General features: G+C 36.1%; 110 protein-coding genes and 3 tRNA genes (1 of these 113 running past the window's edge). 40 read left to right on the top strand and 73 right to left on the bottom strand.

Features of this window, described 5'->3' with window-relative positions:
* The 7 genes from IEV50_RS04060 to IEV50_RS04030 form a co-directional block, all read right to left on the bottom strand.
* Positions 1-254, bottom strand: the 5' portion of a protein-coding gene (locus IEV50_RS04060) for a hypothetical protein (RefSeq protein ID WP_188411970.1). It extends 448 nt beyond the left edge of the window; 254 of the gene's 702 nt are visible here — the first part of the coding sequence; the start codon lies at positions 252-254; its stop codon lies beyond the left edge, outside the window.
* A 206-nt stretch (positions 255-460) separates the two neighbouring features.
* Positions 461-703, bottom strand: coding sequence for a hypothetical protein (locus IEV50_RS04055; protein WP_229746620.1), 243 nt, complete (start codon positions 701-703; stop codon positions 461-463).
* A 31-nt stretch (positions 704-734) separates the two neighbouring features.
* Positions 735-1511 carry a ferritin-like domain-containing protein gene (locus IEV50_RS04050; protein WP_188411969.1) on the bottom strand — a complete coding sequence of 259 codons (777 nt, stop codon included), beginning with the start codon at positions 1509-1511 and terminating at the stop codon, positions 735-737.
* 129 nt (positions 1512-1640) lie between these two features.
* Positions 1641-3209, bottom strand: a complete 1569-nt coding sequence (locus tag IEV50_RS04045; RefSeq protein WP_188411968.1) for a DUF4153 domain-containing protein — start codon at positions 3207-3209, stop codon at positions 1641-1643.
* Position 3210: 1 nt separating this feature from the next.
* Complete coding sequence (locus IEV50_RS04040) at positions 3211-3543, bottom strand: hypothetical protein (RefSeq protein ID WP_188411967.1); 333 nt, start codon at positions 3541-3543, stop codon at positions 3211-3213.
* Positions 3544-3566: 23 nt separating this feature from the next.
* On the bottom strand, positions 3567-3863 hold the full coding sequence (locus tag IEV50_RS04035; RefSeq protein WP_188411966.1) for a winged helix-turn-helix domain-containing protein: 297 nt from the start codon (positions 3861-3863) through the stop codon (positions 3567-3569).
* Between the two features lies 1 nt (position 3864).
* Entirely contained in the window at positions 3865-4500 is a 636-nt protein-coding gene (locus IEV50_RS04030) for a hypothetical protein (RefSeq protein WP_188411965.1), read from the bottom strand.
* Positions 4501-4694: 194 nt separating this feature from the next.
* Here IEV50_RS04030 and IEV50_RS04025 point away from each other — a divergent pair, with 194 nt between their 5' ends.
* The 7 genes from IEV50_RS04025 (at position 4695) to IEV50_RS03995 (ending at position 11250) form a co-directional block, all read left to right on the top strand.
* Positions 4695-5345: an ABC transporter ATP-binding protein gene (locus tag IEV50_RS04025; RefSeq protein ID WP_188411964.1), complete on the top strand. Its 651-nt coding sequence runs from the start codon at positions 4695-4697 to the stop codon at positions 5343-5345.
* A 132-nt stretch (positions 5346-5477) separates the two neighbouring features.
* A complete protein-coding gene (locus IEV50_RS04020) occupies positions 5478-5954 on the top strand; it encodes an ATP-grasp domain-containing protein (RefSeq protein WP_188411963.1) in 477 nt (158 codons plus the stop codon).
* Between the two features lies 1 nt (position 5955).
* Positions 5956-6573 (top strand): HAD family hydrolase, encoded by a 618-nt coding sequence (locus IEV50_RS04015; protein ID WP_188411962.1) that lies wholly within the window; start codon positions 5956-5958, stop codon positions 6571-6573.
* Entirely contained in the window at positions 6566-8062 is a 1497-nt protein-coding gene (locus IEV50_RS04010) for a S41 family peptidase (RefSeq protein ID WP_188411961.1), read from the top strand. Before IEV50_RS04015 ends, IEV50_RS04010 begins: the two co-directional genes overlap by 8 nt.
* Positions 8063-8202: 140 nt before the next feature.
* Positions 8203-8469 (top strand): hypothetical protein, encoded by a 267-nt coding sequence (locus IEV50_RS04005; protein WP_188411960.1) that lies wholly within the window; start codon positions 8203-8205, stop codon positions 8467-8469.
* Positions 8470-8524: 55 nt separating this feature from the next.
* The gene (dprA, locus tag IEV50_RS04000) at positions 8525-9619 is read left to right on the top strand and encodes a DNA-processing protein DprA (protein WP_188411959.1); all 1095 of its coding nucleotides are present in this window, start codon (positions 8525-8527) and stop codon (positions 9617-9619) included.
* Positions 9620-9888: 269 nt separating this feature from the next.
* Complete coding sequence (locus IEV50_RS03995; protein WP_188411958.1) at positions 9889-11250, top strand: pyridoxal-phosphate dependent enzyme; 1362 nt, start codon at positions 9889-9891, stop codon at positions 11248-11250.
* Positions 11251-11496: 246 nt separating this feature from the next.
* Here IEV50_RS03995 and murA read toward each other — a convergent pair whose 3' ends face one another.
* The 7 genes from murA to sppA all read right to left on the bottom strand — a co-directional run bounded on the left by murA (position 11497) and on the right by sppA (position 19741).
* On the bottom strand, positions 11497-12822 hold the full coding sequence (gene murA / locus IEV50_RS03990; RefSeq protein ID WP_188411957.1) for a UDP-N-acetylglucosamine 1-carboxyvinyltransferase: 1326 nt from the start codon (positions 12820-12822) through the stop codon (positions 11497-11499).
* Positions 12823-12912: 90 nt separating this feature from the next.
* Positions 12913-13596, bottom strand: a complete 684-nt coding sequence (locus tag IEV50_RS03985) for a DUF4290 domain-containing protein (protein ID WP_188411956.1) — start codon at positions 13594-13596, stop codon at positions 12913-12915.
* Positions 13597-13841: 245 nt separating this feature from the next.
* Positions 13842-14339: a SixA phosphatase family protein gene (locus IEV50_RS03980; protein WP_188411955.1), complete on the bottom strand. Its 498-nt coding sequence runs from the start codon at positions 14337-14339 to the stop codon at positions 13842-13844.
* A complete protein-coding gene (locus IEV50_RS03975) occupies positions 14332-15360 on the bottom strand; it encodes a glycosyltransferase family 9 protein (protein ID WP_188411954.1) in 1029 nt (342 codons plus the stop codon). Before IEV50_RS03975 ends, IEV50_RS03980 begins: the two co-directional genes overlap by 8 nt.
* 26 nt (positions 15361-15386) lie before the next feature.
* A complete protein-coding gene (locus IEV50_RS03970; protein WP_188411953.1) occupies positions 15387-15989 on the bottom strand; it encodes a DUF4254 domain-containing protein in 603 nt (200 codons plus the stop codon).
* Positions 15990-16133: 144 nt separating this feature from the next.
* Positions 16134-17810: a DNA polymerase/3'-5' exonuclease PolX gene (locus IEV50_RS03965; protein WP_188411952.1), complete on the bottom strand. Its 1677-nt coding sequence runs from the start codon at positions 17808-17810 to the stop codon at positions 16134-16136.
* A 164-nt stretch (positions 17811-17974) separates the two neighbouring features.
* A complete protein-coding gene (gene sppA, locus IEV50_RS03960; RefSeq protein WP_188411951.1) occupies positions 17975-19741 on the bottom strand; it encodes a signal peptide peptidase SppA in 1767 nt (588 codons plus the stop codon).
* Positions 19742-19756: 15 nt separating this feature from the next.
* Between sppA and folK the strand changes: the two genes are divergently transcribed.
* On the top strand, positions 19757-20287 hold the full coding sequence (gene folK, locus IEV50_RS03955; RefSeq protein WP_229746619.1) for a 2-amino-4-hydroxy-6-hydroxymethyldihydropteridine diphosphokinase: 531 nt from the start codon (positions 19757-19759) through the stop codon (positions 20285-20287).
* A 16-nt stretch (positions 20288-20303) separates the two neighbouring features.
* Positions 20304-20672, top strand: coding sequence for an Hpt domain-containing protein (locus IEV50_RS03950; RefSeq protein ID WP_188411950.1), 369 nt, complete (start codon positions 20304-20306; stop codon positions 20670-20672).
* Positions 20673-20689: 17 nt separating this feature from the next.
* Here IEV50_RS03950 and pssA read toward each other — a convergent pair whose 3' ends face one another.
* The gene (gene pssA / locus IEV50_RS03945) at positions 20690-21382 is read right to left on the bottom strand and encodes a CDP-diacylglycerol--serine O-phosphatidyltransferase (RefSeq protein WP_188411949.1); all 693 of its coding nucleotides are present in this window, start codon (positions 21380-21382) and stop codon (positions 20690-20692) included.
* Positions 21383-21460: 78 nt separating this feature from the next.
* Positions 21461-23176, bottom strand: a complete 1716-nt coding sequence (rho, locus tag IEV50_RS03940; protein ID WP_188411948.1) for a transcription termination factor Rho — start codon at positions 23174-23176, stop codon at positions 21461-21463.
* A gap of 420 nt (positions 23177-23596) precedes the next feature.
* Between rho and pyrF the strand changes: the two genes are divergently transcribed.
* The 5 genes from pyrF to IEV50_RS03915 all read left to right on the top strand — a co-directional run bounded on the left by pyrF (position 23597) and on the right by IEV50_RS03915 (position 27539).
* A complete protein-coding gene (gene pyrF / locus IEV50_RS03935; protein WP_188411947.1) occupies positions 23597-24427 on the top strand; it encodes an orotidine-5'-phosphate decarboxylase in 831 nt (276 codons plus the stop codon).
* Between the two features lie 170 nt (positions 24428-24597).
* The gene (locus tag IEV50_RS03930; RefSeq protein ID WP_188411946.1) at positions 24598-25500 is read left to right on the top strand and encodes a DMT family transporter; all 903 of its coding nucleotides are present in this window, start codon (positions 24598-24600) and stop codon (positions 25498-25500) included.
* Positions 25501-25651: 151 nt separating this feature from the next.
* Entirely contained in the window at positions 25652-26935 is a 1284-nt protein-coding gene (locus IEV50_RS03925) for a DUF2851 family protein (RefSeq protein ID WP_188411945.1), read from the top strand.
* Between the two features lie 53 nt (positions 26936-26988).
* A complete protein-coding gene (locus IEV50_RS03920; RefSeq protein WP_188411944.1) occupies positions 26989-27204 on the top strand; it encodes a hypothetical protein in 216 nt (71 codons plus the stop codon).
* Positions 27205-27320: 116 nt separating this feature from the next.
* Positions 27321-27539 (top strand): PspC domain-containing protein, encoded by a 219-nt coding sequence (locus IEV50_RS03915; protein WP_188411943.1) that lies wholly within the window; start codon positions 27321-27323, stop codon positions 27537-27539.
* Positions 27540-27605: 66 nt separating this feature from the next.
* On the opposite strand, the gene IEV50_RS03910 is transcribed toward IEV50_RS03915, so the two are convergent.
* Complete coding sequence (locus IEV50_RS03910) at positions 27606-28259, bottom strand: ankyrin repeat domain-containing protein (protein ID WP_188411942.1); 654 nt, start codon at positions 28257-28259, stop codon at positions 27606-27608.
* 909 nt (positions 28260-29168) lie between these two features.
* Here IEV50_RS03910 and IEV50_RS03905 point away from each other — a divergent pair.
* The 6 genes from IEV50_RS03905 to IEV50_RS03880 all read left to right on the top strand — a co-directional run bounded on the left by IEV50_RS03905 (position 29169) and on the right by IEV50_RS03880 (position 36947).
* The gene (locus tag IEV50_RS03905; protein ID WP_188411941.1) at positions 29169-31766 is read left to right on the top strand and encodes an FtsK/SpoIIIE family DNA translocase; all 2598 of its coding nucleotides are present in this window, start codon (positions 29169-29171) and stop codon (positions 31764-31766) included.
* Between the two features lie 60 nt (positions 31767-31826).
* A complete protein-coding gene (gene lolA1 / locus IEV50_RS03900; RefSeq protein WP_188411940.1) occupies positions 31827-32477 on the top strand; it encodes an outer membrane lipoprotein periplasmic chaperone LolA1 in 651 nt (216 codons plus the stop codon).
* A 315-nt stretch (positions 32478-32792) separates the two neighbouring features.
* Positions 32793-33065, top strand: a complete 273-nt coding sequence (locus IEV50_RS03895) for a hypothetical protein (RefSeq protein WP_188411939.1) — start codon at positions 32793-32795, stop codon at positions 33063-33065.
* A gap of 46 nt (positions 33066-33111) precedes the next feature.
* Positions 33112-33876 (top strand): MBL fold metallo-hydrolase, encoded by a 765-nt coding sequence (locus IEV50_RS03890; protein ID WP_188411938.1) that lies wholly within the window; start codon positions 33112-33114, stop codon positions 33874-33876.
* 47 nt (positions 33877-33923) lie between these two features.
* A tRNA-Leu gene (locus tag IEV50_RS03885) sits at positions 33924-34010 on the top strand.
* A 582-nt stretch (positions 34011-34592) separates the two neighbouring features.
* A complete protein-coding gene (locus tag IEV50_RS03880) occupies positions 34593-36947 on the top strand; it encodes an outer membrane beta-barrel family protein (RefSeq protein ID WP_188411937.1) in 2355 nt (784 codons plus the stop codon).
* A gap of 443 nt (positions 36948-37390) precedes the next feature.
* Here the strand turns inward: IEV50_RS03880 and IEV50_RS03875 are convergent, their stop codons facing one another.
* Positions 37391-38254 (bottom strand): SDR family NAD(P)-dependent oxidoreductase, encoded by an 864-nt coding sequence (locus IEV50_RS03875; protein ID WP_188411936.1) that lies wholly within the window; start codon positions 38252-38254, stop codon positions 37391-37393.
* Between the two features lie 78 nt (positions 38255-38332).
* Here IEV50_RS03875 and IEV50_RS03870 point away from each other — a divergent pair, with 78 nt between their 5' ends.
* Positions 38333-38695: a winged helix-turn-helix transcriptional regulator gene (locus IEV50_RS03870; RefSeq protein ID WP_229746618.1), complete on the top strand. Its 363-nt coding sequence runs from the start codon at positions 38333-38335 to the stop codon at positions 38693-38695.
* Positions 38696-38918: 223 nt separating this feature from the next.
* Positions 38919-39134, top strand: a complete 216-nt coding sequence (locus IEV50_RS03865; RefSeq protein WP_229746617.1) for a nucleoside triphosphate pyrophosphohydrolase family protein — start codon at positions 38919-38921, stop codon at positions 39132-39134.
* 92 nt (positions 39135-39226) lie between these two features.
* Here IEV50_RS03865 and IEV50_RS03860 read toward each other — a convergent pair whose 3' ends face one another.
* Positions 39227-39514: a winged helix-turn-helix transcriptional regulator gene (locus IEV50_RS03860; protein WP_229746616.1), complete on the bottom strand. Its 288-nt coding sequence runs from the start codon at positions 39512-39514 to the stop codon at positions 39227-39229.
* A 168-nt stretch (positions 39515-39682) separates the two neighbouring features.
* Here IEV50_RS03860 and IEV50_RS03855 point away from each other — a divergent pair, with 168 nt between their 5' ends.
* A complete protein-coding gene (locus tag IEV50_RS03855) occupies positions 39683-40102 on the top strand; it encodes a nuclear transport factor 2 family protein (protein WP_188411935.1) in 420 nt (139 codons plus the stop codon).
* A gap of 510 nt (positions 40103-40612) precedes the next feature.
* Here IEV50_RS03855 and IEV50_RS19580 read toward each other — a convergent pair.
* Both IEV50_RS19580 and IEV50_RS03850 read right to left on the bottom strand, forming a co-directional pair.
* Positions 40613-40786 (bottom strand): helix-turn-helix domain-containing protein, encoded by a 174-nt coding sequence (locus IEV50_RS19580; RefSeq protein WP_229746615.1) that lies wholly within the window; start codon positions 40784-40786, stop codon positions 40613-40615.
* Positions 40787-40809: 23 nt separating this feature from the next.
* Positions 40810-41574, bottom strand: a complete 765-nt coding sequence (locus tag IEV50_RS03850) for a GlxA family transcriptional regulator (RefSeq protein ID WP_229746614.1) — start codon at positions 41572-41574, stop codon at positions 40810-40812.
* A gap of 138 nt (positions 41575-41712) precedes the next feature.
* Here IEV50_RS03850 and IEV50_RS03845 point away from each other — a divergent pair, with 138 nt between their 5' ends.
* From IEV50_RS03845 to IEV50_RS03830, 4 genes are all read left to right on the top strand, one after another.
* The gene (locus IEV50_RS03845; RefSeq protein WP_188411934.1) at positions 41713-42132 is read left to right on the top strand and encodes a VOC family protein; all 420 of its coding nucleotides are present in this window, start codon (positions 41713-41715) and stop codon (positions 42130-42132) included.
* 85 nt (positions 42133-42217) lie between these two features.
* Positions 42218-42595: a DoxX family membrane protein gene (locus IEV50_RS03840; protein WP_188411933.1), complete on the top strand. Its 378-nt coding sequence runs from the start codon at positions 42218-42220 to the stop codon at positions 42593-42595.
* Between the two features lie 100 nt (positions 42596-42695).
* The gene (locus IEV50_RS03835; RefSeq protein ID WP_188411932.1) at positions 42696-43127 is read left to right on the top strand and encodes a DUF2147 domain-containing protein; all 432 of its coding nucleotides are present in this window, start codon (positions 42696-42698) and stop codon (positions 43125-43127) included.
* Between the two features lie 9 nt (positions 43128-43136).
* Positions 43137-44153: a WD40/YVTN/BNR-like repeat-containing protein gene (locus IEV50_RS03830; protein ID WP_188411931.1), complete on the top strand. Its 1017-nt coding sequence runs from the start codon at positions 43137-43139 to the stop codon at positions 44151-44153.
* Between the two features lie 18 nt (positions 44154-44171).
* Here the strand turns inward: IEV50_RS03830 and IEV50_RS03825 are convergent, their stop codons facing one another.
* The 3 genes from IEV50_RS03825 to IEV50_RS03815 form a co-directional block, all read right to left on the bottom strand.
* Positions 44172-45746, bottom strand: a complete 1575-nt coding sequence (locus IEV50_RS03825) for a hypothetical protein (protein WP_188411930.1) — start codon at positions 45744-45746, stop codon at positions 44172-44174.
* A 26-nt stretch (positions 45747-45772) separates the two neighbouring features.
* Positions 45773-46624 (bottom strand): dienelactone hydrolase family protein, encoded by an 852-nt coding sequence (locus IEV50_RS03820; protein WP_188411929.1) that lies wholly within the window; start codon positions 46622-46624, stop codon positions 45773-45775.
* Between the two features lie 81 nt (positions 46625-46705).
* Positions 46706-47707, bottom strand: a complete 1002-nt coding sequence (locus tag IEV50_RS03815; protein WP_188411928.1) for a phosphotransferase — start codon at positions 47705-47707, stop codon at positions 46706-46708.
* 229 nt (positions 47708-47936) lie between these two features.
* Here IEV50_RS03815 and IEV50_RS03810 point away from each other — a divergent pair, with 229 nt between their 5' ends.
* On the top strand, positions 47937-48416 hold the full coding sequence (locus tag IEV50_RS03810; RefSeq protein WP_229746613.1) for a 2OG-Fe(II) oxygenase: 480 nt from the start codon (positions 47937-47939) through the stop codon (positions 48414-48416).
* Here IEV50_RS03810 and IEV50_RS03805 read toward each other — a convergent pair.
* The 19 genes from IEV50_RS03805 to IEV50_RS03715 form a co-directional block, all read right to left on the bottom strand.
* Entirely contained in the window at positions 48413-49351 is a 939-nt protein-coding gene (locus IEV50_RS03805; RefSeq protein ID WP_188411927.1) for a helix-turn-helix domain-containing protein, read from the bottom strand. The genes IEV50_RS03810 and IEV50_RS03805 overlap by 4 nt on opposite strands.
* Positions 49352-49373: 22 nt before the next feature.
* The gene (locus IEV50_RS03800) at positions 49374-50126 is read right to left on the bottom strand and encodes an efflux RND transporter periplasmic adaptor subunit (RefSeq protein ID WP_188411926.1); all 753 of its coding nucleotides are present in this window, start codon (positions 50124-50126) and stop codon (positions 49374-49376) included.
* A 178-nt stretch (positions 50127-50304) separates the two neighbouring features.
* Positions 50305-50730 carry an SRPBCC family protein gene (locus tag IEV50_RS03795; RefSeq protein WP_188411925.1) on the bottom strand — a complete coding sequence of 142 codons (426 nt, stop codon included), beginning with the start codon at positions 50728-50730 and terminating at the stop codon, positions 50305-50307.
* A 114-nt stretch (positions 50731-50844) separates the two neighbouring features.
* Positions 50845-53433 (bottom strand): PAS domain S-box protein, encoded by a 2589-nt coding sequence (locus IEV50_RS03790; RefSeq protein ID WP_188411924.1) that lies wholly within the window; start codon positions 53431-53433, stop codon positions 50845-50847.
* Positions 53434-53519: 86 nt separating this feature from the next.
* The gene (locus tag IEV50_RS03785) at positions 53520-54656 is read right to left on the bottom strand and encodes an FAD-binding domain-containing protein (RefSeq protein WP_188411923.1); all 1137 of its coding nucleotides are present in this window, start codon (positions 54654-54656) and stop codon (positions 53520-53522) included.
* Positions 54657-54659: 3 nt separating this feature from the next.
* Positions 54660-54941, bottom strand: coding sequence for a TIGR03643 family protein (locus IEV50_RS03780; RefSeq protein WP_188411922.1), 282 nt, complete (start codon positions 54939-54941; stop codon positions 54660-54662).
* A gap of 105 nt (positions 54942-55046) precedes the next feature.
* Positions 55047-55196 (bottom strand): DUF2256 domain-containing protein, encoded by a 150-nt coding sequence (locus IEV50_RS03775; RefSeq protein ID WP_188411921.1) that lies wholly within the window; start codon positions 55194-55196, stop codon positions 55047-55049.
* Between the two features lie 115 nt (positions 55197-55311).
* Positions 55312-55926: a MarR family winged helix-turn-helix transcriptional regulator gene (locus tag IEV50_RS03770; protein WP_188411920.1), complete on the bottom strand. Its 615-nt coding sequence runs from the start codon at positions 55924-55926 to the stop codon at positions 55312-55314.
* A 68-nt stretch (positions 55927-55994) separates the two neighbouring features.
* A complete protein-coding gene (locus IEV50_RS03765; protein ID WP_188411919.1) occupies positions 55995-56714 on the bottom strand; it encodes an SDR family NAD(P)-dependent oxidoreductase in 720 nt (239 codons plus the stop codon).
* Entirely contained in the window at positions 56711-57358 is a 648-nt protein-coding gene (gene folE / locus IEV50_RS03760) for a GTP cyclohydrolase I FolE (RefSeq protein ID WP_188411918.1), read from the bottom strand. Before folE ends, IEV50_RS03765 begins: the two co-directional genes overlap by 4 nt.
* Positions 57359-58040: 682 nt before the next feature.
* Positions 58041-58580, bottom strand: a complete 540-nt coding sequence (locus tag IEV50_RS03755) for a DoxX family membrane protein (RefSeq protein ID WP_188411917.1) — start codon at positions 58578-58580, stop codon at positions 58041-58043.
* Between the two features lie 394 nt (positions 58581-58974).
* Positions 58975-59058: transfer RNA gene (locus IEV50_RS03750), tRNA-Leu, on the bottom strand.
* A gap of 69 nt (positions 59059-59127) precedes the next feature.
* Positions 59128-59200, bottom strand: a tRNA-Gly gene (locus IEV50_RS03745).
* Positions 59201-59635: 435 nt separating this feature from the next.
* Entirely contained in the window at positions 59636-60766 is a 1131-nt protein-coding gene (locus tag IEV50_RS03740) for a cytochrome-c peroxidase (protein ID WP_188411916.1), read from the bottom strand.
* A 4-nt stretch (positions 60767-60770) separates the two neighbouring features.
* On the bottom strand, positions 60771-61382 hold the full coding sequence (locus tag IEV50_RS03735) for a restriction endonuclease subunit S domain-containing protein (RefSeq protein ID WP_188411915.1): 612 nt from the start codon (positions 61380-61382) through the stop codon (positions 60771-60773).
* A 10-nt stretch (positions 61383-61392) separates the two neighbouring features.
* The gene (locus IEV50_RS03730; protein WP_188411914.1) at positions 61393-62829 is read right to left on the bottom strand and encodes a RagB/SusD family nutrient uptake outer membrane protein; all 1437 of its coding nucleotides are present in this window, start codon (positions 62827-62829) and stop codon (positions 61393-61395) included.
* Between the two features lie 11 nt (positions 62830-62840).
* The gene (locus IEV50_RS03725; protein ID WP_188411913.1) at positions 62841-66113 is read right to left on the bottom strand and encodes a SusC/RagA family TonB-linked outer membrane protein; all 3273 of its coding nucleotides are present in this window, start codon (positions 66111-66113) and stop codon (positions 62841-62843) included.
* Entirely contained in the window at positions 66110-67120 is a 1011-nt protein-coding gene (locus IEV50_RS03720) for a FecR family protein (RefSeq protein ID WP_188411912.1), read from the bottom strand. The genes IEV50_RS03725 and IEV50_RS03720 overlap by 4 nt, the downstream gene beginning before the upstream one ends.
* Before the next feature lie 113 nt (positions 67121-67233).
* Positions 67234-67773, bottom strand: coding sequence for an RNA polymerase sigma factor (locus tag IEV50_RS03715; protein WP_188411911.1), 540 nt, complete (start codon positions 67771-67773; stop codon positions 67234-67236).
* Positions 67774-67907: 134 nt separating this feature from the next.
* On the opposite strand from IEV50_RS03715, the gene IEV50_RS03710 reads away from it, so the two are divergent.
* The gene (locus IEV50_RS03710) at positions 67908-68180 is read left to right on the top strand and encodes a hypothetical protein (RefSeq protein WP_188411910.1); all 273 of its coding nucleotides are present in this window, start codon (positions 67908-67910) and stop codon (positions 68178-68180) included.
* A gap of 195 nt (positions 68181-68375) precedes the next feature.
* On the opposite strand, the gene IEV50_RS03705 is transcribed toward IEV50_RS03710, so the two are convergent.
* The 4 genes from IEV50_RS03705 to IEV50_RS03690 all read right to left on the bottom strand — a co-directional run bounded on the left by IEV50_RS03705 (position 68376) and on the right by IEV50_RS03690 (position 74908).
* Positions 68376-69464: an efflux RND transporter periplasmic adaptor subunit gene (locus tag IEV50_RS03705; protein WP_188411909.1), complete on the bottom strand. Its 1089-nt coding sequence runs from the start codon at positions 69462-69464 to the stop codon at positions 68376-68378.
* Positions 69465-69477: 13 nt separating this feature from the next.
* Positions 69478-72606: an efflux RND transporter permease subunit gene (locus IEV50_RS03700; RefSeq protein WP_188411908.1), complete on the bottom strand. Its 3129-nt coding sequence runs from the start codon at positions 72604-72606 to the stop codon at positions 69478-69480.
* A 7-nt stretch (positions 72607-72613) separates the two neighbouring features.
* On the bottom strand, positions 72614-73990 hold the full coding sequence (locus tag IEV50_RS03695; protein WP_123205229.1) for a TolC family protein: 1377 nt from the start codon (positions 73988-73990) through the stop codon (positions 72614-72616).
* Between the two features lie 90 nt (positions 73991-74080).
* Positions 74081-74908, bottom strand: a complete 828-nt coding sequence (locus tag IEV50_RS03690; protein ID WP_123205230.1) for an AraC family transcriptional regulator — start codon at positions 74906-74908, stop codon at positions 74081-74083.
* A 158-nt stretch (positions 74909-75066) separates the two neighbouring features.
* On the opposite strand from IEV50_RS03690, the gene IEV50_RS03685 reads away from it, so the two are divergent.
* The 3 genes from IEV50_RS03685 to IEV50_RS03675 are packed head-to-tail and all read left to right on the top strand — an operon-like array spanning position 75067 to position 76988.
* Positions 75067-75498: a DoxX family protein gene (locus IEV50_RS03685; protein ID WP_123205231.1), complete on the top strand. Its 432-nt coding sequence runs from the start codon at positions 75067-75069 to the stop codon at positions 75496-75498.
* A complete protein-coding gene (locus IEV50_RS03680) occupies positions 75495-76220 on the top strand; it encodes a hemerythrin domain-containing protein (protein ID WP_123205232.1) in 726 nt (241 codons plus the stop codon). Before IEV50_RS03685 ends, IEV50_RS03680 begins: the two co-directional genes overlap by 4 nt.
* A gap of 6 nt (positions 76221-76226) precedes the next feature.
* A complete protein-coding gene (locus IEV50_RS03675) occupies positions 76227-76988 on the top strand; it encodes a sulfite exporter TauE/SafE family protein (RefSeq protein WP_123205233.1) in 762 nt (253 codons plus the stop codon).
* A 20-nt stretch (positions 76989-77008) separates the two neighbouring features.
* Here IEV50_RS03675 and IEV50_RS03670 read toward each other — a convergent pair whose 3' ends face one another.
* The 20 genes from IEV50_RS03670 to IEV50_RS03575 all read right to left on the bottom strand — a co-directional run bounded on the left by IEV50_RS03670 (position 77009) and on the right by IEV50_RS03575 (position 93574).
* Positions 77009-77365: a response regulator gene (locus IEV50_RS03670; protein ID WP_188411907.1), complete on the bottom strand. Its 357-nt coding sequence runs from the start codon at positions 77363-77365 to the stop codon at positions 77009-77011.
* A 274-nt stretch (positions 77366-77639) separates the two neighbouring features.
* On the bottom strand, positions 77640-78701 hold the full coding sequence (locus IEV50_RS03665) for a DUF932 domain-containing protein (protein ID WP_188411906.1): 1062 nt from the start codon (positions 78699-78701) through the stop codon (positions 77640-77642).
* 71 nt (positions 78702-78772) lie between these two features.
* Complete coding sequence (locus IEV50_RS03660) at positions 78773-79018, bottom strand: hypothetical protein (protein WP_148042768.1); 246 nt, start codon at positions 79016-79018, stop codon at positions 78773-78775.
* Between the two features lie 53 nt (positions 79019-79071).
* Positions 79072-79698, bottom strand: coding sequence for a hypothetical protein (locus tag IEV50_RS03655; RefSeq protein ID WP_123205237.1), 627 nt, complete (start codon positions 79696-79698; stop codon positions 79072-79074).
* 554 nt (positions 79699-80252) lie between these two features.
* Entirely contained in the window at positions 80253-80429 is a 177-nt protein-coding gene (locus IEV50_RS03650) for a BF3379 family histone-like protein (RefSeq protein WP_123205238.1), read from the bottom strand.
* Between the two features lie 52 nt (positions 80430-80481).
* Positions 80482-81462, bottom strand: a complete 981-nt coding sequence (locus IEV50_RS03645; protein ID WP_188411905.1) for a hypothetical protein — start codon at positions 81460-81462, stop codon at positions 80482-80484.
* A 47-nt stretch (positions 81463-81509) separates the two neighbouring features.
* Positions 81510-82556: a conjugative transposon protein TraM gene (traM, locus tag IEV50_RS03640; RefSeq protein WP_188411904.1), complete on the bottom strand. Its 1047-nt coding sequence runs from the start codon at positions 82554-82556 to the stop codon at positions 81510-81512.
* A gap of 248 nt (positions 82557-82804) precedes the next feature.
* Positions 82805-83419 carry a conjugative transposon protein TraK gene (gene traK / locus IEV50_RS03635; RefSeq protein ID WP_188411903.1) on the bottom strand — a complete coding sequence of 205 codons (615 nt, stop codon included), beginning with the start codon at positions 83417-83419 and terminating at the stop codon, positions 82805-82807.
* Positions 83420-83440: 21 nt separating this feature from the next.
* The gene (gene traJ / locus IEV50_RS03630; RefSeq protein ID WP_188411902.1) at positions 83441-84649 is read right to left on the bottom strand and encodes a conjugative transposon protein TraJ; all 1209 of its coding nucleotides are present in this window, start codon (positions 84647-84649) and stop codon (positions 83441-83443) included.
* Positions 84650-84656: 7 nt separating this feature from the next.
* Complete coding sequence (locus IEV50_RS03625) at positions 84657-85310, bottom strand: TerB family tellurite resistance protein (RefSeq protein WP_188411901.1); 654 nt, start codon at positions 85308-85310, stop codon at positions 84657-84659.
* The gene (locus tag IEV50_RS03620; protein WP_188411900.1) at positions 85294-85896 is read right to left on the bottom strand and encodes a hypothetical protein; all 603 of its coding nucleotides are present in this window, start codon (positions 85894-85896) and stop codon (positions 85294-85296) included. The genes IEV50_RS03625 and IEV50_RS03620 overlap by 17 nt, the downstream gene beginning before the upstream one ends.
* Before the next feature lie 28 nt (positions 85897-85924).
* Positions 85925-86623 carry a conjugal transfer protein TraI gene (locus tag IEV50_RS03615; RefSeq protein WP_188411899.1) on the bottom strand — a complete coding sequence of 233 codons (699 nt, stop codon included), beginning with the start codon at positions 86621-86623 and terminating at the stop codon, positions 85925-85927.
* A gap of 106 nt (positions 86624-86729) precedes the next feature.
* Positions 86730-87107, bottom strand: coding sequence for a hypothetical protein (locus IEV50_RS03610; RefSeq protein WP_188411898.1), 378 nt, complete (start codon positions 87105-87107; stop codon positions 86730-86732).
* A gap of 53 nt (positions 87108-87160) precedes the next feature.
* Entirely contained in the window at positions 87161-89620 is a 2460-nt protein-coding gene (locus IEV50_RS03605) for a TraG family conjugative transposon ATPase (RefSeq protein ID WP_188411897.1), read from the bottom strand.
* Between the two features lies 1 nt (position 89621).
* A complete protein-coding gene (locus tag IEV50_RS03600) occupies positions 89622-89942 on the bottom strand; it encodes a DUF4133 domain-containing protein (RefSeq protein WP_188411896.1) in 321 nt (106 codons plus the stop codon).
* Between the two features lie 2 nt (positions 89943-89944).
* On the bottom strand, positions 89945-90289 hold the full coding sequence (locus IEV50_RS03595; protein WP_123205250.1) for a DUF4134 domain-containing protein: 345 nt from the start codon (positions 90287-90289) through the stop codon (positions 89945-89947).
* 47 nt (positions 90290-90336) lie between these two features.
* The gene (locus tag IEV50_RS03590) at positions 90337-90858 is read right to left on the bottom strand and encodes a hypothetical protein (protein ID WP_188411895.1); all 522 of its coding nucleotides are present in this window, start codon (positions 90856-90858) and stop codon (positions 90337-90339) included.
* A gap of 118 nt (positions 90859-90976) precedes the next feature.
* Complete coding sequence (locus IEV50_RS03585) at positions 90977-91849, bottom strand: RteC domain-containing protein (protein ID WP_188411894.1); 873 nt, start codon at positions 91847-91849, stop codon at positions 90977-90979.
* A gap of 207 nt (positions 91850-92056) precedes the next feature.
* Positions 92057-92992: a response regulator transcription factor gene (locus IEV50_RS03580; protein WP_229746611.1), complete on the bottom strand. Its 936-nt coding sequence runs from the start codon at positions 92990-92992 to the stop codon at positions 92057-92059.
* Positions 92993-93574 carry a GNAT family N-acetyltransferase gene (locus IEV50_RS03575; RefSeq protein WP_188411893.1) on the bottom strand — a complete coding sequence of 194 codons (582 nt, stop codon included), beginning with the start codon at positions 93572-93574 and terminating at the stop codon, positions 92993-92995. It lies immediately after the preceding gene.
* A gap of 236 nt (positions 93575-93810) precedes the next feature.
* Here IEV50_RS03575 and IEV50_RS03570 point away from each other — a divergent pair, with 236 nt between their 5' ends.
* The gene (locus IEV50_RS03570; protein WP_188411892.1) at positions 93811-95004 is read left to right on the top strand and encodes a GTP-binding protein; all 1194 of its coding nucleotides are present in this window, start codon (positions 93811-93813) and stop codon (positions 95002-95004) included.
* Positions 95005-95753: 749 nt separating this feature from the next.
* A complete protein-coding gene (locus tag IEV50_RS03565) occupies positions 95754-96449 on the top strand; it encodes an ABC transporter ATP-binding protein (RefSeq protein WP_188411891.1) in 696 nt (231 codons plus the stop codon).
* 73 nt (positions 96450-96522) lie between these two features.
* Here the strand turns inward: IEV50_RS03565 and IEV50_RS03560 are convergent, their stop codons facing one another.
* From IEV50_RS03560 to IEV50_RS03540, 5 genes are all read right to left on the bottom strand, one after another.
* Complete coding sequence (locus IEV50_RS03560; protein WP_188411890.1) at positions 96523-98883, bottom strand: outer membrane beta-barrel family protein; 2361 nt, start codon at positions 98881-98883, stop codon at positions 96523-96525.
* On the bottom strand, positions 98880-99380 hold the full coding sequence (locus tag IEV50_RS03555) for a DUF6176 family protein (RefSeq protein ID WP_188411889.1): 501 nt from the start codon (positions 99378-99380) through the stop codon (positions 98880-98882). The genes IEV50_RS03560 and IEV50_RS03555 overlap by 4 nt, the downstream gene beginning before the upstream one ends.
* A gap of 102 nt (positions 99381-99482) precedes the next feature.
* Positions 99483-101699 (bottom strand): TonB-dependent siderophore receptor, encoded by a 2217-nt coding sequence (locus IEV50_RS03550; RefSeq protein WP_188411888.1) that lies wholly within the window; start codon positions 101697-101699, stop codon positions 99483-99485.
* A 16-nt stretch (positions 101700-101715) separates the two neighbouring features.
* Entirely contained in the window at positions 101716-103152 is a 1437-nt protein-coding gene (locus IEV50_RS03545; protein WP_188411887.1) for an ABC transporter permease, read from the bottom strand.
* Positions 103149-104549, bottom strand: a complete 1401-nt coding sequence (locus IEV50_RS03540; protein WP_262890402.1) for a DUF3526 domain-containing protein — start codon at positions 104547-104549, stop codon at positions 103149-103151. Before IEV50_RS03540 ends, IEV50_RS03545 begins: the two co-directional genes overlap by 4 nt.
* Positions 104550-104715: 166 nt before the next feature.
* On the opposite strand from IEV50_RS03540, the gene IEV50_RS03535 reads away from it, so the two are divergent.
* Genes IEV50_RS03535 through IEV50_RS03520 form a run of 4 tightly spaced genes read left to right on the top strand, consistent with a single transcriptional unit; the run spans position 104716 to position 112474 of the window.
* Complete coding sequence (locus tag IEV50_RS03535) at positions 104716-106959, top strand: peptidase domain-containing ABC transporter (RefSeq protein ID WP_188411885.1); 2244 nt, start codon at positions 104716-104718, stop codon at positions 106957-106959.
* 5 nt (positions 106960-106964) lie between these two features.
* On the top strand, positions 106965-109604 hold the full coding sequence (locus IEV50_RS03530; protein WP_188411884.1) for a lantibiotic dehydratase: 2640 nt from the start codon (positions 106965-106967) through the stop codon (positions 109602-109604).
* Entirely contained in the window at positions 109604-110491 is an 888-nt protein-coding gene (locus tag IEV50_RS03525) for a thiopeptide-type bacteriocin biosynthesis protein (protein ID WP_188411883.1), read from the top strand. Before IEV50_RS03530 ends, IEV50_RS03525 begins: the two co-directional genes overlap by 1 nt.
* An 18-nt stretch (positions 110492-110509) precedes the next feature.
* Complete coding sequence (locus tag IEV50_RS03520; RefSeq protein ID WP_188411882.1) at positions 110510-112474, top strand: lanthionine synthetase LanC family protein; 1965 nt, start codon at positions 110510-110512, stop codon at positions 112472-112474.
* A gap of 20 nt (positions 112475-112494) precedes the next feature.
* On the opposite strand, the gene IEV50_RS03515 is transcribed toward IEV50_RS03520, so the two are convergent.
* Entirely contained in the window at positions 112495-112686 is a 192-nt protein-coding gene (locus IEV50_RS03515) for a pinensin family lanthipeptide (protein ID WP_188411881.1), read from the bottom strand.
* A 754-nt stretch (positions 112687-113440) separates the two neighbouring features.
* On the opposite strand from IEV50_RS03515, the gene IEV50_RS03510 reads away from it, so the two are divergent.
* Positions 113441-113896, top strand: a complete 456-nt coding sequence (locus IEV50_RS03510; RefSeq protein WP_188411880.1) for a Fur family transcriptional regulator — start codon at positions 113441-113443, stop codon at positions 113894-113896.
* Positions 113897-114369: 473 nt separating this feature from the next.
* Positions 114370-115260, top strand: a complete 891-nt coding sequence (locus tag IEV50_RS03505; RefSeq protein ID WP_188411879.1) for a CBS domain-containing protein — start codon at positions 114370-114372, stop codon at positions 115258-115260.
* The last annotated feature ends 83 nt before the right edge of the window (positions 115261-115343 follow it).

Below are 115343 nucleotides of genomic sequence, written 5' to 3'. Positions count from 1 at the left end.
TAAAAAATAAGATTCCAATAGTTTGTTTCGCCTGAACGACTTTTATAACTGTCATATTCGCCATCGTTTAAGTTTAGTGGATATAAAATCACATCATTTTTACCAATAATAATGGATGTGGCATATTTTATTTTTGGTTCTGTATTAATTTCAACTGTTTTTGTTTCATCAATAGAGATAGTTTTACTATCATCATTGCAGGCAGAAATTAATATTATCAGGCATGTAAAAGGTGTATAGATTAGCTTTTTCATTCTCATTAATTTAGTTATGATTTTAATAATATGTCATTGTTTAACTTTTGCTTTCCCGATGTAAATTGAATTGGGAAGAAACTAAATCTTATAAAATTTCTAAAGCAAAAGGTGATTATAAATGATTTTTATTGGCTTTTTTTAATTTCCAGCCATTGGCGTTTTGAAGATACCGACAGCCAATTCTACCCATATTAGAAACAAAGCTAGAAGAATGACGAAAATAATATGGCTTTCAAGTTACCGTGTTTTACATTTCTAATCACAAGTTCTATGGCTAAACCTGTGCTTAATAATAATCCGCCTGCTGCTGCAAAATCTATTAAAGTCCAATTTACTTCATTCGTAAACTGCATCGCAATTAGCGGAATGCTTAAAATTATTACTGTTACAATTAAAATTATGGTAATTCTTAGTTTAGAATTGATAAATGTTTCTTTATTTTTCATGATAATATTTTATTTAATGTGCATTTTCTTTTTAAATGGAATGGCTTCGATTTAACTCAATAATTGAAGGTTTTTGCCTTTCTTCCTGATTATACAAAACAGATTTACCGGCAACTTTACCAAGCTTAAATTTCATTTTATTAAAATACCTCGAAAAGTTAAGTCTGCCTGCGTTAAACAATTTTTTATGCGCAAACCACACAACCAAACTTGTGCAAATGAAAAAACAGGAATATGCATGATAAGCTACAAACTTCGAAATTGAATTTTTCTGGCTGAAAATGATGTATAGTCTTTCTTTTTGAAAAGTAATGTGAGCGGCTTCATCAATTAAAATATCTGTACAAATTTGTTTTAATAAAGTGCATTGAGTTGCATCTTTTAGTGCCTGATAAAAAATTTGTGCAGCACTTTTTACTGTGATAACCGCAATTGTCCAAAGTTCCATGTTGGTATTGTAGTACCTTATTTTTCTGAACATCGTATCGCCCCAATCTTTTTTTATTCGGCGTTCTTTAATTAAATCGAGGTATTTGCCTAAATTATTACCGTGCTTTTGCTCTTCTTTAATAAAAAGTTTTACAGCATAAGGGTATTCGTTATCATTTATTTCAGTTGCATATTTTCCTGCAGCATGAATTAAATGCTCACCTTCAGATGTTTCGCCCAGTTGCCAGGCTTGTAACGATTTTAAAATATTGTTTCGCTCAAGTTTTGTAATATTTGGCTCTAATTCCCAATTAACACGTTTAATTGATGAGTTTTTGGTGAAATAATTTGTCCAAGAGGTTGATGAATGTATTTTCATATTGTTCATTTTAGGTGTGGTTCATTAATCTGTAAATCAAAAATCTTATCAATAACGTTACTCAAAACAAACCATGATAATGATATGATTGCCAGAATCATGGCTACAATTTTATGATGTCTTTTCATCTTACGTACCATTTAATCCAAAATATTCTGCAGTTTTCCAATCTTGCAAGTTCCAAGATAGCCAGCTTACTTTTTCATGCCGCTCTTTAAAATGGCCAATGCGTTGGTAGAGTTGTTGCTGATAAAAAGCTGAGGTTTCCGGACTGGCGTAGGTTCTGTCATTCGTATCAGTATCCTCAGTAAAATGTAGTTTTGCTCTATTTTTATCCAAAACGGGTAAGGTTTTATCCGACAAGGAAAGTAGATATTTTGCATCTAATGATATTTTATCACTTTGTGCCAAATTGTATTTTGCAATTAAAACATCCCAATTTATGGTGCTGAAAGCGAGCAATAAAACAAACCAGATATTGCCGTTAATTTTTAGCAAGTAGAAAAAAGTTTTCTGTTTCGCAACCTTTATATATACTGTTGTTAAGCCAATTATACAAAGTATGGCAAATACCAAAACCCCAATTCTTTTGTGTGTTAGGCCATAAAATTCGATATAGTAGCCATCACGAATAAATACTGAAATAATAAGAATGAAGTTTTGAATCATCCAGGCGAAGGCCAGTATTCTTAATGTTTTACTTTTGCTATAAAAATTCAGGTTTCCACGGAAAAAGTAAATAATTACAGCTAAAGCCATGGCAATACTGAAGATAAGGGCATTGGTGCCGTCATGTAAATCGGCAGAAAAATTACCGGACGGTTTATAACCAAACCATAACATTATAATATCAATCAAGTTTAAGAGTAGTAGTAACATATTTAAAGCAGCGAAAGAAATTAATGCCGTTATAAATTCTGTTTTAAGGGCTAATTTTCGGGTTAATAGATTGAAGCTAAATACCCGAATAAACTCATGCCAAACTGTTTTCTGATTCTGGTTTCTTCTGATTCTTAATAGCTGCTCTTTACAATTTGCCTCGGTATTTTGAATACTTTTATCAAAAAATGCTAATATTAAACCGCTTGTTAAAATCAATCCTAAACAGAAATGCAGGAAACGAATAAAGCTTAAATCTTTAAAAATGAAACCAAATATTTTGTCTACAAAATTGGAAATGTTGTTAAGGAAAGCCTCTGCATAATGCGCAAAAACACTACTTGCCGCAGAGTACAGGCAGGTAAATACAGTTACAATTACGATAGGGATAAAAACGTACTTAATTATTTTAAAAAGCGGCTTTAAATTAAAGTTACCGATAGATACTTCGCTCAAATTCCTGATTGCATTGAACGTAACAGTTATCATTTGCAAAATGGCTGCGGCAAAAGCTGTAAAAATTGTCCTTATCTGTTGGTTGCGGCTAAAACCGATAAACAGTAATAAGCTTATGTAATAGCTTACTAATGTTAAATCAGAATTGTTGATTACTACCAAAATGGCAGCTAAAAGATGGGCTAAACCATAAATTTTAAATTTTAAACTTTTAACAACTTCAGGATTGAGGTAAGCAATTATCAGCAAATAGGTGCTGTAAATAAGTAAGTTGAGCGCTAATCTTTCTTTCCAAAAAAGAAGGTTGAATAGCAAACCGCCCAATAAGGCAGATAGAAGCAGAAGGTTGGATTTATTTTTCATTTTAAGCTATTTGGGCTACAATAAGAAAATAAGTAAATGCGATTGGAAGGTTAAGCAATACATATAAAATGGTTAACCAGGTTTTTTTTCGATTTCCGCTGTAAGCTACAGTTGCAAAAAGCAATGCAGATAAAACTGCGATATTTATAAAAAAAGCGATTTCCAAATACACTAGCCCAAAGCCGATAAGAACACCAGCTTTGGTGGCGAGGTAAATCAATAGAAGCAATGTTCCAATAGAAAAGGAAAAAATTGCTGATTTCTTTCCGATGTTGATAATTAAAAGTTCAGTTGTCATGGTAATCGTTATTTTTAAAAGTGCTTTGTGTTTCAAAGTAAATTGTTAAAAAAAATATATTAAAGTTTATTTATCATTTTTTCAAGCGCATTTAAATGTGCTTGAAAAGCTTGTTTGCCTAATGCGGTAATAGAATAGGTGGTGCTGGTTTTTCTGCCTATAAAACCTTTGTGCACTTTTATAAATTCGGCTTGTTCTAAAGTATTCAGGTGCGAGGCCAGGTTACCATCCGTTAATTCTAACATCTGTTTCAAATCGTTAAAGCTAATTTCATCATTTACAACAAGCATAGACATTACACCTAACCTAATTCGGCTATCGAATATTTTATTTAAATCTGCTATTGGGTTTTTCATATTATTTGCCTTTCTCGTATTTAAAATACATTAAAAGCCCGTAAATAATATGCAGTACGCCAAAGCCGAAAGCCCAAAATATCAATCCGTAACCAATATAAAATAGAGAAATAAGCCCTAAAATAACCTCACAATATCCTAAATAACGGATGTCGCTATAAGTGTATTTACTTGCATTAATTAAAGCTAAACCATAAAATATTAAACAAGTTGGTGCAATAATACTGTAGGTGTTGGGGTGGTTAAATAACAATGCAATAATAAATAAGCCACCTGTAGCGAGTGGAACAAAAAGATTTAATAAAAGCGATTTAGAAGTTTTATCCCAAATTGGAAGATTATTACGTTGGCTTTTCCTGTAAGTAAAAAGAATTCCGCCAGCTATTGCTACAACTAAAGTTATTAAAGCTAATTTAATGAGATTGTATTCTAAATTAATTTCGCCTTCAATGCCATAAGTATAGCCTCTGCCGTTAATAAATTTATCTATCTCATCGTAGGCAAAATATGCACCAATTAGCGCAATAATTCCTGCAAAAACGCCCGATAAGCCACTCAGAGAGATGAATCTTGATGACCTGTCCATCATTTGCCTGATGTCTTTTAATGCATTTAGTTGTTCTTCAGAATTGCTCATTTTGAAAGTGCTTTGTTTTTCAAAGTTAAATAAGAAAATGATAACTGCAAATTTTATTTTGTTTTTTTTATCATCGATTGATTATAGCCCAAAGCTACATGCTCAAATAATAAGGGCACAGACAATTACCCATCAGTATTAATCGTAAACAATTTCATTACACGATGGTTAACCTTTTTTATTAAATTTGAACCATGCTAAAAGCCACAGGTGTAAGAAAATCGTACGGAAATCTACAAATATTAAAAGGTGTAAATTTTGAAGTGCAAAAGGGAGAAATAGTAAGCATTATCGGTCCATCTGGTGCAGGAAAAAGTACATTGCTTCATATTTTAGGTACACTTGATAAACCTGATGATGGATCTGTAGAACTTAAAGGAACAATTATAAGTAAGCTAAGTGGTGAATTATTGAGTTCTTTTAGAAACCAAAATATTGGTTTTGTATTTCAATTTCACCATTTACTGCCAGAATTTAGTGCGATAGAAAATATTTGTATTCCTGCTTTTATCGCTAAAACAAGTAAAAAGCAGGCAGAAGCAAGAGCTTTAGAATTATTAGATTTATTTGGACTAAAAGATAGGGCAAATCATAAACCTAATCAGCTATCTGGTGGAGAGCAGCAAAGAATAGCTATTGCCAGAGCATTAATCAATAATCCATCCATTATTCTGGCAGATGAACCTTCAGGAAATTTAGATTCTGAAAATGCAGCGGCATTGCATCAGCTTTTTGTTAGCCTTCGGGATAACTTTCAGCAAACATTCATTATCGTAACACATAATGAGCATTTAGCAAAAACGAGCGACCGAATCGTGACAATGAAAGACGGATTAATTGTATAGGAGCAGGATTAAGAAGATTAAGGGACTTTCAAGATTATGATATTGAATATGAAATTAAAAAGATTTCAATATTTTGTATAATTCTACTTAATTCGTTAACTCATTTATTCAAAATTCAATCAATTTAAAAATTTGAAAATACTTATTACAGGCGGTAACAACGCTAAAACGATGAAGCTTTTAAAAGCATTTCCAAGCCATTTTGTATTGTTGGCAGATTATGGAGATGTACCAGGAATAATTACAGAAAACTATGCTTTTTCTTCTTTAGGGAAGTTAAATAAAGATAGTATAGCACATATTTTATTAAACTTTTGCATTACGGAATCAATAGATACAATTATTCCTTTACACCATTTTGAAATAGAGCCAATTGCAAAGTCGGCCGTTTTGTTTAGCGAATATGGTATTGAAGTGTTGCTTCCGCATTTTGAGCAGTTAAATAATTACCTGTTTTCAGAGCAAGGTTTAAACACCGAATTGAATGTTTTTGTAAAAGGAGAATGTGTTTTTTCGACGAAAACTAATTCTACGGGAAATAACTCATCAGTGTTAAATGGCGTTTTCGTTTTAGATAATTCAAACAATTTTAAACTTTTTACGATATAGTATGAGCGCTTATCAATTGGCAAAAGATAAACAGATATTTATTTTCGAACTAGATGATGTTTTGTTTCCTGCTAAAGATTATTTATTGCAGGTTTACTATTTATTTTCTCAATTTATTGAGTACAGCGAGCAAAAAAATGCTCAATCTATTTTGGATTTCATGCGTTTGGAGTATGGAAATACTGGAACAGATGCGCTTTTTCAAAAAACAGCCAAAAAATTTGAACTTAAAGAAAGCTATCAATATAATTTCGATTTATTGCACCAGAATGCCCGCTTGCCACTAAAGTTATTGCTTTACAAAAATATGTTAGATTTTTTGCAGGAATTAGTGATGGAAAGAAAGAAAATATTTATCGTTACAGCAGGTAATCCGGAGCAACAATTAAATAAAATAAAGCAGACAGAATGGAATGGTTTAGAAAAGTACCTGACAGTTTTCTTTACAGATGAACTCAAACAACCCAAATCAGAAATTTTTCAGAACATCTTAAATCACAACAATTTATCTGCTGAAGATGCGTTAGTTTTTGGTGCAAATAAATTTGATGAGCAACAATCTAAATTAATTAATTTGACGTATATTGTGTCACTAGAAACTTACAAAAAATATGACTAAAAATTTTGTTGCACAAAAATTATTTCTGTGCGTTTTAATTGCTGCGATAGGGTTATCAACATCATGTAAAAAATCATCTGTCGCGCCGGATGGTGGAACTACAACAACTCCAGGTACGCCAGGCACCAGAACTGAATTAACAAAAGACTCAATTTATTTATATGCCCAGCAAACTTATTTTTGGAATATAGGAATGCCAAGTTATTCAACCTTTAATCCAAGGCAGTATAGTTCTAACGAGGCTGTTCTTGCAGCAATAAAGGCTTTACCCAGTACTGGAGGGAAAGATAAATATTCATTTATAGATGATGGCGCAGTAGCTACCCAATTGGGCGGTGTAAGTGGAGATTTCGGTTTTTCGATTTTCTTTAATTCTACCAATGATTTGAGAATAAAATATGTTTATGATGCTTCTCCTGCTTCTGCACAAGGACTAAAAAGAGGATATCAAATTACTAAAGTTAACGGAAGCACAAATATAAATACATCTGATGCAAGTATTAACGCAATTGTAGATGCTATATTTGGAACAGCAGCAACTGTTTCTTTAACAGTTGTTATGCCTAACGGAATATCGAAAGATGTTGTTGTAACACGCGGCTCTTACAATATTAACCCTATTCTATATACAAACACTTACACAGTTGGCACAAAAAAAGTAGGTTATATCGTATTTAATAGTTTCACAACTAACTCAACAACACTTTTAGACGCAGCTTTTACCAAGTTTGCTGCTGATGGAGTAAATGAATTAGTTGTAGATTTACGCTATAATGGTGGCGGATCCGTTGCCACTTCAGAAGCTTTTACCAATTTAGTGGCTCCTGTAGCCCAAAATGGTAAGGTAATGTATACCACTTATTGGACGCAGACCATGCAAGATGAGAAGGCGACAATTCTTCAAAATCAAAAGTTCTATGCTAAAGGAAACGATGGCGTAACTCGTTTGTACTCTTATTTTGATTATTCTTACAAGCCAACTGCTGCTGCAGGAAATCAAGAGGTTTTTGCAAAACGAGGTACGCTTAACAACCTTTCTAGAGTGTATTTTTTGGTAACTTCTGGAACTGCATCTGCTAGCGAATTATTAATTAATAATTTAAAACCAGTAATGGATGTGAAATTAATTGGTAAAAAAACTTTTGGTAAACCAGTAGGGTTCTTTTCAATTCACATTGATAAAAGTGATTTGTATATTCCCCAGTTTCAAACTAAAAATCAATTAAATCAAGGCGAGTATTTTGATGGAATTACGGTTGATAAAGATATAACAGATGATGTTACGAAAGAATTTGGAGATCCTACAGAAAGGCTTTTAGCCCAGGCATTAAATTATTCGGCAACTGGTGCTTTTACATCTTATTTAAAAGATAATACGTTAAGTAGCACATCGCCATTATCTAAAACGCAGGTCGAAGATTTAACGGGTAAAATGGACCATGAATTTAAAGGAATGATTGAAACTAGAAAGTTAAAATTAAACAAATAAACCAAACAATACATTTATAAGCCGGTATTTAACTCATACCGGCTTTTTTATTTTAGTTTTGTGTAAAATGACTTTATAAAGGTTGCTTTTTTTCTAAAATTTTAATAAGCTTGTTTAACATTAATCGTTAAAGAGATATTATGCCAGTAGAAATTGTAGAAAAAGAACATATAAGCTATTTAAATATCATAAATGCAAAAGAAGACCATACTTTAGAATTAAAAACGAAACTTGATGAAGCTCAAAGACTTGGGAACGAGTTTAAATCTAAAGCTATAATTACTTTTAACACTACAATTGGGCCGAAACGTGTTGATACAACAGTTTGGGCTGTTACCGAGAAATACATTCAACTCAAAAATAATATCCATATTCCACTTAAAAGTTTAATAGATATCGATTTTTAGGTTGCTTTTAAGGAAATAAATCATCCCGAATTTATTAACCTTAGCCTGAAAATTAATGAGTACGCTTCACAAAATTGCTTTAACTTTTATAAAATCTATTGGTCCAGTAAGTGCTAAAAATCTACTGGCTTATTGTGGAAGTGCGGAATCGGTTTTCTCAGCCAGCAAAAATCAGCTTCTGCAAATTCCAGGTATTGGCGAAAAAACTGTTGAAGCTATTTTAAATACTGATGCTATAAAAAGGGCTTCAGAAGAACTGAAATTTATAGAAAAGCATGGTATTGAAATACTTTTCTTTTCAGATGATAATTATCCAAAACGTTTAAAAAATTGTTTTGATTCTCCGATTTTGCTTTATTTCAAAGGCAATGCCAACTTAAATCATCCACGGATTATCAGTATTGTTGGAACCCGAAATGCAACTGAATATGGTAAAAATTTATGTAAGCAACTTTGCGAAGTTTTAGCTCCTTATAATGTGTTAATTGTGAGTGGTTTAGCGTATGGAATTGATGTTACAGCTCATAAAGAATGTATTGTAAATAATATCCCAACGGTTGGTGTTTTAGGCCATGGCTTAGATAGACTTTATCCACAGATACATAAAACAGTATCGCAAAAAATGGTTTTAAATGGTGGTTTGCTTTCTGAATTTCCAACTTTAACCAATCCAGATAGACAAAATTTTCCGCAACGTAATCGAATTATTGCAGGCATTGCAGATGCAACTATTGTTGTTGAGGCATCATTAAAAGGTGGAGCTTTAATCACTGCAGAAATTGCCAATTCTTATAATAAAGATGTTTATGCTTTTCCCGGAAGAACAAATGATATTTTCTCTGAAGGTTGTAACTTCCTGATAAAAACGAATAGGGCAGGGCTTATTAACAATGCTAAAGATTTAATTTATTATTTGGGTTGGGATGATGAAGTAAAAGAAAAGAAAAAACAAGCGCAAACTACATTGCAACTCAATCTAACTGTAAATGAGCAAAAGGTTGTCAATACTTTACAAAACGGTCAACTTTCTATTGATGAACTTTGTATTTCATTGAATATTCAACAAAGCAAACTAGCCATAGTAATTCTTACTTTAGAGATGCAGGGGATTATTGTTTCGTTACCGGGTAAAGTATATAAACTTGCATAAAAGGAATATCTGAGCGCAGATTCTCTTAAATGATTATCTTATTAATTTTTATTATTTCTGGAAATTATAATTGATTTTTAATTTGCGAATCTGCGGCTAAGAAAGAAAAATCTAAAACCCATATTGCGTTTCACCCAATAATCAATCTATAATCCCTATCATTATAATAGATTAAGCAATAAAATTCTATAAAACTTTCATTTTCAAAATTATGTTTCAAATAAAATATAGTTTGTGAAATACTTAATGCCTTTGCTTAATTTTGTTGCATGTGGTATAATAATATTTTAGAAACCATTGGCAATACGCCATTGGTAAAATTAAACACGATAACAAAGGGAGTTCCTGGAACAATATTGGCAAAAATAGAAACGACTAATCCAGGCAACTCAATTAAAGACCGTATGGCGGTTAAAATGATTGATGACGCAGAGAGAAGTGGTAAATTAAAACCAGGAGGAACCATAATCGAAGGAACATCAGGAAATACAGGAATGGGATTGGCTATGGCCGCTATTGTTAAAGGTTATAAATGTATTTTCACCACAACGGATAAACAATCGAAAGAAAAGGTTGATGCTTTACGTGCTTTTGGTGCTGAAGTAATTGTTTGTCCAACAAATGTTGAGCCTGAAGACCCACGTTCTTATTATTCGGTTTCATCTCGTTTAGAGCGTGAGGTTCCTAATTCTTGGAAACCAAATCAATATGATAATTTAGCCAATTCGCAGGCTCATTACGAGCAAACTGGTCCTGAAATTTGGGAACAAACAGAAGGTAAAATAACACATTTAGTTGTTGGTGTTGGAACGGGCGGAACGATTTCTGGAACTGGAAAATATTTAAAAGAAAAGAATCCAAATATTCAAATTTGGGGAATAGATACTTACGGTTCGGTTTTTAAAAAATACAAAGAGACTGGTATTTTTGATAAGGATGAAATTTATCCTTACATCACCGAGGGAATTGGAGAGGACTTCTTACCAGCAAACGTAAATTTTGATGTAATTGATTTATTCGAAAAAGTAACCGATAAAGATGCAGCCTTAATGACTCGCGACATTGCCCGTAAAGAGGGCATTTTTGTGGGGAATTCTGCTGGTGCGGCAATTGGTGGTCTAATTCAACTGAAAGATAAGCTAAAACCGGAAGATGTTGTTGTGGTTATCTTCCACGATCATGGAAGCAGGTACATGGGTAAAATGTATAATGAAGATTGGTTACGCGAACGTGGATTTTTGCAAGATGAAAAACTAACTGCTAAATTAATTTTGGCTAAAAAAGAAGCAGCTGAAATTGTAACTCTTGATGCAACTAAGTCTGTTTTAGAGGCTATAAATACAATAAAATCGATGAATATTTCTCAAATTCCGGTAACCCAACAAGGTATGATTGTTGGTAAAATTGCAGAGAGTGATATCCTTACCGCCTTACTTGAAAATCCAGGTTTGAAATCTGCACCAATTTCGGAAATTATGACGGCAACTTTTCCTTTCGTTGATTTGAATACTTCGATTGATAAAATTTCATCATTGATTAATAAAGAAAATTCTGCAGTGCTAGTAGAAGATGAATCAGGAAAAATCGAAATCATCACGCAGTACGATATTATAAACGCGATTTCGGGCTAAGTACGGAAAATTGGAAATGTGTAATAGGATTTAATTTTTGGTTATTTGTTTTTCTAAAACGGTTGTCATTGTGAGTTAAGAAGCAATCTTAATGCTTTGTTTTCAAACAGTTACAGATATAAGAAATTACTTCCTGCCTCGCAATGAAGTGAAACTATAAAAAACGCCCGAGTAAATTCTTACCCGGGCGTTTCTATGTCATGCTATTTTTGCTTTAGTCTTTGGTCTTTCAGCTTTAGACTTAAACTAGTGGCTTGGTGCATCAGCATTTACACGCTTAATTTGCGCACCTAAAGCACGCAAACGTGTGTCAATGTCCTGGTAACCACGCTCAATCTGTTCGATGTTGTAAATAGTCGATTTACCCTCTGCAGAAAGCGCCGCAATTAACAAAGAAACTCCGGCTCTAATATCAGGAGAAGTCATGCTGATACCGCGAAGTTTATATTTTTTATCGATACCATTAACCGTAGCACGGTGCGGGTCGCAAAGAATAATTTGAGCACCCATGTCGATTAATTTATCAACGAAGAACAAACGACTCTCGAACATTTTTTGGTGGATTAAAACGTTTCCTTTAGCTTGGGTGGCTACTACCAAAACAATACTTAATAAATCTGGTGTAAAACCAGGCCAAGGTGAATCGGCAATTGTTAAAATCGAACCATCAATAAAAGTATCAATTTCGTAATGCTTTTGCGATGGAACATAAATATCATCGCCTCTGCGTTCTAATTTAATGCCGAGTTTTTTAAAAACTTCAGGAATTACACCAAGCTCATCATAACAAACGTTTTTAATCGTAATTTCAGATTCAGTCATAGCTGCCATCCCAATGAAAGATCCAATCTCAATCATATCGGGCAACATTCTGTGTTCTGTTCCACTTAAAACTTTAACACCCTCAATGGTTAATAAGTTAGAGCCAATACCAGAAATTTTTGCACCCATGCGATTAAGCATTTTGCAGAGTTGCTGTAAATAAGGCTCACAGGCAGCGTTATAAATTGTGGTTGTTCCTTTTGCCAAAACAGCTGCCATAACAATGTTAGCCGTTCCAGTTACTGATGCCTCATCTAATAGAATATAAGCACCTTTTAAGTTTGTCGCATCAACGTTAAAGAAAGCTTTTTTGCTATCATAAACAAATTTTGCACCTAACTTTTCGAAACCAATAAAGTGCGTATCCAATCTTCTGCGGCCAATTTTATCGCCACCTGGCTTTGGAATAGCAGCTCTTCCAAAACGAGCTAAAAGTGGGCCAACAATCATAATCGAACCACGTAAACCACCACCTTTGGCTTTAAAAATTTCCGATTCAAAGAAGTTTAAATCTATGTTTTTAGCCTCAAAAGTGTAAGTGTCCTTGTCGAGGCGCTCAATAGTAACACCCAAATCGCCCAGCAACTCAATCAGTTTATTTACATCCTTAATATCAGGAATATTGCTTATAGTTACTTTTTTTTCGGTCAGCAATACAGCCGATAGAATTTGTAATGCCTCGTTTTTGGCACCTTGAGGAGTAATTTCGCCCTTTAATTTAATTCCGCCTGTTATTTCAAATGCGTTCATATATTTTTAGTATTTAGTAATTAGTATCAAGTATCAAGATTGAGTGGATATTTAAAATGTGCCTTTCACCTTTTGCCTTTTACCTTTCCTTTAATATTTAGGTTTGTTGTTATTATTCGGTCTGCGATTATTGTTGTTATTATTATTCTGACGGTTTTTGCCGTTATTATTGTTGTTATTTGTTCTTCCTCGGTTGTTGTTATTCTGCCGAGGATTTTGCGCTCTAAACTCCACCTTCGCCAGATTAACACCCTCATCAAGTGAAAGCAATCCGCCAGAAAGATATTTTAAATCTTTAATTATGGTATCATCACTAACGTTATCCTTGTTCCAGGTAACATATGCCATTTTCATAAAATTTGCAATACCTTGAACCATTAATTTTTTCTGCTCGGGGTTTTGCTCTCCCATTGCTTTTTCAATCAAATTCTCAACCGTTTTGCCATAATGTTTGTAGGTAATTCTTTGTTGTGGATAAGGCAAAGGCTGTGGCTTTTTAAAAGCATTTTCGGGCAAAGGCTTAGGGTAAGGACTTTCTACATCAATCTGATAGCCAGAAATAATGTGTAAATGATCCCAAAGTTTGTGCTTAAAATCAGCAACATCACGTAAGTGTGGTTGTAAAAATCCCATCAGGTCAATAACTGCCTGAGCATATTTATTACGTTCTTCAATGGTTGGTAATTCGCAAATATACTTCACCATATTCTGAACGTTTCGGCCATATTCCGATAAAATCAAATGGCTACGCGTAGTATTATAATCAAAATTCATGTACAGATAATTTAATGAATAAATTTTCCGGCGATACGAATTATGAAATAACCAGAGGAGATGAGGTTATGAATTCACCGAAATGTCTATTGCCGGACTTTCGTTATTTATATTGTTTCAAAGATAGTTAAATTTACGATTTTAGCATTATGAAATTCGTTTTTTCTGGAACATAATTTCAGTAATTCTTGTGGTTTGTAGGATGAAAATTTTTCTGTGAATTCTGTGTTTCCGTGGCAAAAAATCTAAATTTCATCGCTATTCTTCGGGTAATCAAAAAAAACCAGTTCTCCGGTTCCTTTACTCACCATTTTCCACGAATCTAAGTTGAAAGACATTAACACCATTCCAGCAGTAGGGATATTATAAATGTCAGCACTACTTAACTCATTGGCTAAATCTGTAAAACCAGGATTATGCCCAAATATAATTATTATGTCGGCCGAATCATCAAAACCATTTACCACTTTTAAAAGCGTATTGGTATTGGCCTCGTAAATAGATTCTTCATATTGAATATCATCAACTTGAAAAGCCTCCGCAAAATGTTTTGCAGTAGATTTAGCCCGCTTTGCCGGACTGCTTACCATCAAATCAAACTTGAAACCTCTATTTAATAATCGCTCTGCCATCTCAGCAGCATTTTCTTTACCACGTTTATTCAATGGTCGGTCGAAATCTTTTAAATCTAAATTTCCCCAATCTGATTTTCCGTGTCGAACCAAAAGTAATTGCTTAGCCATTTAGTTTTTCTTTAATTTTATTTACAATCGTTTCAGGTTTAATTAAATCCATGCAACTTTCAACACCGCATAAGCATGGTTTGTTTCCGTAAATAGAATTGGGTCGGGCATGATTATCAATTTGTATGCAATCATTTTCCGATTGACCATAACCTAAAAAACCTGCATAAGGATGCGTTGGCCCCCAAACTGAAATTACAGGAACACCCACTAACGATGCCATGTGCATTCCCGCTGAATCCATGCTGAGCATTAAATCTAGATTTGAAATAATAGCAAGTTCTTCATTCAGATTAAAATTTCCTATTATATTATTTGTGTTTGCATATGCTTTAGCCCATTTTTCGGCAGTTAACTGCTCGGTTTTTCCTCCTCCGAAAATAAAAAGTTTATAACCCAATGAGCTTAGCAAAGAAATTACTTCTTCCATTTTTTCTAATGGATAAATTTTATAAATGTGCTGCGCAAAAGGGGAGATACCTAATTTTTTGATTTCTTTATCTTGAGACAACTTTTCGGCTTTAGCAGGGATTTCTTGTGGAAATTTTTTTAGCTGATGATTCAACTTAATATTGAAGTCTAATTCTCGAAAAACATCGGCATAGCGTTCTACCGTTTGGCGTAAGGGTTTAAAAATTTTATTTGCGGAACGAGTTAAAGCTTTTTTCTCAGCTCTTCCTTTATCAATACGTTTAATTTTAATTCCAGCCAAACGAAAAAAAGTTGAAATTACTCGGCTACGTAAATTATCATGCAAGTCGGCAATTGCAGTTGGTTTATATCTTTTAAGTTCTTGATAAAGCCCATACAATCCATAAATTCCTTTGTGAATGTTTTTGGGTTGAATGGCATGAAAAACCAAGTTCGGAATTCCATCAAAAAATGGTTTAAAAGCTTCACGACTCACCATTATAATTTCCGCAGATGGATTTTGTTCGGAAAATTCTTTTAAAACAGAAGCAACCATTGCTACATCGCCCATAGCCGAAAAACGTAAAACGATGATTTTTTCTTTTGACATGGCTTTAAGCTTTGGTCTTCTTGCTTTTACGATTTGTTGTATAACACCGGGTTTAAACTCGGGTCGTTATACATTTTCATTTGTTTATACACTTTCATGTATTTCTTACCAGCTTCGATATCAGCGATTAACTCATCAATACTCTGAGATAAATCATCGCGTTGCGCTAACAATACATTCAATTTAGCCAGGCACTGCTCACGGTGTTCGGGAGTTGCCGTTTCACGTTCAGCCTCTTCTTTCATGTGGTAAATTTTCAAGGCTAAAATAGATAGTCTGTCAAGTGCCCAAGCCGGACTTTCGGTATTAATTTTAGCATCTGGCATAGCCTTTATGTTTTTGTAAAGATTTAGGAAATAGCCATCAATAAACTCTACCATATCCGTACGAACCTGGTTTTGAGCATCGATACGCCTTTTCCAACTTAATCCTTCAGCAGCATCAATTTGTGGATTGCGAACAACGTCTTCCATATGCCACTGTGCAGTATCAATCCAGTTTTTAACGTAAAAAAGATGCTCTAGCGTTTCCGCATCGTATGGATTTTTAACAGTATAGTCTATATCATCAAACTTATGGTAGTCTGCAATTACTTGATTAAATATGCGGTTGGCAATTTCACTTATCATGGGAGCAAAGATATTAAAAGATTACACAGATTTTTCCTTCGGGGTAATTACACAGATTAAAGGATTGCACAGATTTTTAATAATAATTAAAACTTTTTATTGAGAATGGACTTTCCCTCAACCCTCAACCCTCAACCCTCAACCCTAAACCTTTTTACCATTAAAGTACTCCGTTATTTCTTCCAACGAAAAAGCATTTAAACACTTATCAGCGCTTAAGCCACCTTTACGAGCCACTAAAATACCGTATTTCATATCATGGAAGCCCTCAGTTCGATGCGCATCAGGATTTACAGAAAGTAAAACGCCATTTTCAAGTGCGTAACGATGCCAACGCCAATCTAAATCCAAACGCAAAGGATTTGCATTGATTTCTATAACCACGTTATTTGCGGCACAAGCATCAATAATTTTTTTATAATCTATCGGATAGCCAGCTCTACTTAACAACAAACGACCAGTTGGATGACCCAAAATTGTTGTATATGGATTCTCGATAGCTTTTAATAAACGGGCAGTTGCTTTAGCCTCATCCATGCGTAAATTGCTATGCACAGATGCCACCACAAAATCGAAAGTTTTTAATACATCATCAGAATAATCTAATGAGCCGTCACTCAAAATATCACTTTCAATTCCTTTGAAAATTTTAAACGGAGCTAGTTTTTTATTTAATTCATCAATTTCTTGGTGTTGTCCATAAACTCGTTGTTCATTTAATCCTTTCGCATAAACTGCTGTTTTGGAATGGTCGCAAATGCCTAAATATTGCAAATTCAATGTATCCTTGCAGTACACTGCCATTTGTTCGAGGGTATGAACACCGTCGCTCCAGGTAGAGTGATTATGCAAACTGCCTTTTAAATCATTGTACTTGATCAGCGTTGGAAGTTTATGCTCTTTAGCCAGTTCAATTTCATCAAAACCTTCACGAAGTTCAGGTTCGATAAAAGCTAATCCAGCTTTGCTGTAAATTTCATTTTCATTTGCGAAAGGACCGTTGCCAGCCAATTTAAGGACTTTATCAACATGTTCGATATTACCAGTTTTTTTAAACCATTCCAGGTAAAAATCAGCTTTATTAACTACAAAAATTTTGATTCTCAAACCAGTATCTGTTGTGGTTATAAATGCATCTTCCCCAGCGATTAATGATAGTGGTTTAAAAGAAGATAAGTTTAATTGAACTTCTTCAACATGTTTTGCACCGATTACAAGTTCTAACTCATCTATTATTTCACAAGCTCGGCGATATTGCCCTGCCAAACCTAATAATGAATCTTTATCAACACTAATTAACCATTCAGAAATTTGGTCTTTTAATGTATTTGCAAATCCCTCTACTTGTGCATATAAAAATCTTCCATTAGCAGCCAACTTAAACTCAATGGCATTTTTAATTTCCTCCTGAGTTTTTAAGCCAAAACCTTTTGCCTCAATTAAGCGATTTTCGTTACAGGCATAATATAATTCGCCAATGCTTTCAATTTCCAGTGTACGCCAAATAATCAATATTTTCTTTGGTCCGATTCCTTTGATGCCGAGCATTTCAATAACACCCTCAGGTGTTTGCTGAATAATATCGTTTAGTTCTTTGAGTTCGCCCGTTTGTAGGAGCTCAATAATTTTTGCTGCTAAACCCTTTCCGATTCCATCAATTTTATCAATTTCTTCAAATGGCTTATCCTTTAATGCAAATGGCAATTTATCAACCTTAAAATAAGCGTTGGCTATCGATTTAACTTTAAAAGGATTTTCTTCATGCAATTCCATTAATTGCGATAAGAGGCGTAAAGTACGGGCGATGGTTTTATTTTCCATAATCTGTAAAATTAGGAAACAAGATGTGGTTTGAAGAATGAAGTAGGTAAAGATGTAAAATGGAAAATGTAAGATGGGGAATGAAAAATGGAAAATGTAAGACGGAAAATGTAAGATGGACGATGGTTTGATTCCATTTCCCATCTTACATTTTCCATAAAATCCTATTTAATAACCGCCTCAAACGGCATTCTTGCCTGGATACCAGAACTTGCCATAACTTTTTTCATTTGCTGATAAAGCATGTAGTTATCACCTAATTCTTGTTTGGTATAATAAGTTTTAATTTTATCTGTGCTTTCTTCCAATAAAGATTTTAGCGGGTCGATTACATCAGGATACTCTACAATTTTATATTCTTTAAGTTTAGCTTTTTTTGCGGCTGATTTTATTGCATCGTTAAAACTCCCAATTCTGTCGGCTAAACCAATTTGAACAGCATCGGTTCCAATCCATACATGGCCGCCACCAATGCTGTCTATGTAAGCTTTACTTTTCTTTCTTCCATCGGCTACGCGACTAATAAAACCGCTATAAATTCTATTCAATTCATTTTGAATAATAAATCTTTCACCTTCTGTCATGGGGCGATTAGTCGCCATGATATCAGCATATTTACCAGTTTTAACACCATCAAAGGTAATCCCAAGTTTATTTGTCATTAGGTTTTGAAAATTTGGGATTATACCAAAAACACCAATAGAGCCAGTAATTGTATTTGGCTGAACAAAAATACTATCAGCTGCACAACCTATATAATAACCGCCAGAAGCGGCAACATCACCAAAAGATGCAATAACCGGTTTTTCTTTTTTGGTCAAAACAATTTCTCTCCAAATTACATCCGAAGCTAAAGCACTGCCACCTGGAGAATTTACCCGTAGTACAATTGCTTTAATATCATCATCCAATCTTGCCTTGCGGATAGCTCTTGATATCCTTTCAGAACCAATTTGATTATCAGAACCTTCACCACCAGTTATTTCTCCATTAGCATAAATTATGGCTACTTTATCTTTTCCTGAACCTGTGGTACTATTATTTTTTGCGTAATCATTTATAGAAACAGAGCTAATATTTTGTTTTTTGGTTTTGCCTGATAAAGCCTTAAGTTCTTCGAGAATTTCATCCTTATATTTCAGCCCATCAATCATTTTAAAGTTAACCGCATCTTTAGGCTCTCTGATTTTATAGCTATCAGCAATGCTGTAAAGGCTATTTTTCTGAATATCTCTGCTTTTGGCAATATCAGTTAAAAATGTATTATATAATCCACCAACGTAAGCAGTAACCTGTTTACGGTTATAATCGCTCATTTTATCCAAAATGTAAGGCTCAACTGCGCTTTTATAATTTCCAACACGAATAACCTGCATCTCAACACCAACTTTTTCTAAGGTTCCTTTAAAGAAAGTTAATTCAGAGCTAAAGCCTTTAAATTCAAGGGCACCTTCTGGATTTAGATATATTTTATCAGCTGCTGAAGCTAAGTAATAAGCACCTTGGGTATATACTTCGCTGTAAGCTAAAATTTTCTTGTGAGATTTTTTAAAATCTATTAGTGCATTTCTAACCTCACGCATAGTTGCGAAACCTGCATTTGGACTGCTAACATTTAAATAAATGCATTTAATGTTGTCATCCGTTTTTGCCCTTTGAATTGATTTTAAAAGGTCGTTTAAACCAATTCCATCCTTTTCTTCCCCACCAACAATCGGTAAATTTCCAAATGGATTTTTAGGTGTACGTTCGGTAACTGCCTGGTCTAAATTTAAAAATAGGACTGAATTATTACCAACGGTAACCGTTTTATCATCATCTATTGATGAAATAGCTGCAGCAATAACTATAAAGCAGATGAAAAATACAATTACAATAGATAGGAAAAAACCTAGCATTGATGCAAATAGGTACTTAAAAAAATCTCTCATTTAAATGTTTTAATTTTGTGCAGTAAAGATATAAAAATACAAGGGCTTAATATGGCATTAGAGCACACAATTGCTTATTTGTTACTCGGAGGAAACCTAGGTGACAGAAAGAAAAATCTGGAATTGGCAATTCAACTGTTAAATGATGAAGCAGGGGAAGTTATATCTGTTTCATCTATCTATGAAACAGCGGCATGGGGTAAAGAAGATCAGCCTGATTTTTTAAATCAAGCGATTAGTTTAAGCACTAATTTTACTGCATTAGAATTGCTGGATAAGGCATTGGAAATTGAGCAAAAGTTAGGAAGAATTAGAAAGGAAAAGTGGGGTGAAAGATTAATAGATATTGATTTGATTTTGTTTGGAGAGGAAATTATTAATGTTGAAGGAAAGCTTCATATTCCACATCCTCATATGCAAAACAGAAGATTTGTTATGAAACCATTAGCAGAAATTGCTCCTAATGTTATACATCCTGTTTTTGGTAAAACCATTTTAGAAATCGCTGAAAATATTTTAGATAATTTGGAGGTAAACAAATTGTAAATAGCTAGATTTGCTTATGCAAGATAATAGAGATAATCATCCCTTAGATTTATCCTATCTTAAAGAAATGGCTGGTCATGATCCAGAATTCATGATTGAAGTTTTTGAAATTTTCATTGAACAGACACCATTTTATATGGCAGAACTTGAAAATGCTTTATCCATTAAAGATTGGAAAAAAGTGGCTGATTTTGCCCATAAAATAAAGCCAACTTTTGCCTACATAGGCAGGGGCGATGTTAAAGATTTTGTTGATTATATTGAAACAAGTTCCAAATCTGAAGAAAATCTAGACCTTATTCCCAAAAAGGTTATAACGCTTCAATTACTTCTGGATAAAATTTATCTGCAAATTGATGGTGCAATTAAAGAACTGCGACCTTAACGTAATATTGGATAATTTTATTTAGTCAGGATTTTACCTGTTATTCTAAAATGAATTATTGATAAAATGATATAAATAACCAATACAAAAGGAATTGCGGTAAATTGTAATACTCCAATAAGTATTGCAGCTAAAATCAGAAAGAAGAATTTTATTTTATTTTTGGCCCAGCTTAAGTTACTAAATTTTAAAGAAAAGATTTTAATCTCACTTACCAATAAGAAACTAGTAATTGCTGTTATCGAAATTAATAAAATACTAGAACCAATTACTTGAGGATAATCTGAAGCAATAAACGGTAACGAGCAAATGAAAAGTGTGTTCATTGGTGTATTTAGGCCAATAAAATCTTCTGTTTGCCTGTCATCATTGTTAAATTTGGCTAAACGTAATGCCGAAAAAATGGTGATGAAAAACCCTAAATAAGGGAGATATTCTGAAGTATAGTCGCTCACTTTTAACAACTGAAACATAATAATACCTGGTAAAAAACCAAAGCTTACCATATCTGCTAAAGAATCTAAATCCTTTCCAATAGCCGATTTTACTTTTAATAATCGGGCAATCATTCCATCAAAGAAATCAAAAATTCCAGAAAGAATTACGAAGTATGCCGCAGTTTGTAAATCGCCTTTAAATGCAAAAACGATTCCAATACAACCAGAAAATAGATTTGCACAGGTAATCGCATTAGGGATATGCCTTTTCATATAATGGAAAATGGGAGATGGGAGATGGGAGATGGAAGGGATACCCTAACCATTTGCCATCTTCCATCTTACCTATTATTAGCTGTTCATCGAAATTAAGAATTCTTCGTTACTTTTTGTACCTTTTATTTGTGATTGTACGAATTCCATAGCTTCCTGACTGTTCATATCTGCAAGGTGGTTACGTAAAATCCAAACACGTTGTAAAGTATCTCTATCCAATAATAAATCATCGCGACGTGTACTTGAAGCGGTAATATCAATTGCAGGGAAGATACGTTTGTTTGATAATTTACGGTCTAACTGTAACTCCATGTTACCAGTACCTTTAAATTCTTCGAAGATTACTTCATCCATTTTAGAACCTGTATCTGTTAACGCAGTTGCTAAAATAGTTAATGAACCACCATTTTCAATGTTACGGGCCGCGCCAAAGAAACGTTTAGGTTTATGGAGAGCGTTTGCATCAACACCACCCGATAAAATTTTGCCTGATGCGGGAGCTGTTGTGTTGTATGCTCTAGCTAAACGTGTTATCGAATCTAAAAGGATAACAACATCGTGCCCACTTTCTACTAAACGCTTTGATTTTTCTAAAACAATATTGGCAATTTTAACATGTCGTTCTGCCGGCTCATCAAAAGTAGAGGCAATAACCTCTGCTCTTACACTACGAGCCATATCTGTAACCTCTTCCGGACGTTCATCAATTAGAAGGATAATTAAATAAACTTCGGGATGGTTTTTTGCAATTGCATTTGCAACTTCCTTAAGTAAATTAGTTTTACCCGTTTTAGGCTGAGCTACAATTAAACCACGCTGACCTTTACCAATTGGGGTAAACAAATCCATAATACGGGTAGAATAATTATTATTATCCGTAAATAAATTTAATTTTTCAGTTGGGAAAAGTGGGGTTAAGTAATCGAAAGGTACACGGTCGCGAACTTCTGCAGGAATTCTGCCATTAATTGTTTCTACACGAACCAACGGGAAATATTTTTCACCTTCTTTTGGCGGACGAATGCTTCCTTTTACAGTATCGCCAGTTTTTAAGCCGAAAAGTTTAATTTGAGACTGAGAAACGTAGATATCATCAGGCGAAGTTAAGTAGTTATAATCTGCAGAGCGTAAGAAACCATAACCATCGGGCATAATTTCTAAAACACCCTCATTCGTTATAACATTATCAAAATCGAGATTAGAGTAACTGTTTTCGTTTTTGTGATGATTGCCACCACCAGGCTGTTTTTGTTGACGATTATCCTCTCGTTGGGGTTTTTCTTTTTGCTCTGGCCTTTGCTTCGGAGCAACAGTTATGGGCTCGGCACTTTCCTCAATCAAAGCTGAAATGGGTTTGCTACTTCCTTCCTCCGATTCGATAATTCTATCTGGTTGTATTTCAGGTTGTTGTTGCTGATGTTGAGGTTCATCAAATAAAGTAACAGAATCTCTTCTCCTTTCAATTGGAGCTACAGGTTCGTCTTTACTTAATCGAGCTCTTTTTTTAACTGGTTTATCTGCTATAACAGCTTCAGCTACAACTTTCGGAGTTTTTTCTGCCTTGGTTACTTTAGCTTTTGAAACCGGAGTTGGAGCAACAGCTTCAACGTTTTCCTGTTCGCTGTAAGGGTCTGCACCCGATTTAGCAGCGGTTATAATTTCTTGCTGGTGTAAAAGTACTTCAACAAGGTCAATTTTTCTTAGAGAATCGGCAGCTTCTATGCCATAGGTTTTTGCAAGCTCACGTAATTCTGATGTAAGCTTATCATTTAATTCTGTTTTACTGAACATTCTAAATATATATGTTTCAAGAAATTTTTCATTTGTTTATAACGGACGTTTCCTGTTATAAATGTGCACAGGCCTAAATATTTGTGTATTGTAAGCCGAGCTTTTAATTGTATATAAATTCTTATGGCTATAAAACTTAAGTGAGTTGGTTATTTGAAATACTCAAAATGTTTCATAAATGTTTATAAGCTGAATAAAAGCGATAAATCGGTTTCAAAAAATGGTAACAAAAAACAAGTCTTGATAAATTTTTTCTGGGATATTCAGATAAACGATTGAGAAATTATATTGCAATTTTATGTATTTGAAACGTAAACTGCAAACAAAAGTTTAAAATGTTTATAAAAATATTTAATGTGGGGATTATTTTATGTTTCTAAAACTTAAAAAACCTCATATTTGCATCAAACAAGCCACTATATGACCAAAGAACAACTTTTCGGGCAGATACAAAAAAAACGTTCATTTTTATGTGTTGGATTGGATTCTTCGTTGGATAAAATTCCAAAACACTTATTAAAGTACGAAAATCCAATTTTGGAGTTCAACAAACAAATTATTGATGCAACAAAAGATTTGTGTGTAGCTTATAAACCGAACACCGCATTTTATGAGTGTTATGGTAAAAAAGGGTGGGAAACTTTAATCGAAACCTGGAAGTATATTCCGAAGGATATTTTTTCAATAGCTGATGCAAAACGGGGCGATATTGGAAATACCTCGGCGATGTATGCAGAAACTTTTTTTAATGAGCAATCATCAGAAATGAGTTTTGATTCGGTTACCGTTGCGCCATACATGGGTAGTGATTCTGTTATGCCGTTTTTAACTTTTAAAAATAAGTGGGTTATCCTCTTAGCATTAACTTCTAATTCTGGTCATGCTGATTTTCAATTACAACAAATAGGTGAGGATAAGCTTTTCGAAAAAGTATTGAAAACTTCCCAGCAATGGGCTACAGATAAACAAATGATGTATGTGGTTGGCGCAACTCGCGGTGCGGCTTTTAGCGATGTGCGTAAGTTGGCTCCAAATCATTTTCTTTTGGTTCCTGGTGTTGGCGCTCAGGGTGGCGATTTACAGGAAGTTTGTAAATACGGACTCAATTCGCAATGCGGATTATTAATTAATTCATCCCGAGGAATTATTTACGCTGGCCAAGGCGAAGATTTCGCAGAGAAAGCAAGGGAAGAGGCGCTGAAGCTGCAGAAAGAAATGGAGGGAATTTTGGTTGGAGCTAATTTGGTTTAGCCATAGATTCTCAGATTTCTTTGCATTCAAATATTATTACAGCTGCAGAATCACAGATTTCTACGGAATATTGATTGTAAATTTCCGTGTATTTAGTGTTTCCGTGGCAAAATATTTCTTTTTTTCTTCGCGTAAAGCTTAGTGTCCTTTGCGGTTAAAACTAACCAACTATGAAATCTAAAATAGATTTAAAACTTATACTTGCTTTAACAGGCGTTGCACTGATTTGGGGAACAACCTATTTAGGCATTCGAGTTGCTGTAGAAAGTATCCCGGCCTGGTACGTAACAGCGATCCGCCAAACAATTGCATCCCTTATTATTTTAGTTATTCTGATAAAGCAAAAAGAATTAAAATGGATTGGCTGGTCGAGTTTTAAAAGACAGATTTTGCTTTCTATTTTAATGGTAGTTATAGCGAACGGCATGACAACCGTTGCCGAAAAAACTATTCCAAGTGGGTTAACATCCTTAATAAATGCAACTTCTCCATTATTGGTTTTTTTAGGTTGTGTGTTTTTGGGTATCCAGAAACCCAGTTTGAAAGGTTTTATCGGCGTGTTTATCGGTTTCTTAGGTATTGTTTTTATTTTCAGAGATGGCATTAGTGATTTGATGGAACCCAATTATCGTAATGGAATTTTATCCTTAGTTATTGCCGTTTCTGGCTGGACAATTGGAACCATATATTCTAAAAAGCATAGTGGAAAGCCGCAATATATTTTCTTAAATCTTTTCTATCAGTTTGTGTTCTCCGCAATTGTTCAATTTGGTTTAGCTTTAATTTTTTATGGCAAAGCAGCTATAAGTTCGTGGAAAACAGAAAGTATTTTTGCGTCGGTTTACCTGGCAATATTTGGTTCAGTGTTGGGTTATTTTTGCTATCATTACGCCCTTAAAAAAGTCTCCGCTTCAGAAGTTTCAATTCTGACTTATTTCAATACCGTAATAGCTATATTTTTGGGCTGGTTAATTTTAAACGAAAAAGTTGATGTTGATTTAATTGTAGCAACAGTTTTTATTATAACAGGGGTTTTTATTACCAATTATAAGAAGAAAACAGTAGAAGTTTAGTGTTTGTAAATCATCGTCCTGAATTTTTTATATAGTGCTGTATTTTTATTTTCATCAAAGAGGGTTACGCCGTCTAGCTCAGAATCTGAGGAAATAAATTCAGTATAAAAAATTTTATAAAGCTTTTAGGAATATTTCATTACCTTCAATAATGAATTTTCCGGAAGATTTTCTTCATTATGTGTGGCAATTCAGGTCGTTTGATAACAACGACTTGAAGACTGCTGATGGAGAAAGTTTGAAAATTATTCATCAGGGGTTTCTGAATAAAAATGCCGGGCCTGATTTTAATAATGCTAAAATACAGATTAGTGGAACCATTTGGGCCGGGAATATAGAAATTCACCTCAAATCTTCCGATTGGTTGAAACACAATCATCAAAGTGATGCCAGTTATGAAAACGTAATTCTTCATGTGGTTTATGAGAACGATGCTGAAATAAAAAGGATTGATGGGTCTGTTTTGCCTGTTTTGGAATTAAAGAATCGTATTGCTGCAGATTTAATTCTCAAATATGAAAATTTATTTCTAACACTAACTGATTTTCCTTGTAGCGCTCAAATTCAAACCGTTGATAAATTAATTATTGATTCTTTTTTATCGAGAACACTAATTGAACGGTTTGAAAAAAAGACGCAAGCCGTAATTGAAACACTTAATGAATTGAATGGAAATTGGGATGAAACTTTCTATCGTTTTATGGCTCGGAATTTTGGTTTTAAGGTAAATGCTTTGCCTTTTGAGCTTTTTGCAAAAGCAATTCCACAGCCAATTTACAGTAAGCATAAGGATAATGCGCAACAAATAGAGGCCTTAGTTTTCGGTTCGGCTGGTTTTTTAAATGATAAGTTTAAGGAGGAATATCCAGCAAAGCTGAAACAAGAATTTGAATTTTTACAGAAGAAATATAATATCAAACCGATTGAAGTTTCCATGTGGAAATTTATGAGGATGCGTCCGCAAAACTTTCCAACCATTCGATTAGCACAATTTGCAGCTTTAATCATCAAAGCAAATCACATGTTCTCTAAAATTATGGAAATAAGCGGCGTTGTTGAACTCCGTGGATTGTTTGAAAACTTGCCAGTAAATGATTATTGGAAAACACATTATCATTTCAAAAAAGACACGGTAAGCGTAAGTACACAAATCGGTAAAACATCAGTCGATAATATTTTATTAAATACAGTAGCATTATTTTTATTTGCTTACGGAAAACATACTGGAACGCAATTTTACATCAGCAGAGCTATAAGATTATTGGAAAGCTTGCCACCGGAGGAAAATGCGATTACAGATAAATTTAACAAGGCGGGCGTAAATATGGACAATGCTTTCATCTCACAAGGTATTTTACAGTTGAAAAAACAATATTGCGACGAGAAAAAATGTTTATCTTGTAATATTGGTATTAAAATTTTGAAGCATGCATAAAATCTCTATTTAAATTTCGTCAAACTTTCTACCCTTTAATTGGTTTATCCATTATGGAATTTCCACATGAACTTAAAGAACTTTATCCCGATAAAATTATCGAAGTTAGAGGTAATGCTGATGCTTTAACTGTGATTTTGAATGCTGGAGTAGATATAGAAAAGTTTAAAAACGAGTTGAAGAAAAAGTATTCAGCTTTGGAAGACCCACAAACGCTGTTCATAAAACATGAGAATAAGCAGGATTTCGAGAAGCTGGTTTTGGAGTAAAAGCTTTAAAATTGCATTGCAAATTTTTGTTTAAGTGTTTTAATTGAATATTTTAGCTAAATTAGGGTTTGAAAAACGATTAATTGTTTTGTAAATGTGGTTTAAATCAGCTTAAAATGTTTCAAAAAATCATAGTCTATTTCGAACAACAGAGTTTTGGTGTTTCTACTTATTTGGCAAACAAGTTAAATATGAGTACAGCGAAAGTTCGCCTCTTTTTTATTTATTCCTCTTTTCTGGCAGTAGGTTTTCCGATATTATTCTATTTTTTGGCAGCAGTTGTTTTGGATATTAGAACCTACATGAAAAAAATGCGGTTAAGGATTTGGGAATAGTTCAGTTGACAGTTAGTAGTTTGCAGTTGTGAAAAGCAAAACTAGAATCTGAGAATTGGTAACTGTTTAATCTTCCCTTAAAATCTCTGCAATTTCATTAAAGCCTTTTTCTGCAGCTAAATCTGCAGGTAGTTTTCCACCTTCCATGCGTAAATTTACTTCTGCGCCATGTTCTAACAGTAGAATTATCAATTCTATATTTCCCAGTTGTGCTGCGGTGTGTAATGGAGCCAAACCTGCTTTCTGACAAACATTCGGATAGGCGCCGTTATCTAATAGGATTTTTGTAATGTTAATATTGTTTGCTGCCACAGCCGAATGAATTGGGAAAACATTGAATCCATTTTTTGATGCCAAGTTTACATCAGCGCCTTTTAAAACTAAGAATTTTACTAAATCTTCATGGCCGAAGTAGCAAGCTAAACCTAAAGGCGTAAAACCATCTTCCGAAAATTCATTAATTTCATTAGGGTTTTGAAAAATTAATAAAGTAGCTGAATCAAATTTGCCAACCGCACAAGCTTCAAATAATGTCAATTCATCTGTAAATTCTGCAATTAAATTGGCTATATCTTGCTTTTTGTAATAGCAAGCTAACAATAATGGCGAAATACGATGTGAGGTATTGGTATTGGCCAATTTAGGATTTTGAACCAAAATTTCTTTTACTGCATTTAAATTTCCTGCCTCAATTTGTTCTTCGAGCTGCGCTATATCCATGTGATGAATTTTATTTCAAATAATCGATTTAAATTAACAAAAAATTAATAGCGTTTAGAAATTTTTACCTAAAAATACAGAAGGGTACTGCCATTTAAAAATTTGTTTACAATCTGTTGATTGAAATCAAGGGTAATTAGATTGGCAGGTTGTAAAAACTGGTTTTTACTTTATTGAAGAGGACTAGCTGCTATTTAGCTCGATTCCGCCTAAAATGACGGGAAGAAAAAATCGTCTTTTCGAGCGCAGCCAAGAAATCTTTATGAAAGAAATAAAGTTCGGATTTTAAATTTTTCCAGCCTGTTGGTATTTGAGCCATTGGAAATTTTTACCGCATTATATTCTTTTTCAATGTAATAGGGAAAGAAATCAGTCTAGGTTTGTTTTTGTTTACCGAAAGACCAGACAATCATAGGCATCAGCCTAATGTGAAAGCATACATTTACCACCTTCCTGGCACCCATGCTTTATTAGGTTATTGCTTTCTCTATAATTTTCTTGTAATGGATAGCAGTGCTGGATTAGCTAAAATAAGAGTGCCTGCATTTTCAAAAAAAAATCCTGTTTCACCTCTCCAGGCAAAACAGGACAAAACCTAAAACAAAATCCGTTTCATTTGACAAAACGTAACAACTTTTGTGTCGTTAAAATAATAGACAGATTTTTCAGTTTAAGGTTTAATCCTTGTCGAAAAAATTTATTTAACTTAAGGCAACTTATAAAACGGAATGGATACAAAATATATTTTAATTTCCTCTGTGTTATTTTTTTTAAAGGAATGGGAGAGAACGATTAAATTGTTCATAATGACAACAATTATGAAGTGTTATGATTTTTTTTTGAAGGCTTTAATGAATGCTGCGCAGTTTTATCTAAGTTTGTTAACTAATATTTTACTATTAAATAAAAATGGCGTTAAAGGGAAACCAGTTTAAAACCAACACATTCAGAGATAAGGGTGCTGAAAATGCTTCAAGCAGATTATCATCTAGTCGCCAGCCGAAAGAGAAAAGAGAATATTTGCCAAATTTCGACTTGCAGGATGGCCGTGCAATAAAAATTATAGGTCTGTTTTTTGTTATACTTTCACTTTATTTTTTAATCGCCTTTACATCGTACTTATTTACCTGGCAAGATGACCAGAGTTATGTAATTGATGCAAACGGCGGTTGGGGGAATTTATTTAAAACTGCTGAAGAGCTTAAAGATTCTGGAGTTTTGGTACCTGTGGTACAAAACTGGTTAGGTAAATTCGGTGCTTTGCTATCGCACCAGTTTATATACGAGTGGTTCGGAATCGCTTCTTTTTTATTCGTTTTAGCATTCTTTATTATTGGCTATAGATTATTGTTCAAAGTTAAAATCCTTTCCATTTCAAAAACATTAGGCTACAGCTTTTTTTTCTTGCTATTTATTTCATTAACCCTCGGTTTTGCACATAGTTTTTGGTCTGAATCGCCACATTACATTGAGGGGGAGTTTGGTTATTGGAGCAATAAATTGTTGGTTGCGCAAATTGGTGCTGCTGGTGTGGCTGGATTAATTGCATTTGCAGGATTAACCATTTTAATTATCGCTTATAACATCGATTTCAAATTTCCAGAACGTAAGGAAAAGGAAGTTTACCTAGATAACGAAACACCGGATTATGTAAATGAAGTCAGGGAGAAATTTGTGCATAATCGTTCAGTTGATGAACCATCAGAACCGATTGAGTTCCCTCTACGCGACAAGCCACCTGTAAATAACGAACGCAGACAGCAAAACGTAGTTATACAACCAAGTCGTTACGAGGGAAATGATGAAAAGGAAGATGTGATTGCGCCAGTGGCTTTATCGCCTTTGGCTACGAATTTGCCTTTAGCAACTTCGGCTGCAGCAATGCCTTTAACGGTTGAGCCAACAATTGATGAAGAAGAAAAGCAACCAAGCTTTACCATTCAAAAAACCGAAGAAGAAAAAAAATCGGAAGATTTAGTGGAACAATTTGGTAATTACGACGAAAAACTGGATTTAGCAGGTTACAAATATCCAACCATTGATTTATTAGAGAATTATGGTACTAACAAAATTTCGGTTAATGCCGAGGAATTAGAGGCCAATAAAAATAAAATTGTTGAAACGCTTAATCACTACAATATAGAAATTGATAAGATTAAGGCTACGATTGGTCCAACTGTTACACTTTACGAAATTATTCCTGCCCCTGGAGTTCGGATTTCGAAAATTAAAAACCTAGAAGATGATATTGCGCTTTCTTTAGCGGCTTTGGGTATTCGTATTATTGCACCAATGCCCGGAAAGGGAACAATTGGTATTGAGGTGCCAAATCAACACCCTGAAATGGTGCCGATGAGAAGCATTTTAAATACCGAGAAGTGGACTCAAAATACCATGGATTTACCAATTGCTTTGGGTAAAACCATTAGTAATGAGGTCTTTATTGCCGATTTAGCTAAAATGCCGCATTTGTTGGTTGCAGGTGCAACCGGACAGGGTAAATCGGTTGGTATTAACGCAATTCTGGTTTCACTATTATTTAAAAAACATCCGGCGCAGCTAAAGTTTGTATTGGTTGATCCGAAAAAAGTTGAGTTAACTTTATTTAATAGAATTGAGCGACATTTCCTAGCTAAATTACCTGGAGAGGCCGACGCGATTATTACTGATACTAAAAAGGTGGTTAATACTTTAAACTCTTTATGTATCGAAATGGATCAGCGTTACGATTTATTAAAGGATGCGCAGGTTAGAAACTTAAAAGAGTATAACGATAAATTCATCAAGCGTAAATTAAACCCAAATAACGGGCATCGATTTTTACCTTTTATTGTATTGGTGGTTGATGAGTTTGCCGATTTAATGATGACAGCAGGTAAAGAAGTTGAGGCACCGATTGCCCGTTTAGCACAATTGGCCCGTGCCATTGGAATTCACCTGGTTTTGGCCACTCAGCGTCCGTCGGTTAATATTATTACCGGTACAATTAAGGCGAACTTCCCTGCGAGGTTGGCATTTAGGGTTTTATCTAAAATTGACTCCAGGACGATTTTAGATAGCGGTGGTGCAGACCAGTTGATTGGTCGCGGAGATATGCTTTTATCTACAGGTAGCGACTTAATCAGGCTACAGTGTGCTTTCGTTGATACACCTGAGGTGGATAGAATTTCTGAATACATTGGCAACCAACGGGGCTACTCTGATGCTTATCAACTGCCGGAATACGTTGATGAGGCAGGAGAGGGAAGCAAGGCAGATTTCGACCCAAATGAGCGGGATAAGTTTTTTGAGGATGCTGCAAGACTGATAGTTATGCATCAGCAGGGTTCTACATCATTAATACAGCGTAAATTGAAGTTGGGTTACAACAGAGCCGGTAGAATTATCGATCAACTAGAAGCTGCGGGTATTGTTGGTCCTTTTGAGGGCAGTAAAGCCCGTGAAGTTTTATATCCTGATGAATATTCTTTGGAACAGTTCTTGAATAGCATGAATAGCAAAGATTAGATTAAACTAATAGGAAAAAATCTACTCTAATGATTCAAAGGAAAATTTAAAAAAGAAAAGATGAAGAAATTAATTTCAGCATTACTGGTTGTAGTTGCTTTTACAACATCAACCTATGCTCAAACTGATGCGAAAGCTAAAGCAATTTTAGCTGATGTGAGTAAAAAATATAAATCGTATAATATTGTTAAAACCGATTTTACTTTCACTTTAGATAATCCAAAAGCTAAGGTTAAAGAAACACAACAAGGCACTTTATATGTTAAAGCCAACTCTAATAAATACAAGGTAGCCATGACCAATCAAGAGTTGTTTAGCGATGGCAAAAGCCAATGGACTTATCTAAAAAAGGATAAAGAAGTGCAGGTAAGTAATGTAGATAATAGTGGTGATGCAATTAATCCCGCTAAAATATTTACGGTTTACGAGAAAGGTTTTAAATATGTTTATACAGGCGAAGAAAAAGCTGGTGCCAAAACTTATCAAATGATAGATTTAACGCCTACTGATGCTAAAAAGTCAATATTTAAAGTTCGTTTAAGTATAGATAAAGCTGCTAAACAAATTGCAAACGTTGTGCTGTTTGACAAAAATGGAAATAAATACACTTACAATGTGAAAACCTTTTTACCTAATGTAAATGTACCTGAAACTACTTTTGCATTTGATGCCAAGAAATATCCAGGTGTTGAAGTGGTAGATTTAAGATAATTTTCTTCCCGCTTCGCGGAATAAGATTTTTAGAGGGTTCAGTTGGAAACAGCTGAACCTTTTTTTTAAACTATTTTTATGCTAACCTGTTGCAAAGCGTCAAGCTACGAAGTAAATTCATTTCAGCATCTTAAATTATCAGTAACTCAGTTTTTTTGATGAGCAACAGATAAGAGATAAACCATATCAGAAATATAAAACTATTTAAGCCCGATATGATTGTTTGTAAGTTGACTTTTGCTTAAGTGCATAAGGTGGTAAAAAAATCATCCTTGTGTTTATGAATGCTGCTCATATTTCTCTAAGTTTGTTCTAATGTCGTTGCCACTAACAAACCATACTTTAGAAAAATTAGAGCAATTGCTTTTTGCAATGGGTTTTAAGGTTCGTTACGAGAAGGGAAGCTTTAAAACAGGTTCTTGCCTGCTTGAGCATAATAAAATCATCGTGGTCAATAAATTTTCCAACTTAGAAGGAAAAATTGCTGCTTTAGTTAATTTGGTTAAGCAAACTACAGCAGATGAAAATATGCTCGACGATAAACAAAGACAATTTTTTCAATCTTTACAGCAAACTGAATTATTTTAATGCAGATACAAACAGCATACACCTATAGAAAGGAAAGTTTTTTACAATGACAGTTACTTTTTTAGGCACCGGTACATCGCAGGGTGTTCCTGTAATTGCATGTAATTGCGAAGTTTGTCAATCAACAGATAAAAGGGATAACCGATTAAGAACTTCAATTTTAATCGAAACTGATGATAAAACAATAGTTGTAGATAGCGGTCCTGATTTTCGTTGCCAGCTTTTACGGGAAAAGGTAAAAGATTTAGATGCAGTTTTATTTACCCACGAACACAAAGATCATATAGCAGGTTTAGATGATATTCGCCCTTTTAATTATTTATTGCATAAGGTAATTGATGTTTATGCTACCGAACGAGTACAAACGGCTTTAAAACGGGAATTTCATTATATTTTCGCTGAAACCAAATATCATGGCTTGCCACAAATCAATCTTCATACTGTACATAACGGAGCAGATTTTAAGATTGGCGAAAGCACTATAATTCCTATTGAAATCATGCATCATTTGCTGCCCATTACCGGATATAGAATAGGAGGTTTTACTTATATAACAGATGCTAAAACCATTTCTGATGAATCTTTTGAAAAAATTAAAGGTACAAAAGTATTGGTTATTAATGCCTTGCAAATAGAACCTCATATTTCTCATTTCACTTTAAATGAGGCTATAGCATTTGCTCAGCAAGTAGGAGCGCAAACAACTTATCTTACACACATCAGTCATAATTTGGGTTTACATGATGATGTGGAAAAAGATTTACCATCGAATATAAAGTTGGCTTATGATGGTTTAAAAATTGAATTGTAAAACGCTGTTTCCAAACTCCAAAATTAAATTATATTTGCAACATAAAAGCTCAGGTGGCGAAATTGGTAGACGCACCAGCTTGAGGGGCTGGCGCCTGTATGGGTGTGGGAGTTCGAATCTCCTCTTGAGTACCACTTAAAATAGCTAACAATCATATTGTTAGCTATTTTTGTTTTAAAAATCGTTGTGTTTAAACCTTATCTGGTCAATTTTTTAGCTTTCTGATTTTGTAATATTTTGATCCTCAAGTGCTTATAATTGATTTTTTTCATGGTTTTTACATCAGTTTTTTATATCGTTTTAGCCTACAGTTCTTTAAGATTTCTATTGTTTTTAATCAAAATTAATTGATGGTGATACCTCTAAGCTTCAACTTTAGAACACCTTTGTTCATTTTTGGAATCGGATTTTAAAATTTTATATTCCATGGCAAAGATCTTTTATTGATTAGCTGAATTTACGATCTATTTGCCTAACTGTTCATTTTTTAGTTTTTTTTAAAGCCGACTTTATCAGGCTTAAAGCGCTTTTCCCAGAAAGCGCCCTTTTTATACCGCTTCTGCCGTTATGTATCAAAAACATTTTGGTTGATTGAATTAATGTATGAATTTGATAACCAAATAATTAAACATAACAAAAAACCGGTATGATTTTAAAAATAAAGTAAGCAACATAAAAATAAAATTAATGTCCTTTATCAGGATGATTTATCGATTATGAAAACTTATACAACTTTACTTTTTACAATTATTAGCTTTTTTAACATTTATTGTTTTGGACAGTTAAAAATCCAAGGGCAAATCAATGATACAACAAAACGACCTATTGCCAATGTTTCACTAAATCTTATGAGAGATACCAATGTCCTTAAAACAACTTTTTCTGATATGAATGGTGAATTTATTTTCAATGCTGTTAATTCTGGGCAATATATTATTAGTGCAAGTTTTCTTGGAAGGGAAGAGATACGTACCAGCCTAAAAGTATATAGAGATACTACCATATTATTATACCTTCAAAAAAGTACGGATGTAATTCTTAAAGGTGTAACAATAACCGCTAGTAAACCATTATTGGAAAGAAAGATTGATAGAATTGTATTTAATGTCAGCAATTCTATAGCTGCCAAAGGAACAGACTTGACGCAGGCGCTTGCTTTAACACCTATGCTTCGAATAGATGGCAATGGAGTGTCTATTTCGGGAAAAAGTGGAGTTTCAGTAATGATAAATGAAAGAATTGTAAACATAGGTGGTGCAGATCTTGTCAACTATTTAAAATCACTCAGATCCGATGACGTTGAAAAGATCGAAGTATTGACTACTCCACCAGCGAAATACGAGGCACAAGGCAATAGCGGCATGATCAATATTGTTCTTAAAAGCAATCCAAATTTGGGATGGAGTGGCGACATAAGCTCTACCTATGCTCAAACGACTTTTCCTGCAAATGCAAATAGCTTGAATCTAAATTTTCAATCCAAAAAAATTGCCATTTCAGGGAAGTTTAGGCAGAACTATAGAAAAACCAGACCAACAGAAGAGTTCGATGTAATAGGTGAAAACTCTATCTTAAGCAGCGACAAACGCCAGGATATACAGCGAGGGGTCGGCTTGAACCTTTCCATGGATTACAAGGCCACTGATAAAGCAAATTTTGGCCTAATCTACGACATTGGGAAAACAAGTTATAAGATGCAAATTGAAAATTCCTCGGTTTACAAAACAGCTCAAACCATTGATTCAGTGTTAAATACCTATTCTAATCATTTCAATCCATCTTTGTCTCAGACTCTAAATGTATATTATGACCAGAAACTGGATAAAAAAGGGAAAAAGCTAAGCTCAGGTTTTAATTATTTTTCAACCGATCCAGAGACGAAAGTGGATTTCTCTACATTTTCAAACCGTAATGGAATGGCAGAGCAAGTCAGGAATACAAGCGGCCTGAATTATATTATATGGTCTGCACAAAGCGATCTCACCCTACCTTATAAATGGGCTTCTATGGAAGCTGGCCTTAAATTCACGAATTTTGAAAACGACTCCGATGTAGGATATTTTAATTTACTTAACGGGAATTTTATATTGGATCCTACAAAAGCTAACGTATTTCAATATTCAGAACAGAACCTTGCAGCTTACTATAGTATCCAAAGCGACTTTGGTAAGAAGTGGTCAGCCAAAGCAGGGTTGAGATATGAATATTCTATTATCGATGGCTATTCACCAACTACAGGGGAAAAAACTAATCGGAAATATGGAAGACTATTCCCTTCTGTCTATCTAAGTTATAAAATAAATCAAAATAATACCTTATCTGCAACTTATTCTAAAAGGATAAATAGACCAAACTTTCGTGCACTTAATCCATTCCGGTGGTATACAAATCCATATACTTATTCCACAGGAAATCCCACGTTACAACCCTCATATAACCATAATTCCGAAGTTGCCTATTTATATAAGGACATGTTTTCTCTAACACTTTATTTGCAGAAACTAGTTGACGGTTATGGTCGTATTGTTACAGTCAATGAGGCGTTAAAAATTGTTGATTACCGGAATTATCTAACTCAATATAGCAGTGGATTGGAAGCAACATTTGCCATTAAATTTTTCCCTTGGTGGGAGAACCGCGAATTTGTTAGTTTGAATTTTGTTAAAGCAAAATCTACCATTCAGGATGTACTGCTAGAAGATGGTGCTGCTGTATACTATAATATTTTTAACAGTTTTAAGATTAATAAAACCTTTAGTGGAACCTTCAATTTCTGGCACTCCTTGCCTGCCACCCAGGGAAATGTTTACAGCGAAGGAAGAAGTTTTCTTTCTATTGGACTCAGAGCTTCACTATTAGATGGTAAATTGCAACTTAACGCATCAGCAGAAGATATTTTGAAAGGGACAGTTAGTAGGGGCAAAGTGTATTACAATACTTTCACACAGTATTATAACAACTATTATGATAGCAGAAGATTTAGTCTAACAGCGAGTTACAGCTTTGGGAAAGCTAAAGTAAAAGGAAATAGAAAACAAGTCACCTTTAAAGAAACGCAGAGAGTAAATTAAAGATCCCTTAAGAAAAATACATAGGTATATAAAGAAATTGTAGCGCGACAATAGGCGTATCTCGAAAAGCCTGAAAAGAGTAGAGACTAGATTAAAAACAAATATCATGAAAAAAATTAATCTAGATCCACTAGTTGACAAACTAAAATGTTTGACCCCATCTCACCAATTTAAAGGACCATATAAATTGTTTGGAAATTAAATGGACGGAGATTTTATCTTTTTGGTGAGATGGGGGGTCAATGGGATCCGGTTTATCCAGGCAACAACATTTTAAGGTCTATCTTTTTGAATTACATCCATATTCAATTAATTCTGAAAATCTGTCAAATTTAAAAGCTAATAGTACAGCATGAGCCACATTCCTTATTCTGAACATATAATTTGTAGTCTTTTTAAATTGGAATCAAGAAAGTCCGCAACATTATCGCTTTTCACCCGTATTAATGGTTAACTTCAAAATATTCCGTTGGAGCGCCTAAACCTAATTTCAATACTTGTGGTAACTTACCATTGATATCTTTAAACCCATATTTGACAGCCGCTTCAGCGCCAATAATTACGGAGCCGGACATTTCGATCAAATCAGGATCTGAGTAAACATGCTTAATCACCAGTCCCGTAAACTCTGGCGTTTCAAAATTTTCCATCATCTTTTCGCCACCTTCCATTTTGGAAATTAACGAAACTGCAAATTCAGTAGCCGTAGGGCCTGGCCAAACAGAAATTACTGAAACACCAAAAGGCTTAAAATCAATTGCCATATCCCAGGTCAATTTATCTAATCCCGCTTTTGTGGCACCATAAGCTGGGTCAAGATGATAGGATACCGCTCCATAGTAAGAGATGTTTACAATCAAACCTTTTTTTGATTTTAGCAGCAGTGGTGCTGCATAATAACTGCTTACATAAGCAGAACGTAATCCCACGGTAATTTGGTCGGCAAGCTGGAGGCTTTTCGTCCAAAAAGGTGGCGGGTAAAGAATATCGTTGGCTAAAGAAGTTACGTTGTTCACCAGAATATCAATGTAACCCGTTTCTTTCTTTATTTTTTCGAAAGCCGCCGCAACATCATCATCATTTGCGTGATCACAATAAATGGCGTGTCCGATACCGCCGGCATTTGTAACCGCCTCAGCGGTTTCTTCAATTGATCCCGATAATTTATTTGGTGATTTTTGGGGTCTGCCGGTAATAAAAACCGTAGCGCCTAATTTACCCAAAGCAATTGCAATACCTTTTCCAATTCCTCTGCTGCCGCCGGTTACCAATACAATCTTACCCTTTAATGCTAACTCATTTTCCATTATGCTATTTATTTTATATGCCAAAACTATCAATATATTGATATACTTTTACAATCAGTATACTAAAGTATATCAGTGATGATGAAGGATAAAAAACAAAGTGACGAAGAATGTTTGCAAGATATGCGGCATATTCAAGATACATTGTACGTAATAAGCGGTAAATGGAAGCTTCCAATTATTATGTCGATAAATAATGGGAATAATCGTTTTAGAGAAATTGCCCGAAGCATTCCGAAAATTACGTTAAGAATGCTCTCCAAAGAGTTAAAAGAATTGGAAATGAACAAGCTTATTGTCCGGACCGTTTCTGATGGTTCATCAATCCTTATAACCTATGAGCTTACCGCATACAGTAAAACATTAGCGCCATTAATTGAAGAAATGAAAAACTGGGGAAAGAACCATAAAGCGGTTATAACAGAAAGAGCGGCTGTGTAGGTTGTAAAGGCGTTCAAAATAACAGATTAACAAAATGTACATTTGGAAGTGCAGTTTTCTGGTGATTTTCCAGAAGGTAAAATTGGAGGAACATTTGAATTTAAAAACGGCAAAATCTCTTTTGTCAGGGCGAACTTAATTCAATAAATACACATAAAGAAAATTTTGACGAGATTATCCTTAGATCTCTGGAAATAAGAAAAAATCCCACGAACTGGAGATAATGAATCATGGAGGCGAGTGGACTGTGAAAGAAGATGCTTTGGCTTACCTAACTGTCGCAACAGCAAAGCTGGCCGAAAGCCGGTTTGAGGTAGAATTGCAACATAAACTTGCCGGAAATATTTGGTGGTTGATTGTATTGGCAGAAAGGTCTGGGATTGATATAAAATATGCAGTTGATAAATTTTTCACCAAAATAGATGTTGAATTAAAGTAGGTATCCTGATCTCTCTAAGATTTTCTTACTAACTGAAAGTTAACATAAGCGGGTCCGTATGGCACAAAACAGCAGTGAAAACATCAATAAAATTATTGCTTCCCCGTGATCTTTTGGCGATGCATTTGTCCCCATTCATACATGTTTAATATTAGTTTGTTGAGCGAAACACTATATGGTGTTAGTTGATATTCGACAGTAATTGGTCTCGTATCTAATACCGTTCTGCTTACCAAGCCATTCATTTCAAGTTCTTTTAGTTCTTTGGATAGAATCCGAGGTGATATTTCTGCTTCCCTGGCAAGTTCGCGAAATTTAAATTTGCCGCCCCTCAAAATAGAGATTAAGACCAACTTCCATTTGCCTCCAACTATATCCATAGTATCCTTAAGCGTTAGCCATGCCTTCCTGCATTCTTCATCGGTGGCAGGCTTGAGACAACGATCTTTATTCATCATTAGATGGTATCCTTTATGTAACCCATAGCAAAGGTATAAGATTACATTAATATTTTTGTCGAATCAATTACATTATTACAAGTATAAAATATGGATACTATAACAAAAAATACGCTTGCAGAACGTTTATTTCGTTTGCACCTTGCTAAGTTTACCAACCCAGATATGACTCGCGAAGCCTATGCTGATTTATTCACGGAAGATGCAGTTCAGCAGTTTCCGTATGCACCTGCACCTTATGCTAAAGAAGTAGCAGGTCGCGATGCCATCGCAGAATACATATCGAATGTTGTTAATGGGGCTACTGACTGGGACTTTAAGAACTTTGTGTTCAGCACTACATCTGATCCGGAAACGATATTTGTAGAATTTGAAGGTAGTGCTAATGTTATTGCTACAGGCAAGCCTTACCATCAGCTCTATATTGGTCGAATTACACTCAAGGAAGGTAAAATTTCATGCTATCGTGAGTTTTGGAATCCTGTGTGGATTATTGATGCATTTATGTAGATAGTAGGTATTTTATGTTCAACTATCGGTTAGTGTTTCAGTGAGCGAACTTAACTTAGTTCAGTTTATTGGGACACCAACCAGTAGCGAAAAAATTACTATTGGTATCATTTGATACGGAAATTAGGGTAATGACTATGAAAGATAATAAACTCGGAAAATTGATTTTAAAAAGCAGATTATAATCAAATAATTATACAAGAAAAAAACTATATCTACCTAAATAGAAATTAGAGTAAGTATAATCTAAATAAATAATTCTAAAACTTTTCGTAATCTCTGGGCATAGGTTGTGCTGAATAAAAGCCGTAAACCATTAAACAAAGTGAAATGAAATAGAAAGATCCAACAATTAATAAGAATGTGCTCATGGTGTAATTATTTGGTTAATGCTAATATAACGTTAATTTAATGAGAATTATTCTATAATCAGAATTATTTTTAATCTTGTCAGGAAGATTATATCAATTAATTGAAAACATTGTTTAATTAGGTTTTTACTGGATAATTTTATCTTGATTGAAATTTATCTCTGTATTGGGATGGTGTCATACCAACAGTTTTTCTAAATATTTTTCTGAAAGCTTTCGGGTCGTTATATCCAGAATTAAAAATTACCTCTGTCATTTGCTGAGCGGTTTGCTCTAGTAATTTTTTTGCTGCTTCTACACGTGTTTGCTGCAAGTATTCAATTGGAGTTATACCAATTACTTGTTTAAATCGTCTAACTTGTTTCTTCTGCTGGAAGGAATATCTCTTATCATTTCCTCAATAGTTGCAACATCCTGATAGTTATTTTCAATTTTTTCTTGTGCTGAAGCAACTATTTCATCATTATGAAGTTTTGAAGGTTGAAAAGAACTAAAATAAGATTGATTATGCCTGTCCATATCTATAGCAAATATTTTTGCAGTTTTAATGGCAAGTTCTTTACCGCAATGGATTTGAAGTAAGTAAAGTAACAGGTGAAATGTTGAGGTTGCGCCCCCACTTGTAAATAATCTGCCATCTTGAGTAACTGTTTTATCTGGCTTTAATTGAACTGATGGAAATGCGATAGCAAATGCCGGGCAGGCATCTACATGTGTCGTTGCTACTTTGCCATCCAATAATCCGGTTGCGGCTAATAAAAAGGCACCAGTACAAAATGTAGCTATCTCCGCCTCGGCATTATTTTGTTTAATTAGCCATGGAATATAAGCGCTATTCAGTTTGATTGTTTTATTAATATCTTCTGTTGTAAAAGAAGGTATAAGGACAAGATTATAACATTTTTCGTTATCAATATTATTGGTATTATAAGCTTTAAAAAAGTGATCTACATTATTATTTAAGGTTAATAGTGTAATATCAAAAGGCTTATCAAGCCCTTTAATAATTTGAAATTTATTGGCTATTTCAAAAACTTCCAATATAGCTGCAACACTTAGTAGTTTATAATCTTCAGGTATTAAAACGCCAATTTTTATCATTTGGTCAGATTTTTATACTAGTAAATATATAAAATTTGTCTTAAATCACCCCAAATGTTGGCTTTAATAGCAAGTTAGATTTATGCGTAAACAGCGTAAATTTAATTTATTAATTAAACAGGTATAAAATATCAAGTTATGGCAACAGTAAACACTTATTTAAATTTTAACGGAAACACGGAAGAGGCATTTAACTTTTATAAATCTATATTTGGGGGTGATTTTCTTACCGTTCAACGATATAAAGACATGCCGGGATGTGATGGTATGAAAACTGATGATTTGGATAAGTTAATGCACATCGCGCTGCCAATTGGAGGTAATTTATTAATGGGGACAGATGTTACACATCCGATGCCTAATGTAACTTATGGTACAGGTGTTTCACTTTCGGTAGATGCGGAAAGTGAGGAGGAAGCACACAATATGTTTAATGGTTTAGCACGAGGAGGTAAAGCTACCATGCCGCTGGATAAAATGTTTTGGAATGCATTATTTGGTATGTTAACAGATAAATTCGGCATTCAATGGATGATAAATTACGATTACAACAAATAGTAATTTTAATTAACAACAATAAAAGTTTCGACTTATCTCTTGCTTTTACTATTTTTAAACAACCAAACTAAAATTAAATCCAATTATGAAAATCGCAATTATTATTGTTCGTGTTTTACTTGGGGCAATGTACCTTTTTGCTTCAATTAGCTATTTTGCAAAATATATGCCCGAACAACCTCAAATGTCGGCCGATCAGACTACTTTTATGGCAGGTGTTACAGCGTCGGTATACCTTATGCCCTTAATTAAAGTTACCGAATTAGTTGCCGGTGTATTGCTTTTAATTGGTCGAACCGCGCCTCTGGCCGCAATCATCATTTTTCCTATCACCTTAAATATTTTCTTTTATCATGCCTTTTTGGGACCTAAAGAATTACCAATGGTAGTTATAATGCTCATTTTTAATTTATTTCTATTTTACGCGTATCGCCAAAAATACTTGCCAATCGTTTCAAAGTAATTTTTTGATATTTTAAAACTTTCTCTTACTTTTTCTATTTATTATGTTTGCATAGAAAATGCAAATTACTATCTTTAAAAACACTAAATAGAAATCAATTATGAGAAAAATCCAGTTATTAATGCTGCTATTTGTAGCGATAAGTTTTAGTGCAATTGCACAAAGCAAGGACGCAGTTGTTGGAAAATGGTTAAATCCATCAGGTGAAGGCCAGATAGAAATTTACAAAAAAGGCGATAAGTATTATGGAAAACTCGCATGGTTAAAAGAACCTAATTCAAATGGTAAGCCAAAAACAGATGCTAAAAATCCAAAGGCAAGTTTACAAAACAGACCTTTGTTAAACTTAGAAATTTTAAAAGATTTTATTTTCGAAGATGGTAAATGGACCGACGGTACAATTTACGACCCTAAGAGCGGAAAAACTTACAGTTGTAATATATCTTTAAAAGGTAATGATGTGATGAATGTTAGAGGTTATATCGGAATTTCATTACTCGGTCGTTCTGAAACTTTTAAAAGAGTAAAATAGATAATAAATATGAAGAAATTAATTTGGTGCCTAGTATTGGCACCTTTTTTTTGCACTGCTCAGACCTATTTTTTAAAACCATTAAATGAAAACACAAAAACAAGTATAAGGGGTTTAAGTGTTGTAACCGATAAAATTGCATGGGTAAGCGGAAGTAATGGTTCAGTTGGCAGAACCATTGATGGTGGAAAAACCTGGAGTTGGATAAATCCAAAAGGGTATGAGAAATTAGATTTTCGGGATGTTGAGGCCTTTAATGAAAAAGAAGCAATTGTTGTAAATGCAGGTGCTCCGGCTTATATTTTGAAAACGACAGATGGTGGTGCAAACTGGACGGAAACCTATAAGAATGTAGATAGTGCAATATTTTTGGATGGTTTGGGATTTTGGGATAACAGCAAAGCCATAATTTTCGGTGATCCAATTAATAACAAAATGCAATTGCTTAAAACAGTAGATGCTGGAAAGACCTGGATAGATATTTCAACAAATTTAAAATTACCATTGGCAAAAGGTGAAGCAGGCTTTGCCGCAAGCGGAACAACAATAAAAACATTACCTGGCGGAAAAGTTTGGGTAGCAAGTGGCGGTACTGTTTCTAATATTTATTACTCTGCAGATTATGGTTTGAAATGGCAAATTTTTGAATGCCCAATTTGGCAAGGTGAGAATAGTACCGGGCCGTTTTCTATAGATTTTTATGATGCGAAGATTGGTGTAGCCGTTGGGGGAAATTATGTGAAGGATAAAGATAACAGTAATAATATAGTTTTAACTAATGATGGTGGTAAAACATGGACTAAACCTCAAACACCAGTTTCCGGTTATCGGTCAGCAGTTGCATACATCAGTAAAAAAGTGGTTATTGCTACAGGAACTTCAGGTACCGATATTTCTACAGATGGTGGCGAAAACTGGAAGCATATTTCTGACATCAGCTTTAATTCTGTTCAGAAAGCAAAGAAAGGTAATGTGGTTTTGCTTGCTGGAAATAAAGGCCTTATTTATCAATTAGAAGTTAATTAATATATACGCCAGTCAGTCTTAAATTTTCTCTACAAAAATGGGGGTTTCTGTTACTTCGATTTGAAGTTTACCGTTTTTTATATTTACTTTTTTATTAAGCATATTTTCTTTACCTGCTTGTAAGGTATGGATAATGGCATGTTTAGCTGAACCTAAATTTAACTGATATTTAACTTTTCTTCCTTTTTGATCAGGAACGGTTAAAACATAGATTTCTTTTTTTTTGAGCTTATATAAATCAACCAACGGTTCATTACTTAATGTTTTGAAATAAAAATAGTCTCCAAGTATTTTTTTTGTCTGCAGCATATAATCTGCAGATGGCCGCTTAGTTCCATTCTCGTTAACAAAACCTGAAGAACTATATTGTACTGGGTTATTTATGCCTCCTGCATCATCAAGCATGTAAAACATACATCTAGAAATACCATGCCTTGCATATAAAAGCGATGTCCGTAAATTCCAATCTGCCTGGGTAATCAAAGAAGATTTTGATAATATTGGAATTGCAGATTGTGGAGTTTTACCAACATCATATCCAGTTTCAGTAACCCAAACAGGTATATCTTTGGCGTTTTTATTTCGCATTTCTATAAACTTATCTGCCATTGCACCAATTTCTGATAATTCTGGGGCAACGCCTTTCGTTGCTTTTCCATTATTAACAAATGCATCATTTGCATATAAATGATAATTGATAACGTCAAAGCATAAATTTACAGTTCCATCAGGTTTAAGGCCTCTGTTTTTCTTGCACCATGAAATCATTTTCTCCACAAATTCTGGTTTTGCATCACCCAATCCGCCCATTACGACATTCATATTTGGGTCGGCGGCTTTTACGCCTACATTCTTTCCTAGTTTGCCTTTATGCCCATCATAAAATGCCGATAAGTTTGCTGCATATTCTTCTGCAGTTTGCTGTGCTTTTTTTCCTGCCCACCATTTGTCAGGCTCGTTATTGCATTCAACATATTTAATAAGGTTTAAGCCTATTTTTACGCTGTTCAAATCATCACCCATCCATCTTGGAGCTGTATTAACGGTTACTAATGCCGGCTCTATGTTTTTGTTAGAACCATATCGGGCAGCAAACTGAAAACCCATTTTCGCTTGTGCTAAGTATGATTCTGGATTGCTTTTATCATAGCCAAATGGAAGAGGAGTATTGTCAGCACCTTGTTGTTCTTTTGGATAAGTTTTTAAAAACCAACTGGGAACGTTTTTGATGCAAGCTAAAACATCAATGTTATCTTTTTTTAAACTGGTGTACATTAAATCATAGTAAGAACCACCAGAATGTGTCGGATTAAATGTATATTTTCCTTCTTCGGATTCCATCCTGTCCCAATCCAGATAATGCCTTATACCACCGAACGAATTGATAATTGCCATTTTGCGTCCGCTAATCACATTAGATTGATTTTGCTCTACAAAATCCCATTCAAATGCGTTCACACCCAGATAATTTTTGAAGGTAACTGCGGATGGTTTAGTTGGTTGATGGTTTAAATCAACCTTGTCGGGCTTATAACTTCTCGTGCAAGCACATAGCACAAAAAGAATTATAAACGCAGAGGCGGTATTTTTCATTATAGATTATTAGTTAAGGAAGATTATTAACTCAATTTGCTTTTAAACAAATCAATTGTTCTTCCCCATGCTAATTTTGCTGCGGCTTCATTATATCTGGTTGGAGATGTGTTGTTATTGAAAGCATGATTAACACCATCGTAAATAAAAATTTTATAATCCACACTAGCTGCTTTTAAGGCTGCATCATAAGCTGGAATACCTGCATTTATACGTTCATCCAAACCGCCATAATGCATCATAATACTCGCTTTTATTTTAGCAACATCTGCAACATTTGGTTGTGCGCCATAATAAGCAACAGCGACTTGTAATTTTGGATCGTTTACGGCAAGTTTGTTCGACATTCCGCCACCCCAACAAAAACCAACGCAACCCACTTTCCCATTTCCTCCTTTAATTTTACGAAGATATTCAAGGCCTTTTAAGTAATTCTGTAGATTCTTTTCAGGATCTAATTTCCCAATTAACTCACGACCTTTATCCTCATCAGTTGGCGTACCACCCAGCGGAGATAACGCATCAACACCTAAAGCAATAAATCCTTCTGCCGCAACTCCTTTGGTAACATCAATAATATGAGGGTTTAATCCTCTGTTTTCATGAATTACCAATACCGAACCTAAGTTTTTCTTGCCTTTTGGTTTTGCTAAAATAGCTCTCATATCGCCCTCAATACCAGGGAAAGTGATTTCTTCTGAAGTAATGTCATCGCTTAAAAATTCTGAAGCTGATGCATAACTGTTTTCCAATAATGGTAAAATGGTTACTGCCAATGCTGTGCTTCCTGCAAGGATAGCAAGCTTTTTCATAAATTCTTTTCTGCTAAGCTGACTGTGTGTGTACTTATCGTACAGGTTAATAATTTTCTGGTCCATGGAGATGAAAGTTTTAAGTGGTTAGCTAAGATAACATTCTGATTTTGAAATTAAAACAAAGGTTTTGTAACGTTAGTGCATCTAAAATTTGCAGTACATTTCTACCCATTTTTTAATTAATTCAATTCGATGCTTAACATATCTTGGCGTTAAAAATGAATTTGACCAATCATCATAATTATCGTAAAAGAATTTAAGGAAGTAAATATGAAAAGTGATTCCCAAATATGGTATTGCTTTTATTTCATCATCGGTTAAATTTCTAACGGTTTTATAAGCATTTAAGAAAGTGTTAAAATCTTTTTCAGCTTGTTGAACTGTTAGCATATTATTTACTACATGAAAAAAGAAATGATTAAGGAAAGACATTAAATCATTAACCAAATAGCCTTCTCCTGCAAAATCAAAATCAAAAAAAGTGATTTTTCCAGCTAGATCAAAATGGAAATTTTTTGGAAATAAGTCGTAATGACAATAGCCATAGCTGAAATTTGAAATATCAAATTCATCAAATTTTTTAATCACTTTGTTCGAAACCTCTACGAGATATTGATATTCTTCTACCATTTCAAAAAAATGAGGTTTCAAGGTTTTCAATGGTTCCAAAAGTGTTGTTTCAAACGTCAAAATCGGTCTTGCATTTTTAAGCTTCATAGATGAGCTTGTGGTATGTATTTTTGCAATATTCTTACCAATTTGCACCAGGTGGCTTTCATTTAAATCGTGGATAACTCTTCCTTCTGCATAAGAAAATAGGATGCCATTTCTGATGCCTTCAATTGCATTAAATTGTTGTATTTGTTTCCCTGAAATAGCTGCAATCGGATAAGAAACTGAATGTCCATTTTGTTTTAGTATATTAAGCAGCTCAACCTCAGCTTCAATTTCACTAAATTTTCGGTGTGCATCCCGATAAATCTTGAATATGAATTTTTGATTTTCATTTTCTAAAATATAGGTATCGCTCACATTTCTAATTAATAATTTGCAGCTAAAGCCTTTTAAGCCATAAGCTTCGGCAATATATTTATTTAGTGCGTTAGCAGACAGTGTAGAATATTGTGCTGGGAAAATAGCTTGCATAACAGAAAAACAAATATGAATTATCAAAAGTAAAATTTTAAAAGGCTTTTCTGATATTAATTAACACTACCTTACCAAGGATTTTGCAAAAGGTAAAATCCTAATCAACCCCCCACTGGAAAAAATCTTCAATGCATTAATCGATAGTTTTATTGATGATGAAGTAGGCATTACAGAAAGTTTTTTAAATTTAAAACTAGCAGCCCATTTAAGAGATAATATCGCCGAATTGTATAAGGATAATTTATTACTCTCCGCAGGAATAGGTAACAACCCGATTGTTACCCAAAATAAACTGGTAAGGAGTGACATAATTTATTGGTTAGACAGAAAGCATAACAATCAATATGAAAATGATTTTTTTGATTTGATGGACAGTTTCATACTTCACTTAAATCAAACCTGCTATACTGGCATTACAGGATACGAGTTTCATTACACTATGTATCAGAAAGGCAGCTTTTATAAAAAGCATTACGATCAGTTTAAAAATAACGGCAGCAGAAAATACTCCATGATAATTTATTTAAATATAGGATGGAAACTTGGCGATGGTGGAGAACTGTGTATTTATAAAAAAGGGATAGCTCAAAATATTTCGCCTGTAAATTGCAAAAGTGTGTTTTTTAAAAGCGATAAACTGGAACATGAAGTTTTAACAACAAATGTTGTTAGAATGAGTATTACTGGCTGGTTAAAAGTAAATTAATTTCTGAAAGATTTAGGTGTACAATCCATTTGGCGTTTAAAAAAAATGTTAAAGTTTGCAGGATATTCGAAACCTAAACAATAACCTATTTGCCCTATGTTCCATTCGGTATGTTTTAGCAAAGCGACAGCTTCTGTAGTTATGCGTTTAGAAATATGCTCGGAAGTGGTTTTTCCTGTAACTTCTTTTACAGCATGATTTAAATGATTTACATGGACCAAAAGTCTTAAGGCAAAATCATGTGCGGTTTTTAACTCTAATACATGTTCTGTTGAGCCAATTGGGAATTGCCTTTCTAATAATTCTATAAACTGTGCTGTTAAACGAGCTGAAGCATTATTAAGTTTAAAAATATTTTCCTTAGGTATTATTTTTAGTGCTTCATGAGCAATAAGCTGTACATAATTTCTTAACAAATCATACTTATGAATGTAATCACCATCCATTTCTTTTGCCATTTTACAGAAAATCTCCTTTATACTTTCTTCTTTTTGTTTATCTATATGAATTACAGGATTATCATTTATTTTCAGCAACAAAGATTCTCTTAAATTTTCGTTACGATGATGAATAAAATTGTCTGTAAACAAACAGAAATAACCATTAGGTTTTGGCGATGTACTTTCCCATGAATAAGGAATATTTGGATTAGTAAAAAGTAAAGCCCTATCTCTTATTTCTATTTGCTTATCGGAATAATGCAAAATTCCATTCCCAATAATTAAAGAAATTTTATAAAAATCTCGCCTGCTAAATGCAGAAGGCATATTTGTACAAACTACAGAGCGATTGAAAACATTAAAGTGACCGATATCATTTATTAAACCTAAACTTGGTGTTGGAATTTCGGGACGTATGATTTTAAGTCGATTGTAAAAATCTTCGAGCGTTTCATTTCTTGTTAATGCATTAAATTCCTGACTTTTTGCCAACATGATAATAGTTCCTTAAACTAAGTTAGGGTTTAATGACCATTCCTTCGTGCATTTCTTCTGTAGGTTCTGCAATTAATTTGTCACCTTCGTTTAAGTTTCCAAATATTTCCACTTTTTCATCAGTTTCTCTTCCTTTTTTTACAGCTTTATTTTTTTCGATTTTTAGCACATACAAACCCTCACTAGTATCTAATAATGCTTTTTTAGCGATGATGAAAGTGTTTGCATTTGCAGGAAGCGGAATATTAATTTCGGCTACCATTTCTGGTAATAATCTTTTAGCCGCATTAGGAACATCCATTTCAATGCGTTCAGAGCGCAAACGTAAATCCAATGCTCCGGATAAGCGTTTAACCTTTGCTTTAAAAGTTTGACTTGGAAGCGATTTTACGGTAAAAGTAACTTCATCTCCCTGTTTTAAATATCCTGTATAAACTTCTGGTATGGAAACCGCCAAACGCAAATTTTTCTGATCCTGAAGTGTAAATAATGGTAACTCTGAACCTTTGCCCGAAGGCCCAACATAAGCGCCTAAGTTTACGTTCCTCGAAGAAATAATTCCATTAAAAGGGGCTCTGATTTCCAAATAATTCTGTATTGAGCCAACCTCTTTATATGATGCTTTGGCAGCCTGGAATTGTGCTAAATCAGAATTTTTTTTTGCCATTGCCTGGTCTAAATCATTGGTAGAAATGGTTCCTGCTTGAGTATTTAACTTGAATGAGCTTATAAAAAACAGTAAAATAGTAAAATAAAGAAGCGATATACGAGGCATAGTGTAGAATTTACACCACAAATGTAAATTATGATTACAATATCTGAGTATTTAAGTCAAACCAATTATTATGCGAATCAAATAATAATCGAATTGTTACTTAAGAATGAGTAAGCTTTCAACAAAATAAAAATACCCTGATTAATAAGGAGATTTTAAAAAGATTATTTTTTTGGAATTAGTTTGTCTCGGTGTACTTTTTAAAATTATGTAAAATTGCCTGCCAGCCGCCTTTCTGCATTTCAATTGGATTTACACTTTCCGGGTCGAATGTTTCAGTGATTTTAGTTGAATCAGCATCAGCTTCAAAAACTATTTTAACTTTTCTACCATCGCCAAGCACGTATTCAATTAGTTTGTACATATCAACTGAAGTATAAATTCCACCGAAGTCAAAACTCATACTTCCATCTTTTGCTGCCATTGTTGTCGAAAATTTTCCGCCCTTGCGTAAATCATTTTCTGCATGAGGTACATGCCATTCTGGAGATGCAAAAGCCCAATTCTTAATGTGTACCGGATTGTTCCAAAATTCCCAAGCTTTTTCTACAGGAGTATTTACAGTTGTTTCAATTGTAATTGGGGCTGTGTTCTCTAATGCCATATATGATTGATTTTTATATGATAAAGATATAGGAAGATTTTAAAAATCAAAAAGGCTAAATGAGACAAGTTTAGGGTTTATTTTGTACATCATTTTCAATACCCAAAACACAATTTACACAGATAATGGGATTTCAAAATAAAAGGTAGAGCCTTTTCCAACTTCGCTTTCCACACCGATTTTTCCGTTATGTCTTTCAATTATTTCAGCACTAAGATAAAGACCAATTCCAAAACCGGATACCGTATGATGTTTCCCTACGCGGTAATATCTATCGAAAAGTTTTTCTAAATCTTCCTTATCAATACCAATACCGTGATCTATTACACTTACCAAAGCACTATTCTCAGTTATTTCACATTTAACATCAATCCTGGTACCCGATGCAGAATATTTGACCGCATTACTTAATAAATTAGATACCACACTTCCAATTTTATCTCGGTCGGCATTTATTAGAACAGGTTCGCTGATGCTTAAAATTATCTGATGTGAAAATTGCACAATATCGCTTTCATCAATTAACTCAACAAGTAATTCATCTAATTGAAAATTACTTTTTTCGATTAAAAGCTTGCCAGATTCGAGACGTGAAACATTAAGAAAGCCATTAATCATGGTTGTCATTTTTCTAACCTGATTATATGCCCTATTTAAAGCATTTAGTGCATAACTATCATCATTCTTTTTAGCTCTTGATTGTAGCACCTGTATGAAACCACTTATAGCTGTTAATGGTGTTTTAAGCTCGTGACTCACCATTCCAATGAAATCATTTTTTCTTAATTCATCTTTTTTAAGCTCTGTAATATCCACATTCGAACTTATATATCCCATAAAAACTCCGTCGGTATTAAAACGAGGGTTTCCATTTGCTAAAAGCCATCTGTATTCGCCATCTATTGCAAGTAATCGAAATTCAGCTTTAAAAGGTTCTTTTTTCTCAAAAGCAGAAATGTAAATATTTACATAACGGTCTTTATCTTCAGGATGAATTAAATCTGCCCAGCCTAATTCCAATAATTCTGACATAGAGCGCCCGGTAAGTCTTACCCATGCGTTATTAAAATAAGTTGCATTACTTGTTGCATCTCCTACAGCAATAAAAACGTCGGTTGCTTCAGCCATGTTTCTGAACCTATCTTCGCTTTCTTCAATGACTAATCTATGCTTAACTTCTACGGTTATATCCATAATAACACCTAAAAATCTTGCATCTCTAAGTTTTGTTTTAGGAACGCTTTTACCAACAACTCTAACCCATTTTCTATTTCCTGAAGAGCTTTGAATAATTGGGTATTGAACATCGAAAGGTATAAGTTTAGCTAAGGCATCAGCCCGGGCTTTCTCAATTATCGGCAAATATTCAGGAACAACAGTTTTTATTACATCTGCCCATAAAATCTCTTCGTTTAAAGGTAAACCATAGAATTCTCTGGCTTTTTTAGAAATATTAAATTTTCCAGTTGAGGGTTCTATGCTGTAAATTCCTAAATTTCCGGAAGCTAAGGCAAGATTTAAATTTTCTTCAGTTTCCGCAAGTATTTCATTTTTTAAAAACAAGCTTTCTTGTGCCTCTTGTAATTCTTCGTTAGTAGTTGCCAGTTCCTCATTGGTAGCCGATAATTCTTCGTTAGATGCAGCTAACTCTTCAGTTATTGCCTGCAATTCTGATTTACTTTCTTCAAGCTGTATTAAATTTTCAACTTGAGATGTAATGTCATTAACTGTTGCTAATATATATTCAACTTTTCCATCGGTTCCAAATATGGGGTCATAAGAAAAATCGACATAAATAAGCTTTATTTCTCCAGTTGGCATAGAAATATCTACCGGAACCTGTAGCATGGCTACGGGTTGTCCTGTATTAAAAACATTAGCTAAAAGTTTTGGAAAACGCTGATACGCTAATTCAGGAAAAACGTCAGTTATCTTTCTGCCAACCACGTCTTTTAAATCGCGTTGCCAGATAAGAAGCATTTTAGGGTTAGGTAGTTGAATAATTAAATCTTCGCCCTTTAACAAAGTCATTGCAACATTTGCTGTTGATATAATATTTTGTAGTAGTAAACGACTATATTCAAGATCTTTTGTTCGTTCTTCAATTCTATTCTCTAAAGCTAAATTTAAAGTTTGAAGATCTTTTCTTGAAGTAGTTAGTGCTTCATTTGTACTTAATAAATCTTCCAGATTTGTCTGAAGTTCTTCATTTGATGCAGCAAGTTCTTCGTGCGTATTGGATAATTCTCGGCTTAAAACTTGTTCTCTTTCAATATATTTATTGATGGTATTACTGCCTGAAACTTGATCGGAAACATTTAAGGTTTTGATGAGTAAAAATTCAGCATTTCCATTTTTATCAACAATTGGCTCTATCTCTAATTGCCACCAACTAGGCTCTATCGATTTCGCATTTGATGAAGGTATATCATAAGAAAAAGGTGGAAGAATAATTTTTTGAAGTGTTTCTATCGCACGAATCAAACCATCGTTTAAAGTGCTGGATCCGGGGTTGTTGTTATCTTTAGGAAAAGCTACCCACAAAGATTGACCTTTAACATCTCTGTTTACGGTATATGTTGCTTCCTTGTACGCATCATTATAGGTTATTATCGTAAATTCAGGATTGTTCGCTTCAAGTATAACTCTTGGAACATCATCATTAAAAAGTGACTTAAATAGGGATGATTCTAAAAAATTCATTCAGAGATACTTCTTCAATATTAAATTCTTGCGAATATAACAAGTTCAATTAAATTATTGTTTTATGAAAGCGTTTTTACGAAAAATTATGCTTGTAGGTTATATTCTTGAAGGAACTTACTACAGCGTTTCCAGTAACTAAAAAATGAAGAATATTCTCCTACAACTTCAGGAAACATCCAATCGTAGCTATCCTTTATACCAGGGTAATGCCCAAAAGCAACATGTTCTTTGGAAATAAATGCTTCGCTTAAAGAGAGATTGCTTTGATTATACAAGGATTTTATTGCAGAAATTTCTCCATTGTAAATCTGGATATCAGGTATGTTTTTAGCAAGAGCGATAATAAAATTAATTACTTTTTCGCTAACCGGATAACTGTAGAAATGAGAAGGCTCTAACAAGAGAATTCGGTTCACATTTTCGTTTTTTCTCCATTCAGGATCCATGTTATAGCTATTATAAATTATCGTTGGTCGTGTTATATCAATAATAGGTAGTGAGGTTGTGGGCAAAACTGTTTTTAATGGTAAATTGATTCTTTCTATAAGCTCATCAGGAACCTGCATTTGGTTTATTTCTTCGTAAGGCCTATCCATAAATGTATTTCGTTGCTCTGTTTCTGTATATCGGTTAATATTCTCTTGGTTGCAGTAATATTTTTTAGATGAAAAAGCACCTGCAACCCATTGCCAGCTGCAGTTATTGCTTGCTATATCTCCATCTAATAAATGATAATACAGCCATTTGGACGATTTAAGCCAATGCGTTTTTGCGATATTGCATGCAATTGAGGCTACATACATTCTGGTATGATTGTGCATATATCCTAAATCATATAGTCTTTTTATTTGGTTATCGATAGTTGTTATGCCTGTATTTGCATTTACTATAGCTTTAACCAGATCATGGTGTAGCACATCTGGTTGCACTTGTTTTAAATCCTGCCAGATATCATCTTTTTTTACCTCCCACAGTCGCTGGTAATATTCTCGCCAAGCCAATTCCTGCAAAAATTTTTCTATTTTTTCTGGAGCATAGCCTTTGCTAAGTGCTTCTTGCTGAACCTGTTTTAAGCTTATAACACCTCTTGAAATATAGGGCGACAGGTAACTAACTGCGCCACCTATAAAATTCCTGGTTCTGGAATACAGTAGCGGGTCAACATGCTTTATCCGTTCTAATATTAAACCGTAATCTGTAGCAAATTCAATTTCCGGCATTACCTATCGTTTAGAAATCTTATTACTGGTTATGGTTCTTTGCTGTGCACTCTTAAATCGGGTTACATTTATATTTCTCAATGCAGCGTGTTTTGTAAGCCTTTTTCCGGTTCTTTTTCTCCACATTTTAAAACTGCTGGCCTTCATCTCTCTGCGCATAAGTGCAATCACTTCTGTATGTTTTAATCCAAACTGCATTTCGATAGCTTCAAATGTTGTACGGTCTTCCCAGGCCATTTCTATAACCCTATCAATTTCGATTATTGATAATATTCTTTCATTCATAGTTTTTTAGGTTAATTTCTGGCTGTCAAGGATTATTAATCCTGTATCAGTGAATAGCTGTTTCATTTTAAATTAATAAGAAATTATTTTTTAGCGTTAATATGTCTACTGTTTTGATTTGCTGTTTTTTCTGCATTTATCACTACAGTATTTTACATCAATCCAAACTTTAGCCCATTTTTTTCGCCAATTAAAAGGTCTGTTGCAAACCATGCAGATTTTTGATGGAAAGTTTTCTTTTTTTTCTGTTTTCATTTTTACTGAAATTCAGATACCTAATTTAAAAATTTTAGGCTGATGGATTAATCAGTTCTAAATTAAAATACTGACCGTTTTTTATCTTTAATTTGATTTAATTTTTTCAGATTTGCTAAAACTTTCCGGCAGATTGTACAGCGTGAAAATCCTCAAGCTTAAGCATTAAGGTAATTAATTCCATCTTTTCTACATAAGAAAGTGGCTCGGTAACATTGGCTGAGGCAAGTTTTATGTTCTCCATATTTTCCTTTAGGTGTTGTAATCCCTTTGGTGTTATGTGTATAATTTTGCTCCTTTTATCGCTATCAACAGATTGCTGCTCTATCAGCCCTTTGGAAAGTAGTCTATTGATAATTAAGGTGCCGACTGGTTTTTCGTGGATATTCTGTTTAATGAGTGCCGTTTTGCTCATACTGCCGCCAGAGACCAGATTAATTAAGTATATAAATTCATCTGGTGTAGAGAACATAGTATCGGCAATTGCAGCCTTAGAATGTATTTTGGAGTACCTGTATAAATGAACCAATGAAGTATTGATCACACTATCTGCAGAGCGTCCATTTGCTTTGCCCTCCCAATTTGGTTCTTTAACTGATTTTTTTAAATCACTTTTGATATGCCCATTAAGCCAATTTTGGAAATCAAAGATATCTTCAGTTGGGTGCTCTGAACTATTTTCGTATGTTTTTACCAATGTCACAAGTTCATTGATTAGGTTATACAGCATGGTTATTGGGTTTTATTTTTAGATCAATTAATTTAGGTTTTGCCATTGTTGTATATGAAATATTATGGCTATAGATTTGTCCTTAAATTACCCATGCCACCATCTACAGGTATAACTTGCCCAGTTATCCAACTGCTTTCGTCAGATAGTAGAAATGCTATAGCAGCGCTTATATCTTTTGGCTCACCATATTTTCCAAGTGGATGTCTCTTTGCCGATGCTTCCATTTTATCTGGGGTATTGAGTAGTTTTGAAGCAAGTGGAGTATTGGTAAGAGATGGCGCAACTACATTAACCCTGATTTGATTGCTGCTTAGTTCGGCCGCAAGCGATATGGCAAGTCCTTCGAGTGCAGCTTTAGAAGCCGCAATGCTAGCGTGAAAGCCCATACCTGTTTTCGCCGCAACAGAGCTGATTAGCACAACTGATGCTGATGTCGCATTCTTTAATGATTTTAGTGTTTGCTGTATAGATAGCGCTGCGCCAACAACATTTAATCGGAAATCATCTATAAAGTCGCTTTCACTAACTCTTGAAAACGGTTTTAAGTTAATGTTTCCAACGCTATATACAATGCCGTGTAGTTCATCCGGTACAAAAGAAGACAAACTTTCGGTGTTTTCCATAACATTAATCTCCAGATAGTTTACGGATGCTGGCCAGTTATCTGAACTAGTTCTTGACGCGGTAAAAACATTAGCACCTTCCTTACTTAGTAATTGTATAAGATCGAGGCCTATGCCCGAACTGCCTCCAATTACAAGAATATTTTTATTTTGGAATCTCATTGCCCTATATATCTTAAAAATTCGTTTCTAGTATCTACATTCTTAAATTTCCCGCTAAATGATGTAGTTATCGTAGAGCTGCCTATATCCTGAATACCACGGGAAGAAACACAGTGGTGGTTGGCATCAATCATTACCGCTACATCATCTGTTTCCATTACCCGCTTAATTTCTTCCGCAATCTGAATAGTAAGCCTTTCTTGTACCTGGGGTCTTCTTGAGTAATATTGAACTATGCGGTTAAGTTTTGATAAGCCAATTACTTTTCCCTTACTTATGTAGGCTACATGTGCTTTTCCTGTAATTGGAACAAAGTGATGTTCGCAATTACTAAAAACTGCTATATTCTTTTCAACCAACATTTCGCTATAACGATAATGGTTATCGAAAAGAGTAGGGACGGGCTTGTTTGCTGGATTTAAGCCACTAAATATTTCCTTTACATACATTTTTGCAATTCTATCCGGGGTGCCTTTCAAACTGTCATCAGTCAGGTCAAGTCCTAGAATATTAAGTATGCTTGTAAAATGATCGGATATTAGCGATATCTTGCTTTCATCATCCATTTCGAATGCATTTGACTTTAAAGGCGTTCTAAAGTTTTCAGCATCAATCTCGTAATCTGCTAGGTTGTGTTCTGGCATATATGTATTTAGTATATTTTTATACTAATTTATGATATTAAAGTTTATTAATATACTAAATAGGTTAATCTGCATTTAAATTGTATTAATTTGAAAGTGTAATGACACAGGAAGAGTACAACAATTCTTTTTTTAGGATCTTATTAAAATATATTCAGAATATAAGCTCTTAATAAAATTACCATTAAACTTGATTTAGAATTCTACTTTTAACTGGTCTGAATTTGGGAAGCGCAAAATACCTACCATTTTCGTTCCGTCCATTTTTTATCCAAACATTTTATACTATGCCTTTATGTATGTATTTGATGCAAAACGGATAGCCACTATGGCAAGTGCAGATTAGAAGATTTTTATCATGGTTATTATTTTGTTATGTAGACATTTACGCATAAATTAAAAAGAGGCAGTTTTTTAAACAGATTAAATTTCAAGTAATTTATTGATTTAAAGGTATTTTGAATTGTATTTCAAGAATTTACAGTTATTTTTTTATTTATGGAATAAAGATGGTTAAGTTCTAGGTCTCGGCAGCTCTGAAGCCCTAAAACCTTAAACCGATGGTAAGCTAACCCTCATGTATGTAGGGTTAGCTAGGAAGAAAACTAATTAGTTTTGTTAGATATTTGATAACAAGATATCCTACTGGTTGTTGCTTACAAAGGCTTGAATTAATTTTTAATTAGGCTCCCAGTCTTAAAATACGCCTGATGCGACCAAATCGCTTTTCCCGTTTAATGCTTTTTTCTGCCACTAAGGGTGAGGAGACTAACTTCCCGCCTTTTAGGGTAGCGCCAATGACGATCCCGCTGGATATCAGCACAAAGTTTTTTATGATATATTGACCCAAAAGGGTTGGTACGAATAATGAATGATTGAAGGTTTCGTGTGGAAAGAATAATAGGGGAAGAAATGTTCCAGCCATCTGAAGATAGAGTAGAATTAGTGTCAGCCTCAGCCAGGCTTTGGAAATTAGTCCAAGACCAATAACGCATTCCCATACCGCCAAAACTGGCATTGACACTTCTGGCTTAACCCAACCTAAGCTTAGCTTAAGGATTGTTCTTCCTGCGATCTCTTCGGCAGAACTTGCCCCAGGAAAGAACTTGAGAAAGCCAAACCAGATGAAGATGATGCCCAAGCAAATGCGAAGTATATTCATCCCATTTCTTGCCTTCCAAGCAATTATTCTCTTTTCCGATAGTCTTTTGATGCCCAGCATATCCTTAGGTTTGATATAATAGACATACGAATAGGGTATCAAGGCGGTTTAGTCCCAATTGTTGTAATTTAGATTAATCCCACTTATTATATTGAGTCTTAAAATTGGTAAGACAGTACAGATTATTAAGTAAAATATCATAGTGAATGCAACATGTATTTGAATTTAAAGAAAACACTATCTGTAGCTTATTGAACAAACCAATTATTTTGACCTGGTTGCGCCAATTTTCAATAATTTGTAAGCTCTTAAATAAAAGGGTGTTATGAGTAAAATATTTTTGGTGAGATGAGTCAATTGACGGCGGTTTATCCTATAACGTCTTGAATTTCAAAGAAAAAGGGTTGCTCTTTTTGGAACAACCCTCTTCAAAAATGGGTACAATTCCCATTCGTACTCGGGGCGGGAATCGAACCCGCACGCCTTTGAAAGCACAGGATTTTAAGTCCTGCGTGTCTACCAGTTCCACCACCCGAGCATCAGTCTACCCGAATTATCGGTAGATTAATGTTTAAAATAAATGCCTTTCGGTAGGAAAGGCATTTAGAGCGAAAGACGAGATTCGAACTCGCGACCCCGACCTTGGCAAGGTCGTGCTCTACCAACTGAGCTACTTTCGCATTATTAATACAATCGCTGTATTCCCTTTGGGGTTGCAAATATAGAAAATTAAGATTTTGTTTCAAAGATTATTTTAAAATTTTTTTTAAGACGGTTTTAGCACATGGCTACTGTAAAAACAAAGAAAGCATCGCTTAAATCTGGTTATTGGAGCTGGGGTTCTTTCTGAAACAACTTTTGTGATATAATAAGAGCCTATTTAAAATTTATCTAATAATTTGTTTATGCTTCTTAATGGCTGTAACATCGTTAAATATTTCGAGATGGGTTGGCTATCTCTGCAACATTTGCCTTGTTTCGCTCAAAAAATAAGCGATAAACATTTTCACAATATAAATTTAAACAGGCTCTAAGTTTTTTGATGCCATCAAAGGACAAACTATCTACAAGCTAATTCTTAAATAATTATTTCATAGATAGTTATATTTATTACATTATTTTGGAAGTATGGGTGGATTTATTTTATTTACCCTTGTGCTTATAGATTTTAAGAAAGCTTCCAACGCATTCTGCTCAGGCAAGGTAAGATTTAATTTTTGTAGCATAGCCGATTTTGGTGTTTTCAGAGAATCAGGAACTTTCAGTGCCCTTTGTTCGGCTATTGGATTACCAAGATTGTAAAATTCTATTACATCTTTTAGCGATGGAAAATTACCGTGATGCATCCAAGGGCCTGTAATGTTAGTTTCTCTTAAAGATGGCGTTCTAAAAGCACCTACATCTTTTAATTTTTTAGTCACGTTATACAAACCCAGATCTTCAAACTTAGAACCTAATAAAGCCTGTCCATCATTATGAAATTTGTTATCGCTAAATAATGACGTGTTATGGCAATTAATACAGCGTGCTTTTGTTCTAAACAAGTGTAAGCCCAAAACTTCTTCGTCTTTTAAAATAGCCTTGTTTCCTTTTACAAAAGCATCAAATCTACTATTAGTGCTCACAATTCCACGTTCAAAAGTAGCTATTGCTTGCTGAATCCGATCTAAATTAACGTTTTCTGAACCAAATGCACTTGCAAATAACGGTTTATAGCCATCAATTTTACTGATGTTTTCTACCATTAAAGATAAATCTTGATTCATTTCTACGTGATCTTTTACCGGGAAACCCGACTGATGTTCTAAGCTTGTAGCTCTTCCATCCCAAAATAGTTTTTGATAAAAAGCTGTATTTAAAATCGTCATGGCATTTCTTTTCCCATTTTGGCGGTCATGGCCGTAAGCTACTCGTTTGCCATCGCCCCAGCCCAACTCCGGATCGTGACAAGATGCACAGGCAATCTGCTTAGAAACTGACATTCGTGGATCAAAGAAAAGTAGTTTTCCCAGTTTTTCTTTTTCAGCGGAGTAGGGGTTGTTTGCTGGATAAACCGGACGACCAAGGTAACCAATATCTTTAAAGTCTGGTTTTGCCTCATTATCTAAGTTTGGTTTTGGCCATTTAGATACATCACTACTATAAATTTCTCTAAGTTGAGCAATGGTATATTCTTTATCCTGCAAAAACGCTGTTGTAATAATAAATGCGATTAACACAGAAAAAATTATGGTAATTCTTTTCATTCTTTTATAAAGCTATGGCTGTAGGACTCAATTTGTAAGCAAATGTTTTAGTTGTGCCGCCAATTGCAGCTTCATTAAAAGTGATGGAAAGGTCTATAATTTTTGTAACCTCGCTATATGTTCCTGAACCACTTATTCCGATTTTAAATGTACTTGCATCGGCTTTGGTTAATACAACATCCTGTGTTTTAACTTTTACAACACCTGTTTTTGCTCCAATGTAATCTGGAAGAAATTGGAGTACCTGATCAACATTTATCTTAACTGTTCTAATATTTGTTGTGCCAGTTTGCGTGGAATATAACCTTACCATATCAAACATGGGTACGCCGCTATCGGGAACATTTGGATTGGTAAAGCCTAAAAAGGTAGGGTCTGTAGCAGAAGTGGTAGAAAAGTGACTAGCAATTCTATTTGTCCAGGCATTACTAACTGGATCGAAACGATAAACAAACATTTGGTAAAATGCAACATTTGACTGAAAAGTTGCCATCGCACTTGATGATGGGATGCTTGCAGGTTGATCTGGATAAAGATCTGCTTTATCTTGTGGTTGATCTTTTTTACATCCGGTTGCAAGAACAATTGCCGTTAAGAAAATGAATAGCTTTTTCATGTATTATAAATTAATAACCTTGATTTTGAACAATTGAAGAATTTGCAATGACGGTATTTGCTGGCAAAGGCATAACCAATCTAAAATCATCAGCATTGATATTGCAGGAAACAGCATTGCAATCAGTTCTTACAATATTTTTTTTACGGCGAGCAAGATCAAACAATAAGTTTCCTTCAAAGGCTAACTCTTTTCTTCGCTCTAGTAAAATAGCGTCTACCAAATCTGATTTAATTGTGCTGTTTAAAGTGGTTGCAGAGGCATCTCCACGTTTTCTAATCAAATTCAAATCAGCATTTGCAATGGTGAAATCGGGTGTAGCTTTTTCAACAGCTGCCTCAGCCCTGATTAGATATAATTCTGATAATCTAAGTACTTTAATTGGCGTTTGGTTGGTTGAGCCATTTGCATATTTCTTTGTAAAAAAATAGGTTGTTCCGCTTATTACGATGCTATTAAACATGGTTGCAGTTCTTCTTACATCTGTTGCTGAATACAAAGAAGTGATGTCGGCTGTTGCTGCATACTGCCTGTAAGTTGTGTTGGTAATATCGTAATAACCACCCAGCCCAGTACTAGAGAATGCGGTTTCAATAGCAATTTCAAAAATCGATTCGCTTGAAGGTACACGTCCGGTCCAACTGGCAACATAATTTACGTTGCTAATTAGGCTGTATTGATTACTTTTTATTAATTCATCGGCAGTGCTAAACGCCTTATCCCAATTATTTGTATTTAAGTAAACTTTGGCTAAAAGTGCTTGAGCGGAAGCTTTTGTGAAATAATTTTGCTTGTAACCACCACTTAAAATACCACCGTTGTTGTTATCGAAGGTATTTATGGCATCCAATAAATCGTTTACGATGGCTTGGTAGGTTTGAGCTACAGAAACTCTAACTGGTGCCGGATCTCCATATAGTTGTGGTTTCAAGTTTACCACAATTCCGGTATGAGATCCATCCGTAGTTGCGCTAAAGGGTTTTGCGAATGCCCGAACCAAATCGAAATGTATAAGTGCTCTTAAACATTTTGCTTCCGCAATTATTTTAGCCTTATCCAAATCAGATCCTGTAGCGGTTGTGGTATAAGAAATAATGTTGTTTACGTTATTCAATTCGGCATATAAACTTGCATAAGTAGCACTCATTGAAGATAAAAGTGGCGTTTGACTAGCATTATAAATATCTTCCAGTCGGTTATTAACGGTTTTACTGTATTTAATGTTTCCTCCCAAAAGATCGGGATAGACCATACTGTTTTTTAGATAATGATCTTCACTTAAAAGATCGTGATAAGCGCCTGCCAAAGCTGTTTTTGCACCTTGCGTATCTTTAAAAAGATCGGCTATCGAAATCCTATCCGTTGGTTCTTTGTCTAAAATTTTTTCGCAAGAACTGAACATGAATACAATCATGAACAGAAATATTGTTGAGTTTAATCTTTTCATATTCTAATATCTTATAAGCCAATTCTTATACCTGCGGTAAATGCACTCGTTTCTGGTGTGGTAAACCTCATTTCAGCAATTCCATTTCTGCCTTTTGTACCTGCATCTTTGTACACGTAAAATAGATTTGTAGCATTTACAAAAATCGACAGGTTTTGAAGATGAAGTCTACTTAATGTTTTCTCCTCGAATTTGTAGTTAAGCGATACATTAGATAGTTTCAGGTAGCTCACATCGTAAATGTAGCGTGAGGAGTTAGATACTATATTTCTGTTGATGAGCAGTTGAGGAATATCAGTTATATCGCCTGGCTTTTGCCATCTATCGACTAAATTAACGCTTTGGTTGCGGTTTTGTAAGTTTCTTCCATCTGCTTCATTAATGTAATAAATCAATTTATCTTCCCCGTAACTGTATAATATGTTGAAAGAGAAATTAAATCGGTATACATTAAAAGAATTAATTAATCCACCTTGAAATTGAGGTAAACGATCTCCTAGAACTGAAGTTGAAGATATTGGAAGTGCATTAATTTCTGAGGCGGTGCTTAATTTTCCATTGATACCGTAAAACATTTCCATACCGGTTTGAGGATCTACACCTGCCCATTGGTAACCATATATTGCGCTGGTACTATTCCCTTCGCGGAGTGCAGCAGCATCGTCGGCAGAACTGTATGTTGCCCCAGTACCTTTATTGTATGAAATCAGCTTGTTTTTGTTGGCTCCAAAATTATAGGCTAAATTCCAGCTAAAGTTTTTATCGGTCACAATTTGGCTACTAATCGTTAATTCGAAACCTCTGTTTCTTGTTGTACTGGTATTGGCGGAAATGCTTTGAAAACCAGTTTCGTAAGGCACTAGCGAACTTGATATTAAATCAGTAATTCTATTGTTATAGTATTCTGCAATAACATCAACCTTTCCAAAGAGATTAAAATCTAATCCGAGGTTAAATTTGTAGTTTTTTTCCCATCCTAAATCAGGGTTAGGTGCCGCAGTACCATCTGGAGTGGCTACGATATTACCATTATAAACTGTAGAAGAGCCTGAGCCAAAACTATATAATCCCTTTGCAGAATAGTTTCCTATTCTGGAATTTCCGGTAGAGCCGTATGTTACTCTTAGTTTTAAGAAAGTAAGTATCTTGTTATCCAATAAAAAGTTTTCTTTCGAAATAATCCAGCTTGCGCCAACCGAACCATTAAGTGCCACTTGCTTATCTCCACCAAAAATAGACGATTTATCAATTCTTGCATTTAAGTTTAGGTAGTATTTCTTTGCAAAATCATATCCCAATGAAGAATAATAAGATACGGTAGCGTTTTCAGAATTTGATGAGGCAGATGTTGTTGTGCCTGCAGCGCTTAGTACGCGTAGCCTATCGAAAGTAAAATTGTTTCCTGAACCTCTTAAAAGGTCAGTTATCTTGTTTTCAACCTGCGTACCTACTAAAAAGTTAAATGAATGATGTTTAAAAGTACGATCGTAAGTGGCTTGTACAAATCCAATATAACTATTATAAACTCTATCATAAATTTGCAATCTACCATTGGCCGTTCTACCAGTGGCGTTAAGTGCAGAGTAGTATTGTAATTGTTTGTTTTGATACACATTTGCGCCCAGCGTGCCAGAAACTGAAAGGTGATTGGTGATTTTATAACTGCCGTTAATATTTCCTATAAAATCAAATCCTTTATCTCTATCTTCATTTTGTTCAAAAACTGCTAAGGGATTAGGTACGCCCAAAAAATCTGTAAAAGTGCCATTGGTGTAAGGTTCTAAATTTGGAGGTAAGGTAACGGCACCATAATCAGATAAAGAACTGCTTCTGCTAAAAGTTGGACTAAGGTTAATACCAACTTTAAATTTATCGCTAAACTCATGATCTACTCTTAATCGGCCATAAATTTTCTTTAAATCGTTGGTTAAAGTACTAGATTGTTGGTTACGGTAGCCACCGGAAAAACGAAAAGTAGTTGTTCCACTTCCGCCAGATACCTCTAAACCATAATTTTGATAAAGTGCGTTTCGCTGTGTAAGGTCAAACCAATCGGTATTGGTAGTTTTGCTACCCGAAATCTGCGATGCCTCGGTTGCACTACGTCCACCGTTTATATACGCCTCCCTTAGCAAACTGTAGTATTGTGGCCCGCTTAACCATTTATATTGATTAATAAAAGTAGCTACACCAGCATCGGCACTTAGATTAACGACCGTTTTACCAGCTTTACCGTTTTTTGTGGTGATAATAATTACGCCATTAGCACCATTGGCACCGTAAAGTGCTGATGCTGTAGCATCTTTTAAAATGGAAATACTTTTGATATCATCTGGATTAACATTTGATAATGGATTAAGATAACTTTCTCCGTTAAAGTTAATACTCTCATCTCCGCGTTGCTGTTCGTACATGGGTACACCATCTATTACAAACAATGGTTGTGTGGAAGTAGTTCTTGATGCCCCAATTGTGGGAAGCGAACCAAGACCTCGGATGTTGATTTTAATTGGCGTATTAAGTTCTGTAGTGGTTTCTACCTGTACACCTGCAACTAAGCCTTCCAGCATTTTATCAAAGCTTTCTATTGGTCGGTTGGTTTGAAGACGCTCTGCATTAACCTGAGAAATACTTCCTACTACATCTTCGCGTCGTTTATCTTTGGTATAAGAGCCTGTTACCACAACCTCATTCATTCCAAGTGGCTCTGTTTCTAAATTAATATTGAAGAAAACCTGGTTGCCTATGTTAATTTCCTGAGTTTTCATCCCCAAGAAACTGAATACCAATATTGTTTTATCTATTTTATCGGTGTTTACCCTATAAATAAATTCTCCGTTATTATTCGTAATAGCTCCTTGCTTAGTTCCTTTTACAAAAATATTTGCGCCTGGTATTGGTGTTCCTGTTTCTTTATCTCTTACTGTTCCAGTTATACTACGTGTTGGTTTGTCTACTTTTTTTGGCGCTTTTCTGATAGAAATTGAGTTTCCGATTATTCCAAACTCCAGATTTTGTTGATCGGAGATAATATTTAAAATTGAAGTTAAACTCCCTTCTGCTTTTAGTGATATTTTTTGACTAAGATTAATAATATTTTGATCGTAGCTAAACTTATATATGGTTTGTTTTTCGATAATTTTCAGTAATTCAGAAATAGGTTTTTCTTGTATATTAACCTTTATGTTTATGCTACTTGGGTCTTTTTGCTGTGCAAAGGCACCGAGATTAAAAAGCATGAAACAGGCTATAACACAGAGATGTTTGCATAAAAGTTTCTTCATTTTTTTTGTTTAAGTTTTATAGTTTGATTGGTTTGTTCATAAGTGATATTTTCGGCAAAACAGATGCTTTTTATGATGGTAATATAATCTGCTTTTTCAAACTCACCAGAGTAATTCCAGTCTTTCATGTTAGATTGATCTATGAGTTTGATTCCATAGCTATTTTTTAGCTTTTCTGCAATAGTTTTAAAGTTGGCATTGCGAAAAATAATTTGGCCGGTTCTCCAAGATGTAACTTCATGCTGATCAAAGCCGGTGCGGATGAGTGTCTTGTTTTTGGTAAAAAATGTAGCCATTTCGGATGGTCTTAGTAACATTTTATCTCTACCGGCATTTGCAGAAATTTCTATGCTACCTTCAATTAATGCAACGCTAACATCGGGTTTTGTGCCATAGGCAGAAACATTAAATTTTGTACCTAAAACCACTGTTTTAGTACCATTGGCATTAACAGTAAATGGCCTTGATTTATCTTTACTTACTTCAAAAAATGCCTCACCGATTAAAAAAACTTCTCTTTTTTTACTGCCAAAAACTTTAGGTAATTTAATGGTGCTGTTAGCATTCAGGGTTATTTTCGTTCCATCGCTTAAATCTAAAATAGAGATTTTTCCATAGCCATTATGTTTGGTTACATAGGTTATTGTTTCAGTATTAGGGTAAAAATATAATACAGCAAAAAATAAGGCCATAAGAATCGCTACCGAACTGAACAAAATGAAAGACTTGCTAAAATTGAATTCCTTTTTTCTTAGGAATTTTTCCGATTTTTTGCTAGTTAAAAAGTTATCAAAACGGATTGCCTCAAAATGCAACTCATCTTCCGGTAATCGAAGATACATTAGCGCTAATATTTGTTCAGCATTAAAAATCTCATCAATTTTTTCGGGATGACGACTAATCCAATTTTCCCAGAAATTTATGGACGATTCTTCTGTTTTTAGATAATAGGCAATAAAAGACTCATCTGCAGCAAAATCTTCGGCTTGAAATAGGTTATAATTCACGAGAAATAATTTTAAAAGAAAAATTAAAAATTGTTTTTAGCTAATGATATTCTACTAGAGTAAAATACAAGCCTTTTTTACCAGATTTTTTTATTTTTTTTTCAAAATGTCTTTTATTTATTTTTAAGAGCACCTTTTAAGCTGCATATTGCTCCATATACGTGATTATAAACTGTTCTAGGTTTTAATTTCAATTGGATGGAGATAGCCTGATAACTTAGATTTTCATAAAACTTAAGAGATATAATCTCTCTTTGTGTAGGGGTTAGCTTGTTAACTGCATCCCATATTTTTAATCTTCTATTTTCTAAAAATTGAGATTCGATTAGCAATTGCTCATAAGAAAGCACACTATATTGAAGTCCTTCATTAATGTTTTCTATATTTTCGGTTCGGCTGCTATCTTTAATTTCTTTAAAAATACGATTGCGGACACATGTTCTTAGATAAGCTTTTATGTATTCAATATCTCCAACTTTATTTCTGTTTTCCCAGAGTTCGCAGAAAATTTCATGAAGACAGTCTTTAATTTTTTCTTTATCAGAAAGAATTCTAAACGCATACGCATACAAGTCCTGATAGCACTCTCGGTAGAGTATTTTCATAGCTTCGGCATCTCCATTCTGAATATCTTTCCAAATAGTATTTTGCATTCGTTAATCAAATAATTAAAAACGACATCAAGGAGCGCTGGGTGTGTCGATTTATTGTAGGATGGTTAATCCCTTTTCAATCTGAAATTTGTTTTGGATGGACTAAGATACAATCATATCAGAATAAACTTGCATTGACCTCTATATTTTTAGGAATTTTTGAACATCAGCATTTTTTAATTCGCGAGGTATTCAAACATCACATCATCTATTCGGAAGGTGCATCTCGAACACTTTCTATAAAACCAATATTTGAGCATACCGTATTAAAATTCAAAGAAAAGGGTTGCTCTTTTTGGAGCAACCCTTTTCAAAAATGGGGGCAATTCCCATCTGTACTCACGAAGATACAAATTTCCAATCATTTCATAGAAGATTTAGAAATTTTAATGCGTTTAATCGCTTAGATCAACACTTTAATAAATGGCGATGGGAAGAATATCCAATCATTTTGATTAGAACTAAATATTACTTTCGCAAAGTAAAAGAATGGTTTGATGTAGCAATATTTTATTCCACTATCGCAAAAAGCCATAAAAAGATATTAAAGTAACCTAATCCTTTTTGGTTAAATCAGGCTCATAATGATATAAAAACTTCTGTTATTGATTCACTTTCCAATAGGCATCACTTCCCGATTTTCTTTCATCCGTAGCCCTTACCACTAAAGTATCCCCATCTTGTATCTCTCCAAAAATTTCAATTCCTTTTTCCGTACTCATTCCCTGTCTTACATCTACCCATTCAGTTTTGCCGTTTTTAACAGTTATTACAAATTTCCTTTCCTGGTTGGTAGCAATAGCACCAGGGCTAACAACAAAAGAAGGAATGTTCCTTTGAAGATTAAGTTTTACATAAGCAAAACTTCCGGCCTTCAATTCATTATCAGTATTGTTGAAGCGATATTCCCAAGTTTCCGTCCTGTTCTTTGGATCAATGGCACCGCTCTTTCTAACTAACTGTGCGGCAAAACTTTTATTGGGATTGCTTTGAACCCTGAATTTTACCTCTTTATCAGCTGTCCCGGCAGATACATACAGTTCTGGAACAGCTACCCTTAACCTTAATGTGCTTGTATTCTGCACGGTAAATATTGGTGCAGTTTGCCCAACCAAAGCTCCCCGGTCAGCATTCCTTGCGGTAACAACTCCGTTAAATGGAGCTTTGATAACCAGGTAACCAGCCACTTCCCTGTACGATTGTGCCAAGCTTTTCGCACTTTGATAGGCGGCACTATCAGCCAGTTTCTGGTTACGGCTTTTTTCCAGATCCACAGGTGCAACAATACCGGCCGTTTTCGCCTGTGACGCTCGATTTAAGCGTTCATAAACATCCTTACTGGACTGATACCTGGAATGTGCAGAGGAGAGTGCCGACTGATATTCCGCAGATTTAGTTCTCACCTCCGGTGCATCAATAACAGCGAGGGTCTGCCCTTGTCTTACCTTATCTCCAATATCTACCCGGATATCTTTGATGTAACCTTCTACCTTGGCGGTCAGGTCTGCTGTTTCGTATGGTAACAGTTCGGCGGGAAGCTCAATGGATTTATTGACAGCTGAGCTTGCTAAAATAAACACCGGTACAGTGTCTGTAACTTCAGCTGAAGCATTATTTTGTGAAGATTTCTTTTGGGTACATGCACTAAAGCATAGGATAACTATTGATAGCTTAAATATTGACTTGATCATCTTATGTGTTCAGTTAATTTTTTTGAGAATTGAATTCAGGATCCTGGGGATCCAGCGATATAACTTTATAAGTTCTGTTACCGGCGGCCCATTGGTATACGGCTGGCAGAAAGAACAGAACACTAATGGTGGAAGTAATTAATCCGCCTATCACCGCTATGCCGAGCGGTGCAATCTGCCCTCCACCTAAAGCCATCGGGATCATCCCAGCAATCATTGCCATACTTGTCATTAGAATAGGGCGAAGACGTGTCTCAGCTGAAAGCAAATGCGGGTTTTCTGTATTGCCATTTTTTCTTAGCACTTCGGCATTGGTCACAAACAGTACAGCATTGGCAATTGCCACGCCTACGGCCATAATTGTTCCCATGTAAGACTGGATATTCATGGATTGTCCTGTTAACAATAGTAACAATAAAGCTCCCGCAATTACGGCAGGAATAACTGCCAGCATCACCGTAGCAATACGGAAGGACTGGAAAAACACCGCCATTAGTAAAAATATAACCACCATCGCCACCAATAACCCGAACTGCAAACTGCTCAATGTTTGTGAAAGCAATTCGGGCTGACCTCTTAACAGTATTTTTGCGCCTTTAGGTAAGCTTGAGCGCATTTTTTCGACAATTTTTTCTGTTTGCTTAAATGCAGATCCCAGGTCTTTGTCATGAACGTTTGCAGTAACCGTGATATATCTTTGCTGATTTAAACGGTCATATTCTCCCGGCATGGCAATTTTTTTCCAGGATGCAACTTCGTTTAATAAATGGCTGGTTCCATTCCCCGAGCCTACAGGTATCATCTCTATCTGCGAAGTAGAATTCATCCTATACTCTGGATACTGAACCTGTACAATATAGGCGGTACCTGTTGTTTTGTCCAGCCAATAACCTGGCGACATGAAGCGCGTACTGGAGGTTGCCGCTACTATTGACCGTGTGATCTGTTCAGATGTTAAATTAAGCTGCCCTGCCTTAACCCTGTCTACATCTATTTTTATGGCGGGATAATCCAGCGGTGTTGCAACCTGTACATCACGCATATAGGGCAATGCGGATAATTCACTAACCATTTTTTTGGCTGTAACTTTTCCCTGTTCCAGGTTCTTGTTCACTACGGCGATCTCTATTGGATTAGTTGTCCCCATATTTAAAACCTGGCTGGCAATATCTCCGGGCTCAAAAGAAATTACAGCTTTAGGCAGTTCTTTTTTAACCAGCGCCCTTAATTGTTCTTTGAAATCTTCTATGCCAATGGATCCTTTATTCAATTTTATCTTGGTAACACTTTCATGCGGGCCGCCTGTCCAGAGATAAATATAATTTACAGGGAAACTGGATGGTTGGGTGCCGACAAATGCAGAGGTTATTTCTATATTTTCCTTACCAGCTATTTTTGAAGAGAGTTCCAATAATTTCCTTGTGGCATCTTCTGTCCGCTCCAGCCTTGTTCCAACCGGCAGCCTTAACCGTACCTGGGTTTGTCCGGTGTCCACAGCAGGAAAAAGTTCGGTACCAATTGAAAGAAAGAAAATAATCACAAAACCAGTGGATACCAAAGAAAATAATAGTGTGATCAGTCCGGTTTTTTTGGAAATACGGGTAATAGTTCCCGTATAACTTATTTTTAACCGCTCAAAACGGTTATTTGAACTTGATTGAGGAAGATGGCCTTTCATCATCCAGTTGCTTAGTACAGGCACGAAGGTTTGGGACAGGAAGAATGAGGCGATCATGGCAAAACCCACCGCCAACGATAGCGGCATAAACATCGCCCTTGGTACCCCATTCATAAATAGGGAAGGAACAAATACGGCCAGGATACTTAGAAGGATCAATAATTTTGGCGTTGCAATCTCTTTACAAGCATCGGCTATGGCCTGCCGCTTATCTTTTCCCATTTCCAGATGCCGGTGTATGTTTTCTATGGTAACCGTAGCTTCATCAACCAGAATTCCAACTGATAGGGCGAGTCCGCCCAAAGTCATGATATTTATGGTCTGTCCGAACAGGTACAGCACCGTAGCTGAGCACAATAAGGCCAGGGGAATGGTCATAACTACAATTAAAGCCCCTCTTCTGTCTCCTAAAAACAGTAGTACCATTAAGCCCGTTAAAATCGCACCCAGGCCACCTTCAAATAATAAGCTTTTTAAAGCACTGATTACATAGCCAGACTGGTCAAACTCGTAAGAAACTTTAATGTCTTCGGGTATAGCGGCCTGCATATCCGGCAGCGAAGCTTTCACCAGTTTAACTACATCCCAGGTGGAAGCATCAGCTCGCTTGGTTACCGGGATATAAACTGAACGCTTGCCATTCACCAGTGCATAGCTGGTGGTTACATCCGAGCCAATACTTACTGTGGCTATGTCCTTTATGTATACCGATGTGCCGCTTCCTTTTTGTAACGGGGTGTTTTCCAGATCCTGCAGGTTTTCAATCACGCTGTTTTGCGGGGTAAGATAAGTACTGTCTCCGATGCGTACATTTCCCGCCGGAGAAATCGTATTTGAAGTGGCCAGGGACTGCATCACCTGCCCTGGCGATAACTGGTAATTACGTATTTTATCAGGATCCACATTAATGATTACCGTTTTATTATTTCCGCCGAAAGGCGGTGGTGCAGATACACCCGGAAGGGTTGAAAACATTGGCCTTACCTTAAACAGGGCAAGATCTGAAATTTCGCCCAACGACTTGGTTTCTGAACTGAATACCAACTGGCCAACCGGGACGCTTCCTGCATCAAAGCGGGTAATAAATGGGGGAACCGTGCCCGGCGGCATAAATGCCCTCGAACGGTTTACATAACCTACCACTTCTGCCATTGCTTGTGCCATATCCGTTCCCTCATTAAATTCAATTTTAATGAGGGCTGCACCCTGTATGGATTTGGAGTCAACGTATTTTACTCCCGTGATATACAAAAAGTGGTATTCGTAATAGGAGGTAACAAAACCCTCCATCTGCTCCGGAGAAAGCCCTCCATAGGGCTGGGCGACATACACCGTAGGTAAGCCTAAAGTTGGGAAAATGTCTATTTTGCTGTTTCTGATAGAGATGTAAGAAAAAAAAGCGATACCAAGAACGGCAACAAGAACGGTAATAGGATGCCTTAATGCGGATATAATAAGTTTCATATTCTGGTTATCTGTTATAAAATAAATTTAGGTCTCCCTTTGCCACGCTTATATCCAGCAATGAACGCTGAATAATTAATTTGGCACTTGTATCATTGATCTCTGCCTGCTGCAATTCAAATTGTGCTTGTGTCAACCGGGTAAAATCTACCAGGCCGGCGTCATAACTGACCCTCAAACTATTATATGCCGCCAGGGCACTTTTCAACCGGATTGCCGTATTCTTTGAAACCGCAACATTAGATTGGTACTTTTGCAGCGCCATATCAGCCTGTTTATTTAAATCAAGTTTTACCTGACCCATTCTAAATTCATCTGCCTTTAAAAGTTCCTGATATTGCTTCTTTTTACTGCTTAACTGATGAAACTGAAGAAGAGGGAAACTCAATTGAACACCAACACCTATATTACTGCGGCTTAAATTAAAGCCTTCAGATTTGTTGATGTTGTTATTCACATCAATTCCTGATCCCCTGCCATAAACATTGCCCCAAAAATCCAGTTTTGGCCGCCATGTTTTTTTTACTTCGTCAAGCAGCGATGCTGTGACCTCTTTTTGTGCTGAAGCGGATTGGTAATAGGGATGGCCGGAGATGTTGACCGCCGTATCAATAGCTGTGTTCATCGCCTGAAAAGAGGTGTCCGTAAGAACCAGATTACCACCTCTTTCAGTATTTCCTATTAGACTGGAAAGCTCAATGAGTTTTTGTTTGTAATTATTTTGGGTTTGCAGGAGGTCTATCGCTGCCTGGGCAATGGAGCTTTGTAACTGAAGTGTATCAATACCTGGTCTTAACCCATTCTTCGCCAGTTCCAATGATTGGTCAAGGCTAGATTGATATCTGTTTATATTTGCCTGATTGGCAACTATGATCTGTTTAAAATAAATGGCATCCAGGTAGGCATTAACTGCCAAAAACTCATATTTAAAAGCCTGCTCATTGTAATCAGCGTTAGCTAATTTATATTGTGCAGTAGCTCTTTCGATAGCAGCGCCCCGCTGTCCGAAAGTAACAGGCCTCCACATCAGCAATGCGGTGGCTGCAGAACCCGGCACCAAATTAATATCATTATTTACGGATGGCGGGCCGCTTATAGGCATGATCAAACTTGGATAGCTCATGCCTGTGATATTATTGAACGTTGCCAGGTTAGCCTGATAAGCAACCGTCAGGTCGGGCATCAGACTCCGTTTTTCAAAAGCTATCAAATTTTTACTGGCTTCAATTTCTGATCTGGCAGCATTTAACCGGGGCAGATTGTCCTTGACCAAAGCGGAAACATCTTTTATAGCTAACTGCGTTTGAGCGTAACTCATTGAACATGCCATTAAAGTTAAAAAGCCGATCCCGAGCGTACATAGATATCTGGTTCCTGATGCCATTGTATGAGTTGAAATTATTGCGGTTATATATTCCAGTAAAGAAGGCCAGTAAAAATCCAATCTTACGGTATATTTGAAAATAGTGTGGTATTAAAAGAGATTTACCCGATAATTTTGAGGGGTAATAGTAGTAAATCTTTTGAAATATTTAATAAAATGTGAGGGGTCATTAAAGCTAAGGATAAACGCAATCTCAGCTACCGTATTGTCTGTGTAAATCAATAAACGTTTTGCTTCATTAATGATAAATTCTGATAAAACAGTTGACGCGGATGAATTGATCTCTTTCTTACAAGCCAGGTTTAAATTTTGGGGCGAGGTATTCAGCTTACCCGCATAATAAGCTACACTATTTTTCAAAGTTTTTTCCTGGCTCAGGAGCTCACGAAAATTATGGTAAAGGCCTTTTTCTATTATCCTGTTATTTGTATATGGATGCTCGCCTTCAGATAAAATTTTAGCCAGTAAAGCCTTCAATAATCCTTCGATAAGGGCATTTGAAGAATTATCCTCTATCGTACCTTCATCGATCAGTATTTCGAATAATTTGTTGATGGAGCCGGTTTGTTTAATATGTAATACAGCGGTCTTGCTTAACTGGTATAACAGTGATTTTATTTCCTTATCTATACTTTGGTCAATTAATCTTTTCTTGATAATTACTACATAGCCTTCAGGTTCCGAAGCCAGCTCCCAATAATGAATTTGCTCTTTACGGACAAAAAAAACACTATTCGGAACAACCTCATAACGCTGAGAATCTATGTAATGAAAACCGCTCCCTTTAGAAAGGTAAATAATTTCAAAATAGCTGTTATGTTTATGTGGCGTTGTAACCCTGACCTCTTTTTTAAAAGAAGAGGCTTTTAGAACTTTATCATCCTGTATTTTGTTCTTAATACTAATTGGGCTATTCATCAAACATACTTCATGTTACAATATTGATTCATTGCTGAGACTAAAAAGTTTGTCTTTAGTTTAATTGCTATTTTAAATACCATATATATTGCAAATATACCACCCGTTTAGGTGACTATGGTATAATTTTATCAATCCTTATTTATCGATACATCATCATGAAAAATATTTTCAAAACGTCAGCTATTTTTATTGGAGCATTGCGTATGCTCGTTGGCCTTATATTCCTTTCTGAAGGTATTCAGAAATTTATAAGACCCGAAGAAGTTGGATCCGGAAGATTTGCCAAAATAGGATTTGAAAATCCTGAGTTTTGGGCACATTTTACCGGGGCTTTTGAAATTCTTTGCGGCACCCTTGTTATACTGGGTTTATTGATACGTATGGCTGTTATTCCATTGATCATCATTATGGCAGTTGCCTTTATTGAAACCAAATGGCCAATATTAATAGGGAAAGACTTTTGGTCTTTTGCTCATGAATACCGTACAGATTTATTGGTGACAGTTCTTCTGATCTATCTGCTTGTTTACGGAGCTGGCGTTAATTCTTTGGACTATAAAATCTACAAATCAAAATATCAGTTATGAAAACATTAGAAAATGAATTTTCCAAAGATGGTAACTCCAACAGGCGTAATTTTCTTGAAAAGACCTTAAAGATCGCAGCAATTACAGGCGTTGGTGGAATAACCATTCTTTCGGCATGTAAAGAAAAAGGGGATGAAGAAAAAGAAGTTTCCCCACCCGAAGATCTGATGCAGGAACATGGTTTATTAAACCGCGTACTACTCATTTATGATACTTGCAGGATACATTTGACAGATAAAAAATCATTTCCCAAAGAAGCCTTATATAACTCGGCAAATATTATCAGAACCTTTGTAGAGGATTATCATGAAAAACAGGAAGAGAATTATCTTTTCCCAAGATTTAAAAAAGCAAATCAGTTAACTGATTTGGTTCAGACTTTACTTGCTCAACATAATGCCGGACGTAACATCACCAGTAAGATTATGCAGTTAGGCAAAACGAAAACTCTATCAGCGGGCGAAAATCAAAACCTGATACAGTTGCTCGGTGATTTCAATACAATGTACCGTCCTCATGAAGCAAGAGAGGACACTGTTTTGTTTCCCGCTTTCAGGAAAATAGTTTCAAAGCATGAATATGACAGCTTGGGCGAAGATTTTGAGAAAAATGAACATAAAATTTTTGGTGAAGATGGTTTTGATACGATGGTTAATAAAGTAGCAGATATCGAAAAGCAATTAGGTATTTATGATTTAGCCCAGTTTACGCCAACGGTATAATACACCATGTCTGAAATTCTTTCAAATGATCTTGTAATCTACATCATTGTTTTTTTTGCAGGGATAGTTGCCTATATCATTTCTACTTTATCGGGTGGTGGCGGTTCTCTATTGCTGGTGCCGGTTATCAGCCTATTGATCGGCGGAAAATCAACGGCACCAGTCATCAACCTTGGCAATCTTATCGGAGAACCTGTGAGGATTATTCTGTTCTGGAAAAGCATTCATTGGAAGATCGTTAAATATTATGTTCCTCCAGCGGTTGTCGGTACGATCTTAAGCGCATGGATTTTCAGCAGTCTTAATGTTGAATGGCTGCAGATCGTAGTTGGGATTTTTCTTATCAGCAGCGTTTTTCAATATCGCTTTGGAAAAAGTGAACGTTCGTTTAAAATGTCCTTGAAAGCTTTTATGCCACTTGGATTTAGTGTGGCCTTCTTTTCAACTCTCATTGGCGCTACAGGCCCGGTCTTGAATCCCTTTTATTTAAATTATGGTTTGGAAAAAGAAAAGATGATTGCAACAAAAACAATCAATTCTTTTTTTGTCGGTTTGGTACAAGTTTCAAGTTATACCGCATTAGGTTCCTTAACAGGAAATCTCTGGCTGTATGGCTTAGTATTAGGATTAGGTGCTTCAGTTGGCAATTGGATCGGAAAAAGATTTCTAAAGAAGCTATCCGGTGAAGCCTTTCGCAAATGGGTAATTGTGATTATGGTAATAAGTGGCGTATTGATGTTAGTGAAACAGCTTGGCAAAATTTTGTAATCCATTAATACTAAAAAAAATTAAGTAAATTGTTTGTCCAAAATGGCAATCAGTTCGTCAATGTCGAATGGTTTTGTCAATACATCATCGGCACATATTTCCTTTATAGCCATTGAGTTGGGATGAGTTGATAGAACAATAACAGGTATATCTTTTGTATTTTCCGTTTCTTTAATTATAAGGCACATTTTTGTGCCTTCTTTAGTTGGTTTTATAATGTCCAACAATATACCGTCTGGCATCAATGTTAAAATCTCCTGTAAGATGTCTTCATCCGATTTTGATGTGATCGCTATATATCCAGCCTCTGTTAAAATTAATGATACTATATCCTGGATATATTGATCTCTTTCTATAATAAGGATTTTTTTTTTCATTTTTCCAAAGTTTATTGTAGTTAGACCTATGTCGTTAACTGTTTACATTTAAAAGTAACATTAAAAACAGTTAACAGATTAAATAAACAATATCTATCACCAACCAGTTCAGCATTTTTAAGTTAATTAATAAGTAAAAATCCTTTTAATATTTATTTTTGGGAGATATAAAATGACTTTGAATGACATAAAAGGCACTTAAGCCGCTGAAAAAAGCCCTTTATATACCCAATATTAACGGGTATATAGGGGCTATTAGTCTATATAGAGAAACTTAATTAAGTGCTGTTAGACCATGTATCGCAAATTCTTCGCAAAGGCTAAATGTAGTTTGAGACCGTTGCAAACCTGTGCCATACATGATACTTTTAAATTTACTTTCATCATCCTTATAGTTTCTCACATTTTGGAAATATCCAGTAACAGCATTATAAGCACCATACAAAGTGCCTTTTGTGGTGGCTTCCTGTTGTGTACTTGCAGTTAGAGCATATTCCATTACACTACTTACTATGTTATTATAGGCTGTTGAAAATTCATCAACGTTGCCACTTTGTACATTTAAAAATGTTTCTCTGTTCGGTGCCATTGCTAATTGCACCAGCCGTTTTACAGAAGTATCTGTTATTCTGATTTTTGACCAATGATTAAAAACTTCTTCCAATTCATTTGCTAAAATATTAGTTATCCCCAAAAGCTGATGGGCTTGTTTCAATCTATCCTGTGCGCTTGCGGTATGCCGTATTTTAATACTGTTGCTATGATTGCGCAAAGCTGCATTAAGTGTATTTGCGCAAACTATACGAACTGGCGTAAATGCTGCCGTAATACTTCCATAACCATCATGGGAGGTAGTTAAAAACAAATATTTTTCTATACAATCATCCCTGCCGATGCGAATGTAATCAGGTAATTTTGCGGTTATAAAAATGCGTTCACCCTTACCTAATGCGCCCGCTGTTTCATATAACACACCATCTTTTGCGCCTACAATGCTATCAAAGAATGAAAACGCGTCTATGTTTTGTACTATATTATAGTCCTTGCCCACCACACCCAAAACCTGTTCCGTATCAGTTCTCATAGTTGCATAAAAGTCTGGTACTTCTATTTCGGGTATAATCAAATCTACTTCACTATTACCATTAAAATTTTCTGTGTCATAAGTGAATAATGGGCGTTTTTCTACCTGATAGTCTAATCCGGCATATTTTATTGCTTCTGCACTGGTCGGATAATCTTCTATAATTTGACCTAAGCTGTGCCACGCTTTTTGCTTCACGCTAAAAAAGCTATGTTTTTCGGTTTGCTGATTATAATTAATGTTGTGCGCCATGATCTGTGTTTTTTAAGTTTCTTACTCTTGTTAATAATATTTCCGTCTCCATTACTTTTACTTTTGGTGTGTCATTTAGCGAAAAGGTCGCCTGTGTTTCCACCTCGTTTACTGTGTCGGATATGTTTTGATGGTTTGATTGCACTGTAACCTGTACCATCAAATAAAGGGTTTGATATTTCATGTTTTGAGACTTTATAATTGTTCGTAAATTCCTGTAATTGTTGCCAATACGCATCAGGGTTATCTTCTCGGAATTGTTCTGCGTAGCCTTGCCAATAAATTTGGTCAAGGTGTTCTATAAATACTTCTTCCATAATTTTAACTGATTGAAATAACTGCCCCTGCATATTGCAAGGGCAGTTATTAGTTATGCGGGAATTGTTATACCTGCTTCGATTTCTGCTAAACGGTCAACGCACATGCGGTTTACAAACTGTGCTACTGCCTGAATGATTACAGGGTTTTTTGTGCTGAACTTTCTCCGTTCATCATCTTCAATAGTTAGTACGCAACCCTGAAAATGGTTGCTATCTGTCTCTTCTGCATCTTCCTGTTGTGCAATTTCAAAGGCTTCCAATGTATCTATAGTGTCTAAAAGCCTATCACGTTGCATTTTCCTGCGGTGCAACTCTTCCACCAGTTTAAGGGTGCTTTCCAAATTCAGTGCTATTTTCTGCGGTGCTACTTCTTTGACCTCTGTTTTGGTAGGCTCTGCCTTTGGCTGTTCAGCTTCTGCTTTCGTTGCTTCGGGTATTGCCTGTCCCGCTTGCGGTTTTCCTTCTTTTGGTGCGTCTGCCTGTGGTTTTTGCTGTTCGCTAACCTGTACAGGGGTTTCCGCTTTTTTTACTTCCGTTTCAGGCTTTGCCTTACCGTCAAACTCTTTGCTGACTGGCAAACCGTTAACTTTTGGCTGTTCGCCGTTGTTTTCGGGTTTGCTGTTAGGTATTGAACTGTTAATTTTTCCTGCTTTGCTTTCGATTACTGTAGTTTTCATGATTACTTAATTTTAATTTTATTGATAAATTTTAATTACTCCCAATTTTGGGCTTTAGGCTTGTGCGGTGGCTGTTTTAGTTCCGCTGTGGTTTCTCTGGTGGGCTTCTGCCGTTAGTTGTTTTCATGCTCTCTATTTTATAAAGTCAGTCGGCAGGGCCTCCTGGCTTTTTGTTAAGCCCCCTCACCTGAACACAATCCATTTGTAAGGCAAGACTTTGCGAAAAAAAATACGCTCTGAAGCGCAGCGGAAGAGGAAGATTTTTTTTCAGCAAACCCGTAGGGCTTGGTCTTGACGTCAAATGGATTGTTCAGAAATTTGCTAACCAAAAAGTCTGGGGGAATTTTTAACCGGTCCTATAAAGAGTTATACAAAGAATGGAATGAAATTTTCCTTATAAACAGGAACGGGTGGCGAGGAACGAAGCCACTTGTTTGAAAAGCAGGAAGCGGCTGAAACGAGGAACGAGTGAAGCGGCTGGACTGCTGAAATAAAAAGAGCTTACATAAAAAAACCTGACCGTTTCCGATCAGGTTTTCTGAAATTTAGGGAATTTATTTTACGGCTTTTTTAGCTGTAACTTCGTTACGACCTTCCTGTGCCAAGACTTTGATTTCCTGAAAAGCCTTGCGTAGCCTTGTTCCTGCGGCTTTGTTTCCCTTCTCATAGAAGGCTGTGGCATCTGCTTCTGTAGCAGCTACCAATTCTTTTAATTTCGTGAATGCTGACATAATTTAATTTTTAAATAGTGAATATATTGATTAATTGATAGGAATGATGCTTTTACCTTTTTAGTCCCTGGCTTTCAGAAAGCTCATGTTCCTTTTCTTTACCCTTGGCATGTGAATTTGAAATGGCAGGCTCCTTTTGGAACTGCTCCCTTTTCTCTGGCTTTCCATTCTCCTGATACATATTGAGCTGACTATAACGAGGTACGGCTTCCACAAACAACTTCACTTCCTGCCCATCTTTAACGGTTGTGATCAATGGTCGGTTGCCATTTTTAATAGATACTTCCAGTAATACTCTTTTGGCCGGGTTTTCCAGTTCCTTTATATTAAACTTATCCAACACCTTTCCAAGATCAAAGCCATAAGATGGGTCATGATATTGATTAAAGGTTAAGTTGTCATGACGGTCGCGAGGCTTATCAGCATCGAGTTTCATCCATGCTTTATAGGGAATACCACCTAAATTTAATAGGTCGTCTCTATAAACTGAACGTCCTTGAACGAGATTTGCAGCCTGTTCGGCGGTAAAACCTTTGCCTTTTTCTACCCAGAAGGTCTGTGGTATGGGTTGAGAATAAAAGGTACGCTGAAAATCTTTTGCAACATAAGTCACCTTGCCGTTCTCTGTACTCGCTACTGTAGTTTTATGGGCTGCATCTTTGCCAAGTGCAAGTTCACTGTTGCCTTCCTGCTTTTTAAAAAAGTCAATGGCCTCACTTACATTCTCCATTTTTTTGACCATGTTTTTTCCGTCTGCTCCAGGCGAAATGACCATATATTTTTGGCCTTCCTCTAAGGGTTTCCCCTGATTGTGTGCCACTTCAAATTTATTGAGATAATAGAACTCTGACTGGCCTGACTGTTTAAAGTACAGGGTCATATCAACCTGTCCCTTAGTTGCTGGCAGGGTATCATGCAGTTTAAATTCAGGAACATCCTTTTTCATTTGTTCCTCCATTTGGTTAATGAGCTTTTCTTTGAAGCCCAATGCCTTCATTTCCTCTTTGAGGTTTTCTAAATTATTTAAATTCATTTTCTTATGATTTTAAAAAGTTTAATATTTATCCTGATTTGTAATAATTACCGCGTTCTGATTTGATTATTGCGTAGTAATAATTGCTGACCAGCTTTGAGTTTTATCCTGATACGTTTTGCTTTCTTACTGAGTAAGCTTTTAGCCGCATCTATGCCGGCACCTGCTGCCTGAACTCCTAAAGATTGATCCATGCTTAAAATCTGCATTCCCTGTAAAGCGTCATTAACACCACTACCCGCTGCTTCGCTAATTTCTGCCTCGGGCGCATTAATGCCGATCATCCCATCTAAAGAAAATACGGAAAGGTCTACGGGAATTATTGCATTACCCAATCGGATGTTCTTAATACTGAGCAATAAACGCTGATTAGTAATATTGCATGAGCCAAACAATAATTGGTTTTTGGGAATGACAACGCCTTTCAGATGAATAGTATCCAATAGGCGCAATTTGACAACACCACCCTGCGCTACCTTTTGGTTTCCTTCAATTACTGCTGAAATAGCTTTAAATGTAGTATCAGCACCGTAGGATTGTTGGGTTCTTAATTTTTCTTGTACCAACTGAGGGTTCTGGATAGTTATGATCTTATCCATCATAGAGCTTAGTTGCGCCATTTCAGGATCTTCATTTTTGTTACCCTGCATCACTTTCATCAGAGCTTCTAAACGGTCAACATCGCTTTTTATACTGGTTGATTGTGATTCAGACACATTGTTCCTTGCCTGATAGCTCCGTGTTTCAACTGGTTTTGCAATCTCTTTATTGAGTGCTTCGAGCTTCTCATTAATCTGCTTAGTTTGAAAGTCATCTTCTTGCTTAAAGCCTAAACGATCTGCTACGTTTTCGATGCCATTTTTATTGGCACTATCTCGGTCTTTTTGCTGGTAGAACCCCATTTTATCCACTGGTTCATCCTTTTTGAATGTGGCATCTGGCAAGTGGGTATTGATACCAGGTCTTGATGTCTGCTGTAAATTTTCATTGCCTTTTCCACCACCCATTGCATAAAATGCAAGTGCGAGAAAAGGAAGTACCAAGATTGGCAGAAATAGCAGCACTTTTTTGTGATCCTTTTGTCTTGTTTCCATATTATTATTTTTAAAGTTTAAAATTTGGTTAGTTTACTGCGTTTATTAGCAGGTAGAGCAAGTAGCTTGCAAACACGGTACAAAAGGCAATTAAAGAGATTAGTAAATATTTACCAGAAACGTCCTTTGTTCGATCATTCAAGTAATTTGCTATTCGTTGTTGTCTGCTCGTGATCCTTTCTGCAATTCTTTGTGCCACTTCATCATTGTTACGGTCTGGTTTTGAATTTTTTAAAAACTTCATTTTGTCAAGGCTTTAAAGGTTCATCACTGTTTTCTAAGGTTTCCCATTGCTGTATCAAAAAGCCGTGAGGGTTATTGTCCGATCTCGAAACATTGCGCACATAACCCTGTGTAATAAGCTTGCGGGTTACTGTTGAAGTTGAACGGATCAGCCTTTGTGTAGCGTAGCACCGAAATTGAAAGGGGTATTGGTTAATATCCAGCTTTGTACTATCCACCCTTATTTCCTGCGAGATATTAGCCGAAATCAGGTTGTTGTAATAACCTTGTTCTTTAAGGTTATCAAAAGCCTTCTTTGCGCTTTCATCTGCGAGATTTAATGCGTTGGATATATTAGCCTGTATTACCTTATCATCCGGATCAAGGGTAAAGAAATAATGGTGGAACATTTTGATGTGATCACGCAGTTCCACACCGATATTATCCTTGCGTTCTGCACTAAAAGCTTCGATAGCTTTTCCATTTGCAAGAATGTAGATCTTACCTTGTATTGTCTTTACCATATCAAAGCTTTTCCAAATGGAAAAACCAGAAAGCAGTGTGCATGCCAGTATCAAAAAAATGCTGAACAGTTTAATATGCTTAAAAGCAGTATCTATATTTTTAAATTGTGTAAACATAATGCTGAGATTTATTTGGGTTTATTTACCTGATAGCCGATCATGCTGATGACTTGGACTTCCGCCTTTGCTATCGGGGAAGTAATCTCCATTGCTGGAGCCTGTAAATCCCTGATAAAGTTTTCTTGCCCCATCGCCCAGGGCATCTGCTGCCATGCCTCCACCTGCCATACCGGCCTTCATACTGCTATGCGAAGAACTGCTTACCAACATATTTACTTTTTGCAGGATGGTATTGCCACCACCAGCATGTACAACATAGTTGGCAATATTTGGCACACAGAAATAGCCTACAATGCCAATCACTAAGAAAATGAGGTACCCGGTATCGGTGCTACTGAAAAAAGTATCCCCCTGCTGACCGATCTGGGAAATATCGAGTTTAAGCATATTCTCCTGTATCTTTCCAAGAATGCTTCCGAATATATTAGCTATCGGTAACCATAGAAAGATGTTCACATATCTCGCCAGCCAAACTGTTAGTGTATTTTGAAAGCCGTCAAATACTGCAAATCCAAAAACTAAAGGGCCAAGGATAGCGAGTACGATTAAAAAGAATGTACGAATGGTATTGATGCAAAGTGAAGCGGCTGCATAAAGCACTTCCAGTACTTCGCTCATCCATTGTTTGATGCTATTTCGAAAGTTGTAGGACTGTTTGTCCATCCAGAATTTAATATCATTTCCGATACCCTCGAACATCCCTTCATCCTGTCTGTCAGGGTCTTTTGGATGCGTGTACTTGTACCATTTATCACTATCTCCCTGTCCATTGTCGCCAACATACATTTTATAGGAATCGCTATTTTTTACCGCTTTTTCCTTTTCCCTCAATAATACCGCTATAGCTTTGTTACTGTCTTTAACCATTGTGCCAGTGGCAGAAACAGTTGGTTGCAATACGCCATTCATCAGGGCTATTACCATTGGAAACATCATAATAGCCATACCTAATGCAAATGGGCGCAAGAGCGGATAAAAATCAATTGGCTCGGCAGCGGCAATCTGGTGCCAAACACGGCTGGCGATATACCATAATGCCCCGAAACCGGCTATACCGCGGGCCACGTCGATAAGGCGACTGCATAGAGGAAGCATTTCATTGTACACCCTGTCAAGGACGGGTTGCATTCCCGTTAGCGACTGCGCCATCCCCTGGGCAAAAAGCAGGTGAGGCGAAAGCAAGACGGCTAATGCAAAACAGGATTTTATCCATAGTTTATTTTTCATAATTCGTTTAATTAAGGTCGTAATACTGTTTCGTCGCTTTGATATCCGCTTTCTCTTTTTGGCGTTGCAAGTTCAGTATGCTTGTTTGTTGATTGAAGTTCCGAAGGAAAATGAGCTTATCTTGGGTGTCGGCGACGATCCTATCAATAGCCCGTAGGCGTTCATCATCGCTCATTCGCAGTTGAGATGAAGTGATTACAGTCGTTAGCTCATCCAGGTTATTTAAGCTTTGATCGAAGAGTTGTTTATATACTTTTCCTAAATACCCAATCTCCTGCGGACTAAAATTATCAGAAGCCCTGAAGCGGTTAAACGCTGATTTATATTCGGTAACCAGATCTTTCTGATAGCTGATGATGTCGCCAACCCTTCTGTACTTTTTAATCTCTGGGTTAACAAGCATCAAACCATCAAGAAAAACTTCGTGAAGGCTAAAATTGCCTTTTGAAACGTTCTTTACTGCATTATAACCTTTAGTGATAACAGTATATCCCTTTTTCATATCGGCAAGAATGTTCTTTAGTTGAGACAGCTTTTCCACATTTAGAAGGAGTTGCTGAACTTCAGTCGATTGAGCTTTAGCAGCCATTGAAACACTTAAAAACAGTAGTACAACTAACCCTATGAATGGGCAGATCAATCTTTTAATCAATGATTCCATAATATTTTTTTATTTGGTTAATGGATCGTTGTGAATGCTCTTGTTGACGGATAAGCAGATCTGTCTGATTCTGGAAGCTTTGGACAAATGCGGCTTTATCCTGCATAGCGGAATGTAATTTATCAAGCCTGTTGATACGCTCGTCATCCGTCATTTCTACTTTGCCGGAAGTGATAACCAATAAAAGTTCTTCGAGGTCATTTCGGCATTCTTCCATCACTTTATCTTTTACATTCCGCACATAATGATCAGCAGAAAGCCATTCATGGGCTTTTAAGCGGCTTAGAGCTTTACTGATTTCTACCTGATAAGCAATGATTTCGATTACCTTACCGCTTTTGCGAATAGCCGGGTTAACCTTTTTGAGAGAACCAATAAAAACATTGTGCAGACCAAATTCACCGTCTTTAATATCTTTTACTGTGTTAATTCCCTGTCCTGCAATCTCGTAACCTTTTTTTAGATAACCTGCATAGACCTGTAATGCAACAATCTGTTCAATCAGGTACTTTTTCTGCGTTTTCTTTTGGTTAAACCATTCTGAAAAAGTCTGTCCAAAAGTGGCAGTAACAGAAAGAAAAAGCATAATAGCTGTGCAAGAAAAGATTTTGAACTTATTCGATTCCATAAATTTCTTTGAGTTTGGCTGCTTCATCCAATGATTTAGCCCGTTGAATACTTAACCTGCTGTTTTGTGTGTTGAACTGTTTAAGATCACTATAATTGGTGTCCATTTTATCGGCAGCTGCATTAATGATTTCCAGTCTTTGAGCATCGCTCATTTGTGTTTTAAAGCTGTTTACTACCAATAATATCTGATCGACGTTTTTAACGCTTTCATCGAGGATGCCGGAATAGACTTTTTGCATGTAATCCAGCTCGTCAGCAGTAAAATGCTTATCCTGTTTATAGAGGTTCCATGCCCATTTGTATTCATCTACAATATCTACCTGTCGCTGGGTCAGGTCTTTGATGCGCTTGTAGTATGCAATGGCAGACTTAATTTTCCATAGCTCTTCGTAATACTCACTATAGAGATTTTTCTGCTTTTCGGTCCAATCTGCAATCTCTGTAAGCTTTAACTTGGATAGTTGGTTTTCCAAAACCTTTTGGGCGTTTTGCAGCCAAATCGTTTCGTTTTGCAAGCGTTGTACCTTCAGGTCAACTGCCTTGATAACTTTTTTTATTCCGGCCTTAATGACTTCCAGAACGGCTATCTGTGCATTTGCCCCTGTGGGCAAGGCAACAAAAAGGGTCATGGCACTCATGGGCAAGATGACCATATACTTTTTCATATATTTTATCATTTTCATCTGTTAATAATTGTTGTTTATGGTGATGAAGCCTGCTCCGCAGGCTCCGTAATGACCATTTTGATAATTAATTTTTTCACAGTATGTACAATCAGCAGGTTCAAGATTATTTTATTCCGAGTTTCCTATATTCCCGCTTGCCAACCAACAGCTTATTTGCTTCAGGATAAAAAGTAATGACTTTCCCCTTTTTTGTTTCCGTAAGGGATTTGGTTCCCTCATCATAAAGCGCATTCCATTCTTCGGTTTCATATTCCAATTTTCCCGGCTTTCCTTCAGTTATACGCTTAAAGCCTGTCTTTCTGTGAATGATATAATTATTGCTTTCCGATGCTTCTATTACCAGTGTATCACTGGCGATACTGTATTCTCCTTCGCTTTGGCTCACGTAAGTGCCTGTAATAAAGGAACGGGTGCTTTTGTCGCTGTTGCAGGCTGCAAGAATCATTGCACACACTGTCAAAAAAAAGATGTTTACTTTCATGGTTTTTGATTTTAGACCGTTGTATTTATTTTACACGGCGGGTTATTAATTAATTATTTACTTTTAAGTTCTTGTGCCAGTACTGCAATGCCCTTCTGTATGCTGCCGTACCGTTTAGCATATTCTTGTACCTGTATTTTTTCACTTTCCTCTGTGGAATAGGCCAAATATTCTTCAGGCGACACCTCTGTTCTGTATACTTTGCTGTATTGACCGCCAAGTGAGATAAAGACTTCTTTGTACTTTCGCTTAGGATCATTTGCTTTGTTCATTGAAAGGATCTGTGCTTTCTCTTTTTCGGTTAAACCCAGCAGTTCCTGTATGCTATCAAACTTGTTTTGGTACTTGCTTTGGTCAAGCAAAATTTTACAATCTGAATTATTGATGATAGCCTGTTTGACTACTGGGGAACTGATAATGTCCTCAACTTCCTGAGTTACGACAATAGCTTCTCCAAAAAACTTTCTCACTGTTTTAAAAAGGTACTTTATATACTCTGCCATACCTTCTTTAGCAATCGCTTTCCAGGCTTCTTCCAATAAAATAACCTTACGGATACCTTTTAACTTGCGCATTTTGGAAATGAATACTTCCATGATAATCAGCGTAATGGCGGGAAAAAGAATCGGGTGATCCTTCACTTGATCAAGTTCAAAAACAATGAACCGTTCATTTAGCAAGTCAAGGTTTTGCGTGGCATTTAGCAGGTAGTCAAATTCTCCTCCTCGATAGTACGGGTTAAGTACATATAGGAAGTTACCGATGTCGAAGTCCTTTTCTTTTACTTTTCCATCTTCCAGTACCTGCATGTATTCTGATAACAGGAACTCATAAAAGGTGTTAAAGCAGGGAAAGATGTCTGGGCGTTTTTCAAGATGGTCAAAATAGAGGGTAAGTGCATTCGACAAAGCCACGTATTCAGACCGCCGAAAGGTTTCATCTTCCTTTTTCCATAGGGCAAGCAGTAAAGTCTTGATACTTTCCTTTTTTTCGGTATCCAGTATATCTCCACTGGTTAAATAAAATGGATTAAATTTAATGGGATTGCTTTCTGTATAGGTGAAATAATAACCGCCTACCAGATCACAAAGCCCTTTATAACTGTGCCCAACATCTACCAGCACCACATGCGCACCCTGCTCATAATAAGAGCGTACCATATGGTTGGTGAAGAAGGACTTTCCACTGCCACTTGGCCCTAATATGAATTTGTTTCTATTGGTGGTATAGCCTTGCTTAATTGGTTCATCGGATATATCAACATGAACAGGCTTACCGCTCAACCGGTCGCCTAAACGCAAACCAAATGGACTAATGCTTGAACGGTAATTACTTTCCAGATTAAAAAAGCAGGTGGCTTGTTCAAGAAACGAATCAAAAGTATCATTCATTGGAAAGTCCGCTTCATTGCCAGGCAATCCTGACCACCAAATTTGCGCCTGTCCATCTGTTTCCTGCTTGGCCGTAGCATCCATTTGTGCCATAGCCGAACTGACCAGATTTTTAAGGTCTTTGACTTTCTCGGTATCTTCTGACCAGGTTAAAACATTAAAATGCGCCTTGATTGGTAAACGTTGCTCACCGATGGCCTCGTTTAAAAAATCGTTAACTGCATCACGGTTGATTGCATTTTCTCGGGAGTAACCAGACAAGGACTGTAAGCGAAGCTTTTTGGCCTCCAAACGTTTGATGGTTTTTTGGGCATCTTCAATGAATACATACTGGTTCAGAATGTGGTTACAGTTCAACAGGCTTCCTAACGGTGAAGCAAATCCGATACTAAATTTTGTCCGGTCAGTACTGTATTTATCATAATTGATACGGCTACCACATAGTGGTGGCAAGTGTTCTGTATCGGATAAAGTGTAAAGCTCTACCTGCTTATTGCCAATGCGGATTTCATCTTTGATGTGAATGTCCTGAATAAGGGGTTGTTGCCCGATGCCAGACAGAAAACAGTAACGCTCAATAATGCCCGCATAGTTTGCTGTACCAGCCAGCTCATTATCGGTTAGCCTTTGAAGATCCACAAAACCGCTATCTTTTAGTATACGCTCAAACTGGCCTGCACTATCCACAAAGTCCCGGAAAAGAACTGGATTGATAGTTTGAACAGGTACAATAGATTTTCGCAAAATGTTGCTGTAAACAGAGGAAGACAATTTTCTGTCTTTTGGCTTTTTAGTCAGAAAGATATAGCATTCATGGTCTAAGCAAGGTCGCTCATTAAAGAATCGTTCACTTGCTTTTGATAAAAAGCTGTCTCCTGATCTTTCAAAGTCAGCTTGATAACTGCCTTCTGTAAACCAATCCTGTTTATGTAAAATGCTTTGCTGTGGCAGGATTTTGATAGCCTTAATCCATGCCTGATGATAAGCTTCATAATCCCTGTCCGAAAGTGTGAAAATTTCTGGTAGAGTAACTTTATAGGCTATACTAATATCGCCTTGCATCGAAAGAATGCAGTTATGTTCTACCTTATAAACAGGTAATATATTTTGCGCCTCTACCATATTATTTGGATTTTAAGTTTGTGAATAATCTCCTTGAGCGGAATTTGATATGGTTGGGTAAGCCTCGTTTTGCTAAATATTTGGTTAGTCCATGCTCTCCAAATTTATGGCTCAAATGAAACACGGTGAAAAATAGAGATGTACCTAAACCGATGATTAGTGGAAGAACCACAAATAAGCTTAACCCAATAATGTAAAGAATCGCAAAGGCAATTAGCAATAACACTAATCCTATTGCCAGATAAGCAATGTATTGAGCCTTTAAACCCTTAAACTCAATTGGCTTGGAAACGCCTTTATTAATGTGATAGATGCTTGCCATGATTAAATACCGAAAAAAGATTTAAGAACGGTTGCTACGACCACCAGAAATATACAAGAGCCGAACCATGCGGCAGCCACTTTATTAGTGTCAGGCTCACCTGCATTCCACTTATTGAATACTTTTATTGCCCCAATGATGCCAACTACTGCACCAATGGCATACATCAGGTCACAACCGGTATCGAAGTACCCTTTAACCTTGTTAGTGGCTTCTTGTATGCCAGCATTTCCGTCTTGAGCAAATAAGGATAAGCTGGATAGCATATTGTAAACACAAAGAGTTATAGAAAGTAGCCAGTATTTGGCTAAAAGTTGCTTTTTATGATTATTAGATGAATTGTTCATGTGTTACTTTTTAATGATTAATTGAATAATTACCTGAGAAGGAAAATTTAATCCCAAAGATCTTCGAGTTCCTGAGCCGAGAGATGAAAGGGCGCTTGGTCTGTAATGTACTCGTTGATACGTTCAATATTAGGATTAGACCCTATCATAGGATATTTGTCACTCACGAGTTTTATTAAACTGAAGAAATCTTTCTTGTTGCCATCTTCTTTTGAGATGATATTAAAAACTGATTTAATCTCCTCCAATACATCAGGAACCAACCCAACTTGCTCTTCCTTTTCATCTTCGCTTACTGCAAACCCAAATCCGCCCATGCTAACATTAGTCATTCCTTGTGGTAGCTGTGGTTCGCCCATCAATGTTTCTTCATTTGCATCTTCTATAGGCTCGGTATCGTCGTCCCATCGGTGCGGTAAAGGTTCATGACTATGCTTTTCCTTTATTCCCCCACTTAAAAACTGTTTTAGTTCTTTCCGGTAAAAAATCAGGACAACACCTACATACCAGACGAGGCTAAGTACAAATGCGGCAAGCAGAAATTGCGGCCATGTGAATTGTTGTAACATAAACTTGCTTTTATTCACGGCACTACATTGTGCCATGATTTCAATAGCAAAGGTTCAAAGGCTGCAAATCTTCTTATCCCATATGGGAAAAATACATTTGCAAAACGCTGATTTACAACTATAAATGGTTGCCTTTATGAGTTGATTTATGTGGGTCATAAGCATCTTCATCATCCATTCTTTGTAGAATAGCATCACGCATGTGATCTATAAAGTTTGTTTTGCTCAAACGTTTACGCTTCTTTAAATCATCGAATCCTTTTTTTGGTACACCTAAATTCACTCCAAAAAATTCTCCCAGATTTTCAAAAAATTCCACTATGCCAATATCACCGTTATTTATCTGCTTGTTAAGATGTACACCATGTGCCAATTCAATCAGGTTTACTGTTTCACCTGACCACTTCAATGTTTTTCTGATTGGACTGCCGGGAAGGTTTGGTTGTAACTCGTCAAGCTTCATCAGAATGTAATGGTACAAAAGTTCATAAGCTCTGAACCGGGCAAATAGGTAGCCCATTATTGTCGAATGCTCTCCGCTAAGTTCTGCAAGAACAGGTATTAATACGCTTTGCTTGTTTGTGGTAGATGTAAAGTAGAGGCGATCAAGTTCGGTTCCTTTAAGTTTGAAGTAGCGATAGTGAAATTGGTTATGATGAATGTAGTGCCCGATAATATTCATCTGTGTCCGGTAATATTTTCTAATACTTTTTCGATCACCATCAGGAACTTCCTGCGTTAGGTTATGTACTTCTGCATGATAAATGTAGAGGCACCGAAACTGCGGATAAATTTGTTTGTGGAACTCAACTTCTTCATCAACAGACATAAAGGGATGTTCCCTTACATACTCTGTGAGGGAAGAGAGGATATTGCGTATCAGCAATAATTCTTCAGTTAATTTAAAGTGCGCTAAATGATTTTTTTCAGAAATTGCCTTCATTCCTTCATTCAGCACTCCGAGCTGTCCGGCACTAAATTCTCGTATCATAATAGGATTATTAAGTAATCCTGCCCCGCCTGTTCACTGGCTTATCTATATCACATCGGACAGGTGATAAGTAAGTTTCTTTCCATAGCTACTTTATTATGAGTAAATGTGGATACAAATTTGTGGCAATATTCATCCTTGTACAATACGGATTTAGGCATATTTACACTACGTCTTTAGACGGATATTTAAGTTTTTTACGATATTTTACAGTCTTCCTGTAAATACGAGCTTGTGGATTAGCTCAACCCGGCCTGTGGCGCCAGTTTTATGAAATAAGTTTTCAACATGTTTTTTTACCGTTCCTTCTGAAATATGCAAGCTCTCAGCAATGGCTTTGTTTTTCCATCCCTTTCGAATAAGCTGCACAATTTGAATTTCGCGTTGCGTCAAACCATAACTAATGCAATTTTCTTCTAAATAAGGCGAAGGATGCATACCTACCATCTTTAATTGTTGTAACTCCTCGTAATCCTTCCTTGCCAGCTTTATAGAAGTGGAAATAAAGATAATGGTGATAACTAGAAAACCACCATTTGTAAAGATCACTTCAATAAATTGTCCGAGATTAAAGTAAGCAATCACGGTCATTGAAACCCAGGGAATCACTGCCAGATAAACAGCGATCACCTCCATGTAATTTGTTCTGCTCTTGTTATGCTGATATTTTAACCATATTGCCCTTGTTATGGCTCCGAGAAGAATAAGTGAATAGAAAAAGGGAATGATTATGCCATATTTAATCGCAAGATCAAGATTTTCATTAAAAGAATAAACAACTACAAAAAATATCAGGAAGGGAAGTATCAGAAACAGCAATACGCCATATAAAGCATGAAATCTTAAACGAACAAGATCGAAGCCTTTGTAAAAATAGTAAGGAAAGTAGGAGGCCATAATAAAGCCACTGCCATAGGCAAGAATGTTTTGTACAACAATTGGAATGTTAATTTGAGGATCAGGAAAAAGGCCACCGATTGTGTTGTAGATTATAAGCAGTAAAAGCAACACAAGATAATACAGGCGTTGCTTATCCTGTGGCCGGGATAAGTAATAAATAAACTGATAAAAAAACATCACAACTTCAAGCACCGCAAAAACAAAAGTAATTACGAGCATTTCCGACCCGAATACTTTCATCATCTACTTTTCTGTTAGTTCCAGTTTTAAGAAATAGAGTTGATAAGATAATTCTAATTCGTTATAAATTTTAAAACCCAATGTCTTATACCAGGGTAGATTTTTTAAAGTAGAAGTTTCTAAATAAATATTTCTTTCCTGTGTTCTACTGTCTTCTATCAGTTCATTCATTAGATCACTGCCGAATCCTAAGCCTTGGTATTCAGGAGCAACACCTATAAACCATAAATAATACATTTGATCTTTAGATTGGGTCTTTTTTATTTTTGATTCCCTATCAAGTGCCTTGTTAATGTTGGTAATTCCAATGCTGTTAAGCATCAGTTGAATATCTAATATTATTGACTTTAATGTAGTCTTCTTTTTATCAGGATATAATATAAGGGCACATGCATGATTATTATCAGATAAATATACATCTCCAAAAAGATAACATACGTCAAACGAGTAGTCCATCAACGCTTTTAACCGTTGTTCTCTTTTTTGGTCTTGTTTTACAATATAATTAACACTTTGATTTGCGTCAAAAGATTTGCTAAGAATGTCAGTGACTAAATTTTTATCGGTTATTAAAGCCTTTTTCATAATCTTTATTAGTAGATAATTATCGTATGAGTGTATAACACTTATTAACACCCAAAACAAATATCAAAGCTAACTTAAAAATGCTCTTTTTGCAATTAAGTTGCAACATATACGATTTTATGAAATTTATATTGCACGTAATTTCATGATTAAATTGTTCAATGCTAACTTCAAATGCAACTTAATTGCATTTGAAGTTTGAACATTGTATATTCGCAGTTGTCAAATTAAAATACATGAAAAAATTACCTGTAACGGTACTAAGCGGATTTTTAGGTAGTGGTAAAACTACTTTGTTAAACCATATTCTACATAATAAACAAAATTTAAGGGTAGCTGTGATTGTAAACGACATGAGCGAAGTGAATATTGATGCACAATTAGTCAAAAATGAGGGGACGCTTTCCAGAACAGAAGAAAAGTTAGTAGAAATGAGTAATGGGTGTATCTGTTGTACACTTAGGGAAGACTTAATGATCGAAGTGGAAAAATTAGCGAAAGAAGGAAGGTTCGATTATTTGTTGATAGAAAGTACGGGGATTTCTGAACCTATTCCAGTTGCGCAAACATTTACATTTGTTGATGATGAGCAAGGAATTGATCTCTCTAAATTCGCTTATGTTGATACGATGGTCACCATTGTTGATTGTTTCAATTTCTATAAAGACTTTGGTACTAATGAATTGCTTCTTGACCGTAATCTTGTAGAAACCAATGAAGATAAGCGAACCATTGTCAACCTCCTAACAGATCAAATAGAATTCGCCAATGTGATTATTCTTAATAAAATAGATTTAGTTAAACTGGAAGATGTTGAACTGTTAAATGCTTTAATTAAAAAATTAAATCCAGAGGCTAAAATTTTAAAAAGTAATTTTTCAAAAATAAACATTAAAGAAGTATTGGATACAGGCTTATTTGATTTTGAATACGCTTCAAATTCAGCCGGATGGGTTAAAGAATTGAATGAGGAACATACACCGGAAACAGAAGAATATGGTATTGCCTCAATGATTTTTAGAAATCCTAAGCCGTTTCATCCCGACAGGTTCATGAAATTTTTAAATGATGATTTTCCTCACAATATTATCCGTTCTAAAGGATTATTTTGGTTAGCGTCCAAACCGAATGATGCTATGAATTTTTCACAGGCTGGTGGATCATCCAGATTGGAGAATGCAGGCGTATGGTGGGCAAGTATGTCATATAGTGAAAGGCTGGAATATTCTGAATTTATAGATAACAAGGATTTTATAGAAAATAAATGGACGAAGGATTTTGGAGACAGACTGAATGAGTTAGTATTTATAGGCCAGAATTTGGATAGGGATGAGATATATAAGCAATTAGAAGATTGTTTATTAAGCAATGAAGAGATCTTGCTTTTTAAGAAAGGGCACAGGTTTAATGGGGAGGTTATCAATAATTAGTAGATATAATACTAAATTATAATGTAACACTTATATATTATAATCATTGATTCTAAATAAACATTATTAAATATTAAAATATTATTGCAACTTTGATGCAATGAAAACAAGAAATCAACATATTAGCAAAAAATCCAAGGCTTTTGCCTGGCTTTTGCTGTTGATTTTCTCGATTATACCTCTGACAGAAGCTTTCCACCATCATGTAAATGACCAAAAGCTAGAAAAGCACTCGAAATTCTTAGACCATAAATTAAATATTAAGGTTGCTAATAAGCAATGTGTCATTTGCAATTACATACATAATAGCGGAACTAAACAATTTTATAAAGTATCTGATTTTGTTATCAACTTAAAGACATTTATAAAAACAATTGAATATTTTACAAATATTCAAGTCTACTTATCTAAAGATAAGCTGCTGTTCTACGGAAAAAGTCCCCCTATAGACTTCATATTGTAGTAATAATTCCTGTTGCTATCAACGGGCCTCCTCTATTTTTCATTATTTCTTTCATGCATACTATTGAAATTCCCACGGATTTCGAAGAATGGATGTTTTGCATTACCAAAAAATGTGGCATAACTCTAAGTCCAGATTTTTTGGAGCAAAGTATTCAGTCATTATCAAATATCTGTGATACTAACACTGAAGTGTTTATTAAACATTATGGCGAAAACCATAGGCAGGCTACTTTGGCTTGGTTTAGAAAAGCACACAGCCTTATCAACCTATAAATCATATATATATGCTACAAGCTATAGGACTTACCAAAAAATATAAAGATCATACCGCACTTAATAAACTGAACTTAACTATTGAAGCAGGTGAAATTTATTGTCTGCTGGGACAAAATGGAGCAGGTAAAACTACCGTCATCAATCTATTCTTAGGCTTTACTGAGGCAACTTCTGGAGAAGCAAGAATTAACGGTTTGGTTGTTAAGCCCAATGATCCTTCCGTCAAAAAATTTCTCGCTTACATACCCGAAGTGGTTATGCTATACGGAAATTTAAACAGCATGGAAAACCTTGATTTTTTTAGCAAAATCGCTGGTTTTACATATACATCACAAGAATTAGAAGATTTTCTATTACAGGTCGGGCTACAGCCAGAAGCGTTTTATAGACCTCTCGGCAACTATTCTAAAGGGATGCGGCAAAAAGTGGGGATCGCTATTGCTCTTGCAAAAAATGCTGATGTTTTATTGATGGACGAACCTACTTCTGGATTAGACCCTAAAGCAACTAACGAATTTACCGAGCTGGTTAAAAGCCTAGGCAAACAGGGAAAGATTGTTTTGATGGCTACCCATGACATATTTAATGCAGTAAATGTGGGGACTACAATTGGAATTATGCGTCAGGGAACATTGGTTCACGAACTGTCAGCAGCTGATATAAATGCCAACGATTTACAGAAACTGTACTTAGAAACGATTTAATATGTGGATGATTATAACGATAAAAGAAATCAGTTCCGCATTTAAGAACAAGACATTTATCACGTTAACGCTACTATTTCTTCAAAACATCATCATTGCTAATGCTTCGTTGATTCTTTTTTAAATCTGATTTTAAGCTGCCAAATTTATAGGATGCACTTAGCCCGAATGTACGATAGAACCGCTGACTTACCACCATTTGGTCAAAGTCTGCTGTCTGGGTATGTACGCGTGTGTACCTATATTTCCCGAAGGGGTTGCTGATACCAGCCGAAAGACTAAATTTATCGTCCAGCAATGATTTTGTGATCCTGTAAGAATTAAAAATATAAGGATTAGTAGATCCTTGCAAGGTAATATTTGCACTATAAACGGTAACCGATGCAGATGCCCGCCAAGTTTTAGCAACTTTGTAATTGAAACTCGCATAGGCGTATCCTTGTAAACCTTTGTTGGCATAGGGTTTTCCGCTAAAAATTCCGTCTATCCATAAATAAGAAACCGCACTGTTCAAACTTGCTGAAAAAGTTGAAGTAATTGGATAACTAACACTGGCGTTTAACCCAATTGTTTTATTGTGACCAATATTCTGATAGGTTGTAAAAGAAAGAGTGTCTATAATGCTAGTTACCTGCTGAATATCGTTGTCTGCAAATGAATAGCTAAGTGCAATATTATAATTACCTTTTCCATAAGCATTGTAAGCGATTTCAAAATTGTTGTTTAATACTGCTTTTAAACCCGGATTGCCGGTACTGATAAATAAAGGGTTAGATCTATCTATATACGGGTTAAGCTGTAATATTCCTGGGCGGGATATTCTTTGCGTAAAGCTAAGATTAAGGGAGCTTGCCGAAAATTTATGTTGTACTGATATGACCGGGATCAGGTTCGTGTAACCGGTGCTCAGGCTGTTTGCCTGGGTGGTAAAGTTTGCATTTATATCTGTATGCTCTAACCGTAAACCCGCCTTAAATTCCGCGAATTTAAGCTTCACATACCAGGAATGATAGAGACTATAAATATTTTGATGGTAATTAAATTGATCACTGGGGTATAAGTCACTGGTGTAATCGCTAAAACTGCGCCGAAGAATGGCTTTTACACCCCCATCAAAAGTAAAAGTTTTGGCCGGTTGGATATAATCAACTTGAATGGTTTGCTCACGTGTAGCATTCTTATTGGCCTGCAGGTAACTGCTTAACGGATAATTGAATTGCTGGCTGAGCAGTACGGTATTGTTTTGGTTACTGGGAGCATGTTGATATTGGTAAGAAAAAGTAAGCAGGCGGTCTTTCCGGTGAGCAAATCCTAATTGGTAATTGAAATTCAGGTCAAGCCCGCTTTCCGTTTGCGGATTAATATTAACAGACTGATAAGCCTGCACTATCTGGTTCCCAGAATTCCATAGCGTTGAAGAAAGATTATCTTGATTGTCATATCTACTTTTAAAAAAATTGACAGAACCTGTAATCAAATTTAAAGTGTCCGCTTCAAAACTTAATTCGACGCTTTCGGTATGATAATTACCCACATAGGAATAATTCCCATTTTGGGAAAGTATAGACAAATAGGGGGAGAGCGTGTTGCGCGTATTCTCCGTTTCCAAGGTTTGTTTGAAATCCTGATATACATAAGCCGTTCCTGTAATCCCGATCTTGCCTTTCTTGCCGGTTAGCGAAGCATTCTCACCAAGTCCCAGTGTGTTGTTATAATTTGCCCCGAGCGAAGCGTTATAACCATCAACTAGCCGCTTATTTAAGACGATATTAATAATTCCGGATAATCCTTCGGCATCATATTTAGATGGCGGGGTAGTAATTACTTCAATACGTAAAACAGATACGGCCGGCATTGCTTTTAACGCCTCTTTAGGGTTACGCGCCAGTATAGATGATGGCCTGCCGTTAATAAAGATTTTATAATTTCCACTACCTTTAAGTTTAATATTTTCATCTCCGTCAACCGACAACATCGGCACTTTGACAATTATGTCCATGACAGATAATACCTTGCTTTCCGGATCAGCCTGTACATCATAACTAAGCCTGTCTATCTCCTGGTGAACAAGTGGCTTACTTGCTATTATCTTAACATCTTTCAGTTGCCTAACATCCGGGACAAATAATAGCGTTCCTAAATCAAGTATTTTGCCTCCTAGCCAACGGAGCGGAACTCTTTTTGACAGGTAACCAAAAGGAAGTAGCCGAAGTTCTAGTACAGAATTGGATAAGCCATTAAATGAAAAGTTACCAGTGCTGTCTGTCTGGAGGTTTTGAAGGGTACTGTCCTTTAGCACAATGTTTACATTGCTATACGTTAACGGCGAACGGTTAGTAGAGTCGAGCAATCTTCCTTTCAGAACATAAGTTCCCTGCGCCCTTAATCCCAGGGAGCATCCAATTAATAATCCCAATATCACGACAGTTCTCATTGCAATTGTTTTATTCCAGTTGCCTGGTGTTCAGCAATGCTTTTCTCCAAAAATGGTGGCAGCATCAAAAAATCTGTTTTCAACGTTACCTTAGAGCCTTTAGTCAGTATTTGCTTCATATAAGTAGCGTGCTTCTGATCTGCAGCAAGGTTAGAAGTAGAGTAGTTTTCTCCTCCTGTACCTTCAAAAGCAAGCCAGTAAATAACATTAGGGTTGTTTAAAGTATCCCTAAAAACTGATTCCACATACATCTTTTCGCGCTCCATTGTTGTAGCAATCGCCTCTTTTTCCATTTGGTGCCATTTCACCCAGTCATCAAAAACCTTTTTATTTTTCGAATTAATGTGAAACCGATAAAGCGTTGCCTGTAAGGGATATTTAACCGTCGGGAGGATTGTAGCTTCGGAATATAATTTATCCTGCAAGGTAATTGCGGCTACAAGGGTAACTATGGTGCCAGTAGCGATTCCTATAACGAATTGGAAAACGGGTTTCATGATAAAAATTTAAATGGTTTCCAGATACATCTGTTACAATTTCTGCATAAATATCAGTGCCCTTAACGCATTGTATTGTGGGCTGATATGACGGCACATTCTTTAGAGCCGGAAACCAACTGAAATACGGAAATTAATAGGTTGCCCCTCGATGAAATAATAATTACGGACATCCGGTATTGGATAGCCGTCACCGATATCTCCAGAAGCTATATATCGTTTGTTTAACAGATTATCTCCGATCAAACGAATATAATATCTCGGTGCGTTATATGTGACGCCTGCATCAAACTTGGTAAAATCTGCTAAATTAACATCCCTTGCATAAGTTGCTCGTTTAACCAGCGTCATCTGCCCTAAACTTAGAGAAAGGCTATTAGTACGCTGAATCGGAACAATATATTGCACCCAAGTGTTAATGATTTGTTGTGGGGTACCCGGCAACTTGAAACCAACCAGTGGTGAACCAATGGTATCTTTAGTAATACGCGCATTTACATAGGTGTAGTTCACAGATACTGATAAACTCGATGTGATATTTCCTAAAACATCCACTTCTATACCATTACTGGTATAAGAACCAATCTGTCGCTTGAATCCTAATGAGGCATTTTTAATGTCATCAATCAACACGTTTCGCTTTACTGTATGGAACCCGTTAATAGTAGTGAGCAGCCTGCTACCAAACCAGTTATGTTTTATGCCCAGTTCAAGGTCGTTATTTCTTTGGGGATCAACAGGGTCACCCACTGGCTTTTGAGTATCAGGATTGATGGTACTACCAGCTTTTAATCCGCTTTGCGGAACAAATGACTGGTCGTATAAAAAATAGACGGATGTTGCTGAATCGACTAAAAAAGTCAGTGCTGCCCTCGGCGACCAGGCATTTTGGTGAAAATTGTTATTTCGCAGGGGGATTTTAGGCGAAAGGTTTTGAGTTACCTTGTTTTCGTACCAGGTATACCGTGCACCAACAGTCAGAAGTAATTGTTTTACCAGTTGGATATTATCATAGGCATATACCGATTCATATTTGGTATGGTTATCAAACCTGCTCCTGAAAGCGGGGTCTAACACGGCAATAGAATCCCTATTAACACCGTAATTAAGCCGTTCTTGATAAAAAGGAAAAGTATACATTCCGAAATTGTTAACTAATGAATCGCGGCTGAAGGTAAAGTCGCCACCTGTGAGCAGGGTATGACGGATGGAACCTGTTTTAAACTTTCCATTTAAAAAAAGCTGCGTTGTAAAAGTTTGCCCGGCAGCCTTACTGTTATAGGATAACCGATTGGTTACTCCCGAATTATCACTAAATTCTACACCTGTATAAGTTTCGGACGATAGCGTTGTCCAGGCGCTCAGGGGCGCACTGGTATACTGTGACTGTGACGTAAGCTGCCAGTTATCATCAAACTTGTGTACTCCGAGCAACCTTGCCGTTTGAGTTTGATAATACGTTAAAGGCAAGCCATTAGCTGCACTGTAATTACTGTGAATATTATCTTTAAGCGTTTCTGCCTCAGATCTTATTTTGGTGATATCCGATCCATTGCGTGACTCGCCACGCAGATAGTCGTATTCTGCGATGATATAAGTTTTAGGACTGAAATTGTATTGTACTACCGGCGCAAGCACATATTTATCGGTACGTAACTCATCCAGATAACTGTTCTGATGTTGATATGCAGCATTTAAGCGGTAAGAAAACCCATGTTCTTTTACTTCGCTGCCCACATCAAACGCAAAACGTCCGAGGCTATAACTTCCTCCGGTAACTTCAAAATTCATTAATTTTTGGCTCGGTGTTTTGGTGTTAATATTAATAATACCACTAGCCTCCCCAACAGAGTTGATAAACCCGGCAGGGCCTTTAACAAACTCAACGCTTTCAAACATGGCGGGGTCATCAAGAACAGCACCGAAATTTTGGTGACGGGGCATTCCATTCAAGGTAGTATATCCTGAAAATCCCCTGATCTGTATTGCCGCAGAATTGTCAAATGCTGTGCTGTTAAAACCAAAATAGACGCCGCTGGCGTTACGGGCTACGTCTTTGAGCTGCAACGCTCCCTGCTGCTGTATCATCTGAGCGGAGACGCTTATAATATTCTGCGGAACCTGAATGATGGGTTGCTGAAGTTTAAGTCCCACCGAGACGGTATCTTTTTTCATTTTTTTTGCCCGGCGGGTACTTACCATAACCTCTTTTAATTGACGTGTCATGGTCGTTGAATCAGTTGCAGGGCGATTCTGTGCAAAGCAGTAACTTCCGGTGAAAAGTGGGAAAAGTAATAAAAGGTATAATTTCTTTTTCATGCGTATGTGGGTTAGATTAATTTTTGATTTTTATAAAAAGTGCGCCTGCCAAAACAGCCAAAGACAGGAATATTACCGGGAATAGTGACGAGCCTAATCTGGCCGTTTTATGTTTATCTTTTTGTAGTGAAAACATGGGCAGCTTAGCAAGTTCCCGAAGCTTGATTTGCCGTCCTTCCAACAAATATTTGTTCATGAAAGCGGTATATCTTTGTTGGAAGACGTTGGCTTGCTGTTCAAATCTTAAGTAATCGGATTGCGTATTTTCGGCATCTGCGGTTAGGGTATGTTCAATTGCAGTAACTGGATTAAGCCAGCTGCTTTTATGAATAAAATTGAAATGTCCATCGACTTGCTGATAATAATTATCAGCGAGTCGCTTCAATCTTCGTTGCAGCAGGTCCTGATAGGCAGCAAAGCGCTTATTGCCATATTGAGCGGTATCCGAAACCCTCCTGAGCGTTTCATACTGAGGATTGTTTGTATAAAAACTGTCGATTTGTACAGCTATTGACAACTCCCAGGTGTCCCAGGTTACTGCTCTTGCCTTGTTATCCAATTCTGCTCTCGAAGGTAAGGGATAAGCGAGGTCACCTACTCTTGCTAATGCAGCTGGAATAATTATTGCCAATAGCAGCCAGCAGCTTAAAAGCAAAAGGGCATTTTGCCTAGACGGCAAGTGTAATTGAGCGACAAACAGGGAAACCGCGAACCAGAAAACCAGGTAAACCAAAATCGCTAACAGCCAAAGCAGGGCATCAGGTATCGTTACACCACCACTCAAATCGGACAATTTAAAGCCAGCAAGACTAATTAGCACAGCAAGTATAGAAAGGATCAGAAAGCGAAACCCCAATTTTCCTAAGATCAATAATCGAATTTCAATTCCATGCACCTTTAACAAGCGGTCTGTTTGTTGTTCTTGTTCGTGTGAAAACACATTATGACCCCATAGTACGATTAACAGAGGAAACAAATAGATCAACACAAAAGCTAGGTCAAAATTTCCAATAGCCAGTTTTTCAGGGTTAATAATCTCCAGATCGGGTGGGGTAAGATTAGTGCGTTTTGTGTTGACGAGATCGAAAAACGGCAGCAGGTTTCGCTGCCCTATAGCCAGCACTGACAGTGCCTTTGGCGGATTAATGGCATATGGTGGATTTTTAAATTCGACAACTTGGGGAATACCAGCCTGGCTGGCAAATGTTTTACCTTGAATAGTTGAGGTATCAGCTTTAAACCTGCCAATTAGTTCGTTTAAATTGTTATGCTGTATAAGTTGGAGGCTGTCAATTACCGATAGCTGTTGCAAAGCTAACCGCCGGCCATTATTTATTCCATACATACCCAGTATCAGAAACATAAGCAAAAGCATCAGCATCAGAGGCTGCCTGCGTAGCTTGATCATTTCATAACGCCACAGAATTAGTATGATTTTAAACTTCGTATTCATGGCTTTTTAGTGATTATGTGCAAGAGGGCAGCTGAAAAAAAAACCCATATTAACAGGGAAATAATCGGTAACAACTGCCAGCTGATGACCCTTTCCGCGTCGGGTACCAAATACTCAAAGTCTGGTATACTTTTAAAAAATACAGAACTCGCCCTATAAGAGCCCGTTTTTACCGGATGAGCGGCTAACTCCATATTGAGCTTTCTAATCAATTCGTTACGATAAAGCCGGGCTTGTGCATAAAAATTATCATGCTGATAAAAGTCAGTACCACACGCCGTCATGGATATCCTTTTAATCGCTAGGAAAGGATCAAGAACACTTGTTTTATTTAGAAAATCCTGCTGTCTGTTGAGTGTTTGCCTAACCTGGCCATAATAATATTCAAAAACCTTGTTTTGGTAATCTTCATTCATTTGCATGGTAATGCCGGCTGCATCTACCGGCAACATCGACAAGCTGTCTACATGATATTTAAGCAGCAATACTTTTATATTACGCTCTCCTCTTTCGAAATAAGGGTCATGGCCATTCAACCCCTTTAAAAAACCTTGTTCTATATTATTCTTAAAAGTTGCGCGTGACATCAGTGGATTTTGCTTGTCAGCCATTGTAGTTAAAACGGGAGGTAATACCACGAAGAGCAGTAGCCATATCATAAACAGAACTACGAGTGCATTGCTGGAATTATTGCTCCTTGCAGAAACTATCACGCCAACCAGGATGATGATGAAATAATAGAGCAGATAACAAGCAGTCAGTAAAAGGAACCTAGTGAGCAGCATGTTATCTGTTAAGCCTACCATAACAGCAAAAGCAAGACACAGTGGTAAAAGGATTATTAAAGTCAAGATATAATTTGACCAGACTTTTTGCCAGGCGATGGTAATTGGCTTCATTCCCTGTGCAAGAAGCATTTTCCACGTTCCAGATTCTTTCTCTCCAGTTATAGAAGAAGAGGTGATATAAAATAAAAGTAAGGGTACTAAAACCTGCAAAATAAGGGCGAAAGATAAGGGCCCGAAACGCAAAACAGTATCACTGTCTGCTACTTTAATATGTTCTAATTCATTTTGTTTATGCGCTTCCACACGGTAGGTGCTTCCAAAATAGTCATTCAACCCCTGGTCAAAAAAGCTTAGAACGTTGACCGGCTTGAAAAGGTAAGTTCCAAAATGGGCCGCATCATGAGGATTGCCATGTAGGCTTTCCCACTGCTCGCGAAAATTAGTCTTCGCTTTTAATTCACCGATTCTTTCCTTATCCCAACTGGTGTAAGTCATTATTGCCGAACAAATTAGTAACAACCAGATGATCATGAGGCTTAACGCTACGGTATGGTCGCGGCAAAGAGACTTGAGATCTTTTTCAATGATGATATATCGATTTATGCGCATAAATTTTTTAATGCAATAAAGTTGCATTAAATTTGTTAGCTTCACAAATAAATTATTATTTAGGATATAATTATCTCGTTATATAGTTCCATTTTATAGAAATAAGCTGTAGTCATAGTTCGACGGACTTTAAAACCACAATATTGTTGCACTCATAATATAATCAATGAATAACACAAATAGCACCTTACATAAAGTATGGATAGCATGGTTTTGTAAACTGCTCGGAAAGAACCGGTATCCTTTTTATAAACAGCCGGAAGCTATGGACTGTGGCCCAACCTGCTTAAAGACAATCGTTCGCTTTCATGGTAAACGTTTTCCATTGCAGTATTTCAGGCGACTATGTGGTGTAACCCGTCAGGGTACAACCATGGCCGGACTTCAACGGGCGGCAGGTTTTATGGGATTTAAAACACTGCCCGTGGAGCTCACTTACGAACGTTTGCAGGAAAAAGTTGCGCTACCCTGCATCCTGCACTGGGAAAAAGGGCATTATGTCGTATTATTTAAATTAACATCGAAAAAAGCTTTGATTGCAGATCCGGCTCTCGATGGTCTGGTTTGGATTAAGCGCGCTGACTTTTTAAAATCATGGCAAGTAGCAGATCGAACAGAAACCGGCAGGGCTTTACTTTTGGAAGTAACCCCCGAATTCGGCCAGATCCCGGAAGCTGGCGATGATCAAACAACTCTTTGGTCTTTATCACCCTATCTCAAGGGAAAGCAAAAGGCTCTTTATCCTGTTTTGTTGAGCTTGCTACTGGCAAGCGGATTTTCCTTACTGGTTCCGCTACTTACACAGCTTATTGTAGATAAAGGGATTGACGGCAAAAATGTAAACTTACTTGGGCTGATCTGTCTGGGACAACTTTTACTTTTTACCGGACGAATGATTATGGACTACCTAAGAGCCCGCTGGCTTTTTAGGATTGGTGCGCTTACGAGCATAGCTATGCTCAAAAATTTTCTTGCCCGTTTGATGCGCCTGCCTTTTAATTTTTTTGACAATCGCCAGGCAGGTGACAATATGCAGCGGGTCAACGACAACCAGCGTGTAGAAGATTTTTTGACCACTACGCTTATCGGTGCTGTGATGTCTGTTGTTACTGTAATTGTTTTAGGTGGCGTATTATGGTATTATGATTGGCGTATATTCATATTGTTTTTTGCTGGGGCAACTTTCAGTTTGATCTGGTCAAACTCTTTTCAGCAAAAAAGAAAGGTACTCGACCAAAAGAAGTTTAAAGTGTTATCGGCAAACCAACAGCTTTTACTTGAGATCTTTCACGCCATGCAAGAGATCAAACTTACGGGCAGCGAGGAAGAAAAAAAAGCGGTTTGGGAGACCTTACAGGACAGGTCTTATAATCTCAAATTGGAAAGCTTGCAGCTTGATCAGTTGATACAGGGCGTTGGTTCATTCGCCAATGAGGTAAAAAATGTGCTGATTACTTACTTGGCGGCGGTATTAGTAATCAATGGACACCTAACTTTAGGTGGGATGCTAGCCGTGACCTATATATGTGGACAGCTGAACGCGCCGGTCGTTCAGCTAATCGAGTTTATGCGCCTATCTCAAAATACCAGATTTATCTTGCAACGTATGGAAGAGGTTTACCGTGAACCAGAGGAAGACTTTAATCTTAATGCAGTGCCCTTGCCTCCGCTACCGGCAGACATTGTTATCTGTAAATTAAGCTTTCGATACAACCCAGATACTCCATTTGTACTTCAAAATATTAACATGATCATCCCTGCTGGAAAAATAACCGCCGTTGTAGGGATGAGCGGAAGTGGTAAAACGACCTTATTCAAACTATTGCTTAAATTTTATGAAGCATCAACTGGCGGAATTAATCTTGGCGGAATACCTTTCGAGCGATTGAGCGCCCGTGAATGGAGAGAACATTGCGGCGTAGTCATGCAGGATGGGTATGTGTTTATGGACACAATAGCTAATAATATATGTGTTGGCTGTGCAACAAGAGACATCAGCCGCATGTACCAGGCAGCGGAATTGGCAAACATGCATGAGTTTTTTTTGAATATGCCCTTCGGCTATGAAACGGTTGTAGGCAAAGAAGGTTATGGGCTAAGCGAAGGTCAGAAGCAACGGCTGCTTATTGCGCGGCTCATTTACCGCAATCCGGAATTTATTTTCCTTGACGAAGCCACCAATTCACTGGATGCCCATAACGAATTGGAAATTGTTGAAAATCTAAACAGGTTTTTCCGAGAAAAGACAGTGCTCATTGTCGCCCACCGGCTAAGCACTGTAAGACATGCTGACCAGATCATTGTACTGCACAATGGCAAATTGGCGGAGACCGGCACGCACGACACGCTCATCGCGGCCAAAGGAAGCTACTATCATCTTATCAAAAACCAACTGGAACTTGCTAAATAGCATATATGCAAACATCAACTAAAATTACTTTATTTCCCTATTCACTAGTACGCTATCCTGGTCTGGATTATCATACGCTCCAGCAGTGGGATTTTACTTCAATAGATTTCAATTCACATCACGAATTGGATAAACGATTGATTTATTTAAAAGATAGACTGTGTGAGGAGCTGTATCTTCTTATCAATCAACAAACTGATGATAAAGCCAGACAGCAATTGATAAATCTTAAAAGGCTTATTTATAACAGAAAAAACATCGAAGCCTATTTAACGTCTGCATGGCAAGATAAACTTCCCGCTGAAATAAGCGGCCAGCTGTTGGGCTATATACAAATAGGTAAAGACATGCACTCAATTGAATGGCAACTATCCCATCAATACCAAGAAAAATTAACAGAAGATAGGCGGTACCTTCAAGAACTTACGACCCATTCAGGATTTCAGAAAGCATTGCTGTTATCTAGCCCTGTTCTTTTCGAGCAGCTCAAAGAATTTAGGACGGCTGATGCTTCGGCATTTAAGCAAAAGGAATTAAGGATTGAATTTAGCCTGATGCGATACCTAACTCGAATGGCCTATAAAACCTCACCGTTCAGCTTTTTTACATTTACAGGTTTAGCTATCTCAGTGCCTGAAAAGAAACTGGTTCCGCAAGAGGTCAAAGGCAGTATTCGCCTGAGCAACGCTCTTTTTGACTATCTGATAACCATTTTAAAAATGGACCCGATGATTAACGAACACCTCTTAGTCCAGTTGAACAAAACGGTAGCAATTGACGGCGATAAAATTCATTTCCTGGTTAATTTTAATAATGTCGAGTCGTTTCAATCCCTGCCAGCCAAAGGATTGCAACTATATCTAATGAAGATAAAACTCAGTTCAGGACTGACGTTGATTCAATTGATTAAGCAGGTAAAAGGGCATGTAGATGAAGATAAATCGGCTATCAAAAGCTATTTACTTAAGCTCGTTAGTTCCGGCTTTCTAGAACTCGGCGTGGGCATAAACGGACTTCATCCGCAATGGAGCAGTAAGTTTTTGTCTTTTCTTAACGACACCAAGCCTCAGCCTGCAAAAGTCGCAGATTTAATAAACTTATTTACCAAGCTAGATAGGCTTAGGACAGAATTTTCATCCGCTGATTCAATTTTAAGGAAGGATATTCTATTAAAGGCAGAACAACAAATTGGCGATACGCTTAACTTGTTGGAAGCTGAGATCGAAGTTCGGGAAAGCAATTCGGCTGCGGGCCACACCAGTACTGCTTTTAGCATAGACCAATTCAAAAGTTACCGATTTACTGCAAAGCAGTTATTCTATGAAGATTGTTTTACGAACCATAAAAGCCGGCTGCCTAAGTCTCTTTTAAAACCATTCATTGCTAAAGTGGACCGTTTACTCCTTCATCTTAGCCCTTTAGACGGCCTTACAAGCGAGCGGCAAAAAATGACGAACTTTTTTTGTGCTCACTATGGCACAGGCTTTCAGACTTCATTATTGACCTTTTACCACGATTATTACTTTCATTTCAAAAAAAAGGAAAAAGAAATTGGCGCACTATCAGCAATGTCAGAGGAAACGGAAACTTGGATTGCCGGTTTCAAACAACAGATCAGGAAGAAAGACTTAACAGCGGAGACACTAAACCTTTCACCAGATAATTTTCCGTTACCGATTGAACCCGCAGGTAAATATGCTAAGGGTATGTTTGTACAATTGTTTGATGTTGACCCAGACGGGACAGGGGAAATCCAAGGAGTTATTAATGCTCTGCTACCTGGTATGGGGAAAGTGAGTGGAAGATTTTTGTCCATGTTCGATAGCGGTGTGACAGCTAAGCAGGTGGAGCATAATATTCAGCTTTTTTCCGATGAGATAATTATGGCCGAACTGAATGATGCCTCTACGTTTAACGCAAACAGCCATCCGCCTTTATTAAAATACGAAATTACATTGCCCGGCGGCAATGGTATTTACCCGCCGGAGCAACAATTGCCGGTGAATGATCTTAAAGTCAGCTACGATCAAATTGACAAAGAACTGGTGTTGACCTACGGAAGTAAAAAAGTGTACGCTTTTGATCTCTCGCTTGAGTCATTTTTCTTTCGTTCAAACTTGTATCAATTACTTGCACACTTTAATATTGAAAGCAGGCCCAGCCTGAAAATTTTGATTGATTCAGTTGATAATGTTCTGCTAGAACTGTCGTCACCTGTAGGAAAAGGCATACGGCTTTTACCACGTATCGTTTATGACGATACGGTAGTGATTAGGAGAAAGGGTTGGTTAGTAAAAACTTCATCACTCCCTGACCCGTTTGTTAAAGAAGATGATTCGACATATTATATAAAACTTCAGAAATGGCGGTTGGAATATGGTTTACCGGAACTGGCTTTTGTCTATTTGCGCAAACAAACCGTTTTTGAAAAAGATAAAACAGCTAAATCCGGGCTTGGGGATGATTATAAGCCACAGTATTTTTCTTTCAACCAACCACTTATGGTAACTATGTTACGCAAACTACTACTGCGATCCGGAAAGCAGCTATATTTTGAGGAAGTATTACCAGATTACATATCTGGCAATATGCATTTTCAGAACAGCGAAATTAAAGAATACTTAATTCAATGGAATAAACACTAATGGAACCAACCTGGCTGTCTGCGCACATTTATTTCTTAGATCTTGAACTCGTATTAACCGAATTGGTCAAACCGTTTATCGATGAGAATAAAGAATGGCTGACCGGGCCGGACGCCTGGTTCTATATCCGGTATGGAGAAGGGGGCAGTCATATCAGGCTGCGCTTACATACCTGCTTGGCATCGAGTTTGGCAGAGTTGTTATTAAATGCTGCATCAAAGTTCTATGCCAACTATCAGTTTGCTTTTATCATGACTGGTACTGATGGCAAAGAATACATTGAAAGCAACTGTGTTAAGTTTCTTCCTTATGAGCCGGAAACCTCCCGTTATGGCGGGCCTGATGCGATTCGATTAGCAGAGCAATATTTTATGGCTTCCTCCGCCATTACGCTGGAAAGGATCTATAGACTTAGATATACACCACAAAATAATTTTACAGAAGCTATCAGGCACCACCTGCTGCTTATGTTTGCCTGCAAGTTTGTTATCCTAGAGGTGAACGATATCTGCTTGTCATTTATTGACAACTGGCTTAAGCCACTTTGTAATCCAATAAAAAGCGAGGCTGAAGAAATCTTATTATGGCACCACCAATTCGAGCGGCTCTTTCAACGAATCGGTCATACTTTACAAGTAGCAGCTGCCCATTTTTGGACAGCTATTGAAAACGGGTCACTGGACAGTGAGTGGCTGAAATTTCGGATTTCTAATATTCTGATTATGAGACAGTACCTTGATGCGCAATTGCCGAAATCTACACTCAACGAAACCCTCAGAAGCCTGATGCACATGACCCATAACCGACTGGGTATATCAAATCAGGAGGAGTCTTACCTGATGTATTGTACATATAGATGCTTACAACATATTTTGAAAGAAAATTAATAAACCTTATTCGTCAATATGTTCAATCAAAAACAACAAAAGGAATTAAGGCAATATCTCGATCAGATAGAGGAGGAAATAATGGCCAATATGCTAGAGGACGACAATGGCCCTTATTGGCTTGTTCCTTATTATCCGACTCCTACAGCCCCTTATGCGTTCAAGCAATCATCAGAAATATTTAACGGCGATTGTGGTATTGCGCTTTTTTTTCTGGCCTATTATTCTTTGTACGAAAAGCCTGAACATTTGTTGCTGGCTAAACAGATATATAAAAGGGTCAGAAAGATCGAAGCTGCAAAACATCCCAAATTTTTTTGTTTGTATTCAGGTGTTACAGATTGGATTTATATGGCGCTACACCTTTTTGAAGTAACCGGCGATATGGATTACCTTGAAGAAGCTTCAGCAATTGCTAATCAGCATTTGAACAGCATTGTAAATAAGGTCACCAAATTTGATCTTTTGAGTGGTCATGCCGGCAATTTACTGGTACTTTGTAAACTTTATTCATATCATCAACATCCAGATGTTTTAAGAGCTATACATTCTGTTATTGATTATTTTATTGCAGATGCCAGGGTATCTGAACGCGGACTCAAATGGGAGCATGACAAATATGCTTATGATAGCCTGGCCGGTTTTTCTCATGGTGCATCGGGAATAGCTTTTGCACTCATGCAAGCAGGAAAATTTCTAGGATACGAGGGTTTAGTATATTTGGCTGAAGAAGCTTTAGCTTACGAAATGCTTTATTACGATTATAAAGCAAATAACTGGCTTGATCTGCGGCTGGGTTTCATGCGCCTAAACCTTCCAAACGCCCACACCTGGGATATTCAAATATTCTTACCCCACATCAGCAATGTAAACTCATGGGCTCATGGTGCTGCTGGTGTGGGATTAGCGAGATTATATGCCTATGAGGCCACAGGGGAAAAAAGCTACCTCACTCAAGCTAAACATGCCCTTATGCGTTGCAAAAGCGACATCAAATCAAATCGGACTGATTACACTCTATGTACCGGTTTTGCAGGTTATACAAGCTTTTTGCTTAATTATCAACAACAGATAGCTGATAAGGATATACCGGAAACACTCATGACGATTGCCCGGAACGCGTTCAAACTTTATGCTTTGGAAAATACCTTCAATACTTTCATAGAAACCAACCAAGCCGACTTTGGCCTATTTTCGGGCAAAACAGGTATAGGATACATGCTGATTAGTGTGCTCTCGGACCAAAAAGCGCCCGACATTCTTTACCCTAGCTTGCCTCTATCTAAAGTGCAATTACCTGTGAATAATAGATATTCAAGTGAAAGCGTAGCTTTTAACATATATAGCCGGTACTTTAGTAAAACAATTGCGGAGCTAAAAAAATATGAGATTAAGTTATCAAAAATTTATTGCTCAAATATCAACCTGTTTGGAAAAACCATTCTGAGGGTTGCACAACAAAACACATCGGGAGAAGAGTTTGAATATATCGCAGATGTTTTGAATCTCGAACTTAAAATAGTGGAGATTTGGAAAATGCATAAAGGCGCGTTGTGTATAGCGAAGAGAAATGAAAGGTTATTGGGAAAATGTAAGTTCTTAAGCGCCTTAGATGACGAGAAGTTGCTGCATCAAACATTTAGTCTAACATCTAATATAGAACTTCATGATTCGTATTATAACCCAGATGATACGTTATCGATTGTCGAAAAAGTAAAGGTGCGAAAGCAAATCATCCTGCTGCAGAAGGAATGTGATATCGCCATTATTTATCCTGGCAAATGGGCTACCTTTTTGCTAAGTCAGCTGACCACACCAACCAATGGGTATCTTCTTTTCGAAAATGTACTTTTAGAACTTGACCGAGAAAACGTAGACGAAAAAGAGAAAGATATCCTGTCTAAAAAGATCACTCTGCAACTCAGGATATTCATTCAAAATGGACTTGTAGAAATAAATGATAAAATACCGGACGCTGATTAATCAACGCCCGGCAAATTAAATTAGCAAACGACAGTAGTACACTTTGCATGAGGCGTGTCAGAAACATCTGTTTGCTGAGTATGCGTTGGATGCTCAACAGGCACTCCAACACCACCCGCAAGACGCGCAGTCATTTCACTGTCAATGCTGGTTACGAAACTTTCAAGCTGTAAATCTTCTAGATTCAGCTTTAATCCCTGATTGTTTTTCATAAAATTAAAAATTAAGTTATGCCTACTGTTAATTCAGGGTTTCGGCTTATCCCTGGTTGCAACAAGTGAAAGGTATAACTAATGCAACATAGTTGCAAATAATTTCATTAAAAAGTTTTCTTTTATTATCGTTTCAAAATAGTTTAATGATTAATAGCAATGTAGTAGTAACGAAAGTTTCTACATGATTTTTTGGGATAGTTTTCAATATGTAGGTCGGCAGTCCATTGCGTCAGACCGCCAAGAAAAGGGAAAAAAATAACTAAAAAAAATTTATTAGCACTTATTTCAATTTCCTAACCATGATTAAGTTTTATTTCATCCTTTTTTATCTTTAGCATTACCAATGTTACTGCACAAATAAATGAATTCCCGCCCCTAAAACACACTTCAATTATAAATGTAACTCAAACTAAAGAGGATATTACCGTTGATGGGAAGGTAAGTGAACCAGCTCGGGAAAAAGAAGAAATTAAATATTTTTTCAGAATAGAACCTGGGCAAGGTGGATCATACCCATTTCCTCCGTTCGTTAAAATATTAACATTTTGCTGTTCTTTAGACCCTGATATATCTAAAACAATACGCAAAGTCGTTTCAAACAACGCCTTATGGCAGGAAAACATCTTTCTGGAATACAACAGTACAAAATCTCGCTTATAAATAAAATAACGTTTTTTAGACAGTTTTAAGATTAGATATTCCTACCTTAATGTTTTAATGAATAAATAATAATTAATTTTGCAAAGTGAAAATGAATGAAGAATTTACTGATCTCCTCGATAAACATAATTTAAAAAAGACTAGTCCGCGTTTAAGTGTCCTTTCTATCTTGAAATCAAGGGATGTAGCTACCTCGCAGCCTGAATTGGAACAGATTATAGGCAAAGAAGTAGACCGTGTTACTTTATACAGAACTTTGACAACTTTTGAAGAAAAGGGTATTATTCATAAAGTCTTGGATTTAAATGGAACCTCAAATTATGCCTTATCGTCTTCTACAATATCTAATAATCAGCTACACGATGAGCATGTTCATTTCAATTGTACAGTTTGCTTAAATGTATACTGCCTCGATCAGCTTCATATTCCGAAGCTTTCTATGCCCCAAGGTTTCTCTTCTCAAAACGTAAATGTCATTGTATATGGCATTTGTTACAGTTGCAATAAAAAAGCCGAGGAGTTTCTTAAAAAGAAAGATAATGCCTAATATTAGTCATAATTATCAGTTTGTTTATTAGTATATGAACTATAATTGTTGATTCCATCCGATACATCTTTGTACGCTTTAACTTTACTTCATGACCATTTCGGTATTGGCCACTATGTACTGGTAAGCTTAAAAATAAAGTTATTAATGCAGTATCTATTGGATGTTTAAATGACTTTAGAAGTTAAGCCTTTAGGGTAACTTCTAAAGTTATATTGAATTATAATTAAAATAACAACAAATTCTTTAGCTTTACTGTAAACAATTCTTCATCCAAGGGGTGGAGGAAACATAAGATATTGCGTTACGCATAACTCGTCCATAGGAAACTGGTAATTTTAAAAAGTACGAGAGATAAGTGAAACGCTCATGCCAATGGTGTGGGCTTGCTTATTTCGTACTTTAGGTATACCAGTACCTCTATGGACAGATAGGACTTAGCCTGCGCCATTTCTTTTTAAAATCAATCATGTATGAATATCAGCGAACTCATTGATAAGAATTATCACTCCTGTTCCATATTGGAAGAAATGGAAGAATTATCTGAATGGCTAAAAGACAGCTCATATCTTGTCGTTATTGATGAAGAATTAAGGGTTGCGGGAATCGTTAGTCAAGATGACCTGATCAACCATCCAACTGGAAGAATAATTGATTTTGACTTCAGAAAACCTTCAGTATCCACAGAAACTTCCATTGTTGATGTCTATAATCTTATGGCTTCGTCTTGTGCTAATTGTTTGCCTGTATATGATAATATGGAATTTATAGGAGTGATTTCTATTAATCATCTATCGCATTACCTGCTTAATCAATATAAAAAACATGATCTGATTTATCAAAGGGCAATCCATGATTTGCGTAATCCCATTTCAAACATTATTGGGTTGAACAGCCTTTTAGAAGATAGTATTCAAGAACCAGAAAACATCGAAATAATAGATCTCACAAAGACAGCTGGAAATCACGCATTGGAGATTTTGAACAAGTTGCTATTTATAGAAAAACAGGAAAGTGATCAGTACAAATTAGAAATTACAGATTTGAATTATTTTGTGAGGGAATGTCTAACAGAGTTAAAAGGGATATTGTCAAACAAAGAAGTGCAACTATTACTATCGCTGTCTAATGAGAAATTTCCTTACCTAATTGATAGAATGCATTTCAAGAGAGCTATTCATAATGTTGTTTCCAATGCAATTAAATTTTCATATCCGAATGGTACCATTGATGCTTTTACACAAATTTCAGGAAATACATTTACTTTAAAAATAGTGGATAGCGGCATAGGAATCCCTTTAGAAAAGCAATTATTTGTCTTTGTGGATAAACCGCTTCAAATTGACCCCTCTTCGCCAATCTAAAAAGTTCCCCTTAGCCGAGTTAATTTGATAAGGTTCGCCAAAGGAAAAAGACCCCTTTGCGCCAATCCAAATTGACCCCCTTG

This window comes from Pedobacter mendelii (assembly GCF_014635725.1).
Lineage (GTDB): Bacteria > Bacteroidota > Bacteroidia > Sphingobacteriales > Sphingobacteriaceae > Pedobacter > Pedobacter mendelii.
This window is presented reverse-complemented; position numbering and strand designations above follow the sequence as displayed.

What these genes read in the sequence shown, in the direction of transcription:
- IEV50_RS04055 (WP_229746620.1), bottom strand. Translation starts at nt 703, where the DNA reads ATGAAAAATAAAGAAACATTTATCAATTCTAAACTAAGAATTACCATA.
- IEV50_RS04050 (WP_188411969.1), bottom strand. Translation starts at nt 1,511, where the DNA reads ATGAAAATACATTCATCAACCTCTTGGACAAATTATTTCACCAAAAAC.
- IEV50_RS04045 (WP_188411968.1), bottom strand. Translation starts at nt 3,209, where the DNA reads ATGAAAAATAAATCCAACCTTCTGCTTCTATCTGCCTTATTGGGCGGT.
- IEV50_RS04035 (WP_188411966.1), bottom strand. Translation starts at nt 3,863, where the DNA reads ATGAAAAACCCAATAGCAGATTTAAATAAAATATTCGATAGCCGAATT.
- IEV50_RS04030 (WP_188411965.1), bottom strand. Translation starts at nt 4,500, where the DNA reads ATGAGCAATTCTGAAGAACAACTAAATGCATTAAAAGACATCAGGCAA.
- IEV50_RS04025 (WP_188411964.1), top strand. Translation starts at nt 4,695, where the DNA reads ATGCTAAAAGCCACAGGTGTAAGAAAATCGTACGGAAATCTACAAATA.
- IEV50_RS04015 (WP_188411962.1), top strand. Translation starts at nt 5,956, where the DNA reads ATGAGCGCTTATCAATTGGCAAAAGATAAACAGATATTTATTTTCGAA.
- IEV50_RS04010 (WP_188411961.1), top strand. Translation starts at nt 6,566, where the DNA reads ATGACTAAAAATTTTGTTGCACAAAAATTATTTCTGTGCGTTTTAATT.
- IEV50_RS04005 (WP_188411960.1), top strand. Translation starts at nt 8,203, where the DNA reads ATGCCAGTAGAAATTGTAGAAAAAGAACATATAAGCTATTTAAATATC.
- dprA (WP_188411959.1), top strand. Translation starts at nt 8,525, where the DNA reads ATGAGTACGCTTCACAAAATTGCTTTAACTTTTATAAAATCTATTGGT.
- IEV50_RS03995 (WP_188411958.1), top strand. Translation starts at nt 9,889, where the DNA reads ATGTGGTATAATAATATTTTAGAAACCATTGGCAATACGCCATTGGTA.
- murA (WP_188411957.1), bottom strand. Translation starts at nt 12,822, where the DNA reads ATGAACGCATTTGAAATAACAGGCGGAATTAAATTAAAGGGCGAAATT.
- IEV50_RS03985 (WP_188411956.1), bottom strand. Translation starts at nt 13,596, where the DNA reads ATGAATTTTGATTATAATACTACGCGTAGCCATTTGATTTTATCGGAA.
- IEV50_RS03980 (WP_188411955.1), bottom strand. Translation starts at nt 14,339, where the DNA reads ATGGCTAAGCAATTACTTTTGGTTCGACACGGAAAATCAGATTGGGGA.
- IEV50_RS03975 (WP_188411954.1), bottom strand. Translation starts at nt 15,360, where the DNA reads ATGTCAAAAGAAAAAATCATCGTTTTACGTTTTTCGGCTATGGGCGAT.
- IEV50_RS03970 (WP_188411953.1), bottom strand. Translation starts at nt 15,989, where the DNA reads ATGATAAGTGAAATTGCCAACCGCATATTTAATCAAGTAATTGCAGAC.
- IEV50_RS03965 (WP_188411952.1), bottom strand. Translation starts at nt 17,810, where the DNA reads ATGGAAAATAAAACCATCGCCCGTACTTTACGCCTCTTATCGCAATTA.
- sppA (WP_188411951.1), bottom strand. Translation starts at nt 19,741, where the DNA reads ATGAGAGATTTTTTTAAGTACCTATTTGCATCAATGCTAGGTTTTTTC.
- IEV50_RS03950 (WP_188411950.1), top strand. Translation starts at nt 20,304, where the DNA reads ATGCAAGATAATAGAGATAATCATCCCTTAGATTTATCCTATCTTAAA.
- pssA (WP_188411949.1), bottom strand. Translation starts at nt 21,382, where the DNA reads ATGAAAAGGCATATCCCTAATGCGATTACCTGTGCAAATCTATTTTCT.
- rho (WP_188411948.1), bottom strand. Translation starts at nt 23,176, where the DNA reads ATGTTCAGTAAAACAGAATTAAATGATAAGCTTACATCAGAATTACGT.
- pyrF (WP_188411947.1), top strand. Translation starts at nt 23,597, where the DNA reads ATGACCAAAGAACAACTTTTCGGGCAGATACAAAAAAAACGTTCATTT.
- IEV50_RS03930 (WP_188411946.1), top strand. Translation starts at nt 24,598, where the DNA reads ATGAAATCTAAAATAGATTTAAAACTTATACTTGCTTTAACAGGCGTT.
- IEV50_RS03925 (WP_188411945.1), top strand. Translation starts at nt 25,652, where the DNA reads ATGAATTTTCCGGAAGATTTTCTTCATTATGTGTGGCAATTCAGGTCG.
- IEV50_RS03920 (WP_188411944.1), top strand. Translation starts at nt 26,989, where the DNA reads ATGGAATTTCCACATGAACTTAAAGAACTTTATCCCGATAAAATTATC.
- IEV50_RS03915 (WP_188411943.1), top strand. Translation starts at nt 27,321, where the DNA reads ATGTTTCAAAAAATCATAGTCTATTTCGAACAACAGAGTTTTGGTGTT.
- IEV50_RS03910 (WP_188411942.1), bottom strand. Translation starts at nt 28,259, where the DNA reads ATGGATATAGCGCAGCTCGAAGAACAAATTGAGGCAGGAAATTTAAAT.
- IEV50_RS03905 (WP_188411941.1), top strand. Translation starts at nt 29,169, where the DNA reads ATGGCGTTAAAGGGAAACCAGTTTAAAACCAACACATTCAGAGATAAG.
- lolA1 (WP_188411940.1), top strand. Translation starts at nt 31,827, where the DNA reads ATGAAGAAATTAATTTCAGCATTACTGGTTGTAGTTGCTTTTACAACA.
- IEV50_RS03895 (WP_188411939.1), top strand. Translation starts at nt 32,793, where the DNA reads ATGTCGTTGCCACTAACAAACCATACTTTAGAAAAATTAGAGCAATTG.
- IEV50_RS03890 (WP_188411938.1), top strand. Translation starts at nt 33,112, where the DNA reads ATGACAGTTACTTTTTTAGGCACCGGTACATCGCAGGGTGTTCCTGTA.
- IEV50_RS03880 (WP_188411937.1), top strand. Translation starts at nt 34,593, where the DNA reads ATGAAAACTTATACAACTTTACTTTTTACAATTATTAGCTTTTTTAAC.
- IEV50_RS03875 (WP_188411936.1), bottom strand. Translation starts at nt 38,254, where the DNA reads ATGGAAAATGAGTTAGCATTAAAGGGTAAGATTGTATTGGTAACCGGC.
- IEV50_RS03870 (WP_229746618.1), top strand. Translation starts at nt 38,333, where the DNA reads ATGATGAAGGATAAAAAACAAAGTGACGAAGAATGTTTGCAAGATATG.
- IEV50_RS03865 (WP_229746617.1), top strand. Translation starts at nt 38,919, where the DNA reads ATGAATCATGGAGGCGAGTGGACTGTGAAAGAAGATGCTTTGGCTTAC.
- IEV50_RS03860 (WP_229746616.1), bottom strand. Translation starts at nt 39,514, where the DNA reads ATGGATATAGTTGGAGGCAAATGGAAGTTGGTCTTAATCTCTATTTTG.
- IEV50_RS03855 (WP_188411935.1), top strand. Translation starts at nt 39,683, where the DNA reads ATGGATACTATAACAAAAAATACGCTTGCAGAACGTTTATTTCGTTTG.
- IEV50_RS03850 (WP_229746614.1), bottom strand. Translation starts at nt 41,574, where the DNA reads ATGATAAAAATTGGCGTTTTAATACCTGAAGATTATAAACTACTAAGT.
- IEV50_RS03845 (WP_188411934.1), top strand. Translation starts at nt 41,713, where the DNA reads ATGGCAACAGTAAACACTTATTTAAATTTTAACGGAAACACGGAAGAG.
- IEV50_RS03840 (WP_188411933.1), top strand. Translation starts at nt 42,218, where the DNA reads ATGAAAATCGCAATTATTATTGTTCGTGTTTTACTTGGGGCAATGTAC.
- IEV50_RS03835 (WP_188411932.1), top strand. Translation starts at nt 42,696, where the DNA reads ATGAGAAAAATCCAGTTATTAATGCTGCTATTTGTAGCGATAAGTTTT.
- IEV50_RS03830 (WP_188411931.1), top strand. Translation starts at nt 43,137, where the DNA reads ATGAAGAAATTAATTTGGTGCCTAGTATTGGCACCTTTTTTTTGCACT.
- IEV50_RS03825 (WP_188411930.1), bottom strand. Translation starts at nt 45,746, where the DNA reads ATGAAAAATACCGCCTCTGCGTTTATAATTCTTTTTGTGCTATGTGCT.
- IEV50_RS03820 (WP_188411929.1), bottom strand. Translation starts at nt 46,624, where the DNA reads ATGGACCAGAAAATTATTAACCTGTACGATAAGTACACACACAGTCAG.
- IEV50_RS03815 (WP_188411928.1), bottom strand. Translation starts at nt 47,707, where the DNA reads ATGCAAGCTATTTTCCCAGCACAATATTCTACACTGTCTGCTAACGCA.
- IEV50_RS03805 (WP_188411927.1), bottom strand. Translation starts at nt 49,351, where the DNA reads ATGTTGGCAAAAAGTCAGGAATTTAATGCATTAACAAGAAATGAAACG.
- IEV50_RS03800 (WP_188411926.1), bottom strand. Translation starts at nt 50,126, where the DNA reads ATGCCTCGTATATCGCTTCTTTATTTTACTATTTTACTGTTTTTTATA.
- IEV50_RS03795 (WP_188411925.1), bottom strand. Translation starts at nt 50,730, where the DNA reads ATGGCATTAGAGAACACAGCCCCAATTACAATTGAAACAACTGTAAAT.
- IEV50_RS03790 (WP_188411924.1), bottom strand. Translation starts at nt 53,433, where the DNA reads ATGAATTTTTTAGAATCATCCCTATTTAAGTCACTTTTTAATGATGAT.
- IEV50_RS03785 (WP_188411923.1), bottom strand. Translation starts at nt 54,656, where the DNA reads ATGCCGGAAATTGAATTTGCTACAGATTACGGTTTAATATTAGAACGG.
- IEV50_RS03780 (WP_188411922.1), bottom strand. Translation starts at nt 54,941, where the DNA reads ATGAATGAAAGAATATTATCAATAATCGAAATTGATAGGGTTATAGAA.
- IEV50_RS03775 (WP_188411921.1), bottom strand. Translation starts at nt 55,196, where the DNA reads ATGAAAACAGAAAAAAAAGAAAACTTTCCATCAAAAATCTGCATGGTT.
- IEV50_RS03770 (WP_188411920.1), bottom strand. Translation starts at nt 55,926, where the DNA reads ATGCTGTATAACCTAATCAATGAACTTGTGACATTGGTAAAAACATAC.
- IEV50_RS03765 (WP_188411919.1), bottom strand. Translation starts at nt 56,714, where the DNA reads ATGAGATTCCAAAATAAAAATATTCTTGTAATTGGAGGCAGTTCGGGC.
- folE (WP_188411918.1), bottom strand. Translation starts at nt 57,358, where the DNA reads ATGCCAGAACACAACCTAGCAGATTACGAGATTGATGCTGAAAACTTT.
- IEV50_RS03755 (WP_188411917.1), bottom strand. Translation starts at nt 58,580, where the DNA reads ATGCTGGGCATCAAAAGACTATCGGAAAAGAGAATAATTGCTTGGAAG.
- IEV50_RS03740 (WP_188411916.1), bottom strand. Translation starts at nt 60,766, where the DNA reads ATGAAAAGAATTACCATAATTTTTTCTGTGTTAATCGCATTTATTATT.
- IEV50_RS03735 (WP_188411915.1), bottom strand. Translation starts at nt 61,382, where the DNA reads ATGAAAAAGCTATTCATTTTCTTAACGGCAATTGTTCTTGCAACCGGA.
- IEV50_RS03730 (WP_188411914.1), bottom strand. Translation starts at nt 62,829, where the DNA reads ATGAAAAGATTAAACTCAACAATATTTCTGTTCATGATTGTATTCATG.
- IEV50_RS03725 (WP_188411913.1), bottom strand. Translation starts at nt 66,113, where the DNA reads ATGAAGAAACTTTTATGCAAACATCTCTGTGTTATAGCCTGTTTCATG.
- IEV50_RS03715 (WP_188411911.1), bottom strand. Translation starts at nt 67,773, where the DNA reads ATGCAAAATACTATTTGGAAAGATATTCAGAATGGAGATGCCGAAGCT.
- IEV50_RS03705 (WP_188411909.1), bottom strand. Translation starts at nt 69,464, where the DNA reads ATGATCAAGTCAATATTTAAGCTATCAATAGTTATCCTATGCTTTAGT.
- IEV50_RS03700 (WP_188411908.1), bottom strand. Translation starts at nt 72,606, where the DNA reads ATGAAACTTATTATATCCGCATTAAGGCATCCTATTACCGTTCTTGTT.
- IEV50_RS03695 (WP_123205229.1), bottom strand. Translation starts at nt 73,990, where the DNA reads ATGGCATCAGGAACCAGATATCTATGTACGCTCGGGATCGGCTTTTTA.
- IEV50_RS03690 (WP_123205230.1), bottom strand. Translation starts at nt 74,908, where the DNA reads ATGAATAGCCCAATTAGTATTAAGAACAAAATACAGGATGATAAAGTT.
- IEV50_RS03685 (WP_123205231.1), top strand. Translation starts at nt 75,067, where the DNA reads ATGAAAAATATTTTCAAAACGTCAGCTATTTTTATTGGAGCATTGCGT.
- IEV50_RS03680 (WP_123205232.1), top strand. Translation starts at nt 75,495, where the DNA reads ATGAAAACATTAGAAAATGAATTTTCCAAAGATGGTAACTCCAACAGG.
- IEV50_RS03675 (WP_123205233.1), top strand. Translation starts at nt 76,227, where the DNA reads ATGTCTGAAATTCTTTCAAATGATCTTGTAATCTACATCATTGTTTTT.
- IEV50_RS03670 (WP_188411907.1), bottom strand. Translation starts at nt 77,365, where the DNA reads ATGAAAAAAAAAATCCTTATTATAGAAAGAGATCAATATATCCAGGAT.
- IEV50_RS03665 (WP_188411906.1), bottom strand. Translation starts at nt 78,701, where the DNA reads ATGGCGCACAACATTAATTATAATCAGCAAACCGAAAAACATAGCTTT.
- IEV50_RS03660 (WP_148042768.1), bottom strand. Translation starts at nt 79,018, where the DNA reads ATGGAAGAAGTATTTATAGAACACCTTGACCAAATTTATTGGCAAGGC.
- IEV50_RS03655 (WP_123205237.1), bottom strand. Translation starts at nt 79,698, where the DNA reads ATGAAAACTACAGTAATCGAAAGCAAAGCAGGAAAAATTAACAGTTCA.
- IEV50_RS03650 (WP_123205238.1), bottom strand. Translation starts at nt 80,429, where the DNA reads ATGTCAGCATTCACGAAATTAAAAGAATTGGTAGCTGCTACAGAAGCA.
- IEV50_RS03645 (WP_188411905.1), bottom strand. Translation starts at nt 81,462, where the DNA reads ATGAATTTAAATAATTTAGAAAACCTCAAAGAGGAAATGAAGGCATTG.
- traM (WP_188411904.1), bottom strand. Translation starts at nt 82,556, where the DNA reads ATGGAAACAAGACAAAAGGATCACAAAAAAGTGCTGCTATTTCTGCCA.
- traK (WP_188411903.1), bottom strand. Translation starts at nt 83,419, where the DNA reads ATGTTTACACAATTTAAAAATATAGATACTGCTTTTAAGCATATTAAA.
- traJ (WP_188411902.1), bottom strand. Translation starts at nt 84,649, where the DNA reads ATGAAAAATAAACTATGGATAAAATCCTGTTTTGCATTAGCCGTCTTG.
- IEV50_RS03625 (WP_188411901.1), bottom strand. Translation starts at nt 85,310, where the DNA reads ATGGAATCATTGATTAAAAGATTGATCTGCCCATTCATAGGGTTAGTT.
- IEV50_RS03620 (WP_188411900.1), bottom strand. Translation starts at nt 85,896, where the DNA reads ATGCTTTTTCTTTCTGTTACTGCCACTTTTGGACAGACTTTTTCAGAA.
- IEV50_RS03615 (WP_188411899.1), bottom strand. Translation starts at nt 86,623, where the DNA reads ATGAAAATGATAAAATATATGAAAAAGTATATGGTCATCTTGCCCATG.
- IEV50_RS03610 (WP_188411898.1), bottom strand. Translation starts at nt 87,107, where the DNA reads ATGAAAGTAAACATCTTTTTTTTGACAGTGTGTGCAATGATTCTTGCA.
- IEV50_RS03605 (WP_188411897.1), bottom strand. Translation starts at nt 89,620, where the DNA reads ATGGTAGAGGCGCAAAATATATTACCTGTTTATAAGGTAGAACATAAC.
- IEV50_RS03600 (WP_188411896.1), bottom strand. Translation starts at nt 89,942, where the DNA reads ATGGCAAGCATCTATCACATTAATAAAGGCGTTTCCAAGCCAATTGAG.
- IEV50_RS03595 (WP_123205250.1), bottom strand. Translation starts at nt 90,289, where the DNA reads ATGAACAATTCATCTAATAATCATAAAAAGCAACTTTTAGCCAAATAC.
- IEV50_RS03590 (WP_188411895.1), bottom strand. Translation starts at nt 90,858, where the DNA reads ATGTTACAACAATTCACATGGCCGCAATTTCTGCTTGCCGCATTTGTA.
- IEV50_RS03585 (WP_188411894.1), bottom strand. Translation starts at nt 91,849, where the DNA reads ATGATACGAGAATTTAGTGCCGGACAGCTCGGAGTGCTGAATGAAGGA.
- IEV50_RS03580 (WP_229746611.1), bottom strand. Translation starts at nt 92,992, where the DNA reads ATGATGAAAGTATTCGGGTCGGAAATGCTCGTAATTACTTTTGTTTTT.
- IEV50_RS03575 (WP_188411893.1), bottom strand. Translation starts at nt 93,574, where the DNA reads ATGAAAAAGGCTTTAATAACCGATAAAAATTTAGTCACTGACATTCTT.
- IEV50_RS03570 (WP_188411892.1), top strand. Translation starts at nt 93,811, where the DNA reads ATGAAAAAATTACCTGTAACGGTACTAAGCGGATTTTTAGGTAGTGGT.
- IEV50_RS03565 (WP_188411891.1), top strand. Translation starts at nt 95,754, where the DNA reads ATGCTACAAGCTATAGGACTTACCAAAAAATATAAAGATCATACCGCA.
- IEV50_RS03560 (WP_188411890.1), bottom strand. Translation starts at nt 98,883, where the DNA reads ATGAGAACTGTCGTGATATTGGGATTATTAATTGGATGCTCCCTGGGA.
- IEV50_RS03555 (WP_188411889.1), bottom strand. Translation starts at nt 99,380, where the DNA reads ATGAAACCCGTTTTCCAATTCGTTATAGGAATCGCTACTGGCACCATA.
- IEV50_RS03550 (WP_188411888.1), bottom strand. Translation starts at nt 101,699, where the DNA reads ATGAAAAAGAAATTATACCTTTTATTACTTTTCCCACTTTTCACCGGA.
- IEV50_RS03545 (WP_188411887.1), bottom strand. Translation starts at nt 103,152, where the DNA reads ATGAATACGAAGTTTAAAATCATACTAATTCTGTGGCGTTATGAAATG.
- IEV50_RS03540 (WP_262890402.1), bottom strand. Translation starts at nt 104,549, where the DNA reads ATGCGCATAAATCGATATATCATCATTGAAAAAGATCTCAAGTCTCTT.
- IEV50_RS03535 (WP_188411885.1), top strand. Translation starts at nt 104,716, where the DNA reads ATGAATAACACAAATAGCACCTTACATAAAGTATGGATAGCATGGTTT.
- IEV50_RS03530 (WP_188411884.1), top strand. Translation starts at nt 106,965, where the DNA reads ATGCAAACATCAACTAAAATTACTTTATTTCCCTATTCACTAGTACGC.
- IEV50_RS03525 (WP_188411883.1), top strand. Translation starts at nt 109,604, where the DNA reads ATGGAACCAACCTGGCTGTCTGCGCACATTTATTTCTTAGATCTTGAA.
- IEV50_RS03520 (WP_188411882.1), top strand. Translation starts at nt 110,510, where the DNA reads ATGTTCAATCAAAAACAACAAAAGGAATTAAGGCAATATCTCGATCAG.
- IEV50_RS03515 (WP_188411881.1), bottom strand. Translation starts at nt 112,686, where the DNA reads ATGAAAAACAATCAGGGATTAAAGCTGAATCTAGAAGATTTACAGCTT.
- IEV50_RS03510 (WP_188411880.1), top strand. Translation starts at nt 113,441, where the DNA reads ATGAATGAAGAATTTACTGATCTCCTCGATAAACATAATTTAAAAAAG.
- IEV50_RS03505 (WP_188411879.1), top strand. Translation starts at nt 114,370, where the DNA reads ATGAATATCAGCGAACTCATTGATAAGAATTATCACTCCTGTTCCATA.